The 115,343-nt window shown below is 39.2% G+C and carries 103 protein-coding genes, 2 pseudogenes and 1 riboswitch (2 of these 106 running past the window's edge); of the genes and pseudogenes, 44 read left to right on the plus strand and 61 right to left on the minus strand.

Annotated elements, in window-relative coordinates:
- The 3 genes from ACTJJH_RS05630 to ACTJJH_RS05640 form a co-directional block, all read right to left on the minus strand.
- Positions 1–639 carry the 5' portion of an ion channel gene (locus ACTJJH_RS05630; protein WP_002121893.1) on the minus strand. It extends 54 nt beyond the left edge of the window, so 639 of the gene's 693 nt are visible here — the first part of the coding sequence; it begins with the start codon at positions 637–639; the stop codon falls past the left edge of the window.
- 172 nt (positions 640–811) lie between these two features.
- The gene (locus ACTJJH_RS05635; RefSeq protein WP_002121878.1) at positions 812–2,527 is read right to left on the minus strand and encodes a cation acetate symporter; all 1,716 of its coding nucleotides are present in this window, start codon (positions 2,525–2,527) and stop codon (positions 812–814) included.
- 1 nt (position 2,528) lies between these two features.
- Positions 2,529–2,861 (minus strand): DUF485 domain-containing protein, encoded by a 333-nt coding sequence (locus ACTJJH_RS05640; protein WP_000372818.1) that lies wholly within the window; start codon positions 2,859–2,861, stop codon positions 2,529–2,531.
- A gap of 181 nt (positions 2,862–3,042) precedes the next feature.
- Here ACTJJH_RS05640 and ACTJJH_RS05645 point away from each other — a divergent pair, with 181 nt between their 5' ends.
- A complete protein-coding gene (locus tag ACTJJH_RS05645) occupies positions 3,043–6,540 on the plus strand; it encodes a hybrid sensor histidine kinase/response regulator (protein WP_440600859.1) in 3,498 nt (1,165 codons plus the stop codon).
- A gap of 389 nt (positions 6,541–6,929) precedes the next feature.
- Positions 6,930–7,697 carry a hypothetical protein gene (locus ACTJJH_RS05650; RefSeq protein WP_068564529.1) on the plus strand — a complete coding sequence of 256 codons (768 nt, stop codon included), beginning with the start codon at positions 6,930–6,932 and terminating at the stop codon, positions 7,695–7,697.
- Between the two features lie 43 nt (positions 7,698–7,740).
- On the opposite strand, the gene ACTJJH_RS05655 is transcribed toward ACTJJH_RS05650, so the two are convergent.
- Complete coding sequence (locus ACTJJH_RS05655; protein WP_002122041.1) at positions 7,741–8,391, minus strand: response regulator; 651 nt, start codon at positions 8,389–8,391, stop codon at positions 7,741–7,743.
- Between the two features lie 376 nt (positions 8,392–8,767).
- Here ACTJJH_RS05655 and msuE point away from each other — a divergent pair, with 376 nt between their 5' ends.
- Both msuE and sfnG read left to right on the plus strand, forming a co-directional pair.
- A complete protein-coding gene (gene msuE / locus ACTJJH_RS05660) occupies positions 8,768–9,505 on the plus strand; it encodes an FMN reductase (RefSeq protein ID WP_005066848.1) in 738 nt (245 codons plus the stop codon).
- A 44-nt stretch (positions 9,506–9,549) separates the two neighbouring features.
- Positions 9,550–10,662 (plus strand): dimethylsulfone monooxygenase SfnG, encoded by a 1,113-nt coding sequence (sfnG, locus tag ACTJJH_RS05665; RefSeq protein ID WP_440600860.1) that lies wholly within the window; start codon positions 9,550–9,552, stop codon positions 10,660–10,662.
- 93 nt (positions 10,663–10,755) lie between these two features.
- Here the strand turns inward: sfnG and ACTJJH_RS05670 are convergent, their stop codons facing one another.
- A complete protein-coding gene (locus tag ACTJJH_RS05670) occupies positions 10,756–11,169 on the minus strand; it encodes an Lrp/AsnC family transcriptional regulator (RefSeq protein WP_005066843.1) in 414 nt (137 codons plus the stop codon).
- 105 nt (positions 11,170–11,274) lie between these two features.
- On the opposite strand from ACTJJH_RS05670, the gene ACTJJH_RS05675 reads away from it, so the two are divergent.
- Positions 11,275–11,817: a cysteine hydrolase family protein gene (locus ACTJJH_RS05675; RefSeq protein WP_141314696.1), complete on the plus strand. Its 543-nt coding sequence runs from the start codon at positions 11,275–11,277 to the stop codon at positions 11,815–11,817.
- 41 nt (positions 11,818–11,858) lie between these two features.
- On the opposite strand, the gene acs is transcribed toward ACTJJH_RS05675, so the two are convergent.
- On the minus strand, positions 11,859–13,808 hold the full coding sequence (acs, locus tag ACTJJH_RS05680; RefSeq protein ID WP_317799976.1) for an acetate--CoA ligase: 1,950 nt from the start codon (positions 13,806–13,808) through the stop codon (positions 11,859–11,861).
- A gap of 294 nt (positions 13,809–14,102) precedes the next feature.
- On the opposite strand from acs, the gene ACTJJH_RS05685 reads away from it, so the two are divergent.
- Both ACTJJH_RS05685 and ACTJJH_RS05690 read left to right on the plus strand, forming a co-directional pair.
- Positions 14,103–14,678 carry a DUF805 domain-containing protein gene (locus ACTJJH_RS05685; protein ID WP_440600861.1) on the plus strand — a complete coding sequence of 192 codons (576 nt, stop codon included), beginning with the start codon at positions 14,103–14,105 and terminating at the stop codon, positions 14,676–14,678.
- 113 nt (positions 14,679–14,791) lie between these two features.
- Positions 14,792–15,772 carry a mechanosensitive ion channel family protein gene (locus tag ACTJJH_RS05690; RefSeq protein ID WP_005078641.1) on the plus strand — a complete coding sequence of 327 codons (981 nt, stop codon included), beginning with the start codon at positions 14,792–14,794 and terminating at the stop codon, positions 15,770–15,772.
- On the opposite strand, the gene ACTJJH_RS05695 is transcribed toward ACTJJH_RS05690, so the two are convergent.
- The 5 genes from ACTJJH_RS05695 to prfB form a co-directional block, all read right to left on the minus strand.
- Complete coding sequence (locus tag ACTJJH_RS05695) at positions 15,752–16,459, minus strand: 16S rRNA (uracil(1498)-N(3))-methyltransferase (protein WP_440600862.1); 708 nt, start codon at positions 16,457–16,459, stop codon at positions 15,752–15,754. The two genes, ACTJJH_RS05690 and ACTJJH_RS05695, sit on opposite strands and share 21 nt — an antisense overlap.
- On the minus strand, positions 16,456–17,748 hold the full coding sequence (locus tag ACTJJH_RS05700; protein WP_440600863.1) for a 3-deoxy-D-manno-octulosonic acid transferase: 1,293 nt from the start codon (positions 17,746–17,748) through the stop codon (positions 16,456–16,458). Before ACTJJH_RS05700 ends, ACTJJH_RS05695 begins: the two co-directional genes overlap by 4 nt.
- Before the next feature lie 156 nt (positions 17,749–17,904).
- Positions 17,905–18,963, minus strand: coding sequence for an alkene reductase (locus ACTJJH_RS05705; protein ID WP_005078650.1), 1,059 nt, complete (start codon positions 18,961–18,963; stop codon positions 17,905–17,907).
- Positions 18,964–18,991: 28 nt separating this feature from the next.
- On the minus strand, positions 18,992–19,294 hold the full coding sequence (locus tag ACTJJH_RS05710) for an ArsR/SmtB family transcription factor (RefSeq protein ID WP_002121891.1): 303 nt from the start codon (positions 19,292–19,294) through the stop codon (positions 18,992–18,994).
- 221 nt (positions 19,295–19,515) lie between these two features.
- A protein-coding gene (prfB, locus tag ACTJJH_RS05715) for a peptide chain release factor 2 (protein ID WP_099475557.1) occupies positions 19,516–20,611 on the minus strand; the annotation gives its coding sequence in 2 pieces (ribosomal slippage) (positions 19,516–20,538 and positions 20,540–20,611; 1,095 coding nt in all).
- Positions 20,612–21,003: 392 nt separating this feature from the next.
- On the opposite strand from prfB, the gene ACTJJH_RS05720 reads away from it, so the two are divergent.
- Positions 21,004–21,771 (plus strand): putative porin, encoded by a 768-nt coding sequence (locus ACTJJH_RS05720; RefSeq protein ID WP_005078653.1) that lies wholly within the window; start codon positions 21,004–21,006, stop codon positions 21,769–21,771.
- 45 nt (positions 21,772–21,816) lie between these two features.
- Here the strand turns inward: ACTJJH_RS05720 and recJ are convergent, their stop codons facing one another.
- From recJ to ACTJJH_RS05750, 6 genes are all read right to left on the minus strand, one after another.
- The gene (gene recJ, locus ACTJJH_RS05725) at positions 21,817–23,517 is read right to left on the minus strand and encodes a single-stranded-DNA-specific exonuclease RecJ (RefSeq protein ID WP_440600864.1); all 1,701 of its coding nucleotides are present in this window, start codon (positions 23,515–23,517) and stop codon (positions 21,817–21,819) included.
- Positions 23,518–24,174: a pyridoxamine 5'-phosphate oxidase gene (gene pdxH, locus ACTJJH_RS05730; RefSeq protein WP_284090690.1), complete on the minus strand. Its 657-nt coding sequence runs from the start codon at positions 24,172–24,174 to the stop codon at positions 23,518–23,520.
- A gap of 10 nt (positions 24,175–24,184) precedes the next feature.
- Entirely contained in the window at positions 24,185–25,522 is a 1,338-nt protein-coding gene (glmM, locus tag ACTJJH_RS05735) for a phosphoglucosamine mutase (protein ID WP_086264725.1), read from the minus strand.
- Between the two features lie 149 nt (positions 25,523–25,671).
- Positions 25,672–27,138: an IMP dehydrogenase gene (guaB, locus tag ACTJJH_RS05740; RefSeq protein ID WP_002121951.1), complete on the minus strand. Its 1,467-nt coding sequence runs from the start codon at positions 27,136–27,138 to the stop codon at positions 25,672–25,674.
- 135 nt (positions 27,139–27,273) lie between these two features.
- Complete coding sequence (locus ACTJJH_RS05745; RefSeq protein WP_086264723.1) at positions 27,274–27,639, minus strand: YkgJ family cysteine cluster protein; 366 nt, start codon at positions 27,637–27,639, stop codon at positions 27,274–27,276.
- Positions 27,640–27,729: 90 nt separating this feature from the next.
- Positions 27,730–28,527 carry an MBL fold metallo-hydrolase gene (locus ACTJJH_RS05750; protein ID WP_440600865.1) on the minus strand — a complete coding sequence of 266 codons (798 nt, stop codon included), beginning with the start codon at positions 28,525–28,527 and terminating at the stop codon, positions 27,730–27,732.
- Between the two features lie 228 nt (positions 28,528–28,755).
- On the opposite strand from ACTJJH_RS05750, the gene ACTJJH_RS05755 reads away from it, so the two are divergent.
- Positions 28,756–30,912 carry a TonB-dependent siderophore receptor gene (locus ACTJJH_RS05755; RefSeq protein ID WP_440600866.1) on the plus strand — a complete coding sequence of 719 codons (2,157 nt, stop codon included), beginning with the start codon at positions 28,756–28,758 and terminating at the stop codon, positions 30,910–30,912.
- A 59-nt stretch (positions 30,913–30,971) separates the two neighbouring features.
- Here ACTJJH_RS05755 and ACTJJH_RS05760 read toward each other — a convergent pair whose 3' ends face one another.
- The 5 genes from ACTJJH_RS05760 to ACTJJH_RS05780 form a co-directional block, all read right to left on the minus strand.
- Entirely contained in the window at positions 30,972–31,547 is a 576-nt protein-coding gene (locus ACTJJH_RS05760) for a TMEM165/GDT1 family protein (RefSeq protein WP_005804434.1), read from the minus strand.
- Positions 31,548–31,562: 15 nt separating this feature from the next.
- A riboswitch (yybP-ykoY riboswitch) is annotated at positions 31,563–31,748 on the minus strand.
- 36 nt (positions 31,749–31,784) lie between these two features.
- On the minus strand, positions 31,785–32,063 hold the full coding sequence (locus ACTJJH_RS05765) for a hypothetical protein (RefSeq protein ID WP_017399842.1): 279 nt from the start codon (positions 32,061–32,063) through the stop codon (positions 31,785–31,787).
- 146 nt (positions 32,064–32,209) lie between these two features.
- Positions 32,210–34,192: a 2-oxo acid dehydrogenase subunit E2 gene (locus tag ACTJJH_RS05770; protein ID WP_440600867.1), complete on the minus strand. Its 1,983-nt coding sequence runs from the start codon at positions 34,190–34,192 to the stop codon at positions 32,210–32,212.
- 2 nt (positions 34,193–34,194) lie between these two features.
- On the minus strand, positions 34,195–36,912 hold the full coding sequence (aceE, locus tag ACTJJH_RS05775; protein WP_002121885.1) for a pyruvate dehydrogenase (acetyl-transferring), homodimeric type: 2,718 nt from the start codon (positions 36,910–36,912) through the stop codon (positions 34,195–34,197).
- A 249-nt stretch (positions 36,913–37,161) separates the two neighbouring features.
- Positions 37,162–37,854: a M23 family metallopeptidase gene (locus ACTJJH_RS05780; RefSeq protein ID WP_002121983.1), complete on the minus strand. Its 693-nt coding sequence runs from the start codon at positions 37,852–37,854 to the stop codon at positions 37,162–37,164.
- A 100-nt stretch (positions 37,855–37,954) separates the two neighbouring features.
- On the opposite strand from ACTJJH_RS05780, the gene ACTJJH_RS05785 reads away from it, so the two are divergent.
- On the plus strand, positions 37,955–38,401 hold the full coding sequence (locus ACTJJH_RS05785; protein WP_440600868.1) for a DUF721 domain-containing protein: 447 nt from the start codon (positions 37,955–37,957) through the stop codon (positions 38,399–38,401).
- Positions 38,402–38,498: 97 nt separating this feature from the next.
- Here the strand turns inward: ACTJJH_RS05785 and lpxC are convergent, their stop codons facing one another.
- The 8 genes from lpxC to gshB all read right to left on the minus strand — a co-directional run bounded on the left by lpxC (position 38,499) and on the right by gshB (position 47,735).
- Positions 38,499–39,401: a UDP-3-O-acyl-N-acetylglucosamine deacetylase gene (lpxC, locus tag ACTJJH_RS05790; RefSeq protein WP_002121967.1), complete on the minus strand. Its 903-nt coding sequence runs from the start codon at positions 39,399–39,401 to the stop codon at positions 38,499–38,501.
- Positions 39,402–39,511: 110 nt separating this feature from the next.
- The gene (gene ftsZ / locus ACTJJH_RS05795; RefSeq protein WP_440600869.1) at positions 39,512–40,687 is read right to left on the minus strand and encodes a cell division protein FtsZ; all 1,176 of its coding nucleotides are present in this window, start codon (positions 40,685–40,687) and stop codon (positions 39,512–39,514) included.
- 164 nt (positions 40,688–40,851) lie between these two features.
- Positions 40,852–42,114: a cell division protein FtsA gene (ftsA, locus tag ACTJJH_RS05800; protein WP_002122057.1), complete on the minus strand. Its 1,263-nt coding sequence runs from the start codon at positions 42,112–42,114 to the stop codon at positions 40,852–40,854.
- Between the two features lie 60 nt (positions 42,115–42,174).
- Positions 42,175–43,029: a cell division protein FtsQ/DivIB gene (locus tag ACTJJH_RS05805; protein WP_014207933.1), complete on the minus strand. Its 855-nt coding sequence runs from the start codon at positions 43,027–43,029 to the stop codon at positions 42,175–42,177.
- 2 nt (positions 43,030–43,031) lie between these two features.
- Positions 43,032–43,958, minus strand: a complete 927-nt coding sequence (locus ACTJJH_RS05810; protein WP_440600870.1) for a D-alanine--D-alanine ligase — start codon at positions 43,956–43,958, stop codon at positions 43,032–43,034.
- Positions 43,959–43,995: 37 nt separating this feature from the next.
- Positions 43,996–45,444, minus strand: coding sequence for a UDP-N-acetylmuramate--L-alanine ligase (murC, locus tag ACTJJH_RS05815; protein WP_002122011.1), 1,449 nt, complete (start codon positions 45,442–45,444; stop codon positions 43,996–43,998).
- An 11-nt stretch (positions 45,445–45,455) separates the two neighbouring features.
- Complete coding sequence (murG, locus tag ACTJJH_RS05820; RefSeq protein ID WP_347750724.1) at positions 45,456–46,553, minus strand: undecaprenyldiphospho-muramoylpentapeptide beta-N-acetylglucosaminyltransferase; 1,098 nt, start codon at positions 46,551–46,553, stop codon at positions 45,456–45,458.
- A 237-nt stretch (positions 46,554–46,790) separates the two neighbouring features.
- On the minus strand, positions 46,791–47,735 hold the full coding sequence (gshB, locus tag ACTJJH_RS05825) for a glutathione synthase (RefSeq protein WP_063097684.1): 945 nt from the start codon (positions 47,733–47,735) through the stop codon (positions 46,791–46,793).
- A 160-nt stretch (positions 47,736–47,895) separates the two neighbouring features.
- Here gshB and ACTJJH_RS05830 point away from each other — a divergent pair, with 160 nt between their 5' ends.
- Positions 47,896–48,108, plus strand: coding sequence for a DUF1737 domain-containing protein (locus ACTJJH_RS05830; RefSeq protein WP_002122004.1), 213 nt, complete (start codon positions 47,896–47,898; stop codon positions 48,106–48,108).
- 230 nt (positions 48,109–48,338) lie between these two features.
- Positions 48,339–50,528, plus strand: a complete 2,190-nt coding sequence (locus ACTJJH_RS05835) for a TonB-dependent receptor (protein ID WP_440600871.1) — start codon at positions 48,339–48,341, stop codon at positions 50,526–50,528.
- A gap of 434 nt (positions 50,529–50,962) precedes the next feature.
- Here ACTJJH_RS05835 and ACTJJH_RS05840 read toward each other — a convergent pair whose 3' ends face one another.
- The 3 genes from ACTJJH_RS05840 to pyrE all read right to left on the minus strand — a co-directional run bounded on the left by ACTJJH_RS05840 (position 50,963) and on the right by pyrE (position 53,686).
- Entirely contained in the window at positions 50,963–51,802 is an 840-nt protein-coding gene (locus ACTJJH_RS05840; RefSeq protein WP_032036143.1) for a sterol desaturase family protein, read from the minus strand.
- A gap of 97 nt (positions 51,803–51,899) precedes the next feature.
- A complete protein-coding gene (locus tag ACTJJH_RS05845) occupies positions 51,900–52,667 on the minus strand; it encodes a helix-turn-helix domain-containing protein (RefSeq protein ID WP_274861977.1) in 768 nt (255 codons plus the stop codon).
- 368 nt (positions 52,668–53,035) lie between these two features.
- Positions 53,036–53,686 (minus strand): orotate phosphoribosyltransferase, encoded by a 651-nt coding sequence (gene pyrE, locus ACTJJH_RS05850; RefSeq protein ID WP_031983382.1) that lies wholly within the window; start codon positions 53,684–53,686, stop codon positions 53,036–53,038.
- Positions 53,687–53,724: 38 nt separating this feature from the next.
- Between pyrE and ACTJJH_RS05855 the strand changes: the two genes are divergently transcribed.
- Entirely contained in the window at positions 53,725–54,549 is an 825-nt protein-coding gene (locus ACTJJH_RS05855; RefSeq protein WP_032004999.1) for an exodeoxyribonuclease III, read from the plus strand.
- A 452-nt stretch (positions 54,550–55,001) separates the two neighbouring features.
- Complete coding sequence (locus tag ACTJJH_RS05860) at positions 55,002–55,352, plus strand: arsenate reductase (RefSeq protein WP_069141335.1); 351 nt, start codon at positions 55,002–55,004, stop codon at positions 55,350–55,352.
- A gap of 37 nt (positions 55,353–55,389) precedes the next feature.
- On the opposite strand, the gene ACTJJH_RS05865 is transcribed toward ACTJJH_RS05860, so the two are convergent.
- A complete protein-coding gene (locus ACTJJH_RS05865; RefSeq protein WP_002121971.1) occupies positions 55,390–55,827 on the minus strand; it encodes a DUF2147 domain-containing protein in 438 nt (145 codons plus the stop codon).
- A gap of 152 nt (positions 55,828–55,979) precedes the next feature.
- Here ACTJJH_RS05865 and ACTJJH_RS05870 point away from each other — a divergent pair, with 152 nt between their 5' ends.
- A complete protein-coding gene (locus ACTJJH_RS05870; RefSeq protein WP_440600872.1) occupies positions 55,980–56,891 on the plus strand; it encodes an alpha/beta hydrolase in 912 nt (303 codons plus the stop codon).
- Positions 56,892–57,065: 174 nt separating this feature from the next.
- Entirely contained in the window at positions 57,066–58,259 is a 1,194-nt protein-coding gene (locus ACTJJH_RS05875; RefSeq protein ID WP_440600873.1) for a GGDEF domain-containing protein, read from the plus strand.
- On the opposite strand, the gene dsbD is transcribed toward ACTJJH_RS05875, so the two are convergent.
- The 4 genes from dsbD to ACTJJH_RS05895 form a co-directional block, all read right to left on the minus strand.
- Positions 58,254–60,080, minus strand: coding sequence for a protein-disulfide reductase DsbD (gene dsbD, locus ACTJJH_RS05880; RefSeq protein WP_440600874.1), 1,827 nt, complete (start codon positions 60,078–60,080; stop codon positions 58,254–58,256). The genes ACTJJH_RS05875 and dsbD overlap by 6 nt on opposite strands.
- An 18-nt stretch (positions 60,081–60,098) precedes the next feature.
- Positions 60,099–60,866: a transporter gene (locus tag ACTJJH_RS05885; RefSeq protein WP_014207941.1), complete on the minus strand. Its 768-nt coding sequence runs from the start codon at positions 60,864–60,866 to the stop codon at positions 60,099–60,101.
- 12 nt (positions 60,867–60,878) lie between these two features.
- Positions 60,879–61,424 carry an ankyrin repeat domain-containing protein gene (locus ACTJJH_RS05890; protein WP_005066773.1) on the minus strand — a complete coding sequence of 182 codons (546 nt, stop codon included), beginning with the start codon at positions 61,422–61,424 and terminating at the stop codon, positions 60,879–60,881.
- Between the two features lie 153 nt (positions 61,425–61,577).
- Entirely contained in the window at positions 61,578–61,928 is a 351-nt protein-coding gene (locus ACTJJH_RS05895; RefSeq protein WP_001019316.1) for an HPF/RaiA family ribosome-associated protein, read from the minus strand.
- Between the two features lie 252 nt (positions 61,929–62,180).
- Here ACTJJH_RS05895 and puuE point away from each other — a divergent pair, with 252 nt between their 5' ends.
- The 5 genes from puuE (at position 62,181) to ACTJJH_RS05920 (ending at position 66,308) form a co-directional block, all read left to right on the plus strand.
- Entirely contained in the window at positions 62,181–63,146 is a 966-nt protein-coding gene (gene puuE, locus ACTJJH_RS05900; RefSeq protein ID WP_262520167.1) for an allantoinase PuuE, read from the plus strand.
- A 99-nt stretch (positions 63,147–63,245) separates the two neighbouring features.
- Positions 63,246–63,749, plus strand: coding sequence for a 2-oxo-4-hydroxy-4-carboxy-5-ureidoimidazoline decarboxylase (uraD, locus tag ACTJJH_RS05905; RefSeq protein ID WP_440600875.1), 504 nt, complete (start codon positions 63,246–63,248; stop codon positions 63,747–63,749).
- Positions 63,746–64,069 (plus strand): hydroxyisourate hydrolase, encoded by a 324-nt coding sequence (uraH, locus tag ACTJJH_RS05910; protein ID WP_440600876.1) that lies wholly within the window; start codon positions 63,746–63,748, stop codon positions 64,067–64,069. Before uraD ends, uraH begins: the two co-directional genes overlap by 4 nt.
- 24 nt (positions 64,070–64,093) lie before the next feature.
- Positions 64,094–65,461 (plus strand): nucleobase:cation symporter-2 family protein, encoded by a 1,368-nt coding sequence (locus ACTJJH_RS05915; protein WP_440600877.1) that lies wholly within the window; start codon positions 64,094–64,096, stop codon positions 65,459–65,461.
- Between the two features lie 121 nt (positions 65,462–65,582).
- On the plus strand, positions 65,583–66,308 hold the full coding sequence (locus ACTJJH_RS05920) for an outer membrane protein OmpK (protein ID WP_005066762.1): 726 nt from the start codon (positions 65,583–65,585) through the stop codon (positions 66,306–66,308).
- A 52-nt stretch (positions 66,309–66,360) separates the two neighbouring features.
- Here the strand turns inward: ACTJJH_RS05920 and hpxO are convergent, their stop codons facing one another.
- Positions 66,361–67,518: an FAD-dependent urate hydroxylase HpxO gene (hpxO, locus tag ACTJJH_RS05925; RefSeq protein WP_202724427.1), complete on the minus strand. Its 1,158-nt coding sequence runs from the start codon at positions 67,516–67,518 to the stop codon at positions 66,361–66,363.
- 199 nt (positions 67,519–67,717) lie between these two features.
- On the opposite strand from hpxO, the gene alc reads away from it, so the two are divergent.
- Positions 67,718–68,728 carry an allantoicase gene (alc, locus tag ACTJJH_RS05930; protein ID WP_002121874.1) on the plus strand — a complete coding sequence of 337 codons (1,011 nt, stop codon included), beginning with the start codon at positions 67,718–67,720 and terminating at the stop codon, positions 68,726–68,728.
- Positions 68,725–69,228, plus strand: coding sequence for an ureidoglycolate lyase (locus ACTJJH_RS05935; RefSeq protein ID WP_060465107.1), 504 nt, complete (start codon positions 68,725–68,727; stop codon positions 69,226–69,228). The genes alc and ACTJJH_RS05935 overlap by 4 nt, the downstream gene beginning before the upstream one ends.
- A 120-nt stretch (positions 69,229–69,348) precedes the next feature.
- Here ACTJJH_RS05935 and parE read toward each other — a convergent pair whose 3' ends face one another.
- Together parE and ACTJJH_RS05945 are read right to left on the minus strand one after the other, a co-directional pair.
- A complete protein-coding gene (gene parE, locus ACTJJH_RS05940; RefSeq protein WP_005804402.1) occupies positions 69,349–71,232 on the minus strand; it encodes a DNA topoisomerase IV subunit B in 1,884 nt (627 codons plus the stop codon).
- A gap of 14 nt (positions 71,233–71,246) precedes the next feature.
- Positions 71,247–71,828, minus strand: coding sequence for a YqiA/YcfP family alpha/beta fold hydrolase (locus ACTJJH_RS05945; protein WP_044102707.1), 582 nt, complete (start codon positions 71,826–71,828; stop codon positions 71,247–71,249).
- Between the two features lie 211 nt (positions 71,829–72,039).
- Here ACTJJH_RS05945 and ACTJJH_RS05950 point away from each other — a divergent pair, with 211 nt between their 5' ends.
- Positions 72,040–73,383 (plus strand): PGAP1-like alpha/beta domain-containing protein, encoded by a 1,344-nt coding sequence (locus ACTJJH_RS05950; RefSeq protein WP_002121854.1) that lies wholly within the window; start codon positions 72,040–72,042, stop codon positions 73,381–73,383.
- A 64-nt stretch (positions 73,384–73,447) separates the two neighbouring features.
- Here ACTJJH_RS05950 and ACTJJH_RS05955 read toward each other — a convergent pair.
- The 8 genes and pseudogenes from ACTJJH_RS05955 to gshA form a co-directional block, all read right to left on the minus strand.
- Positions 73,448–74,172: pseudogene (locus ACTJJH_RS05955) on the minus strand (SH3 domain-containing protein).
- A 109-nt stretch (positions 74,173–74,281) separates the two neighbouring features.
- Entirely contained in the window at positions 74,282–75,022 is a 741-nt protein-coding gene (locus tag ACTJJH_RS05960; protein ID WP_320124534.1) for a DUF1311 domain-containing protein, read from the minus strand.
- Positions 75,023–75,189: 167 nt separating this feature from the next.
- A complete protein-coding gene (locus ACTJJH_RS05965; RefSeq protein ID WP_320124533.1) occupies positions 75,190–75,807 on the minus strand; it encodes a hypothetical protein in 618 nt (205 codons plus the stop codon).
- Positions 75,804–78,167: a hypothetical protein gene (locus ACTJJH_RS05970; protein WP_440600878.1), complete on the minus strand. Its 2,364-nt coding sequence runs from the start codon at positions 78,165–78,167 to the stop codon at positions 75,804–75,806. The genes ACTJJH_RS05965 and ACTJJH_RS05970 overlap by 4 nt, the downstream gene beginning before the upstream one ends.
- 3 nt (positions 78,168–78,170) lie before the next feature.
- The gene (locus ACTJJH_RS05975; RefSeq protein ID WP_440600879.1) at positions 78,171–78,797 is read right to left on the minus strand and encodes a hypothetical protein; all 627 of its coding nucleotides are present in this window, start codon (positions 78,795–78,797) and stop codon (positions 78,171–78,173) included.
- Positions 78,784–82,104, minus strand: a complete 3,321-nt coding sequence (locus tag ACTJJH_RS05980; protein WP_440600880.1) for a type VI secretion system Vgr family protein — start codon at positions 82,102–82,104, stop codon at positions 78,784–78,786. Before ACTJJH_RS05980 ends, ACTJJH_RS05975 begins: the two co-directional genes overlap by 14 nt.
- Positions 82,105–82,262: 158 nt before the next feature.
- The gene (locus ACTJJH_RS05985; RefSeq protein WP_002121896.1) at positions 82,263–82,784 is read right to left on the minus strand and encodes a disulfide bond formation protein B; all 522 of its coding nucleotides are present in this window, start codon (positions 82,782–82,784) and stop codon (positions 82,263–82,265) included.
- A 16-nt stretch (positions 82,785–82,800) separates the two neighbouring features.
- Positions 82,801–84,378, minus strand: a complete 1,578-nt coding sequence (gene gshA, locus ACTJJH_RS05990) for a glutamate--cysteine ligase (RefSeq protein WP_005066727.1) — start codon at positions 84,376–84,378, stop codon at positions 82,801–82,803.
- A gap of 168 nt (positions 84,379–84,546) precedes the next feature.
- On the opposite strand from gshA, the gene ACTJJH_RS05995 reads away from it, so the two are divergent.
- The 5 genes from ACTJJH_RS05995 to ACTJJH_RS06015 all read left to right on the plus strand — a co-directional run bounded on the left by ACTJJH_RS05995 (position 84,547) and on the right by ACTJJH_RS06015 (position 89,690).
- The gene (locus tag ACTJJH_RS05995; protein ID WP_069036303.1) at positions 84,547–85,086 is read left to right on the plus strand and encodes a DUF924 family protein; all 540 of its coding nucleotides are present in this window, start codon (positions 84,547–84,549) and stop codon (positions 85,084–85,086) included.
- A 59-nt stretch (positions 85,087–85,145) separates the two neighbouring features.
- The gene (locus ACTJJH_RS06000) at positions 85,146–85,709 is read left to right on the plus strand and encodes a CC0125/CC1285 family lipoprotein (RefSeq protein ID WP_304594845.1); all 564 of its coding nucleotides are present in this window, start codon (positions 85,146–85,148) and stop codon (positions 85,707–85,709) included.
- Positions 85,710–85,722: 13 nt separating this feature from the next.
- The gene (locus tag ACTJJH_RS06005; RefSeq protein WP_440600881.1) at positions 85,723–87,033 is read left to right on the plus strand and encodes a DUF445 domain-containing protein; all 1,311 of its coding nucleotides are present in this window, start codon (positions 85,723–85,725) and stop codon (positions 87,031–87,033) included.
- 28 nt (positions 87,034–87,061) lie between these two features.
- Positions 87,062–88,216 carry a pyridoxal phosphate-dependent aminotransferase gene (locus ACTJJH_RS06010; protein WP_440600882.1) on the plus strand — a complete coding sequence of 385 codons (1,155 nt, stop codon included), beginning with the start codon at positions 87,062–87,064 and terminating at the stop codon, positions 88,214–88,216.
- Positions 88,217–88,322: 106 nt separating this feature from the next.
- Positions 88,323–89,690 (plus strand): MATE family efflux transporter, encoded by a 1,368-nt coding sequence (locus tag ACTJJH_RS06015; RefSeq protein ID WP_032005022.1) that lies wholly within the window; start codon positions 88,323–88,325, stop codon positions 89,688–89,690.
- Between the two features lie 57 nt (positions 89,691–89,747).
- On the opposite strand, the gene ACTJJH_RS06020 is transcribed toward ACTJJH_RS06015, so the two are convergent.
- Positions 89,748–90,581, minus strand: coding sequence for an SDR family NAD(P)-dependent oxidoreductase (locus ACTJJH_RS06020; protein ID WP_002121857.1), 834 nt, complete (start codon positions 90,579–90,581; stop codon positions 89,748–89,750).
- Between the two features lie 210 nt (positions 90,582–90,791).
- Between ACTJJH_RS06020 and ACTJJH_RS06025 the strand changes: the two genes are divergently transcribed.
- The 3 genes from ACTJJH_RS06025 to phoR all read left to right on the plus strand — a co-directional run bounded on the left by ACTJJH_RS06025 (position 90,792) and on the right by phoR (position 93,796).
- Positions 90,792–91,463, plus strand: a complete 672-nt coding sequence (locus ACTJJH_RS06025; protein ID WP_017387597.1) for a TetR/AcrR family transcriptional regulator — start codon at positions 90,792–90,794, stop codon at positions 91,461–91,463.
- Positions 91,464–91,717: 254 nt separating this feature from the next.
- The gene (phoB, locus tag ACTJJH_RS06030) at positions 91,718–92,428 is read left to right on the plus strand and encodes a phosphate regulon transcriptional regulator PhoB (protein WP_000650776.1); all 711 of its coding nucleotides are present in this window, start codon (positions 91,718–91,720) and stop codon (positions 92,426–92,428) included.
- Positions 92,429–92,437: 9 nt separating this feature from the next.
- On the plus strand, positions 92,438–93,796 hold the full coding sequence (gene phoR, locus ACTJJH_RS06035) for a phosphate regulon sensor histidine kinase PhoR (protein WP_002121907.1): 1,359 nt from the start codon (positions 92,438–92,440) through the stop codon (positions 93,794–93,796).
- A 68-nt stretch (positions 93,797–93,864) separates the two neighbouring features.
- Here the strand turns inward: phoR and ACTJJH_RS06040 are convergent, their stop codons facing one another.
- Positions 93,865–95,061 (minus strand): alpha/beta fold hydrolase, encoded by a 1,197-nt coding sequence (locus ACTJJH_RS06040; RefSeq protein WP_198912081.1) that lies wholly within the window; start codon positions 95,059–95,061, stop codon positions 93,865–93,867.
- Positions 95,062–95,302: 241 nt separating this feature from the next.
- On the opposite strand from ACTJJH_RS06040, the gene ACTJJH_RS06045 reads away from it, so the two are divergent.
- Positions 95,303–96,061 (plus strand): AcfC family putative adhesin, encoded by a 759-nt coding sequence (locus ACTJJH_RS06045; protein WP_440600883.1) that lies wholly within the window; start codon positions 95,303–95,305, stop codon positions 96,059–96,061.
- A gap of 71 nt (positions 96,062–96,132) precedes the next feature.
- Here ACTJJH_RS06045 and ACTJJH_RS06050 read toward each other — a convergent pair whose 3' ends face one another.
- From ACTJJH_RS06050 to pncB, 5 genes are all read right to left on the minus strand, one after another.
- Positions 96,133–96,552 (minus strand): hypothetical protein, encoded by a 420-nt coding sequence (locus ACTJJH_RS06050; RefSeq protein ID WP_440600884.1) that lies wholly within the window; start codon positions 96,550–96,552, stop codon positions 96,133–96,135.
- A gap of 129 nt (positions 96,553–96,681) precedes the next feature.
- Positions 96,682–97,902, minus strand: coding sequence for an acetamidase/formamidase family protein (locus ACTJJH_RS06055; protein WP_086399892.1), 1,221 nt, complete (start codon positions 97,900–97,902; stop codon positions 96,682–96,684).
- Positions 97,903–98,329: 427 nt separating this feature from the next.
- Complete coding sequence (asd, locus tag ACTJJH_RS06060; protein WP_086399891.1) at positions 98,330–99,181, minus strand: archaetidylserine decarboxylase; 852 nt, start codon at positions 99,179–99,181, stop codon at positions 98,330–98,332.
- Positions 99,178–100,026: a sulfurtransferase gene (locus ACTJJH_RS06065; protein WP_342371059.1), complete on the minus strand. Its 849-nt coding sequence runs from the start codon at positions 100,024–100,026 to the stop codon at positions 99,178–99,180. The genes asd and ACTJJH_RS06065 overlap by 4 nt, the downstream gene beginning before the upstream one ends.
- A 148-nt stretch (positions 100,027–100,174) precedes the next feature.
- Positions 100,175–101,389: a nicotinate phosphoribosyltransferase gene (pncB, locus tag ACTJJH_RS06070; RefSeq protein ID WP_440600885.1), complete on the minus strand. Its 1,215-nt coding sequence runs from the start codon at positions 101,387–101,389 to the stop codon at positions 100,175–100,177.
- Positions 101,390–101,557: 168 nt separating this feature from the next.
- Between pncB and dtd the strand changes: the two genes are divergently transcribed.
- Complete coding sequence (gene dtd, locus ACTJJH_RS06075) at positions 101,558–102,001, plus strand: D-aminoacyl-tRNA deacylase (RefSeq protein ID WP_002119296.1); 444 nt, start codon at positions 101,558–101,560, stop codon at positions 101,999–102,001.
- Between the two features lie 44 nt (positions 102,002–102,045).
- Here the strand turns inward: dtd and ACTJJH_RS06080 are convergent, their stop codons facing one another.
- Positions 102,046–102,525, minus strand: a complete 480-nt coding sequence (locus ACTJJH_RS06080; protein WP_002119134.1) for a hypothetical protein — start codon at positions 102,523–102,525, stop codon at positions 102,046–102,048.
- Positions 102,526–102,776: 251 nt separating this feature from the next.
- Entirely contained in the window at positions 102,777–103,112 is a 336-nt protein-coding gene (gene aciT / locus ACTJJH_RS06085; RefSeq protein ID WP_002119105.1) for a ciprofloxacin tolerance protein AciT, read from the minus strand.
- Positions 103,113–103,225: 113 nt separating this feature from the next.
- On the opposite strand from aciT, the gene ACTJJH_RS06090 reads away from it, so the two are divergent.
- Positions 103,226–103,498, plus strand: coding sequence for a hypothetical protein (locus ACTJJH_RS06090; protein WP_440600904.1), 273 nt, complete (start codon positions 103,226–103,228; stop codon positions 103,496–103,498).
- A 23-nt stretch (positions 103,499–103,521) separates the two neighbouring features.
- Here ACTJJH_RS06090 and serB read toward each other — a convergent pair whose 3' ends face one another.
- On the minus strand, positions 103,522–104,745 hold the full coding sequence (gene serB, locus ACTJJH_RS06095; protein WP_032036206.1) for a phosphoserine phosphatase SerB: 1,224 nt from the start codon (positions 104,743–104,745) through the stop codon (positions 103,522–103,524).
- 59 nt (positions 104,746–104,804) lie between these two features.
- Here serB and ACTJJH_RS06100 point away from each other — a divergent pair, with 59 nt between their 5' ends.
- From ACTJJH_RS06100 to glmS, 8 genes are all read left to right on the plus strand, one after another.
- Positions 104,805–106,112: a hypothetical protein gene (locus tag ACTJJH_RS06100; protein WP_078224885.1), complete on the plus strand. Its 1,308-nt coding sequence runs from the start codon at positions 104,805–104,807 to the stop codon at positions 106,110–106,112.
- A gap of 240 nt (positions 106,113–106,352) precedes the next feature.
- Positions 106,353–107,474, plus strand: coding sequence for a bifunctional 3,4-dihydroxy-2-butanone-4-phosphate synthase/GTP cyclohydrolase II (gene ribBA / locus ACTJJH_RS06105; protein ID WP_002119278.1), 1,122 nt, complete (start codon positions 106,353–106,355; stop codon positions 107,472–107,474).
- 11 nt (positions 107,475–107,485) lie between these two features.
- Positions 107,486–107,956 (plus strand): 6,7-dimethyl-8-ribityllumazine synthase, encoded by a 471-nt coding sequence (gene ribH, locus ACTJJH_RS06110; RefSeq protein WP_002119264.1) that lies wholly within the window; start codon positions 107,486–107,488, stop codon positions 107,954–107,956.
- A gap of 3 nt (positions 107,957–107,959) precedes the next feature.
- Complete coding sequence (gene nusB / locus ACTJJH_RS06115; protein ID WP_002119137.1) at positions 107,960–108,409, plus strand: transcription antitermination factor NusB; 450 nt, start codon at positions 107,960–107,962, stop codon at positions 108,407–108,409.
- A 16-nt stretch (positions 108,410–108,425) separates the two neighbouring features.
- Positions 108,426–109,343 (plus strand): thiamine-phosphate kinase, encoded by a 918-nt coding sequence (thiL, locus tag ACTJJH_RS06120; RefSeq protein WP_057075453.1) that lies wholly within the window; start codon positions 108,426–108,428, stop codon positions 109,341–109,343.
- A complete protein-coding gene (locus ACTJJH_RS06125) occupies positions 109,321–109,854 on the plus strand; it encodes a phosphatidylglycerophosphatase A family protein (protein ID WP_069036308.1) in 534 nt (177 codons plus the stop codon). The genes thiL and ACTJJH_RS06125 overlap by 23 nt, the downstream gene beginning before the upstream one ends.
- A gap of 8 nt (positions 109,855–109,862) precedes the next feature.
- Positions 109,863–111,227, plus strand: coding sequence for a bifunctional UDP-N-acetylglucosamine diphosphorylase/glucosamine-1-phosphate N-acetyltransferase GlmU (gene glmU / locus ACTJJH_RS06130; protein WP_032005035.1), 1,365 nt, complete (start codon positions 109,863–109,865; stop codon positions 111,225–111,227).
- 12 nt (positions 111,228–111,239) lie between these two features.
- Positions 111,240–113,078, plus strand: coding sequence for a glutamine--fructose-6-phosphate transaminase (isomerizing) (gene glmS, locus ACTJJH_RS06135; RefSeq protein ID WP_440600886.1), 1,839 nt, complete (start codon positions 111,240–111,242; stop codon positions 113,076–113,078).
- A 239-nt stretch (positions 113,079–113,317) separates the two neighbouring features.
- Here the strand turns inward: glmS and ACTJJH_RS06140 are convergent.
- Positions 113,318–113,612: pseudogene (locus tag ACTJJH_RS06140) on the minus strand (hypothetical protein).
- 899 nt (positions 113,613–114,511) lie between these two features.
- Between ACTJJH_RS06140 and ACTJJH_RS06145 the strand changes: the two are divergent.
- A complete protein-coding gene (locus tag ACTJJH_RS06145; protein WP_125739451.1) occupies positions 114,512–115,135 on the plus strand; it encodes a LysE family translocator in 624 nt (207 codons plus the stop codon).
- Here the strand turns inward: ACTJJH_RS06145 and murI are convergent.
- Positions 115,122–115,343 carry the end of a glutamate racemase gene (gene murI / locus ACTJJH_RS06150; protein WP_440600887.1) on the minus strand. The gene runs 579 nt beyond the window's last position, so 222 of the gene's 801 nt are visible here — the last part of the coding sequence; its start codon lies beyond the right edge, outside the window; it ends in the stop codon at positions 115,122–115,124. The genes ACTJJH_RS06145 and murI overlap by 14 nt on opposite strands.

The following is a 115,343-nucleotide window of genomic DNA, read 5'->3' on the forward strand; positions in this document are numbered from 1 at the left end:
GCGTGTGACAATCAAAGCGAGATACATCACACCACAAAACATTTGTAGCATGGCCAAAACACGTGCTGGTGGACTAAGCGGCATTAAATCAGATAAGCCTGTTGCTGACTGTAAGCTAAAGCTCAGGAACAGTAGATCTAACCACGTCTGGAAATGATGAGCATTGTTTGGATTTTGGAAGCTCGCAGGAATCAATAACTGACAAATGTTGTAGAGGAATGCAAAGCCCCAAGCAAGCAAAGTAAAAACTGCAGCAGCTGCAAATAATTCATCTCTTGTTAAGTATCGATCAGCAAACATATAACGAAATAAACCGTAAGCAGCCGAAAAGTAAGCTAGCGCTTCACAACTATGAGCAAATATCTGGATCGTTAAATTGCTATAGCCCAATAAAATAAAGACTGAGGATATAATCGCTCCACTGACAAAAGTTAATCCCAGAAAAGTAAACATTGGGGTTTGACGAATGACCTTGGCAATAATAAGTAAGGCAAGCACTCCTAAAGCCCACGTTAGGGTCCGGTAAAACACATCATGAAAAGTGAGCATGGCCAAAATGAGTAGGATAAATTGCACAAGCAGCAACCATGCAGAAGGTAGCAGTCGAAAGCTCGCCCAGAAGTCCATAATAGATCGCATTTAATTATTTTCCTTTTTCATTATGTTTTTAATTATAAGAAATCATACTGTACAAAAAATAGGACAAACAAGTTGTTCTTTATTAAAGAGCTTCTTTCACTTTAATGTATCCGATCAACAAAAAAAGCCCCGCAGGGCTTTTAATGAGATAGATATTTAATCCAGTTTGATTTTAGTGATCTGAGGCACCAGAAGCACCGATACCTGTCATTGAACGAACGTATTGGGCATCGAATGCAGCACGCTCTTTTTTAGCACGTGCAGAGTTGTCAGTCACCGAGAAGAACCAACAGCAAAGGAATGACAATGGCATCGCAAATAATGCAGGACCATTGAATGGGTTAACTGGAGTATCAGAGATTTTTAAAGTATCTACCCAAACCGCTTTAGACAGAACAATAAGTACTACAGCTGTTACAAGACCAACCACACCACCGATAACTGCACCACGAGTGGTTAAACCTTTCCAGAACATTGAAAGAACAAGAATCGGGAAGTTTGCACAACATGCCACAGAGAATGCTAAGCCCACCATGAATGCTACGTTTTGTTTTTCAAACAAGATACCCAAAATCATGGCAAAGATTGCTAAACCAAGTGTCGCAATTTTTGACATACGAAGTTCTGAAGCTGGAGTCGTTTGACCTTTCTTGAATACGTTAGCGTATAAGTCATGTGAGATTGCAGATGCACCTGAAAGTGTTAAACCAGCAACAACAGCAAGAATCGTTGCGAACGCTACTGCTGAAATGAAGCCCATGAATAAGTCACCGCCTAAAGCGTCACTTAAATGCACGGCTGCCATGTTGTTACCACCAACAAGTTCAAGCTTGCCTGATACTGCCATTTTTGCAACATCAAGGAATTGAGGGTTGTTTGATACGAAAAGAATCGCACCGAAACCAATAATGAAAGTTAAAAGATAGAAGTAACCAATGAAACCTGTCGCAACCACAACCGATTTACGCGCTTCTTTTGCATCTTTTACAGTGAAGAAACGCATAAGAATATGTGGAAGACCCGCTGTACCAAACATGAGTGCCAAGCCAAGAGACAATGCATCAATCGGGTTTGCGGCAAGTTTACCCGGACCCATAATTTTTGCAGCTTCTTCAAAGCTTACACTGTGGACTTTACTGAATACTTCAATTGATTGAGTGAACATGTTGCTGAAGCTAAAACCAACCGCTTTCATCACCATGAATGCCATGAAAGTCGCACCACTAAGTAACATAACCGCTTTAATGATCTGTACCCATGTCGTTGCCAACATGCCACCAAAAATTACGTATGCCATCATTAATAGACCAACGATGACAACAGCGATGTTATAGTTCAAACCAAATAGTAATTTGATGAGCTGACCCGCGCCTACCATTTGAGCGATCAAGTAGAATGCCACAACCACAAGCGAGCTCAAGGCAGCTAAGGTACGGACTGGTTTTTCTTCGAGACGGAATGACACTACATCTGAAAGGTTGTATTTACCGAGATTACGTAAACGCTCTGCAACCAAGAATAAAACGATTGGCCAACCTACCATAAACCCAAGAGAATAAAGTAAGCCATCAAAACCCGAACTAAACACCATCGCGGAAATACCGAGGAAAGATGCAGCTGACATATAGTCACCGGCAATTGCCAATCCGTTTTGGAAACCGCTGATTCCGCCCCCTGCGGTATAGAAATCTTGTGCTGATTGAGTTTGTTTTGCAGCCCACTTAGTAATAAACAAAGTGAAACCAACAAAGATCAAGAACATAATAATGGCATGCCAGTTGGTGGCTTGCTGTTCGGCTTCACCCAAATCTGGACCAGCCATAGCAACAGTTGAATATAGCGATGCTGCTGCCAATAAGGCTTTCGCTTTTAATGAATTCCATTTCATATTAGTGTAATCCTTTCTCATGCGTGATGGCTTCAACTTCCTTCAACGCTTCTTCACTCAACTGGTCAAGGGTGTTGTTTGCGATATAGGAATACACGCCACACAGTAGGAAAGATAAAACAATAATTCCTAAGCCTAGTGGAATACCCCATGTCGTTACACCACCACTAAATGAACTCATTAAAAATTCTTTGTTGTAGCCAACAAGTAGCATAAAGCCCACATAAAGCACTAACATAATGATTGTGAGCGTCCAGCTTAATGCACTTTTTTTCTTGACCATCTTTTGAAACTTTGGATTGCGTAGAATCTGTTCTACTTGGCTCTGATCCATAACCAAACTCCTTGCCTGTGCCCAACCTTGGTCACTTTTTTAATAGTAGTTTCTCATTATTAAAATTAGCAAAATAACGTGTAATTCGTAACTTAGACTTTGGTCGTTAAAATTTAATCAATTTATAGCTTTGTTTCTGCTTGCGGTATGATAGGCACAAGGTTTTAATCATGTAGGTCATATGAACAGCTGGCTGATTATTGGGGTACTCACTCTTTATATAGCACTCTTATTTATTTGTGCTTTTTTTGGCGAGAAGCATGCTAGCCGCCTGAGTACACGTGGCCGGATGTTCTTGTTTAGTTTGACCTTAGGTGTTTACTGTTCATCTTGGACATTTTATGGTGCAACCGGAGCTGCCGTCCGAGAAGGCGTCATTTTCTTACCTATTTATTTAGGTCCGCTGTTATTTGTTTGGTTTGGTTACGATATCTGGCGACGTTTAGGCCGAGTACGTCAGCACCACGCGATTTCCTCAATTGCCGACTTTGTTGCTGCGCGTTATGGCAAAAGCGGAGTATTGGCATCGCTGGTTACGATCTTGGCAGTTATTGCGATTATTCCCTACCTCGCCCTACAGTTACGCGCAATTGCCTTAAGCACATCTGTCATATTAGAGCAAAATGCTCATATTCATACGACCACCAATAGCGTTTTGCTTTTAACCAGTGTCCTTGCGATCTTAGCCATGATCTTCGGTACAAGGCAGATTGCAAACACTGAGCAGCATGGCGGCCTCATGTTAGCCGTTGCATTTGAATCTTTTGTAAAATTATTCGCCCTAATTTGTGTCGCTTTATTTTTTATTTTTGAAGCACCCGCGAACTTAGTACAAGTTTCGGCCGACGTAAACCAAACCTTCCAAGAAGTACAGTTATTTGGGGTGCCTGAAACTTTCTGGATTCAGACATTATTGGCAGGTCTCGCAATTATCTGTTTACCCCGTCAATTTCATGTGGCTGTTGTCGAATTACGCGATGAAAAGCACATTCGCGGTGCACGTAAATGGTTTGCGGCTTATCTCATTTTAACGATTTTAGCTATTATCCCGATTGCAAGCTGGGCTTTGCATGCAGCGCCAAAATTCCTAACTGTGCCTGATGTGGCAGTACTCTCATTACCATTGAGTTATAACCAAGAATGGTTAGCCCTACTGGCCTTTTTAGGTGGGTTCTCTGCCTCAACAGGCATGTTACTGGTGTCATCAGTTGCATTATCTATCATGCTCAGTAACGACTTGATTATGCCCGCACTCTGGCGTTTTAAGCTGCTATCACGTCACGATAAACATTTACCTAAAGTTCTTAAATTCAGCCGTCGTATTAGTATTGTCGCAGTGATGCTACTTGGCTTTTTATTCTTCCATTTCTTTAATGATATTAACCAGCTTTCAGTATTTGGTTTATTAGCGTTTAGTGCGGTTGCTCAATTCGCTCCTGCACTGATTGGAGGATTGTATTGGCGAGGCGGAAGCCGTCAAGGTGTCTATGCTGGTCTCATCGTTGGATTTTTAATGTGGAGTTACACATTACTATTTCCAACCATCTTACGTAGTTTGCCGGAAGCCTATCAGGAAACAGCCCAAAGTATTTTGCTTTTTGGCCCTTTGGGAATTAATGCATTACGGCCAGAGTCACTTTTTGGTTTTGAATCATTTGCACCCTTAACGCACGGCGTTATTTGGTCACTTGGTTTAAATATTCTTTTATATATCTGGATTTCTAAACTTTACCGCCCAAGTGTGGCAGAACAAATTCAGGCAGAAAGCTTTTTCTACTATGAAACTAAGCCTTTGCCATCACCACATACTTCTACCGATTTAACTTATTTACCGCACGATGCTGCACGTTTAAAAGTAGGCGATTTATTTGCGCTTGCTAAAAGAATTACAGGTGAGCAACCCACAACTCAAGCATTCGAAAACTTTTGCGAACAAAATCATCTCACGCTCAACCCGAATAGTATCGCCAATGGCATGTGGTGGCGATTCACCGAACAATATCTAGCTGGCATTATCGGCGCAGCCTCTGCCCGTACTTTGCTCACTACAGCAATGATCAATAATGGTCTGGCATTAGGCCAAGTCGCCAATATTTTAGACCAAGCCTCGCAATGGCAACGTTTCAATCAAAACTTGCTGATGACCATGATTGACCACATGACTCAAGGGGTGAGCGTGGTTGATAAAAACATGTGTTTGGTGGCTTGGAATAACCAATATTTAAAACTATTTGGCTACCCAAAAGATTTAGTCTATGTGGGTTGTCCAATTGCCGATCTGATTCGTTATAACGCTGAACGTGGCGAATGCGGCCCCGGTTCAGTCGAAGAACATGTTCGCAAACGTTTACACTGGATGAAAGTCGGAAGTGCACATGAATTTGAACGAATCCGTAAAGATGGACGCGTTATTCAAATGCGCGGTAATCCTATTTCAGGTGGGGGCTTTGTGACTACTTTTGCCGACATTACTGCTTTCCGCGCGAATGAGGCAATACTCGAAGCCCGAGTAAAAGATCGAACCCAACAACTTGCCGACGCTTTAACCGAACAACAGCTTGCGCGCGAACAAGCCGATATGGCCAATATGTCTAAAAGCCGATTTATTGCAGCAGCCAGTCATGACTTATTGCAACCCATGCATGCTGCTCGCCTGTTTAGCACAGTTCTGGAACAAAGCATTGCAACTGAAGAAGACCGTCAAACTCTACAGCAACTTGACCGTGCTTTGTATGGTGCAGAAAGCATGCTCTCTGCCCTACTCGATATTGCGCGTTTGGAAGGCGGTACCATACAGCCAAAAAGACAGCCTTATCCTCTACACGATTTATTAAGCGATCTTGAACTACAGTTTAAATCGATTGCTGCTCAGCGAAATATTTCACTCAAAGTTCACGATGTATCGTTTTGGATTGACACAGATCCACAGTGGATTCGACGCATTATTCAAAACTTTGTCAGTAATGCTTTGCGTTATACAGCCAAAGGCCGAGTGATTGTGGGGGTATTACGTTCGGCTCAAAAACCTGGTCATATTCGAATTGGGGTCTGGGATACAGGTCCAGGAATTGCCGAAGAACAACGTATTAAACTATTTCAAGAATTCGAACGCTGTGGGCATTTATCACCTTGGGGTGAGCAAGGTCTCGGTTTAGGTCTCGCGATTGTGCAACGCATGACAGGTTTGTTGAATTATCCAGTCCATGTGTACTCAAAGCTTGATAAAGGCTCCTGCTTTATGATTGAGGTTCCAGTGGTAGAGGCTCCAAAAGTGGTAATCCCAACCGTACAAGCAGTACCTTTAAAAACAAAAGCCTATCGGATTTTATGTTTAGACAATGATGAAACTATTCTTGAGGGCATGAGTAGCTTATTAGGTCGATGGGGATATGAGGTTTTTAAAGCCACGGAACCTGAACAAGCACTTGAGATTATTCAAAAAGAGAATATTCAGGTCTGGCTTATCGATCAGCATTTAAACAACAACCAACTCGGTGTCGATTTTATTTTGCAAAATCGTCAACATGATGTTCCTGTTGCTTTAATTACTGCTGACTCTCATCCTGAGTTACCTCAACAATTGAAAGAACTGAATATCGTTTTACTCAAAAAACCGCTTAAACCGGCTTCTCTAAGAGCATGGTTATCGGGACTTAAAATTGCCAGTGAGGTAGATTAAATATTTTCTCTCCCAAACCTTTTGATAAGTTTGGGAGAGATTTTTGGCAAAAATTATTGGTCTAATTTAAGCCAATAGGCAGAACTGCTCAAAAAGTCTACTTTTACCCACTAAATCATTGACCAAAATTTCCAATGACTCTTTTTCTATGGCAAAGCTCACCTTTTTTGTAAGTGAACACTTGTATACTTAGTTACAATTTCACAAGTTATTGTTTTTTAAAACTATAATTAACAAAAAATAACCATATAAGACTTTAGTCGTATTCTACTTGCATTCTTGATGACACATAAATATTCAAAACCTATTTATCAAATGTGCACCTATTTTTATAAGCCATTTCCATATTAGGCACCCATGCTCATGAATTAATGCAAAGGACAATTGCCATGAATATTTCTGATAACAGCCCGCAAGGCCAACTTTCGTCTCAACAGTTTTATCGTCAATACAGTGCCAATGCTTTACTTCCTGAACTAGATTGGCAAAGTATTTTTCCCCACAGCAAGCTCAATGAAGCACATATCAAAGCGTTAAATACAATTTATCAGTGTGCTGTCCCCCTCGCACTTAATGTATTTCATGATCTAAATTTTGATGTATTTGCACCTGCAGCCTATCATCCTCAAGGTTTAGGTTTATTTGATAAATTAGCCCAACAAGAAGAAAATTTCTTAAAAGTTCTTAGTGCTGAAAGTGAAAATCTTGACCATGACACACGCCATCAAATCTGGAGTATGCTACTTCGTGGCGGTGCTGTACTCGTTTTCAAAGCTTGGCTTGGTCATGTCAAACTCGGCGAGAATCAGTTAGATATGACGCAGTTTGATGAATTGTCTGATTTACTCTTTATTAAAACGCACCCAGATCAACTTGCTGAACGTCTACATGTTGATGAAAAAGCAAAACTCGACCACATCTTCTTAATGTATGGCAACGATATTTTCCTTGATCGATTCAACAGCCTAGAAACAGCTGCTCTATTTGTTGATTTAGGTGTTTATGATGCGGCGTTCTTAAGCTTGCGTGATGACCGCGTGGCTGAATATTTAAAAATGAAACGCTATGTGACTCAGGAACAAATTGATGATTTGCAATGCGCGCTTAATCCACTGTACTGCGACAGCTTAACACCAAAGCAAGATTGCCTTGCTTAAGTGGCACCCATAAAAAAGACCTCAATCGAGGTCTTTTTTTCTTTTAAATTTTCTTATCTTCAATATTGAGTGCACTAATTGCCAATACGGCTTGTGTACGGTTTTGCACACCTAATTTTCTAAAGATAGCCGTTACGTGAGCTTTAATCGTTGCTTCTGAAACATCGAGCTCGTATGCGATCTGTTTGTTTAACAAGCCTTCCGCAACCATCATCAAAACACGGAATTGCTGAGGTGTTAACGATTGAATACGTTCGGCTAAAGCAGTTTCATCTGCTGCTCTTGGGTCAAGGTTAAGATTAGATGGCAAGTTAGGTGGTAACCAGATATCGCCTTCTAAGACTTGACGAATCGCTTCACCAATATGGCTTGGATGAGCCGACTTAGGAATATAACCCATTGCACCATGTGCAATTGCACGCTGAATAATTGAAGTTTCTTCATGTGCAGAAACCACAATAATCGGAATAGATGGATACTGTGCTCGTACATAGACTAGAGCCGAAAAGCCTGAAGCACCCGGTAAATTTAAATCGAGTAATACTAGATCAGGTTCTGCCCCATTTTCCAAACGCTCATAAAACTCATCAACCGAGGCTGTTTCATGAATTTGTGCCTGTGGCAGGCTATAACGTACTGCTTGAATTAAAGCATGACGAAACAAAGGATGATCATCAACGATTAAAATATTCATAAGCGATTAAAGTAATCTTGAGCATAAGTATGGCCTATTGTAACCCTACTATTTAGATGAAAGATACGTTCATCTTATCCATTTTTATGCAAAATGTTGATAAATGCAGAACTTAGCCAAGATTTTGAGATGTTTTTTAACTTTTAATCAAAATTAATCTGTTTTTTATATAAGCTTCCTTTTTATTATAAAAAATATATCACCTATAATTATATAAAATAAAAACAGCAACTTAATAGAAAAACAAAGTATAAAAATCCACTATTTATCTTTTATATTTAAAACTGATAAGGTTGACCAATTTCGTTATTTTACAGTTTACCGTCGTTGTTGATTAATAAGTCCAATCTCTTGTTTTAGGCTTAGGAACCAAATTATGACTGGTATCACATCACCAAAACCTTTAAATATCGTTGCTGTTTCTGGTGGCTTAAATACCCCATCTAAAACGGAAAGTCTGGTTCAAGCCATTCTTGATGAATTATCAGAAGCAATCGATATTAAAGTTCACTTTATTAAATTAAGCGAAATCGGGCCTCTATTAGGCGGCGCATTTTATCGCAACCAACTTCCACAGCGCGTACAAGATGACCTTGCAGCAGTTGAAGCAGCAGATGCTTTAATTGTAGGGACACCCGTTTACCGTGCTTCTTTTACAGGTCTTTTTAAACATTTCTTCGATTTTGTTGAACAAACTGCGTTGGTCGATGTACCAGTACTTTTAGCAGCATCGGGCGGTAGTGATCGTCATGCACTCGTACTTGAACATCAACTTCGCCCATTGTTCAGTTTCTTCCAAGCACAAACTTTACCAATTGGCGTATATGCGACAGATCGTGACTTTACTCCGGAATATACGGTGAAAAGCGAGCAATTATCAGATCGTATTACGTTAGCAGTAGCACGCGCATTACCAATTTTAGAATGGGCGCCAGCGAAAGGTAAACGCGCTGAAGTGGTTAAATCTAAATCACAGCAAGCAAATCAAGAGCTTGGTATTAACAAGCAAATTGAGCAAGAAGAAGTATTACCTTCAGCAGCTGTACCAGACCTTGATGCGGCAGAATCTCGTTTGCATCACAAGTCTGGCAAATCATTAACGCATGTTGCCTAAGCGCAATATAGCTAAATAAAAAGAACGAATGGGGAGAGCGAACCATGACGCAATTACAACAACCAATTAAATTTGCTTATTGGGTACCAAACGTAAGCGGTGGCCTTGTAGTGAGTAACATCGAACAGCGTACAGACTGGAGTTATGACTACAATGTTCGACTTGCACAGGCTGCCGAAAACAATGGTTTTGAATATGCGCTCACCCAAATTCGTTTTACGGCTGGGTACGGGGCAGAAAACCAACATGAATCGGTAAGTTTCAGTCATGCATTACTAGCAAAAACTGAAAAATTAAAAGTCATTGCGGCTATTCTGCCCGGCCCTTGGAAACCGGCACTTGCGGCTAAACAACTTGCAACGATTGATTATTTAACTCAAGGCCGTATTGCGATTAACGTAGTGAGTGGCTGGTTCAGAGGTGAGTTTGATGCCATTGGTGAAGAGTGGCCTGAGCATGATGAACGTTATGTTCGCTCCGAAGAATTTATCCGCACGCTAAAAGGAATCTGGACCACCGACAACTATAGTTTCAATGGTAAATACTACCAGTTCCAAAACTACACGCTTAAACCAAAACCTTTGCAAAAGCCTTATATCGAAGTTTTCCAAGGTGGCAGTTCACGTGCTGCACGTGACATGGCGTCTCGCGTATCTGACTGGTATTTCACTAACGGTAATACGGTAGAAGAAATTCAAAAACAAGTCGAAGATATTCGCACTAAAGCAAAAGCCAATAATCACCATGTCAAAATTGGGGTAAATGCTTTCATTATTGCTAGAGATACCGAAGAAGAAGCAAAAGCGGTACTTCAAGAAATTATTGATAAAGCCAACACTGAAGCCGTAAATGCATTTGGAGATGCTACACGTGAAGCAGGTGCTGCTTCACCAGAGCAACAAGGTAACTGGGCAAAATCAACTTTTGAAGACTTAGTGCAATACAACGATGGCTTTAAAACCAATTTAATTGGTACGCCGCAGCAAATTGCAGAGCGTATTGTGGCACTCAAAAATGTAGGGGTTGATTTGATTCTTTCCGGATTTTTACACTTTATTGAAGAGGTGGAATATTTCGGAGAAAAAGTTCTGCCGCTCGTTCGTCAGTTAGAACTTCAACAGGAAAAGGAGGTAGAAATCCAAGCTAAATCAGCCTAAAAAACCCCAGTTAAAACAGCGCAAGATAATAAAAACAATAAATTAAAAATAAAGAATTTATTGGCTCCAAGACTCGGCTTGGAGCTTTATTTTTTAAGATTTTTCGACTTCTCGAATCACAGTTTCAACTGAGTAACGGCACCATTTTGAAAGTTTTTCGATAAATTCATTTAATGCTGCTGGCTCAAAATGGCTTACGATCATATAGCAAGCATTACCCATGACTTTAAAGCATTCATCGATTTGCTCGTATTGCTTCACTAAATTTTCAATTTCTTCAAATGCGCGTTGTTCATTTAAATGCAAATGAATAAATTGCTTATGCGAATATTGCACGGCAATGGTGTAGTTTTTGATAACACCAGCATCCATTAACTGAGCAATTCGAGCGCCCACCGCCTGCCCTGTTCGATGGACACGCTGCCCAATTTCTTTATTTGTCAGACGGGAATCTTGTTTAAGCAATGCAATAATTTTTAGATCAATCGGGTCTAATTCAATATTCATTTTTCATGGCGAAAGAAAACTAGCGTTAATGCTTTCATAGGACTATAGCCGATTTTTCAAGCAGAGAATAATCTTGTTTTATCTCATATCAACAAGAGTGACCTCATGAAACAAGCTCTATTAGTTATCGATGTACAAAATGATTATTTTAAAAATGGCAAAATGGAATTGGTTGGGCCAGATCAAGCGCTCGATAAAATAAAGCAGCTTGAACAATATTTTAATGAGAAAAACTTACCGATTATTTATGTACAACATATTAACCCACCACAAGCGAGTTTCTTTCAAGAAAATACAGATGGGGTTTTACTTCATCCTGAACTTAGTGCTGATAGTGATTCATTAATCGTGACAAAGCATTATCCAAACAGTTTTTTAGAGACCAATTTAGAAGAACTCTTAAAAGCACATCAAATTGAGCAACTCGTGATTACAGGCATGATGACGCATATGTGTATTGATTCAGGTACACGTGCAGCCAAAGAACTTGGCTATCAACCCATCTTAATTGCAGATGCAACCGCAACTCGCGATTTAAGTCATGACGGAAAAACTGTAAAAGCTGAAGACGTACAAACTGCTTTTTTAACTGCGCTAAGTACGTTTGCAAATGTACAAAATACTGCTGACTTTTTAGCAAGCTCTTAGTAGAAAGCAATAAAAAAGCCCCAGATGGGGCTTTTTTAAAATTAGTTCTGCTTATCAGGATAAACCGTTGTAATTAACTGATCTACCACTGCAGGTTCAGCCAAGGTTGAAGTATCACCTAAACTATCTAACTCATTCGCTGCAATTTTTCTTAAAATACGGCGCATGATTTTACCGGAACGCGTTTTAGGTAACGCTGGTGCCCAATGTAGTGCATCAGGTGAAGCCACAGGTCCAAGCACTTTACGTACCCAGTTGATTAACTCTTTACGCAGTTCTTCCGACTCTGGAACGCCCGCTTGCAAGGTCACGAAAGTACAAATACCTTGCCCTTTAATATCATGCGGCATGCCAACTACAGCTGCTTCTGCGACTGATTCATGCGAAACAAGAGCACTTTCAATTTCAGCTGTGCCCAGACGATGACCTGAAACGTTTAAGACATCGTCAACACGACCTGTGATCCAGTAATAGCCATCTTCATCACGGCGAGCACCATCACCCGTAAAATAAGTATTTTTAAAGGTCGAGAAGTAAGCCTCAATAAAGCGGTCTGGGTCACCCCAAATGGTACGCATCTGGCCTGGCCATGAATCTTTAATCACAAGGTTACCTTCAACCGCACCTTCTAGCTCATTACCCTCACCATCTACAATGGCAGGTTGGACCCCAAATAACGGACGTGTTGCTGAACCCGGTTTTAAAGCTGTTGCACCCGGCAATGGCGCAATCAAAATACCGCCTGTTTCGGTTTGCCACCATGTATCAACAATCGGGCAGCGGCCTTCACCAACAACGTTGTAGTACCAATTCCAAGCTTCAGGGTTAATAGGTTCACCGACCGAACCGAGTAAACGCAAGCTGCTACGGTTACTTTCGCGTACAAATGAATCACCCTCTCGCATCATGGCGCGAATTGCGGTTGGTGCTGTATATAAAATAGAAACTTTATGTTTATCGACCACATGACCAAGACGTGCCCATGTTGGATATTGAGGTACACCTTCAAACATTAAGGTGGTCGTACCATTTGCCAGCGGCCCATAAATCAAATAACTATGCCCTGTAATCCAACCGATATCGGCTGTACACCAATACACATCATCTTGTTTTAAATCGAAGACCTCTTTAAAGGTACTGGTTACATAAACTAAGTAACCGCCTGTCGTATGCAACACACCTTTCGGTTTACCTGTCGAGCCCGATGTATAAAGAATAAATAAAGGGTCTTCTGCCTTCATCGGCTCTGGAGGACAGTTTGCATCAACCTCCATAATAATGAGGTGATACCACAAATCACGACCAGGCTTCATTTCAATCGGGTTTGCATTACGGTAAACCACAATCACATTTTCAACACACTCAGTACCCGGCAATGCTAAAGCCAAATCAACATTTTCTTTGAGCGGTAATAGTTTTCCGGCACGTAGACTTGAGTCTGCGGTAATCACCAGTTTAGCTTGGCTGTCTTCAATACGACTTGCTAAAGAATCTGGCGAGAACCCACCAAATACCACACAGTGAACAGCACCAATACGGGCACAAGCTAACATGGCAATTGCAGCTTCTGTCACCATTGGCATATACAGTACAACGCGGTCACCTTTACCAATGCCATATTTCTTTAAAACGTTGGCAAAACGGCAGACTTCATCGTGTAATTCTTTATAAGAAACGATTTTATGACGAGAAGGATGGTCCCCTTCCCAAATAATTGCAGGTTTATGTGGATGTTCTTTAAGATGCCTGTCTAGGCAGTTTGCCGACACGTTCAACTCACCATCAGCAAACCATTCAATTTTGAAATTGTCTTTGTCAAAACTGGTATTTTTAACTTGGGTAAATGGCTTTATCCAATCGACAATTTTAGCTTGCTCTGCCCAGAATTCATCTGGGTTCTCGATAGAGTGTTGATAACGTTTAAAGTAGTCTGCTTCAACAGTACGAGCTGTTTTTTTAAATTCCTCTGGTACTGGATAGATCTCATTCATACGCAACTTCCTTGATCTTGTGCATCCCATCTCGAGACTGTGGCTATTATTTTACTGGATCTTATTTGTATGCCTTTTCAGTATGATGACTCTTTCAAAGTCTAGACAATGCGACTTTGGTCACATATTAACCACTTACTCAAGCATACGAAATTATGAACATTTTTATAAAATTAAGTTGATTTAAAACATTTGTCTATAGCTTTTACTTTTATAATTTTTTCAATATTTGATGGTTTTGATCATCAACAAAGATTATTTTATCTCTCATATGCAACCTAGGAATAAAATAATATGTTTGCCCAAACAACTTCCTCACGCCCACCACAGCTGCCTTTAAAAGATAGCCCTTTTTCAATTCACGGCCGTTTTAACCGTATGAGTTATTTAGGTGGATATGGACTGATTTATTTAGTCACAATCGTGGGTTATTTTATTTTGGCCTCATTTCTTGGAAGTTTTCAGCTTTCAAGTAATTTATTTAATTTTGAGTTTTATAGCTCTCTTTCTGGCCTCAGTGCTTTGGTAGTCTGGGCTTTTTGGCTATTCCTGATTTATTTAAATGTTGTTCTCGTCGTGCGACGTTTGCATGATCTAAATAAAAGTGGTTGGATGGGATTACTACTATTCATTCCAGTTGTTCAGTTCTTTTTTATGATTTATTTACTACTTGCCTCAGGTACAGCAGGTCCAAATCAATATGGTCCATCTCGACCATCAACGTTCATAGAAAAGTTAATGGCTTGGTTTATTTTATTCGCTATTTTAATTAGCCTTATTTCTACCGCAGGCTTTTTTTACTACTTCTCTGGTACCGATACTATAGAAACCCCGTCACAAATCTTACAAAAAGGAACGGAATACTTTTAATTAAAAAACACTTTATTATTCAGATGAACTCATTATAGTAGGCGCACATTTTATCTCCTACTATAATGAAGGCCGATCATCGCTTTCATAATTTTTTAAAATAGAGACTTGTTGTGGCTGATGAACAAAAATCCTTAACGGATGTTGCAAAAAATACAGGCGAACTTTTGCAAGAAGCAGGTACTAAAACCACTCAAACGGTTTTAGCCCATACCGAAAAGTATCATGATGCCTATACCACCATTGATAAAATCGTGGATAGCTTCTGGGAACGTGTGCCTTATATTTGTATTGCGATTATCGTTTTTATTATTTTTTGGCTACTCACCAAATTATTTAAGTTCTTTGTTCGTAAAACCTTAGAAAATCGTTCTTATACGCGCCAAAACCTAGTGTTGGTTCTAAACCGTGTAGGAAGTACGACAATTTTATTTTTTGGATTCTTAATTGCACTTGTCATCATGATCCCGGGTTTTACCCCAGGACAACTTATGAGCGCGTTAGGGATCGGTTCGGTCGCAATTGGTTTCGCATTTAAAGATATTTTCCAAAACTTGCTTTCAGGTATTTTGATTTTATTGAGCGAACCGTTCCGTATTGGCGATTCAATCGTGGTCAATTCACTTGAAGGAACTGTTGAAGATATCCAAATTCGTGCAACATTCTTACGTTCACCAGATGGCCGTCGTATTGTTATTCCAAATGCCACTGTTTATACGAGCGCTTTAACTGTAAATACGGCTTATCAGCAGCGACGTTGTGAGTTTGTAGTCGGCATTGGATATGACGACGATGAACAAAAAGCTAAACAGATTATTTTAGATATTCTTAATAATGACCGAAATGTACTCAGTCAACCAGCTTTCTCGGTTAACGTTACAGCTTTAGCAGATTTCTCGGTTAACCTGACTGTACGTTGGTGGGTTGATACTACTGAAACTGATATGTCCTCATCTACAAGTACAATTCAAGCTCAAGTAAAACAAGCTTTCAATGAGAACGGTATTAATATTCCTTACCCAATTCAGGAATTAAAAATGGCTTCAAATCAGCCACTTTTAAACCCAGAAACATCAACTAAAGAGACGACCTAAAATATAAGAAATAGACGTTTCAGTTCTTAAAATACGGTTGCCTAAGCTCACAGCTTGGCAGCCGTTTTTTGTGAGCAAATCAATTTCATAGGGAATAAAGCCGCCTTCGGGTCCAACGACTACACTGCACGCATGCGGAATATTAACTGGCATGCTCTGCTCGGCATACGGATGAGCCACATAGGCGGGACTTTCCTTTGAAATTAAGTTTGGTAGAACATCTTCAACAAAAGGTTTAAAGCGTTTATATAATTGAATTTCAGGAACAATGGTATCACCTGCTTGCTCAAGACCTAAAGTTACATAGTTATCAAGTTGTTGCAAAAAAGGAGTTTGCCAATAGCTTTTATCTACACGATAACTATGAATCAAACTAATTCTTTCAACCCCCAAAGTCACACTGTCCATAATTAAACGGCGTAAAACTTTGGGCCTTGGTAACGCTACGATTAAATGTACTGGAAGTTTTGCAGGTACTGCTTCTTCAGTGATAGGCCGTATACAAACTTCTTGCTCATTCATCGAAACAATTTCAGTGGTATAGCGTGCACCATTACGAACACCAACTTTTAGATTTTGGCCAACCGTAATATCAAGATGTTCACGCAAATGCTGTAATTGGCGTTTTGAACGGATTGACCATAAATCTGACTGAACATCGTCAGGTTCTAGTAAAACGATATTCATGGTTTTTCGGCCAAATACCGGTTAATTACACCAATATGCTTTTGTAATGAACCTTGGTTACGCTGCAAAACTTTATGCGCCTGCTCTACCACCTGCTTTGCTTCTTCAGGCTCGGCTAAGCATGCCATCCAGATTGCTACAACTTGCTCAGCATCTTGGGCAATGAGCACCCCATTTTCATCAATGAATTCATCAACAATGGTTTGGAAATTAAAGTAACGAGGTCCAATTACGGTTGGTACATTTAAAACCATAGGCTCTAAAATATTATGCCCACCACCCGGTTCATTAAGTGATCCACCCACAAAACACACCAGACTTAAGGCATACCATAACCAAAGCTCACCCATACTATCCGCCAGATAAACCTGTGTACTGGCGTGAATACTATGATTCATACTTCTACGATGAGTAATTAAATCTAGGTTTTGGCAAATTTCAAATACTTCATCAAAACGTTCAGGATGTCGAGGCACGACAATACAAACTAAATCTGGATCTGACTTTAGATAAGGTGCAAGTGCCTGCAAAATTTGTTGTTCTTCTGGCGCATGCGTACTGGCAATTGTTAGGACTTTACGCTGTCCCAAATACCATTGTTGTTGTAATTGCTCAGCCTGATTTATAAAAGTCTCTGGCGCATGGATATCAAACTTAATATTTCCAACTACCTGACTTTTTTGTTGATCTAAACCAAGTTCTACATAACGTTGTCGAGTCGCATTATCTTGTGCCAGCACCCAGTCAATTTGTTTCAGCATTCCAGCAGTTAGCCCTGAAACGCGGCTATAACCTTTTGCTGATTTTTCTGATAATCGCGCATTTAATAATAAACAAGGAACCTGTTCTAGCTTGGCTTGATCAATTAAATTTGGCCAAAGCTCAGTCTCAACCAATGCTAAAAGCTTTGGCTGATATAACTCAAAAAATTGTTTTAAAAGATGCTTTTGATCAACAGGCAAATAAACTGCTTGAAATAGATCTAAATAAGGTGCTTTTAAAAATAATGATTTGGCACGCGCCTGCCCCGTCTTTGTTGTATTCGTAACTAATACAGGTTGACCGAGTTTAAGATAATGCTCGATTAAAGGCTGCGCAGCATTGGTTTCTCCAACCGAAACAGCGTGGAACCAAATTGCTCTTACATTTTTCGGAGACTCAAACGGCCCAAATCTTTCAAGACATTCCTGATTATATAATTCCTGGCTTTCTGCACGTCTTTTTATCCGCCATTGGTAAAAAGGTTTTAATAAATGGAGTGCGGTGTTGTACCAAAAAGGGGTCGCCAAGCGGTTTGCCTCAAATAGTCAAAGTTTAAAACTGGGGAAAATATAACATAGATAGAAAAAATGGCAGAGTTTCGATACCTAAACTCTACCATTACAAGAAAAGCGATTTACTGAGCCCATAAATTAAAGAGGTCAGTAAATCATCTGTTCAAAAAATTACGAAGCTTCTAGTGCTGGATAGTCTGTATAACCTTCAGCACCTTTAGCATATAAAGTTGTTGGTTGAAGTTCATTTAATGGCAAGTCTTTTTCTAAACGCTGTAAAAGATCTGGGTTAGCAATATATGCTTTACCAAAAGATACAGCATCTGCCTGACCTTCACGCAAGATACGTTTTGCTGATTCTGGTGTTAGATTCTCATTGGCAATCCATACACCATTAAATTTTTCGCGAAGTTTAGGACTAATACTATCAGCAGCTTCATATTCACGAGAGAAAATGAAAGCAACATTACGTTGGTTAAGTTGTTCCACTACATAACCAAAAGTTGCTAATGGGTTTTCATCACCCATATCGTGTGAATCACCACGCGGTGCAATATGAACACCTACTCGGCCAGCGCCCCACACTTCAATAAATGCATCAACGACTTCTAATAATAAACGTGCACGGTTCTCAACAGGACCACCGTATTCATCATCACGTTGGTTGGTATTACTTTGAAGGAACTGGTCAATTAAATAACCATTTGCTGCGTGTAATTCAACACCATCAAAACCTGCTGCTTTAGCCAGTTCTGCTGAATGTTTGTACTGAGCAATAACTTCTTGAATCTCTTCAATTGAAAGTGCACGCGGTGTTACATACGGACGTTTAGGACGTAATAAACTCACTTCACCCGCAGGTTGAATTGCACTTGGTGCAACAGGAATCTCACCATCTAAAAGTTCAGGATGCGAAATACGGCCTACATGCCAAAGTTGAGCTACAATTTTTGAACCTTGAGCATGAACTGCCTCAATAATTTTATTCCAAGCTTGTGCCTGCTCTTGTGACCATAATCCTGGGGTATCTGCGTAACCCACAGTTTTTGAACCAATTACTGTTGCTTCGGTCAAAATTAGACCAGCATTTGCACGTTGTTGATAGTATTCAACCATTAAATCATTAGGCACTCGGCTTTCACCACTACGCGCACGCGTTAATGGAGCCATTACCAATCGATTTTTGATTTCAAAATCACCAACCGTTAAAGGAGTATTGAGTTCAGCCATAATCGCCTCGACTTACACTTTTAATAATTTAAAGTGTTTGTTTTAAATGTTCGATATATTGCTGAATCAAAGCTTCGTTACGTGAAAAATAAGACCATTGACCATATTTTTGGACCTGAATAAGCCCCGCCTGTTGTAACACAGACAAATGATTAGACATCGTAGACTGAGCTACTTTACCCAAACGTTCAATATGACCTGCGCAAACACCCTTCTCAAAACTACCACCACACTCTTCCACCGGTAAATAATGCGCAGGTTCTTTTAACCATTGCAAAATTTGCCGACGTAGAGGGTTGGAAAGGGCTTTGCTAATTGCATCAATATCCATAGGCTCAACACGTCTTTTAAACGAACAAAGCTTTGTTCAGCATTTCGAAAACATAATATCGCATTTTTTCGATATTCATATCTATTTTTTTCGATATTCATATCGCATTTTTTCGATTAACATTCGAAGGCTGAACTGCTTTGCCGTTTTAATCGCTAAAAATCCAAGAGTTCTACATATTCATAGATGAACTGTATTTAAACTAAAAGTTCAGCAGACTCTTATAAACCTTGTTTTAAACTCGCTTCGATAAAACGATCAAGGTCACCATCAAGAACAGCACCTGTATTAGAGTTTTCAACACCCGTACGTAAATCTTTAATACGAGAATCATCTAATACATATGAACGAATTTGGCTTCCCCAACCGATATCAGACTTAGAGTCTTCTAGAGCTTGAGCTGCTTCATTACGTTTTTGCATTTCCAATTCGTACAAACGTGCACGTAACTGTTTCCATGCGTGGTCACGGTTAGCATGTTGCGAACGCTGGTTCTGACACGCTACTACAATACCTGTTGGGATGTGAGTCAAACGCACAGCCGAGTCGGTTTTGTTAATATGCTGACCACCTGCACCAGATGCACGGTATGTATCGGTACGAACATCAGAAGGATTGATATCAATTTCAATATTGTCATCAACCTCTGGGGAAATAAATACCGCAGAGAATGAAGTGTGACGACGGTTGCCACTGTCAAATGGTGATTTACGAACTAAACGGTGTACACCTGACTCTGTGCGTAACCAACCGTAGGCATATTCACCTTCCACACGTATAGTTGCTGATTTAATACCAGCTACGTCACCGTCAGACACTTCCATAAGTTCTGCTTTAAAGCCATGACGTTCAATCCAGCGCATATACATGCGTAAAAGCATAGACGCCCAATCTTGTGCTTCAGTACCACCTGAACCTGATTGAATCTCTACATAGCAAGGATTCGGGTCCATCGGGTTGCTAAACATACGACGGAATTCAAGTTTAGCCAGTTCATCTTCGGCAGCACCAAGCTCAGACTGAACATCTTCAAGCAGGCTTTCATCGTCGGCTTCTACAGCCAAATCTAACATCGCTTTTGCATCTTCAAGCTGTGTAGATAAGCCATCCAATACATTAATAACGTTTTCTAGTTCACCTTTTTCTTTCGCCATCGCCTGAGCGCGGCTTTGATCATTCCAGATCGCAGGATCTTCTAACTCACGTAAAACTTCTTCTAAACGTTCTTTTTTCAGATCGTAGTCAAAGATACCCCCGTAGTGTTTGGCTACGATCAGTTAAGTCTTTCAATTGGTTTAGATAAGGATTAATTTCCACGCGAGTGTTCCCATAAGAGCAGATAAACAGTCAATTATTTTAGCATAGCTGCGGTTATCTACGAACCCGCTTTGTATTTCTCATCATATTTCATCAATTTGATTTATAAATTTTCTTCAGTTCAATTTAAGATTAATTGGTAACATCCTCATACAAAATTGGGTACTTTTACAGCATTTTTTATGATCTACACAAAATATCCTCAATTTTAATAAAATAAAACATTATGATTTTATATTTTAAAATCAATATCTTAAATTAAATTAGTTTACATAAATAGCACACGGTTACAGTACGGTTACTTGCGCAAGATTGACGACAAAGCTTTTTCGTCTAGACTAAAAGTTGTAACAAAACATTTATAAAATCGCTTTTTAGAGGGGAGAGATTCCATGAAAAAACTAGCAATTGCATCAGCTCTTTTATCTGCACTCGCAGTGAGTGGCGCAGCAAACGCTTACCAAGCTGAAGTTGGTGGTTCTTACAATTATCTTGATCCAGACAACGGTAGCAGCGTAAGTAAATTCGGTGTTGACGGGACTTATTACTTTAATCCTGTTCAAACTCGTAATGCTCCACTTGCTGAAGCAGCTTTCTTAAGCCGTGCAAGTAACGTTAACGCCCTTATCAACTATGGCGATAACAGCGGTACAAAAGATACTCAATATGGCGTAGGTGTTGAATATTACGTTCCTAACTCAGATTTCTACCTTAGCGGTGATGTAGGTCGAAATGAGCGTGAAGTCGACAACACTAATATTGACAGCAAAGTAACTACTTATGCAGCTGAAGTAGGTTATTTACCAGCTCCAGGTTTATTACTTGCTCTAGGTGTTAAAGGCTACGACGAAAAAGACGGTAAAGACGGCGCTGATCCAACAGTTCGTGCTAAATACGTAACTCAAGTAGGCCAACATGACGTAAACCTTGAAGCGTTCGGTGCGTTCGGTGACCTAGACGAATATAAAGTTCGTGGTGACTACTACATCGACAAAACTTTAAGTGTTGGTGCTGATTACTACAACAACGACTTAACTGATAAAGATGAATTTGGTATCAATGCTAAAAAATTCTTAAATCAGCAAGTAAGTGTTGAAGGCCGTGTTGGATTTGGTGATAACGACAACACTTATGGTGTTCGTGCAGCATACCGCTTCTAATCAAGCCTAAAGTCATAAAAAATCCGCTCAATTGAGCGGATTTTTTTATTGGTTTAAATGTACGATGCGTAATTGTAAATTCACATTGCCATTAAATGCATTACGATCTATTTCATAGACCAAATGTACATAATCCCGCATTGGGTCAAACTCAAAACGGCCCACTGCATTAAAAGCAATTGCATCAAAACTGTATTGGTCGAGTGCTAATTTAAGCTTCAAATGCGTTTCTTTAAGCCAGCGATAATCAACAACTTTAAAATGTCCTTCAAATTGTGGGAAAGGGAATTTTTGTCCCCACGGTCCTAACTGTTCTATCCAGTCTAAAGTGTCGAGTTGTAAGGCAGAAGCAGGGAGTTCTCCATCTGTCCATAACGTTGCTTGAAACAGAGATTCGTCCATGGTTGCAATACAGCCAACAAAAACAGTTTTAAAAGCTTCAAAGTTTTCTTTACGTATAGTTAAACCCGCTGCTGCTGCATGACCACCGAAATGACTCACCAATTCTGGATGTTGTTCAGCAACCTGTTCAATCGTATCTCGAATATGCACGCCATCAATTGAACGTGCAGACCCTTTTATATGAATACCATCTTCATCAGGTGCAAACACAATAGTGGGACGATGAAACTGCTCTTTTAAACGCCCCGCTACAATCCCAATCACACCTTGATGCCAGTTTTCTTCGAAGAGTATAAGAGCTGGAGGAACGTCTTCCTTTGAGAGCTGCAAGCTATCTAAAGCAGACAAGGCTTGTTGCTTCATCTCCCCTTCGATTTGACGGCGCTCTATATTTAATTGATTTAACTGTCTCGCGATTGGATAGGCAGATTCCATAGTGTCAGCTAATAAACATTCAATGCCTATACGCATGCTCTCCATGCGTCCAGCAGCGTTAATACGCGGACCCAAAACAAAACCTAAATCTTGTGCACGCAAAGATGATGCCTCACGGCCAGCAATATCTAGCAACGCCAATATTCCGGCTCGGCATTGATGTTGTTGAATACGTTTTACACCTGCATCGACCAAAATACGGTTGTTATAATCTAGAACAGCAACATCCGCATAAGTTCCTAAAGCAACCAAGTCTAGATATTGAGTGACTTTACTTGTACTTTTGTTTTGCTTGTTACGTAAACTTGCTAAATTGGCCAGCACATAAAATGCAACTCCAACACCTGCAAGCGCCTTACTTGGGAACTCACAACCTAACTGATTTGGGTTTACAACTGCTTCTGCAAGCGGTGTTTCTTTAGTGGTTAAATGGTGATCTGTAATAACCACTTGCATGCCCAGTGCGTGTGCCGCATCAACACCAGCATGGCTGGAAATCCCATTATCGACAGTAATTAATAAATCGGGTTGATAAGTTTGATGTGCAAGCTCTGCAATTGCTGGAGTAAGTCCATAACCGTATTTAAATCGGTCTGGAACCAAATAGTCGACTTGTGCTCCCATATCGCGAAGCACCAATACCATTAACGCTGTACTGGTTGCTCCATCGGCATCGTAATCACCGACAATAACAATTTTTTTCTGCTCATCAATAGCTTGATCTATTAAGGCCACAGCTATCTCTAATCCCTTGAGCTGTGGAGCTAATAAATTCTTAAGCTTTAACTCTAATTCCTGTTCAGATTGTACCCCACGCCTTGCCAAAATTTCGGCAATAAACGAAGGCACGCCCTGAAATTGTTCAGGGCGTGTCAATAAAGGTCTTTGTTTGATTTGTATTTTTGTCATTTAAGGCATCAGTCGGTGCAGCATCCATTGACCGTCGATTTTTTCATAACTCAAGCGGTCATGTAAACGATTTGGTCGCCCTTGCCAGAATTCATAATAATCTGGCTGCAGACGATAGCCTCCCCAGAACTCTGGCTTATCAAGCACTTCACGACTGGTAACTTGCTGTTGTAAGTCTTGAAAACGTTGCTGTAACAGCTCTCGGCTTTCAATCTTACCACTTTGCGGCGTACTGATATGCGCTGCAATCTGGCTATCACGCGGTCGTTTACGATAGTAATCTGTAGATTCTTGCTCAGCAATTTTGACTACATGACCACCAACTCGTACCTGACGCTCTAGACTTGGCCAGTAAAATAATAATTCGGCATATGGATTTTCTGCCAAATCGATACCTTTTTGACTGTCATAGTTAGTATAAAAATCATACCCAGCTTCTGTAGACCCACGTAACAAAACTGTTCGAACATGAGGTCTGCCATTCGCACTTGCTGTCGCTAATGACATTGCATAGGGTTCATGCAAATTGGCTGCTAGAGCATGGTTAAACCAACCAAGAAACTGCTGATGAGGATTAGATTCAACCTGCCCCTCATGCAATTCTCCTTGCTCGTAGCTTAAGCGTAATTCACTTAAATCTTTAATGACATCACTCATGTCATGCACCTTATGCGACTTGTGCTTGTGAACGAACTGAATCTGCTAAATGCTGAGCTAAAGCATTCACTTCTTGCTCATCATCACCTTCGACCATAACACGAATTACAGGCTCTGTTCCTGACTTACGAATCAAGATTCGTCCACGTCCTTTGAGCTGTGCTTCTGCTTTATCAAACTCGGCAACCAATGCAGGGATAGAATATGGATCAAGCATTTGTTCTAAACGTACATTCACAAGAATTTGTGGGAATAGTTTAAAGTCTTGAACCAGTTCATGAAGAGCCTTATTTTGCTCGACCATCACGGTTAAAACTTGAAGTGCTGCAATAATCGCATCACCTGTCGTACTCTTGTCTAAAGTTAGAATATGGCCAGATGGTTCCCCACCAGTAACCCAACCATTTTCTTCTAGGGCTTGTAATACATAACGGTCACCAACCTTAGCACGTACAAAACCAACATTCGCTTTTTCAAGTGCGACTTCGAGTGCCATGTTACTCATGACAGTACCCACTACGCCTGCTGGCTTATTTTGAGCCTGAGTCGCTAAAATATATAAGATATGGTCACCATCAATTAAGTTACCAAACTTATCCACCATTACGACACGGTCAGCATCACCATCAAAGGCAATCCCTAAATCTGCTTGGTGCTCAACGACAGCTTTTTGTAGGTTTTCAGGATGTGTTGAACCACAACCTTCATTAATATTTAAACCATCTGGCTCATTATATAAAGCAACAACTTTTGCCCCTAACTCACGAAAAACCGAAGGACCAACGCTATATGCTGCACCATGAGCACAGTCCAATACGATCTTTAAATTATTTAAGTCAAAGTGGTAAGGGAAAGTAGATTTACAAAATTCGATATAGCGACCATTCGCATCATTTACACGGACACTTTTACCTAAGTTCGCAGTGTCTTCAATAAATAAATCTTTTTCTAATTCTTTATTAATTTCTTCCTGCAATGAATCTGGTAATTTTTTACCTTCACTTGAGAAAAATTTAATCCCATTATCAAAATATGGGTTGTGCGATGCAGAAATCACGATACCTGCATGCGCATGTAAAGCACGAGTAAGGTGCGCAATTGCTGGGGTTGGTAATGGGCCAAGTAAATGAACATATACGCCAGCAGCGTTTAACCCCGCCTGCAAAGCAGACTCTAAAATATAACCAGATAAACGAGTGTCTTTTCCTAATACAACAAGTGGCTTATTTTTTGGACTCGTTCGTTTTAATACCTTCCCTGCAGCAAAACCGAGTTTTAAAGCAAACTCTGGAGTAATAGGCATTTGCCCAAATTTTCCACGAATACCATCCGTTCCAAAATAACTCATAGCTTATCTCATTTTTACGCCACTTCAGCCGTGGCTTACTTCATATATGGCCATTCCGCCATATTTCTTTTCGTCAGATTTACTTTACACCAAAAACAAAAAGCCGTCAGTGTAATGACGGCTTTCTTGATTGTTTTGGTTACGAAAATCTAACCAACACGATAGTTTGGAGCTTCTTTAGTAATCGTTACATCATGGACATGTGACTCAGACATACCAGCTGAAGTAATTTTCACAAATTTTGCATTTTGGCGAAGATCTTCAATCACAGCCGAACCTGTATAACCCATCGATGAACGTAAACCACCCATCATTTGATGAACGATGTTACCCATTGGGCCTTTATATGGGACACGACCTTCAATGCCTTCTGGTACTAACTTCTCAGCACCCGCTTTTGAATCTTGGAAATAACGATCAGCAGAACCAGTTGCTCCCGCCATTGCACCTAATGAACCCATACCACGATATGCTTTGTAGTAACGACCTTGGAAAAACTCAACTTCGCCCGGCGCTTCTTCAGTACCCGCAAGTAATGAACCAACCATGATCGTACTTGCACCCGCACCGATCGCTTTTGCCATATCACCAGAGAAGCGGATACCGCCATCTGCAATTAAAGGAATTTGATCTTTTAGTGCACTAGCAACGCTGTCAATCGCAGAAATTTGTGGCATACCGATACCAGCTACAATACGTGTTGTACAGATAGAACCAGGGCCAATACCTACTTTTACAGCATCTGCACCTGCATCTAATAATGCTAATGCAGCATCACCAGTTGCAATGTTGCCACCAATCACTTGTACTTGAGGGAAGTTTTGTTTCACCCAACGTACACGTTCAATTACACCAGCAGAGTGACCGTGTGCTGTATCAACAACAATTACGTCAACACCAGCTTCAACCAATGCTTCCACACGACTTGGTGTATCAGCACCTGTGCCTACCGCAGCACCAACACGTAAACGCCCAAGATCATCTTTACAACTGTTTGGATAGCTCTCAGCTTTACGGAAGTCAGTTACTGTAATTAAGCCTTTAAGTTCGTTGCTCTCACCAACGACCAAGACTTTTTCAATACGGTGTTTTTGCAATAATGCTTGAATATTTTCTTTAGACTCGCCTTCACGTACAGTTACTAAACGATCTTGGCCTGTCATGATGTTGCTAACAGGTTGTTCTAAATTGGTTTCAAAACGCGTATCACGGCCTGTCACAATACCAACAACCTTGCCATCTTTAACAACAGGTACACCACTAATGTTATTAGCAGAGGTAATTGCAATCAGTTCACGTACTGTAGTTTCTGGCGTTACAGTGATAGGATCTTTCACCATACCCGCTTCGAATTTTTTCACACGGCGTACTTCTGCAGCTTGAGCAGCAATATCCATGTTTTTGTGCAAAATCCCGATACCACCATTTTGTGACATAGCAATCGCCATACGTGACTCAGTCACTGTATCCATTGCCGCTGAAACTAATGGGATATTTAAATGAATGCCGCGAGTTAAACGTGTCTTTAAAGAGACATCTTTTGGGAGAACAGTAGAGTAGGCAGGAAGTAATAAGACATCATCGAAGGTTAGCGCTTCTTGAACGATGGTCAGCATAACAATCTCACTGGTAAATTCCGTGAGCTATTATAAACAAATTTCAATGCAATTTTCATATTATCTTTGCCTTTTTCAGCAATAGATATTTGCCTACTCTAAATATTTCCCACTTATTATTGTGTTAGCTCATATTTAACTCACCTGATCATAGTCATGATCATTCTCAGAATCGGCTGGATTAACACGAATAAGAGGAATAAGCTGGTGCGCCAAACGAGCTTTATTACACTGCTCATCTCCCACCTGCACTTCTCTACAGGTAGAACTACGTACAGCATAAATAGAACACCCCACCTCTTTACCAATTTCACCGGTCAAAGCCTGACAACGTGGCTGAACCCGATTAGTTCCACGCATACAAGAATAAACAGGTGTTAAAGGTTCAACTAGATGTTCATCTATTAACTCGGCCTCAGCCCAGTAAAATGAAACCCGAAAATGTGCACAACATGCCCCACAGCGTAGGCACTCATCTGGAGTCGCAACTTGAGATAACATTTTATTCAAATTCTCGTCATCAAAAATTTTTCTGCGACGAAAAATACTAAAAAAATTTCAATTCCGACTCAAGATAATGGACCTCATTTTTTAAGTTGGACAACTAAAAACTTGTTCTGTCATCAAGTCGACACCACAAGGTAAAACCTCAATCCAGTCTAAAAACTGGTTAATCATTTCTTTACCCATAAATGGACTACCGTGCTGAGGCACAATCATTTCGATATCCATCTGGCGCACCATGTTGACCCACAAACGGATAACTTTATTGGAACACATATAGCGTTGGTGAAAAGCCTTCATTTTCATGACATGCGTATCAAAATCTTTTAAAGGCTGATTAGCATCTTCAACAATCGAGGCACCCATATCGCCAGAAAATAAAATTTTGGCAACTGGATCATAAAACTGAAAATTACCCACCGAATGTAAGAAGTGAGCTGGAACTACCACAAGCTTGGATTCTCCTAGAGTAATCACTTGGCCGCGGTCGGGTAATTCAATAAGACGGTCTTCCCAATTCCCTTTCATACGCTCACTCATAAATGAGGAATTTAGGTGTGGTAAAAAACGTGCCCATAATTTTGATGCAACGACTTTAGCATCGGTATAAACCAGCCAGCGTGGCATTGAGGTAATAATGTCCGGATCTTGATGCGAGGCCATCACATAGTCCAGATTTTTCAAACGTGTATATTTATTTAATTCCATCGTTAATGGAACATAGGTCAAATCGCCACCTGGATCGATTACAGCAGCACGTTCATGATCAATAATTAAAAATTGATTGGCTTGGATGCCTTCCCCTTTGACCAAACTGGTAAAACTAATACATTTATGTACGCCATTATCAAATAATATCTGTGATGTTGTTTTTTCAAACCCCATAAAATTCCCCAAAAAAAACTTTAAATATTAGATATTTTTATATCCATAATAAAATAATGGGATTCAACAACTCATGCAATGAATTACTTTATCTTTCTCATAATATTTTAAAATTGATTTTGATTTTCTTATTTTATAAATGAATCATAATATTATTTAAAATTAACCCACAATAAATTAAAATAATTCTCATTATCAAATTTACTTTTTGTGCTGCTTAGGCCTCCCATGAATCAACCCTTCAGTTTTTCAACCTCAAAAACATTGTTAGCAGTTGCTATTTTTACTTCGATGACAGCAAGTCACGCTGAAGAAATAACAGAACAACAAAACTCAACCAGTGTTCTCCCCACTATTTCTGTTCAAGCGCAAAAAGAAAGCACTTCGCCTTACGTCGCAACGAAAGCAAACTCTGCCTTAAAATCAGACGCACCTTTATTTAAAACTGCTCAATCGGTTTCGGTAGTAACACGTGAACAGCTCGATCAGAAACAAGCAAAAACCTTAGCAGATGCACTTGAAGGCGTTGCAGGTGTTGGAGCTGGAAAACTTGGTCGTCGTGGTTGGGATGATTTCATTATTCGTGGGCAAACTTCTTCTGATTCAGTTTATGTAGATGGTTTAAGAGTAGGTCAAAATACATATGTTGCTACTGAGTTATCAGGCATGGATCAGGTACAAGTTTTAAAAGGGCCTGCCTCTATTAATTTTGGTTTGGTGGCTCCAGGAGGTATGGTCAACTTAGTGACTAAACGCCCTCAAGCTGAAAGCTTTGCTCGGGCCACTATGACTTATGGCAGCTACAATCTTAAAGAAGGTACGTTCGATTTAAACTATAGTCCTAATAATAGTGAAAAAGGTGCTTTCCGTTTAAATGGTCGTATCTCGGATCAAGATGACCCAACAGATTATGTGTATTTTAAAAATTACTACATCTCCCCCTCTTATAACTTTGACTTAGGGGATAACACTGATCTCTCTGTCATCGCAAGCTATCAGCATCGCGAATACATTCGTCAACAAGGTTTACCTGTCATTGGTACATTAAAAGATAACCCTAACGGCGCTATAGACCGAAGTTTATATATTGGCGATCCTAATTTTGGTAAATATGAGGCAGATGTTTACCGTACAGGTTATACCTTTAAACACGCTTTTGATAACGGTTGGAACTTTAATCAGAACTTTGCCGTACAAAAAACTGAAATGGATGGTACTGCTGTCTTTGCTCGCACGGGTAACAACTTTTGGGCAAAAAACAAACAAGGTGAAATCGACTACACAACCATTAGCCGTAAAAATAATAGCCGCCACCAAATTATTGATAATTTAAGCTTTGCCATCGATAACCGTTTAAATAAACAGTTTGATTTATATGGTATGCAACACGACCTTAATATTGGCGTAGATGCTTTTCAGGAAAAAAGTGATTACACCAATGATAAATACGATATTGGCGATTTAAATATCTATGATCCCGTTTATGGGCAAAATGTAAAATTGACTCAAAATGTTCGTGATATCAACCGTCTCAAATATTTAGGACTTTATTTACGTGATCGCATTCAGCTTAATGACCAATTACTTTTAAGCTTATCTGGTCGTCAAGACTGGGCGCAAACTCAAACTACAAGTTTGGTTAATAGCAATACGACTAAACAATCAGACAATGCATTTACGGGCAGCGCCTCTGTCATGTATACCCTTAATGACATTGTGGCTCCTTATGTCAGCTACGCTACTTCATTTACCCCAAATAGTGGTACTGATGTAAATAACAATCCGTTCAAACCTGAAGAAGGGAAACAGGTTGAAGTCGGAATGAAATTACAAAGCCCAGATCAACGAGTTCAAGGTGCTATCGCTTGGTATGACTTAAAACGTCAAAATGTTTTAGTCACTGATACTGCGAATAGTGGATATAAAGTACAACGTGGCGAACAGTTAACTAGTGGTATCGAGACTGAGCTCAGCGCAGAAATTTTAGAAGGTTTGAAATTAACAGCTGCGTATACCTACACAATTGATGCTGAAATTAGTAAAGATGCAAACGCGAGCAATGTAGGAAAAGCACTCGACAATATTCCTGAGCATGCTTATAGCTTATCAGCGCGCTATAAATTTGACCCTGCGTCGAAACTTGGTTGGTATGTCGGCGGTGGATTCCGAGGTGAAACCTATAAAACTATGGATAAGCTAGATGTCCATATTCCAGGCTATACCGTATTTGATACAGAAGCTGGCTATGATGCAGGACATTGGGGTGCTCAACTAGCAATCCGTAATCTATTCGATAAAGATTACTATGCAGGTGCCTTAAATGAAAATTTGGTGACTTTAGGTAATCCACGTCAAATTAACTTTACTGTGAAATTTAACTATTAAAATTACCTATAAAAAAACGCACTCGATTCGAGTGCGTTTTTTTCGCAGCTTAAAATGCTTTAGAAAAAATAATGCTGTACTAAAGTAGAGATACCTACAATTAAGAAAATAGCAGCACCAATTTTATGAATGAGCGAGATAGATAAACGTTCAGCCAATTTATTACCAATAAATACAGCTGGCGCATTGGCAATCATCATCCCTAAGGTTGTACCTAACATCACCCAAAAAATGCTGTCATAACGTGCAGCTAAAGCGACTGTTGCAATTTGGGTTTTGTCACCAATTTCAGCTAAGAAAAATAAGATGAAGGTAGCACCAAAAACACCAAATTTTTGCCATCTGTTAATACTATCCGTTTCATCATCTAACTTATCTGGAATAAGCATCCAGAAAGCCATACCAATGAAGCCAGCTGCAAGAACCCAGACTAAAATTTCGGGGCTCAGCACAGTTGTGATCCACTGTCCAAGTACAGCAGAAATACCATGATTAATTAGAGTAGCTAAAAGAATCGCAATAAGAATAGGGATTGGCTTACGGAAACGTGCAGACAGTAAAAGGGCCAATAATTGAGTTTTATCGCCCATTTCAGCGAGGGCAACAATTGAAGTAGAAATCAGAAATTCTTGCATGTCGTTTCTCTGGCTAGCATAAATGCCCATGACCTACCCCTCCTGCTAGCCAAATATCTGCAGAGTGGTAAATCAAAGGTCTTGCCAACTCGGAAACGATGAGACGTTTAAGCTATGATGACCATGTTCTGTTGAACAATTATGTTGATCATCACCTATTCATTCAGAAATGAATAGCGGCTACTCCCCAATGAAGTATGTGCTCATTATATTCGAGTAGTTCTATTTTTCAAACATTCAGGCGAAAAATTTTATCCACGCCCAAACTAACAATCGTCCTAGACCCAATAATAAAGCCAAACAAATACTTAAGTTAATAAATCCAAAATGATTAATGCCAGTTACGTGCTGAGATTGAAATTCAAATGGCAAAATAAGCATTGCTACAAATACTTCCAAGCCCATTGCAACGTAGGTCATCCATTCCCAAGGAAAGTGTAAAACACTCACCCACAACCCCATTAATAAAAATACAATTAATAGAATCGGCACCATGATTTTTAAAAATCCTACCATTTATTCTTTCTCCTTTACCTACTAACGAGAAATTTCTCCTCTCTCGACACTTCATTTTTCGTCTTTAGATTAACTTAAAACCAATTAAATTAGATATCAAAATAAAACCCCGCCGAAGCGAGGTTTTAATGATTCATTTAAAAATATTAGATCAATAAAGTACGAATATCTTTAAGAAGTTTCGTAAGTTTATTTGTAAAGCGAGCTGCATCTGCACCATTAATTACACGGTGGTCATAAGACAATGACAACGGCAACATTAAACGCGGATCAAAGTCTTTACCATTCCATACTGGCTGCATTGTTGCAGGTGAAATACCTAAAATTGCAACTTGTGGCCAGTTCACAAGAGGTGTAAATGCTGTACCACCAATTGCGCCTAAACTTGAAATGGTGAAATTCGCACCTTGTAAATCTTTCGGTGTTAATTTCTTATCACGCGCTTTTTGACCTAACACACCCAATTCAACTGCAATTTGCTTAATTGATTTTTGGTCTGGGTTACGAAGTACTGGCACAGTTAAACCATCAGGTGTTGCTACCGCAATTCCCATATGGATTTCATTGCGCAAGAGCACTGATTTACCGTCATCAGATAGATGACCTGCAAACTCACGCTCTTCTTTTAACAAGTACGCAACCGCTTTGATAATGAATGCCATAATCGTCAGGCTAATACCTTCTTTTTTGAAGTTGCCTTTTAACTCATTACGCCAATCTTCCAACTCAGTAATGTCAGCCAAATCAAACTGGGTGACTTGCGGAATAAAGTTGTTCAACGACAATTGCGGAATTGATACTTGCTGCAAACGTGTCAGTACTTTTTCTTCTACGCCACCAAACGCAGTGAAGTCAGGAAGCTTTGGCAAACCCGAAACCGCTGGTGCAGCCGAAGCAACTGGTGCCGCTTGCGGTGCAGTTAAACGAGTCTTCACATACGCAAAGATATCTTCTTTAACAACACGGCCATGCTCACCAGAAGTTTTAACTTGAGATAAAACTACACCAAGTTCACGAGCAAGCTTACGCACAGCTGGGCCTGCATAAACTTTAGCGTTTTCGGCTTCTTGTTCTTTGGTTAATTTATCATTACCAGAAGAAGCAGGGGCAGATACTGCTTGAGTCGGAGCAGGAGTTGCCGCTTTAGGTGCTGCTGCCTGTGGAGCTGATTCTGCTTTCGCCGCTGGTGCAGCAGCAGGTGCTTGGCCTTCAGCTTCAATTGTTGCCAGTAATACACCTTGTGAAACTTGTTGGCCTGCTTGCAAGTGAATTGCTTTCACAACACCAGCAACAGTACTTGGAACTTCCACAGTTGCTTTATCTGACTCAACAACAACAAGGCTTTGGTCTACATCAACTTTGTCACCAACCTGAACCAAGATTTCAGCAACAACTGCTTTATCTACACCCAAATCAGGAACGTTAATATCAACCGGTCCAGATTGAGCAGCAGTCGATGCTACAGTTTCTTGCTGAGCTGGTGCAGGTGCTGCCGCTGGAGCTTCTGTTGTAGAAGCAGGAGCTTCTGCTTGCGCACTTGATGCAGACGTTGTTTTCACTTTAATGAGCACAACACCTTCTTTAACTGTATCGCCTTCTTTAACTTGAATGCTTTCTACAGTACCTGCAACACTGCTTGGTACTTCTACAGTTGCTTTGTCAGACTCAACCACAACGATGCTTTGTTCAACATCAATCTGTTCGCCAACTTTTACTAAAATTTCACCAACTAGTGCTTTTTCAACACCAATATCGGGAACTTGAACTTCAACCACTTGGCTAGTGGTTGCCGTTGCTGGTTGAGCAGCAGTTGAAGGCTGTTGAGCCGCTGCCGGTGTTGCTGTTTGTTCAGCTGCTGGTGCAGCTTTTGGAGCTTCCTCTGCTTGAGCTACTGGTGCAGCACCCTCAGCTTCAAGTTCAAGCAATACCGTACCTTCAGTTACGCTATCACCTTCTTTGATTAAGATGCTTTTTACCACACCTGCTGAAGTGCTAGGCACTTCAACAGAGGCTTTATCTGACTCAAGCAAAACAAGGCTGTCATTTTCTGCAATGCTGTCGCCAACTTTTACTAAAATTTCAGCAACAACTGCTTTATCTACACCAATATCAGGGGTCTTAATTTGCATGCTTAGTTCCCCTCACCTGTTTGCGTTTCATTATATTCAGCAACTGCCTGAACTTCTGGATGCGCTTGAGGAGCCCATGCCACTGGACGGTCAGTATCTAACTCAAAGTTAGAAATTGCGTCTTTAACTAAACGTGCATCCACTTCACCTTCGTCAGCTAATTTTTTCAAAGTAGCAACAACGATATGTGCAGCATCAACACCAAAGAAACTACGTAAGTTAGCACGTGTATCTGAACGACCGTATCCATCTGTACCTAATGCAACAAATGGGCGACCATCTGGAAGATAAGCACGGATTTGTTCGCTGTAAGCACGCATATGGTCTGTTGCTGAAACAACGATACCTTCTGTACCACGTAACTGTTTAGATACCCAAGATTCTTTCACTTCTTCAGAAAGTGGATGTAAACGGTTATATTCTTCACATGCCATACCATCACGTGACAACTCATTGAAGCTTGTTACACTCCAAACGTTTGAGTGGATTTGATATTCATCACGTAAGATTTTCGCAGCTTTGATTACTTCACGAAGAATTACACCTGAACCAAGTAATTGGACAGTTGCTTTTTCATCTTTTTCGAACAAGTACATACCACGTTTAATGCCTTCCTCAGCACCTTCAGGCATTGCAGGATGCTCGTAGTTTTCGTTCATTACAGTTAAGTAGTAGAACACACGCTCTTGGTTCACATACATACGTTGCAAACCGTCATGTACGATTACAGCTAATTCATAACCAAAACATGGATCATAAGATACACAGTTTGGAATAGTGTTCGCCAAGATATGTGAATGACCATCTTGGTGCTGTAGACCTTCACCGTTCAATGTTGTACGACCAGCTGTTGCACCTAACAAGAAACCTTGAGCTTGCGCATCACCAGCTGCCCACGCAATGTCACCAATACGTTGGAAACCGAACATTGAGTAGTACATATACATTGGAATCATTGGCAAGTTATTCGTTGAATAACTTGTTGCCAACGCAGCCCATGCACTCATCGCACCAGCTTCGTTAATCCCTTCCTGTAGCATGTGACCATCACTTGCTTCACGGTAATGCATTAATTGTTCTTGGTCTTCTGGGGTATATTTTTGACCGTGAGCAGCATAGATACCGAGCTGACGGAACATACCTTCCAGACCAAAAGTACGTGCTTCATCTGGAACAATTGGCACTACGCGATCTTTAATCGCTTTTTCTTTGAGTAAAGAAGCAATTAAACGAACCATCACCATAGTGGTAGATTGTTCTTTACCACCTGAACCATTTAATACAGCATCAAATACAGATAATTCAGGAATCGCTAAAATTTCACTCTCTTTACGACGTGCAGGTAGGTAACCACCTAACGCTTCACGACGCGCCTTCATATACTTCATTTCTGGAGAGTTTTCACTTGGGCGGTAGAATGGAAGCTCTTCTAACTTATCGTCTGTAAATGGAAGATTGAAACGGTCACGTACATATTTCAAAGAGTCGATCTGCATTTTTTTGATTTGGTGAGTTTTGTTCACCGCTTCAATTTCTTCAGACAAACCGTAACCTTTAACAGTTTTCGCAAGAATAACTGTTGGTTGACCTTTAGCTTTCATTGCTTCTGCATAGGCAGCAAACACTTTGTAAGGGTCGTGACCACCACGGTTAAGATTATCGATATCTTCATCGCTTAAATCTTTTACAAGTTCCGCAGCTTCTGGGTACTTGCCAAAGAATTTTTCACGCGTGTATGCACCACCTTTCACTTGATAGCGTTGGTATTCACCATCAACTGTCTCTTCCATTACCGCTTTTAAAGCGCCTGTGCTGTCTTTTGCAAGTAGTGGGTCCCAATGACGGCCCCATACCACTTTAATAACACGCCAGCCCGCACCACGGAATAAAGATTCTAGTTCTTGAATGATTTTACCGTTACCACGTACAGGACCATCTAAACGCTGTAAGTTACAGTTAACAACCCAGATAAGGTTATCAAGCTTTTCACGACCAGCAAGTGAAATAGCACCAGTACTTTCTGGCTCATCCATCTCGCCATCGCCAAGATAAGCCCAAACTTTACGATCTTCTTCTTTGATCAAGCCACGGTTCATTAAATATTTTTGAATATGTGCTTGATAAATCGACATGATTGGACCAAGACCCATTGATACGGTTGGGAATTGCCAATAGTCAGGCATTAAATATGGATGCGGATAGCTTGGTAAACCGTTACCGCCAACTTCACGGCGGAAATTACTTAACTGTTCTTCAGTTAAACGTCCTTCAAGGAATGAACGTGCATAAATACCAGGAGCACAGTGCCCTTGGTAATAAATCATATCTCCGCCAAAGCTATTGCTGTTTGCGCGGAAGAAATGGTTAAAACCTACGTCATATAATGTTGCACTTGATGCGAAGCTCGCCAAGTGTCCACCTAAATCATCACCTGTTTTATTCGCGCGAAGTACCATTGCTAAGGCATTCCAACGAATCAATGCACGAATACGGCGTTCCATATCTTGGTCGCCTGGCATTGCAGGTTGTTCTTCAACAGAAATTGTATTTAAGTAAGGTGTATTGAGACGTTGAATTGGAACATGCTTAGCAATTGCTTGTTGGTAAAGTTTTTCCAACAAGAATGCCGCTCGTTCAGTTCCCATATGTTGTAAAACTGAATCGAATGCATCTTGCCATTCTTGGGTTTCTTGTGCGTCGGAGTCACCGTAAAACGCCATAATTCACCTGTTCCTTGTTCTCTAATCTACTTTGTATTTTTACCACGTTTTACCCCTTTCAAGTTATTGCCTCGGGTGAATGTGGGGGGGGCCTATTATTTTCTGAATGAATAGTCATTGACCGAGCAGTAAACAAAATAACAAAAAAACGCCAATAATGGCGTTTTTTTATACAATCTTTGCGTTAAAAAAGGTTTAGCTTAGTTTTAGATTCATAAATTTAATAACCTTACTTTTTTAACTATGCTTTTATGGAAGCATCGCCAAGTAAGTAGTTGGGTTTTTACGTTGACCGTCTTTTACTACTTCATAATGCAAATGTGGACCAGTACAGCGACCTGTACACCCTACATTAGCAATATGTTCACCTGCAGATACTTGGTCGCCTACACGTACCATTAGACGTGAAGCATGAGCATAACGCGTTAAATAACCATTGCCGTGGTTAATTTCAACATATTGACCATAGCCAGTACCCCAGCCAGATTTAGTTACAATACCTGGGCCTGTAGCATAGATTGGCGTGCCACTCGGAGCAGCCATATCTAATCCGCCATGATGTTCTGCACGACCGCCCATAGTGCGGCCACCAAAGTTTGAAGAAACTCGTACAGTATCAGGAAGAGGGTGAGAAACTAACCAAGAGTAAGAATTTGAAGAAGAGGCATTAAAAGAATTTTTTGCGGTTGTATTACCGTACTTCTTTGCGAGCGACTCATTGTTGAGTTCAACTGTTTTTTGGCGTAAGGTCACTGAAACTTTCGCACTCGCCGGAAGATCTAAATCGTCAGGATGAGTATATGAACCTTGAGATAATGTTTTTGATAGCTGTTCCAATCGATCTGAGTCAGTAGATTGGTTAATTGTTTGATAATCTGCAAAAGCAACCGATGCTGCCGAAGCGGCAAGTGAAAACGCTAATAAAATACGACGCGTGTGCATAAAAACCTCTTGAAACTGTTCTTACTCAAGTTCCTTATGATCTCTTCCTTGATATCGATTGAAATGAACGCTTAAGATTAAGACAAGAATCCATCCGAGAATGATCATGTCTAAACCCGATAACGTTTTTCAACAAACCGGAAAACACATAAAAACAGGAAACCTTACGTTTCTAACAACGCAAGTCGCGCAATGGCAAAGACTTACGAAAATTATCCAACCCTTATTGCCCCAACCGGAACAATGGCAGGTCGTGTGTTATCAAAATGGCTCTTTAATCATTACTGGTGAAAATCAAGCGATGATTAGTCAACTCAGCTATTTACAGAACCAATATGTATCTAAATTATCTCAGCTTGAAGGGTTAAAAGACTTACAAAGAATTCAGGTCCGATTGAGAAATAAAAATATTCCAAATGTACCCTCAACTGAGCCATCTAAACCCATTCCCCCGGAAACACAAGAAATGTTACGTAGTGCAGCCGACTTCGTGAGCGACCCTAAGCTTAGCCAAGCTTTACTACGTTTGGCAAGCAATAAAAAATGACGAGCTTTCTATTTCTTAATTAGAATCATTATTATTATGTGATTATAATCACACTTTTTAATGTTACATTATAACATAGCCAAGTAAAGACAAGGACTTATGTCACGCTCACATATGGAATTGGACATTGACTCTCGTCATCAAATGTTACAATTTCATAATTACTCGGATCACTTTGAACATTACGTAACAACTGATTATTTAAAGCATGTCCTGATTTATAGCCATCAAACTTGGCAATAATTTGATGACCAAGCAAATACAAATCACCAACTGCATCCAAAATCTTATGTCTAACAAATTCATCAGCGAAACGTAAACCTTCTTCGTTGACGACCCCTGTATCATCTACACCAATTGCATTATCTAAACTTGCACCTAGTGCTAAATTGTTTGCCTTCAGGTAATCCAGATCTTTCATGAAACCAAAAGTACGTGCTTCACTGACTTCATAAACAAACGTTTCAGTCGAAAAATCGATAGTTGCAGATTGATATTCTTTAGCAAATGCCGGATGGTCAAAATCAATCGTGAAATTTAATTGAAAACCATTGTGAGGGCTGAAAATTGCTTTCTTATCATCGATGAGTGCTTCAACTGGTTTTAATATTCTTATGAATTTTTTCGGTGCATCCAATTCACGCAATCCACCTTGCATTAAAAGGTAAATAAATGGACCGGCACTACCATCCATAATTGGAACTTCAGAAGCAGATACCTCAACAATCAGGTTATCAATTCCTAAACCTGCAATCGCACTCATTACATGCTCAATTGTTCCTACTTTTATATCTCCAGTTACCAAGTTGGAGCACATAAAAGCTTCTTGAATGAGCAATGCATTAGCAGGGATATCGACTGGCGGATCCAAATCGATACGGCGAAATACAATACCCCCATCCACGGTATGTGGAATGAAATTGATCATCACTTTTTGACCGCTATGAAGACCTATTCCACTCGCTTTTACCACACGATTGAGAGTACGCTGTTTCACCATGCTTTGTAACTTCTTTTTTAAAACCGCTATACGTTAGCATATTTAGTCATTGATCAAAAATAAAAAAAGGCAGTGTTTAAACACTGCCCTTCATTCAATCTAACGATTATTTACTTACGTTGCTGATTTTTCAAGTAATCTTGAATACTCATTGGAGAAGAACGCGGAGTAGAACTTGCTGTGCTACTGACTTCATTATCAGTGTTTTGACGCTTATTGATTGCAGGAACATCATCTTCATCAACAGATTGAACTGATTGAGACGATGCATGGCTTACCGTATTACGTTTTCTTGGTTCAGCATCTGCTGCATTACGAGTTAAACCAGTTGCAATCACTGTTACGCGTAATTCATCACGTGCATCTGGATCAAATACTGTACCGTAGAAGATTTCACCTTCATCAAGGTCAACAATCTGGTTCACAACATCAGTAATGATCTCAGTCTCACGTAACGTAATGTCATCACCACCCGTAATGTTAATTAACACGCCTTTGGCATTAATAATATTTACGTTATCAAGTAATGGACTACGGATCGCTTGTTCAGCAGCTTGACGCGCACGATCTTCACCACGACCTAAACCAGCACCCATCATTGCGTAACCGCGAGTACTCATTGCAGTTTTCAAATCGGCGAAGTCAAGGTTAATGTGACCACGGTTAACAACCAAGTCAAAGATACTACGTACAGCGTTTAACAACACGTCATCAGCTTTTTTATAAGCATCCTTCATTGAAATATCGCCATATACGCTTAATAAGCGTTGGTTAGGGATAATAATCAATGAATCAACATGTGCTTCAAGTGCTTCAATACCACGCTCAGCAGACTTTAAACGGCGACGGCCTTCAAAGTTAAATGGTGTTGTAACTACACCAACAGTCAAAATACCCATTTCTTTGGCAACTTCAGCCACAACAGGCGCTGCGCCAGTACCCGTACCACCACCCATACCAGCGGTAACGAAAACCATATCGGTACCTTCAAGGTGGTGACGAATGATTTCACGGCTTTCTTCTGCTGCAACTTGCCCTACTTCAGGGTTAGCACCAGCACCTAGACCACGTGTACTTTGCTCGCCTAACTGAATTTTGAAAGGTGCATTCATACAGTCCAGTGCTTGTTTGTCTGTATTGGCACAAACGAATTTAACACCTTGAATATCAGACTGCACCATATGTTGAACGGCATTACCGCCACCACCACCTACACCAAATACAGTGAAACGGGCTTGACCGTTGCCATCGTTTAGTTCATCTTCTATAAATTCAAATGAGGCCATGACCTTTAGGGTTCCTAATACATTATGGCAGTCACTTCAGCCCGTATACTGCCTTGATTTTCAAAAATAACTAATTTTAAGAATGCTGTGCAATACCAACCTTGTCAAGTACAGCGGTTTTCTCTTACAACTTCCTAACAATTCTACCAATAAATACATACATCCTAAAAAATGGCTTTTAATTTGCTATTAAACGCATTCCAGCCATTTACCATTCGTTCCCATACCGAACGGTCATTTGCCTCTTCAGGCTCTTCAACAGCATCTTGCAACTCACTTTGGCTAAACATAAGCAAACCAGCTGCTGTTGCATACATAGAACGACGTAAGGCTGCTTGATGTTGATCATCAGCATAAACCTGTAACGGCGGATTACCCAAATGTGCAGATACACCCAACATACGACGAGCTAAACTCACCATACCTTCTATTTGACAAGCATCCCCTGTCAATACTACACCATGGTATAAACCATGAATTGCACCGCTTTGTTCGAGTTCATCGCGAATCTGGCTAAAGATCTCTTCATAACGGGCAATAATAATTTCTGACAACTCAATCCGGCTAATTGTTTGAGGGCCATCAATTCCTTCTACCTGAATCATGTGATCTGGCTTAACAGCACTTAAATCGACACAACCATGCAGAATTTTAATTCGTTCAGCTTCTTCTGTCGTAGTTTGCAATACAGCTGCAATATCACGTGTAACGTGCTCACCACCGCGTTGCAATGTACGTGCTAGAGCTAAACGTCCATCTAGATAAACAGCAAGATTGGTAATGCCTGCGCCAATATCAACCAGACAAACACCATACTCTTTTTCATCTTTCAGCAAGCTTGCCTCAGCGGTTGCCAGACAAGACACTACCATTTTTTCAACCCCGATATTTGCACCTTTCATGGCACGATCAAGATTTTGCATAGTCGCTATAGGCATCATCATTAACTGATAATGTCCAGTCATACTATGAGCAGTCATATTAATTGGATTCTGCACCCATTCAGCAGAATCACCTAATTCAAAGCCTAGCGGTACTGCACTTGCTAAATAGTAGTCCGAAGTCACATGACTTGCTTTTGCCAATTCTAACGCGCGCACAACTTCATTTGTTGTAATCACATGTGCTGGATTAGATACTGGTGTGCGACCAGAGGCATAAAAGCTTTGCAGCTCGGTACTCGGAATAGATACCCATGCGCTATGAATGCGACATTCGGCCATATTTTCCGCTTCAGCAACAGCATTTTTAATCGCAGCAATGACTTTATCGAGGCTTACAATTTTTCCTTTATTCATGCCTCGATTGCGAGCAGTTGCCATACCGATAACTTGAATGTTATCCGGCGCATGAATTTTTCCAATCAAAACTGAAACTTTATGCGTCCCAATGTCAATCGCAACAACTGAGGGAACAGCTTCACTCATCACTCATACCATTTCTTTGTTGTTTAATACCAGGCAAATTGCCTATTTTAAAGCCACGTATTATGGCTTTGCTTTTGTTCCACCTGCAATGCTTGTGTCATCACTCGTTACAACAAACTGACCATTCACAATTTTAGGTGGTGTTGCGTTCTTCCATTGAATAGATAATCCATTACGATATCGCAAATCAATGGCTGAGATTTTCGACCACACCGGTTTTAAGTCAGATTGTGCCAGATGACTTAAACGTTGCAACTTATTCATTGTTTGATCTTGGTCAACAATAATACGCAAACCAGAATCAAATTGCATAAACCAAGTCATTCGCTCAGTCAGATATAACTCTTTTAAGCGTAAATTAACAGGATGGAATAATTGATTAATTTCATTATAGCGTCGCATCATCATCTTTGACTGACTTACCGGCCCATGAAGCAACGGAAGTTCAGGATGAATTGTCGGCTCCGCCTCACTAAATACATCGCCTCCATCGCTTAACAAGCGACCTGTTCCCCAACGGGCGATAGCATGTCGAGGCATGACACGAACACGAATACCATTGGGCCAAGCACGAGATACAACAACTCGGTCTACCCATGAAATTTCTAATGTTTTGTCACGAATTTGTTCTAAATCAGATGTGAAATAATTCGCTTTTATAATTGGAGCAACATGTTGCATCACTTGTTGGGTTTCAACAGAAGAGGCTGAACCTACAACTTCTAGTTTTGCAACTGTTGCATCTGTAATAACTTTATATAACCCATAAATTCCGACTGCCAGCACTACAAAAGCAATAACCAACAGCACCCATCCACCAGCATTCGCAAGCTTCTGCTTACGCGTAGGCGGTTTATCATGAATAGAGGTGATGGCCGCACGTTTACGGCGCATGGAAGCCGGAAGTTGTGCCATATTTAAGCCGTACCTTCCAATGTTTGCTCAAGAATCGCAACACACAATTCATCAAAGCTATAACCAACAGCTTTAGCAGCTTTTGGAACTAAAGAGTGACTGGTCATACCTGGAACAGTGTTTACTTCTAAAAGCCAGAAATTGCCTTGCTCATCCTGCATCGCATCAATACGGCCCCAGCCTTCCGCACCCACCGCCTGAAAAGCACGTAAACACAATGCCTGTAGGTTTTTCTCTTCAGCCTCACTCAGGCCACAAGGAATACCATACTCGACATCATTACGTTGATATTTCGCTTCATAGTCATAGAAAGCAACATCTGCTGGTGGTTGCAAACGAATGACAGGCAAAGGTTGTCCATTTAGGAATGAAATTGTGAACTCACGACCGGTGATCCATTTTTCTGCCATCACCACAGCATCGTGCTGAGTCGCCTTTTCAATTGCTGCAGCAAAGTCTTCTACTTTCTCAACCTTACTCATGCCGACACTTGAGCCTTCATGTACAGGTTTGATAATGACAGGTAAGCCTAACTCAGCAATCACCGCATCTAAATCTGTTTCTTTAGTAATAATGCGATATGGCGCTGTAGGTAAATCGCTACCTTGCCAGATTTGCTTAGTTTTAACTTTGTCCATGCCAATCGCAGAACCTTGCACACCTGTTCCTGTATAAGGCAGATTTAACCATTCAAGTACACCTTGAATCTGGCCATCTTCCCCCCCGCGACCATGCAATACAATAAATGCACGATCATAATTTACAAGTTCAGTCACACTGCGGTCTTGTGGATCAAATGCTTCAGCCTGAACACCTGAACGTAACAAAGCGTCCAAAACTGCCTGACCACTATCCAAAGACACAGCACGCTCAGCCGATTTCCCACCAAATAACACGGCAACTTTGCCGAATTTTGTAGCATTTGACACGTTTAAATCCTTAACCCGATAATTCAATACTTTTTGTTTATTTCACATACAAATGATGTTGCGCAAGTTCTACTGAAATTGCTCCCACGTTACCCGCACCTTGCGTTAATAACAAGTCATTTGGTTGTAACACATTTTGCATGATGTTTTGCAAATTACCTTCCACCGGATCAACCAAAATTGGTTCTACTTGTCCGCGTAAACGAATACTACGCGCTAAAGTACGGCTGTCTGCACCCACAATAGGCTTTTCACCAGCAGGGTAAACTTCCAACAATAATAATTGATCGACTTGAGAGAGCACTTCAATGAAGTCATCAAAACAATCGCGGGTACGAGAATAACGATGTGGTTGGAACAACATAACCAAACGACGATCTGGATGACTTTGACGAGCAGCTTTAATTGTTGCTTCTACTTCTTTCGGATGGTGTCCATAGTCATCAACTAACTTAACGTTGCCATCAGCAAGTTCAAATTCACCTTGCACTTGGAAGCGACGGCCAACGCCACTAAATCCTTCTAATGCACGGCTAATTGCATCATCAGAAACGCCTTCATCTGTGGCGACACCAATTGCGGCCAAGGCATTTAAAACATTATGTAAGCCTGGTTGATTAATTGTTAAACGCAATGGTTCACGGCCTTTACGCAACACAGTGAAGTGCGATTGCATACCATCTTGTTCAATATCAACTGCACGAATGTCATTATCTTCATTAAAACCATAAGTAATGACTGGACGGCCTACACGCGGCAGAATTTCACGAATGTTCGCATCATCACCACAAACTACAGCCAAACCATAAAATGGTAAGTTATGAAGGAACTGTACAAACGTATCTTTTAATTTATCAAAGCTTCCTTCATAGGTATCCATATGGTCAGCATCGATATTGGTTACAATCGCTGCCATTGGCTGCAAATAAAGGAAAGATGCATCTGATTCATCAGCTTCAGCCACGATGAAACGGCTTTCACCTAACGCTGCATTTACGCCTGTACTGTTAAGTAAGCCGCCAATAACATAAGTTGGATCAAGGTTTTCTTCCGCCAACATCGTCGTCAAAAGACTTGTAGTTGTGGTTTTACCATGTGTACCAGCCACAGCAATACCGTGACGGTAACGCATAAGCTCGCCTAGCATTTCTGCACGACGCACAATTGGAACGCGCTGTTCAATCGCAGCTTTAATTTCCGGATTTTCTGGATCAATTGCTGTAGAAACTACAAGCACATTGGCATTTTTAATATTTTCTGGTTGATGGCCAATATAAACCTTGATGCCATTTTTCTCTAATTGTTCTGTAGTTTTAGACGCCTTAATGTCCGAACCGGAAATTTTATAGCCTTGGTTACCCAAAACCTCTGCAATGCCACACATCCCAGCGCCACCGATCCCCACAAAATGAATGTGTTTGATACGGCGCATTTCAGGCACTTTAATCAGTTTTTTTGCTTGGTTCGCAGCTGTTGATGGAGACATAGTAAATCCGATTACATTTTTTGGATAAGATCAACCACATGCTGAGTCGCATTTGGTTGGGCATGTTGACGCGCTTTCACTGCCATTTCAGTAAGTAATTGGCGGTTCATCAGCGAAGTGAACAATTCATTTAAAACATCTGGCGTCATGGTCGATTGCTGGCAAATTTTCGCAGCACCGACATCCGCCAGAAATTTGGCATTTGCAGTTTGATGGTCATCAACTGCTATAGGGAGTGGTACAAAAACTGCGGCCACACCTGCTGTTGCAACTTCTGTTACGGTGAGTGCTCCAGCTCGGCAAATAATTAAATCCGCTTCACTATAAGCTTTTGCCATATCTTCAATAAACGGCAAAACGTGTACAGTTAAATTAGCTGGTGCATCTGCATAAAGTGCTTGAGTTGCCTCAACTTGTTGCTGACCACACTGGTGAAAAATATTGAGTGGAACTTGTAATTGTTTTAATGCTGGAGGTAAGCGTTCATTGAGTGCTTTGGCACCTAAAGAACCACCAACAATTAGAATATTTAGAGGCTGTCCTGCTTGCGCACGCTCATCATAACGCCACTTTGGGCTTAAAATATCTGTGATTTCATGACGTACAGGATTTCCTGTTGTAACGACTTTTCCACCAGCAGGAAAGGTATTTGGAAATGCTTCACATACGACTTTAGCAACACGAGACAACTGCGCATTGGTAAAACCTGCAACTGCATTTTGCTCGTGAATAAGTACAGGAATACCTAACAAACGTGCGGCCAAACCACCCGGCCCCGCAACATAACCGCCAAAGCCTGCAACTGCATCAACTTTAAGTTGTTTCATATAACGCATTGCACTAAAAGTGGCTTTTAAAATTTTAAAAGGTGCAGCAACTTTACGGACTAATCCATTGCCACGAACACCTTGGATATCAATTTGATATATTGGAATATTTTGATCTTTTAATAACCGATTCTCCATACCTGTTGGCGTGGCTAACCATGAAACCTGACAACCTTGTTGTTGAAGTTGTTTGGCTACGGCGAGGGCTGGAAAAACATGTCCACCTGTACCGGCAGCCATCATCATGACATGTTTGGGTTTGCTTTGCTGTGAATCGGTCACGGTCTAATTCTTCAACTCAAAAAACAATGGAAATTGTCATCTATTTTTGTAGCCGTTTATTTTAATCCTAAAGCTTCATTAACGAAAAGCTAATTTCACTCGTTTATAACAGAAAGATGTGCTTTTTTGAAAATATGCCTACAAAGCTGTGGTGTATTTAGTATTGTTATTTTATTAATTCATATATTTTCAGGTGATTTCCAATAAATACCGCTGAAAATCACCTGAAACAAATAATTAAGCTGTGCGGCCAGCTTCTAATACATCAAATAGATCATCGGCAATGGATGTACCAAATTGAGCATCAATTTCGCGTATACAGGTTGGACTAGTGACATTAATTTCAGTGACATAATTACCAATCACATCTAACCCTACAAAAACTAAACCTTTTTCGCGCAAGAAAGGGCCAATTTTAGCTGCGATCAACTTATCATTTTCAGTAAGCGGACGCGCTTGGCCTAAACCGCCTGCCGCCAAGTTACCACGCACTTCACCATTTTGTGGAATACGAGCTAGACAGTAAGGAACAGGTTCGCCATTTACCATTAAAATACGCTTATCCCCTTCTACAATTTCAGGAATGTAGCGCTGAGCCATAATTGGACGAGTACCTAACTCTGTAAGCATTTCTAAGGTAGAACCAATATTTACACCATCTTGATATAAACGGAAAATTCCCATACCACCCATACCATCAAGTGGCTTAACGATTACATCGCCATGTTCTTTAATAAATTCACGAATTAAACTTTGTTGCGATGTCACAAGTGTAGGCACTTGCAGTTCTGGAAACTGCGTTGCAAAGAGTTTTTCATTGCAATCACGCAGTGACTGAGGCTTGTTAATAATCCATGAACCTTCGCGCTCAGCTTGCTCAAGCACATAAGTCGTGTAGACAAAATTCATGTCAAACGGCGGGTCTTTACGCATCAGCACAACATCGTAAGCCGCAATAGATTCTTTTTTCTTTTCGCCTAGCTCATAGTAATGGTTGTAATCTTCGAACACCTTTAACGGTGAAATGAGGCCGTAAGCTTTGCCTTGATCAATATATAAATCTTGTTGTAATGCATAACCTAACTCATGTCCACGACGGCTCGCCGCCCACAACATTGCCATGGTTGAATCCTTTTTAAGGTTTACGGTTTCAATCGGATCCATGACGACAAGTACACGCATACTCAAGCTCTTCTTAAAATTTAAATTAGCATGAGTATAACTGAGATTTTTCACTGGTTTTTCTTAATTTCAGTAAAACCTTATCGGTTATTTCTTTATCTTGAATTAAGCTAAATTCAGTTAAACTAAGGTTATAAGATACTATTTTTAAAGGCTAAACATGAAACTTTATCGCTATTTAACTGGCCCTGATGACTCTGCTTTTTGTGCACGAGTGACTAAGGCTCTGAATCATGGCTGGGAATTATATGAAGCACCCACTATGACTTTTAACGGCACGCATGTCATTGTGGGACAAGCAATTTGCAAAACAATTGATGAAAATTATGATCCAGAAATGGATATTTTAGATGTTCTCAAAAATAACGCGTAATTCCAGAAGGGTGCTTTTAATCGATGAAAAGTCCCCTTTAAAACCCAATTAACAAGAAAAACTAATGAGTCAACTCATACAATTCGTTTAATTTGCTAATTAACTTACTAAAAATCAGTTATTAAAAAATAAATATGTCATTTTTTAAGGTAATAGTTCTTTTATTCTAAACAATTAAATGATTATAATTATCATTTATACTTTTATTTTTGTTAATTGATTTTATTTTTATGTTAAGAATTTCTATACCATCTCCCCAAATGAAGCGTCTTTTCCCGCTGAGCTTACTCAGTTTAATGATCTTGAATATTCAAGGTGCCTACGCAGAGGAACCGACTGATTCAGCCGCAAAAGTGGCAGCTACCATGCCCACGATAAAAATTGAGGCAATGAGTGAGCTCGACCCAATTAAAAGTTATATCGACTATGATAAAGCCAATGTCACACGTAATGGTTTAGACAAAAAAGATATTCCTCAAACCATTGATACAATTGATGTTCAGAAATATAAAATTTATGGATCAAATGATTTAAGCGTTATGCTGCAAGGCACCCCTGGCGTATCAACCAGTTACGATATGCGCGGTGATGGCATCACGATTCGTGGCTTTGGTGCTGATACAGGTGATATTTACCGTGATGGTATACGTGAAAGCGGACAAGTACGTCGTAGTACAGCAAATATCGAACGTATTGAAATTTTAAAAGGCCCCGCCTCTGTTTTATATGGCCGTAGTGCTGGCGGCGGGGTTGTGAATATGGTGAGTAAATTCGCCAATTTTGACTCTAAAAGTTCAGTTGGTGCATACGCAGGTTCTTACGACAACTACGGAACAACGGCTGACATTAACCAAGTACTTAATGACAATTTAGCAATACGTTTGACTGGAGAATATGGTGAATCAGGGAGCTTCCGCTCCGGCATTGAAAATAAAATTGAAATGTTTTCACCAAGTTTCACTTATAAAAATGATGATGGAACTCTCACTTGGACTACACAATATACCTATGACAAATTAGGTCGTGTACCTGATCGCGGACCATCACGTGACATTCTGCCTGCAGGGACTTCAATTAAAATGGGATTTGCCCAAGACGGCGATTATGTTGATGATATTTTGCAAGTGGTCCGCACCGATGTGAATTATCAATATGCGCCTGATTGGAACTTTCACTGGGCAGCAAGTTACCGACAAGCAGAACAAAACTTTGACCACTTTTATTTTGGAACTTATTGTGGTTTAGATGGTAAAAACTCAAAGAATGAGTCTTGTACTAAAAAAGGTTACGTCGACCAAATTTACTACTGGCAACAAACCAGCAATAAGACCACCACCAATACATTTGATATTAAGGGCAAGTTCAAAACAGGCTCACTTGAACATCAAATTATGATGGGTACAGACTGGACATATGAACAACGAGAGCCACGTCTAGCCAATAAAACTCAAAATGGGTCAGCCATTTATGGTTACGTTAATCCAATCACTGGTGAACGAGAGTACAGTCGTGGCAATGGACCATTAAAGATTAGTCAGCATAACTATAATGAAGGCACAACTTACGGCGTATTTATTCAAGATTTAATTGGTCTAAATGACCAACTTAAACTCATGCTGGGCGTCCGCTACGATTACTTTGACTTTTCAACCACCAACAAGCTGACAAAAGAACACCGTAATGTAAAAGATGGCAGCTTTAGCCCAAATGTTGGTTTGGTATGGCAACCGCTTCCTGAACATAGCTTTTATACGTCTTACTCTAAAAGCTTTGCTCCATTTGGCGGACAAATGGGTGTTAACCAAGTTACTGGAAACACCGATGTCACAAAAATGGATAAAGAACCTCAATATAACGAGCAATATGAAGTTGGGGTAAAAAGCGAATGGTTAGATAATCGTTTAAATACTCAATTTTCTGTCTTTGATATTCGTAAAAATAATATTCGCTATAAACCAAATCCTAATGAGCAACCAGAAGTATGGGCAACTGCGGGTCAGCATCAATCTCGTGGTCTTGAATTTAGCTTTATTGGCCGCGTACTTGATAATGTCTTTGTGCGCGGTGGTTATGGCTACACAGATGCAAAAGTAAAAGAAGATAAACAAAAACCTGAACAAGAAGGCAACTATTTAGCCAATACATCTAAAAACACGGGTAATTTATTTGTTCGCTATTTACCAACTGAACAGTGGTATACCGAAGTGGGCGTGACCTATGTCGGGTCTTATTATCCAAATATTAATAATCAAGTAAAAATGGAAGGCTTTAACCGTGTCGATGCAGCGATTGGCTATAGTGCAGATCCATGGAATGTCACACTTGCGGTGAATAATCTAACCAATAAAGAGTACTGGCGTTCAGACAGTATGCCAGGCACACCACGTAATGTGTTATTGCGTTTGAATTATCAGTTCTAAAAAAAATATTAAAAAGGCATACCCCTATTTAGAGGTATGTCTTTTTCTTTTTAGATACCGTATTTTTCGCGATAAGCTTGCATGTTTGCTAGCGCTTCTTTTTTCAGCTTTGGGATGACTGAACAAGGATACAAAGAGAAATTAGGCATGATGCTAGAGTGTAAAAAGTGTGATGAGAAAGATTTCGTAGATTCGCCATTATGTTAAATGAACTATTAAATAAGGCTAAACTCAAGATAGCTCAGCACGGTACTTTTTAAAATTAAAAGTCATATACCAATTGGCATTTGCTGTGATTTCTCACCAACCCTTCAGTTTGTCGTTTAGTTACTTCAACTTCTATCCATGAAAATTTAAATCATCAATACCTGATAATTCTAAAGTTATTGATGATTTAATTAGACCATTTCATAGTCCAAGAACTATGATTACAGCTACTTTTTAAATGGCCACAACAACTGCTTGAAATATCGATTCGATATAGGGGTACGAATGCCCAAACTATCTGCGGAAACTGCTTTTTCTTCGTAGTGAAAAGTGCCAAAAATATGATCCCAAATCACAAAAACCTCGGCAAAATTTTTACTGCCAAAGCCCTGTTTATGGTGCCAACGATGTACTTCAGCAACAGCAAATACATGTTTTAATGGCCCTGCCCGATAGTCTAAGTTGGCGTGTTGAAAACTTAAATGTACCGCAGTAAAGGTTAGCCAACAACCTACCAGCAAGGTTGGTGCCCCTAATATCGTTAACACCAATAAACTAGGTGTTGCTAGTGCAATCGCACTTAATGGATGACGTTTTTCACCATTTAACCAATATAAGCGTTTAGGTTGATGATGAATGGCATGTAATTTCCACAACCAGCGCCGACGATGACTCAGTTTATGCATATACCATAAACCAAAATCGATAATTATCCCCACCAGTAAAAATTGTACCCATATTGGCCATTGAATAGGCCATAATTTAGAAAAAAACTCGAATTTAAGGATAAATTGTAAAATTGTTGCGGTTATTAGAATAAGTGCTACATTAAAAATCGCATGAAAAATGTCAGTGAATGTATCCTCTTGATCATGTAACCATTTTTGCTGATATGGCAAAAAGCGCTCTAACATTGCAACCATAGCGCTAATGGATACAATGCATACTAGTGCGGATGGCCAATAGGGTATTTTTTGATAAGCCATCAATAATACTATTGCTAAGGTCGTAACAGATAAAATCGGATAACTCAAATAACGTATAAAAAAATGACTATACTTTAGCATGATGATGTCCTCTATTTAGATTGATCACTACCATGCAGGATTGTTTGATGTTTAAATTGAATAAAACGGCTATATTTTATTTAAAAAGTGAATTTACTTAAGATTCAGGCAACAAGATCATCTTGTTTTGAATGTTTTTGACAGCCGAAGGTTGTATACCAAACATTTGCATACAGGTTCTAGAAAAATGTGCTTGATCGGTAAAGCCACTCTGATACGCTGCTGCAGTTAAATTATTTTCTTCATGTAGATTTTTAAGTGCAATAATCAAGCGTAACCACTTGCGATAACTACGTAATGAAATACCAAAATGGGAATTGAACCAATGTGCTAGACGACTTTCAGATAAGTGATGTAATGCCGCCAGCTCCTGACGTGAAGGAACATAATTATATAATAGATGTTGATAGATATAGCCATTCATTAATTGAGCACGTTCACTAGCTACCATACAATCAAAATAGCACTGTAATTGAGCAAAGGCTTTGGTAATATTATTAGTATGCAAAAAATAAAGCCGCAATTGCTCCAAAAGCGTTGTTGGCAGTATTTGTATCTGAGAAGTTGAGGCAAAAAATTGGTGTATAGCCTGCCCTAAATAATAAGTTCCATCCAAATAAATCGAGCAATACTTGCCTTTCTGTAACTGATGCACAGTATTTGCTGGAATGAAAAAACCCCTACCCGTATATAACTGCTCGTATCCAATAATCTGCATAGATTGTAGTGGATCAAGGGGAAAAGTGATCTGATGCGCAAGATGTCGATGTGGTCTGTTATCTCCTGCTTGTCCACAAAAATAACCGTAACCCAAACCAATAGCCATCTGACCTTGCCAATGTGATAGCTGCTCTTTTTTTATCATGTTTATATTTTACAAGATTAACGCTAAAATTGAATGCTTCATAAAGATATTTAAATAATTCAGTTATATTAGTATTGAGATGGAATATATAAAATTTAAGAGTCCTCAAAAATAAAAACTTGATTTCTTTTAATTTAAGAAATTCTAAAGTTAACATAATGCAGTCATAATAACTTCCTTTTAAATCAATTCCTTATCTCACTTACTAAAACCCAGTCACACTCGATCGGGCTTTTTCATGATTTTTCACGTTCCACGGCTATGATTCAACCCATTTTTTACAAATTTAATGAGATCTACTCAACAATTTAATCCTCTGATAAATGAAAAAGGAAGCCATCGCTTCCTTTTTTCAATTCAATATAGACTTAGATACCGTATTTTTCACGATACGCTTGCATATTTGCTAGGGCTTCTGTTTCGCCTTTCGCTTCCAAATAATCCATTAAATCTTTCATGGTAATCAGTGCATGCACAGGGATTTCTAATTCTTTTTGAACTTCTTGAATTGCGGAAAGTTCACCTTGACCACGTTCTTGACGATCTAGCGCAACCAACACACCCGCAATAGTTGCACCAGCATTTTTCAAAATCGTTACGACTTCACGAATCGCTGTACCTGCGGTAATTACGTCGTCAATAATCCAAACTTTTTTACCTTCAACCGCAGCACCAACCAAAACACCGCCTTCACCATGATCTTTTGCTTCTTTACGGTTAAAGCCCCATGGCACGCTCTTGTTATGTGTTTGCGACAAAGCAACAGCAGTCGCTGCTACAAACGGAATACCTTTGTAAGCTGGTCCAAAAATCACATCAACATTTTCACATTGTGTTAATTTATCAGCATAGCCTTGCGCTAAAAGAGATAAAGCTTCACCATCGTTGAGTAGGCCTGCATTAAAAAAATAAGGACTCACGCGTCCAGATTTTAAAGTAAACTCACCAAATTTAAGCACACCGCGTGATAATGCGAGTTCGATAAATGCTTGCGGGTGAAATGACACAGGCGTTGTCATGAGGTGCTCCAAATTCACAATTGAGGTTAAATTTTCGCATGATACCAAAGGATCAGTATCCAAGTGATGTAAAAATTCTTCGAGTCGTTTCCATTAACGTAAATGGCTTACGTTCTTCAGTAACGAAAGGCTTACTTGAATGGTTAGAACAATCAGATGCCGATGTCGTATGCATGCAGGAAAGCCGCATTACCCATGAACAATGGACTGAAAAATTCAGACCCGAAGGATGGCATACCCATCTCTTTCCAGCAGAGCGTGCAGGTTACGCGGGGACTGCGATATATAGCCGCCTACCCTTCGTCTCTGTTAAAGATGGATTAGGGTTTGAGCTGGCTGACAGTCAAGGCCGCTTTATTTCTGCGGAATTCGATTTAGGTTTGTCACATCCGGTACATATTGCATCATTATACTTACCTTCGGGCTCAAGTGGTGAAGAAGCGCAAGCACGTAAAGATTTATTTTTAGGTGAATACGCAAAAATCTTGAAACAATGGCGTGATGAAAACAAGTCAGTCATCATTTGTGGTGACTACAACATTGTTCATAAACGAATTGATATCAAAAACTGGTCAGGTAACCAAAAATCATCGGGTTGCTTACCACATGAGCGTGCATGGCTTGACCATATTTATGATGAACTGGGCTATGTCGATACTTTCCGTGTAGTTCGCACAGAAGCGGAACTTTATTCATGGTGGTCAAATCGCGGTCAAGCGCGTGCAAAAAATGTAGGGTGGCGTATTGACTACCATGCATGCTCGCCAGACTGGAAAGCACGTACAACTAACGCATGGGTTTATAAAGATCAATGGTTTAGCGACCATGCACCCGTTATTATCGACTATAAAATTCAAGAATAAGTGAACACTCGTTCACTTACATTGTCGTTTTCGCTTACAGCATATGTCGTTTTTGAGTATTTTTCTTACACAGCTTTAACGGCATTATAGCCCCACGGCACAGGGAAGCAGTCAGGATGACGCAAAAGGATAGGACGCCGTAGGAAGATAAAATAAACTTATGATAAGTTTATTTGCAAGGATGTGACATTGGACGTTGAAATGAGACCCGCATGATCAGGATGATTAAATGCGGGTTTTCTCTTTTCTGTCTCTTATTTTGCGCTAAGTTCTTTTAGTTTTAACTTCTTCTTATTAAGCTCATTATTACCTTGTCTTATGACAATAACATGACATTTCTCTTTCGATTAATCATTAATTTTCATTTGTTTTAAAAGTATCGGTATAAAGTAGTGCTCAAAAGCATTTTGGGTTAGGCTGTGTGCTCTCTCTTTTTGACATGGTCCGATAAAATGTTAAAAATTTATGGAATTAAAAACTGTAACTCAATGAAAAAAGCATTTGATGCCTTACAGGCTAAAGGGCTTAACTATGATTTTCATGATTATAAAAAACAAGGCATTGATGCAGATACTTTAAAAATATGGTTAAAAGAAATTGGAAAAGATACCGTTCTCAACAAAAAAGGAACGACTTGGCGCAAGCTTTCAGAAGAAGAACAAAATCGTGCTCTAAGCAGTGAAGATCACCTGATTGAAGCACTTATTGCTCAACCAAGTTTGATTAAAAGACCTGTTTTAAAAACTTCACAAGGTTTCATTGTAGGTTTTGATGAAACCACCTATCAAAATATTCAAGCCTAAAAAAACGAGCCATTTGGCTCGTTTTTTATTAAAACTTTTAGTTCGCGCGAATCCACGTTTGGTTACGACCAAGTGCAGAAACGCCAATATAACCACGTAATTTAAGCTTTTTGCCGCCATCAGTTAACTCACCTTTCAGTTTGTAAGTTTTACCTGATTTTGGGTCTAAAATCGTACCGTTTTCATAACTGTTACCACCTACATTTTTTAAATTATGTACAATGGTGACACCTTTAAGCGGTTTGTTTTTGTACGGGCCTTCACATTTTGTACAAGCGTTTTCTTCACCCGGTGTCAAAATGTTCTGAATGGTTGCAGTTAAGGTTCCGTCCTTCTGTTCCGTAAATTTCACTACGGCTTTTGGCTTGTTGGTCTGATCATCAATCGTTTTCCATACCGTTCCATTGAGTGAATCAGCCGCATTGGCAAATGCAGCCATACCAATGAGTCCTAAAGCTAAAGCAATCTTTTTCATTTTTGTAATATCCTTGGGTCTTTCAAGATTTTTAGTATTCAGAAGTCGCAAAGATATTGCAATTTTTGAATGTGACTGTTTCGTGTAACCTTGTAATCTTGCAAAATAAAATTTACAAGAAAACAAGAAACTAGCATAAAAATGGATGCTATATGAATATATCAAATGTTTGGAAATATTATTTTACAGAAACTTTTCTTAAAACAACAATTCGCAAGCCAAGCCAGCTAAATTTGCCGGCTACTGCCTTACGTCCTGTACTAGATCAGATGTGTCGTGCTTTTCCACGACAAAAAAATGTTTCTGTGCGCCCGATTCGACTAGCAGGCATTAAAGGTGAAGAAATCAAACCGCAAGATTCTGCGACTCAGCTGATTTTTCACATTCACGGCGGTGCTTTTTTCCTTGGTAGTGTTAAAACACATCATGCTTTTATGACGGATTTAGCTGCCCGTACTCAAATGCAGATTATTCATGTGGACTATCCGCTTGCACCTGAACATCCATACCCTGAGGCAACCGAAGCTTTATATGACATCTACCAGTCTTTGGTGGTACAAGGTATTCAGCCGAAAGATATTATTTTATCAGGTGACTCATGCGGGGCAAATTTAGCGCTAGCACTTTGCTTGCGTTTGAAAGAACAACCCGAACTCATGCCGAGTGGCCTAATTTTATTGTCTCCATTTTTGGATTTAACACTCACGAGTGAGTCTCTTCGGTTTAACAAAAAGCACGACGCCTTATTATCTATTGAAGCCCTACAAACAGGCACTCAGTACTATATAGGCAATCATATCGCAGCTGATGACCCACGCGTTTCACCTATTTTCGATGACTTACATGGCCTACCACCCACTTTGGTTCAAGTGGGTTCTAAAGAAATCTTATTAGACGATGCCAAGCGTTTTAGAGAAAAAGCTGAAGATGCTGGCGTTAAAGTTCAATTCAAAATTTATACGGGCATGTGGCATAACTTCCAGATGTTTAATGCATGGTTTGATGAGGCTAAACAAGCATTGACAGATATTGCTGAATTTGCCCACGAACTCGATAAAACTTAATTTATTTATAAATGATGTGAATAGACCTCAAAACTTTTCACATCATTTTCTTTATAAAAAGTCATCATATATAAATTGAAAATCATGTTATGTTTAAAATATAAATTATTGAAACAATCCAATTTTAGGATGGTCTAACAAAGAGGCATCTATATTTAGGAGCCCTTATTTATTATGAAAAATCGTTTAATCACTTATCCCGTAAATAGAATAAAACAGGTGATAATCGATTTCATCCACAATAATCACATCATCAACTGGACGCCATTACAAAAAAGCGCACTGATGCTCACACTTGCTTGCGCAATGAATTTCAGTTGGATTTTATGGAAAGGCTATATTTTAATTACACCAAGTGTCTGGCAATGGGCAAATTTACCTTTAGTTGAATCACAAATCTGGCTCAATTTATTTACCTTATTTTTATTAGTCCTTTTGATTATTCCCTGTTACCGCTACAAAAATGATGAATGGGCTCAAAAAGTTATTCCTTTCATTAGCGTGCAGTTCTTTGCACTTATGCTATGTCATGATGGATATTTAATTGGCAGTATCAGCCCTGCCACTATGGTTGGTTATGTGGGTACGATTGGGGTGGGTTTGGTGTTATTTGACCGTAAAATTGTTTATAGCGCCCTTGTACCTGCCACAATTATTTTAACTGTTTGTACATATTTAAGTATGACAGGTGCTTTAGCGTATGCACCTCTATTTAATTTTAGAGCCATGGATCATGCCCAAACCAATTCTTTCTGGTTAGGAAGTATGGCTTTTTTTATTATGCCGATTTTATTGGCTTGTTTTATTTTATTTGAAATATTACTCACCCAATGGCGTCAGCGAGAAACTTATATTCAACGTTTAAGCCAAATCGACCCATTAACTAATGTATTAAATAGACGTAGTTTAAACATGCATTTGGAGTCGCTACACCAACAACAATTTGATTATGCTGTGGTACTTCTTGATATCGATCATTTTAAAAAAATTAATGATATATACGGCCACCATCAAGGTGATCAAGTCTTAATTGAAATTGCTCAATGTCTTTCTGATAATTTGCGTAGCGAGGATATTATTGGTCGATTTGGTGGAGAAGAATTTATTTTACTACTCCCCCATACAGATATTATTCAAGCAGAAAAAATTGCTGAGCGTTGTCGCCAAGCCTTGCAAGAATTACCTGTTTTTACCGCTCAAAATAATCCTATTCACATTAGTGCGAGTTTTGGAATAAGCAGTTCAGCTTTTGCACAAGATCCTTATCTGGTTATTCGGCAGGCTGACCAAGCACTCTATGCAGTAAAAGCTTCGGGACGTAATCAGGTACGTACATTTCATCAGACCGAAGCTATCGATACCTTATGATTCTTTGAATTTTGCCAAACTCGCGAGTTGCTGCAAAAGCTCTTGCTGGCTAAAAGCGCCCGTTAAACGTAAAGCACGAATCTCTTTTTGCTCTGGGCTTAAAAATAGATACGTTGGTGGCCCTAAAATATTCCACTGCTTGAGTAGCGCTTCATGCGACTGGTCATAATGGCTCAAATCAAGCTTAATTAAATAATAAGGTGCAAGAGCAGATTGAACCTCTGGTGCTTTTAAAATACGGTGCTCAATCGGTTGGCAGGCAACACACCAATCTGCGTAGATATCAACCACAATAGCTCGGTCAGTAGGTGCTGCCACTAAAATTTTCTCAAAGTCCGCTGCTGTAGTTGCAATATGCCACTCGGCCATATGATTAGAACTTTGCAAAGTTCGATTTTGAATGTGTTGATATTGGTTATAGGCTACAAAAGGGGTAACGATTAATAATAAAATCGCATAGAGCCACTGTAGCTGCCCTTTTTTCCAGGAAAACTGATAAACAGCATAGGTTATAAAAGCAAGGCCTAATACGAGGCTAAGCACTTGCATGCCCAAATCTGGCAGCAAAGGACGAATAAAATAAAGACTTAATCCCAACATCAGAAAAGCAAAAATTACTTTAATCTGATGCATCCAGTCGCCCGCTTTAGGCAAGAATTTTGCCCCTAAAATACTTGCCAGCAATAGCGGAATTCCCATTCCAAAGCCTAGGCAGAATAAAAGCAAAGCACCTTGCCACTGATTTTGCGTTTGAGAAATAAATAATAAAGTTCCAGCGAGAGGTGCGGTCATACAAGGCCCCACCAAAAGCGCAGAAACGACACCCATAACCCCAGCACCGACCAAAGTACCGCCTTGTTGCATTGACTGAATACGGTCAAGTCGGTTTAACCATGTCTGAGGTAAACGAAGCTCAAACAAACCAAATAAGTTCAGAGCAAAAACAATAAACAGCAAACTAAAAGCAATTAAAGTCGCTGGCTGTTGTAACCAGCGTTGGAAATTTAAGCCTGCCGAAGAAGCAATTAAACCCAAGCCTGCATAAACTAATGCCATGCTACACACAAAAGTAAGCGCAATGGTCCAAGCCTTTAAACCTTTATGTTCACGAATGATCAGTGAAGTTAAAATAGGAAGCATTGGTAAAGAACATGGCGTAAATGCGAGCAACATGCCTAAACCTAAAAATAATAAAACTCCATACCAAAGCGAGTGTTCAATTAACTTGGCTGACCAGATCTGATCTTGCGCAATTTGAGGTGTAGTTGTATCAGCTGCTGTCTCTGTATTCTGCTCTTTTTCTAAAGATTCTGAACTCGAGGAAGTGTCGGATTGTGTATTCGCTAAATCTAGTAATCGTTTTGGCGCTGTTCCTGCTTGGTTTTGCACACCCACCAAGCCATCTGCATCGGTTTGAAACTCAATGGTTTGAGGTGGATAACAAATACGGTCTTTGGCACAGCCCTGCCAAGTCACACTATAGTGCTCTGAAGGCTTAGTCTTAATTTGGAAATTAACTTGATGGTAGTAAACCTGACTTTGCCCATAATTTTCATCATATTGGGCAACCGCTTTAGGTAACTTTAAAGTTAAAGGTTGAGTACCTTGTTGTACAGAAAATTTATGCTGATAAAGATAGTAATTTGGCTGAATCTGCCAAGACAAACTCGCAGTATGCGGCTCAGAAGATTCAACCGAAAATGAAAAAGCTTGTTCGGGTGAGAGTAGCTTATCTTGCGCAGAAACCAACTGGCTAAACACACAAACAGCAACTGCTAGAAAATAAAGAATTCCCTGATGAATAAGCTTTTTCATTAACATAAATTTAAATTGCTTCGATTAGAACAAGAATGCCACGCCTAAGCCACCGTTGTAGCTCTTGTCTTGGCCCTCTAAATCAACCCCGATACTTGCATCGAGCTGAGTACGATCATTTACGGCGTAGACTAAACCTGTCCCTAAACCATATTCGTAATCTTGGCTTTCAGCTTTACGGTAAATGAACTCAGAATAACCTGACAGCTTACCTGCGATTTTATAATCAATCGTTGGAATTGCAGTTACTGCCCAGTTACTATTTTGTACTTCGTAGCGCATGGTAATTGATGTGCCGACTAAGTCATTATATTTATAAGCGACTGCTGAACTTAGGCTATAAATATCGTCATGTGCAGTAAATTCATCATTTCCAGTGGCAATGATCGCTTCAGCTAACACAGCCATTGATAAATTTTCATCGTTTAGATCAATTGCTTTTTTCAAACCGATGCTGACATCACCAAAACCTGAAGTGTCATGTTTTTTACCAGCCCGTTTAGTTTGAGTCCATGCTGGACCTTGCCAACCTAATTGTAATTCCAAACCATCAGCTAAACCGGTACGGAATAACATATCTTCATTTACAGTTACGGTTTTTTCTTTAACGCCATCAACCGTTGACTCTGTATAAGTTGCACTTGGCAAACCTTGTTCCCAAGCCAATTTACCAACTGGAGTAATCCCTGTTCCAAAGCCTGCACCTGGGCGGTCAAAAGAAAACTCCGCAGCGAAAGTACTTCCAGCAGCAACAGTGGTCAAAGCAAAAGTTAAAATTTGAAATGTTCTCATTCTATTATCCAATCAAGTAGTTAGTTCTTTTGACATTTTTGCCCCATGTTGGCGCAATAACTCTAATGTTTCACGCTCTTCTTGAAGCGCTTCTGACCAATCTATTTCATCAAAGTCACAATCAAAGAACAACTGACTGATTGAAGATAAAATAGTGAGTCCCTCTTCATCGCGTGTGTTTGGATCAACTTTTTCATTTAATAAACGTTGAACGGCTGGCGCACATGCTGAGCTTGCCGCATCCCATAAAGGTCCATAAAACTCTTCTGCATCCCAAAGGTGTACATTCGCTTTGGCTTGAATCAAAGCTTCGAGAATATCGAGGTAAACTTGTAATGATTGTTGCTTTTCTTCTTTTGATAGTGGTGTACCCGCTTCATAAGCTTCTGATACATCTTCCCACCATTTAAAAATTCCATCACAAATGATTGATACAGGTGGCCCTTGTTCCGGATCAATAAAGTTCGGATCAAGTCCTTCAGCAAGTAATTTTTGCACTTGCGCGAGTTCTAATTCTTCTATGGCTTTAATTAAAGCTTGCTGCTGGGTGGTTAACATGACCATCTCTCAAAAATATATTAGGGCTATTATGCCTAATCTCTTCTGAAGATTTTAGAGGTTGATTGCATCGCATTGCAAACCTAATGTTGTGAATAGTTTTATTTTCATCAAATATAAAAAAAGCCCCGAAGGGCTTTTTAGCATTTTAAATTAAACTTCATCATCAATGAATTCTGGTTGACCACCTCTCGGGTGTTCTTTTTTCTCAAAAGTATGTTCAAGGCTACGTTTTAATTTTTCAATCGCGCCATGAATCGAGGCGTCAATATTTCCTGCTTTATGATGTACTGCAACTGGTTTCAAACCTGAAGGACGCGCTTCAATCATACAGTGGATATCTTTGTCACCACCTTTGTCCCCATTTTCATCACTAAAATGAACCGAAAAATGCGTAATACGTTCGCTATGACGTTGGAATTCTTGAGTAAGTTCTGCACGTACATAAGTAATTAAACGTTCGCTGTTATGGATGTTTTTATCTGTGCGGATTTCAATATTCATAAATACCATCCTCTCTTTCTTACTGTGGATCTTTTCTATGCAAAACTTTTTTATGTTGGCATGTTTTAAGCATGCATGAACTGACTTCAATTGTACATTTTGATGGTGTAATGGTTTGTTATCTCCTGACTTAAACGTACTGCTTTTAATTTATTTTGAAGATCTTCATACCTTCAATATCAGTCCATCTATAAAAATATGCAAGCTGATTTTTTAAATTTTTATGAAAAATTGAACAAAAGGAGAGCAATCGTGTCCAAATCTTATCTATCTGGAGCAGAGCTTATTGAGCAAATCCAGAAGTCTCCTTATTCACGTGATTTAATCGGTTATCACGGCCAGTCTCCACAGGTTAAATGGCCTAATAATGCCAAGGTTGCTGTGCAATTTGTTCTTAATTATGAAGAAGGTGGCGAAAAACATATAGAGCATGGCGATGATGGCTCAGAACAGTTTTTATCAGAGATTATTGGTGCCGCAAGTTACCCAGCTAAACATATGTCGATGGACTCTATGTACGAATATGGTTCACGTGCTGGATTTTGGCGCATTCATAGTGAATTCCAAAAGCGCAAACTTCCAATGACAATTTTTGGGGTTGCAATGGCACTTGCTCGTAACCCTTATATTGTAGAAGCGATTAAGCAAGCTGATTACGATGTGGTTTCTCATGGTTACCGCTGGCTTCACTATCAAGATACCGATAGTGAAGTCGAAAAACAGCATATGGAGCAGGCTTTAACTGTCTTAGAAAACCTTTTTGAAAATAAAGTGATAGGTTGGTACACCGGACGTGACAGCCCCAATACACGTCAGTTACTCGCAGAGTTTCCACAAATACAATATGACTCAGATTATTATGGTGATGACCTGCCTTTTTGGACAACGCTTACAAACGCTGAGGGTGCATCACGTCCTCATCTGATTATTCCTTACACTTTAGAATGTAACGACATGAAGTTCTGTTCACCGGGCGGCTTTAATAGTTCAGAACAGTTTTTTCAATATTTGAAAGATAGTTTCGATGTGTTGTATGCAGAGGGAGAAACTGCACCAAAAATGATGTCGATTGGAATGCATTGCCGCATTTTAGGGCGTCCGGGCCGTTTTAAAGCACTACAGAAATTTCTCGACTATATCCAAATGCACGATCGGGTCTGGATATGTCGTCGTCAGGATATTGCTGAACATTGGTATAAAAATCACATAACTAAATAATTGATTTTTAATTTTCAAAATCCTTAAACGAATTAAAACTCGCTATTGGCACTGTTATTGCTAAAACTCTATATCAAGACAACGAGTTTAGGAATAACAGTGTTTTTAGCCGAGTTTAATCAAGCCCCACCAGAACAACTCAAGACTTTGTTAAAAAACTGTGTCCACATTCAAGCATGGGCCGAAAAAATCATCTCAAAACGCTCCTATTCAACAAAAGCATCTCTTTTGGAATATGCAGAACAATTAAGTCAAATGTGGTCATGGCAAGAGATTCAAGCAGCTTTAGCAACTCATCCAAAAATTGGTGAACGCGAAACTAAAAAACAACTCAATGCAAAAGAGCAAGATTTTTCATCTAAAGAACAAGCTGGCATTTCTTTAGATGAACAAACACAACAAGCTCTGCTGCAAGGTAATCTTGATTATGAACAAAAGTTTGGCTTTATTTTTTTAATTAAAGCGGCAGGCCTCAGTAGCGATGAAATTTTAAAAAAGCTACATGAAAGACTAAAAAACGACTTAGCTATCGAAAAAACAATTGTACATGAGCAACTCGCAGCGATTGCTCTATTACGTCTATCTCAGGAAATACAAGCATGATCAGTACTCATATTTTAGATACGAATTTAGGCAAACCAGCTGCAGACGTAGAAGTAAAGTTGTTTCATGCAGCAACCCATGAACTGATAGCGACAGCCACCACCAATCAAGATGGTCGAGTGAGTGATTTTGGCATAACAGACTTTGCAAAAGGTGCTTATCAACTTGAATTTGAAATTGCACCTTATTTTTCATCTCAGCAAATAAAAACTTTTTTCCCACGTGTTTGTATTCAATTTTTTGTAGAAGACATCAATCAGCATTATCACATTCCATTACTGATCAGCCCATTTGCTTACTCCACTTATCGCGGTAGCTAACTCAGATATAAATAGGAGAAAAATATGAATCATCAGCAAAAAAATGCGATTTCTCCAGAGCATGAATATTTAGGAATTTCCAAAAGTTTTGCTTACGGCTTACAGCATGTGCTGACCATGTATGGTGGTATTGTAGCCCCGCCCTTGATTATTGGAACGGCAGCTAGCTTAAGCTCAGCACAAATCGGAATGTTAATTGCAGCAGCCCTATTTGTAGGTGGATTGGCAACCCTGATCCAAACCATCGGAACCAAATATTTAGGCGCAAAGTTACCTCTGGTACAGGGTGTATCTTTTGCGGGTGTGGCCACCATGGTCGCCATTATCACTACAGGCGGTGGTTTACCTGCTGTCTACGGCGCGGTCATTGCTGCATCTCTAATTGGACTGTGTCTTGCACCTTATTTTTCTAAAATTATTCGTTTTTTCCCACCTGTTGTGACAGGATGTGTCATCACGATTATTGGTCTATCTTTGTTACCCGTTGCGATTCGCTGGATGATGGGTGGCAACAATAAAGCACCTGACTGGGGTAGCGTAGAAAATATCTCTTTGGCACTGCTGACCTTAGGCATTGTGATTGTTCTAAATATGCTGCCGCAAGCAGGCATCCGACGCATATCAATTTTGTTGGCTATTGTTACTGGTACTATCCTCGCCTACTTTATGGGTTTTGGTGATTTTAGTCAGGTGAGTTCAGGCGCATGGCTCCAATTTCCACACTTATTTGCATTTGGTTTACCGACTTTCGAGCTAAGTGCAATTTTATCAATGCTAATCGTTACCTTAGTGATTATGACGGAAACCACAGCCGATATTATTGCTGTCGGAGACATTGTAGGAACTGAAGTCGATTCAAAACGTATCGCCAACGGTGTTCGTGCAGATATGTTCTCAAGTGCTTTTGCACCTATCTTTGGTTCTTTCATGCAAAGCGCTTTTGCCCAAAATGTTGGACTGGTTGCGATTACAGGCATCAAAAGCCGCTTTGTAGTCGCAGCAGGTGGTGTCATTCTGATTATTTTAGGTCTACTACCTATTATGGGTCGTTTGATTGCAGCGATTCCAATGCCCGTACTTGGTGGTGCAGGTTTGGTCTTGTTTGGGTCGGTTGCAGCGAGTGGAATTCGCACTTTGGCAAAAATAGATTATAACGATCAGAAAAATTTAATTATTGTCGCAACCGCTTTATCAGCTGGGATGATCCCAATTATTAACCATGAGTTTTATGCTCATTTCCCAGTTTGGGTACAAACTTTGTTCCATTCGGGCATTAGTTCAACTTGTATCTTTGCTATCTTGTTGAATTTATTATTTAATCATCTACCTTCATTTCGTAGCTCGCGCACCCCACATTTAAGCCAAACAATAAACACAAGAAATACTCATTAAAGATTTAGTTTTTAGCGCCCCACTTCGGTGGGCTTTTTTTTAACCGTTGATCAAATTTGGCTTCATTTTTGCTTAAGACCCTGTATCCTTAGCGTGCTTTATTTGGGGGGAGATCATTTAAATGCAATTAAAGCAACTTGCGGCGACTTGTGCCTTGTTATCTGCAACTGCCATGGTTCAGGCAAAACCAATTTGGCAAGATTTTAGTGTGACTGGACTTTATGGTGAAAACTATGAAGTTGTAGATGACAAAGAAACCACGATTACTTTGGAATATGCAGCAAAAGTTAAATACGCTGATGTGTTTTTCTTTATGGACCGCATGCGTGGTGAAAATGACCACAAGAGTACTTACTTTGAGTTATCACCACGTCTAAGTTTAGGCGAAGTTTCTGGTAAAAAACTGTCGTATGGCCCAATCAAAGATGTACTCATTAGTACTACTTGGGAAGGTAACAGTGAAGACGGCAACAACTTCGACAACTTCCTTTATGGTTTTGCAGTTGATTTAGATATCCCATATTTCCAATATGCAAATTTAAACTTCTACCGTGCAAATAATGAGAACATTGACGACGATTATCAAATGACATTCGTTTATGGTATTCCATTTAAACTCGCATCTGAAGATTTCTTGGTAGATGGTTTCCTTGACTGGTCAACTGCTGAAGGCGACCATGCGAGCGAGTTGAACTGGACAACTCAGTGGAAATGGAATGTAGGTAAACATATTTCTCCTGATACACGCCTATACCTCGGTATCGAGCACTCAGTGTGGAATAATAAATTTGGTATTAAAGGTGCAGACGAAAATAACGTTAGTGCATTGGTTAAATACCACTTCTAAAATCTAGATTTAGAAGATAAACAGCAAGGAAAATTCCTTGCTGTTTTTGTTTTTAATCAAGTGGATTACCCACAATATTACTAATAATCCCCTGCATAATATGTCCACCTTGTTCACGGCGTAATTCTTCATACCATGCTTGTGTAACGGCTTCATCTTTCATATGTGTCACATCACAACGTTTGCGCGCACGAAGTACCAATTCATTAGCACGTTCATTGCGCTTGTTTTGATAGCGACGTAAAGCATCCTCTAGCCCCAAAGTATTAATTTGCAGAGAACGCGCTAAATAAATCGCGTCTTCCATGGCTTGGCAGCCGCCTTGCCCAATATCAGGTGTCGTGCTATGTGCAGCGTCACCCAAAATCACTACACGACCTTTATAAAACTGTGTAAACGGTTCAATATCATGGATTTCTACCCGATTGGTTTTTTGCGGGTCTAAGCGTTCAATAAGCTGCTGTACGGGTTGACACCAATCAACAAAATATTGTTTTAAAAGTTTTTTATATTCATCTCGATTATTATCTAACCCTGCTGGTAAAGGCACATCTAAAAAGAAATAGAACTTTCCATCTGCAACTGGCATTAAAGAAGCTCGCTTGCCTTCGCCCACATAAGTCGTCCATTGTTGGGCTGGAGCCAACTCTTCAGAGATCTCAACCAAACCATTCCAATTTACATAACCTGCGTAACGGCGCTGTACTTGCTGCCCCAACACATAGGTCCGTGTAAGTGAATGAGTGCCGTCCGCCCCAATTAATAGATCGGCCTGCGTTGAGCTACCATCTGCAAAATGAACCTCGACATAATCAGCTTTGTCTTCAAGGCTGACCATTTTTTTGCCTAGATAAATCTGATCACGACCAAATTCATCCATCAACATATTTTGTAAATCAGCACGTGCAACCGGATAAGGTCTTTGGCCCACTTCTTCAATTAATGGCAGTAAACTGAATTGTGTCATCACATCTCCAGTTAAACCGTCCACATAGGCCAAATCATCCATTTGTCCACCAAGTTTGGCGATTTTGTCAGTTAATCCCAGATAGTTCAGACATTTCACACCATTCGACCACAGCGAAATTGCCGCGCCGACAGGAAGAATTTTTTCAGTTTGCTCAAAAATTCGAACTTGGTGACCAAATTTCTTTAATGCAATGCCTGTGGTTAGACCTCCCATTCCCGCACCAATAATCACCACATTCATAACACGCTCCTATAGATATTCACCTATAGGGTGCTTATGCTAAAAACATGCCATCGTTCAAAATTTATTTAGCTTTTCCACAAAACTGGCATGCACCATGCTTATATATTTATGTATAAAACTCGACTTGGCACGCTCCGTGTTAGCGCAGTTTTAAATGAAAAATCATGTTTTTAACAAGAAATACGGATACTCCATTATGGCAACATTGCACGCTCCAGCTTTTGAACTTCCTGAGATTTTGAATACTAAGACCAATTTGGCAGATGCCCGAATTGGTGCACAAGTCATTGAGTGTTCAGATGATTTCTTTGCAGAAGCAAAGCGTATGCTGCAATTTGATGCACCTATTTTTGTTGAAGATAAATTTGATGATAACGGCAAATGGATGGACGGATGGGAGACGCGCCGTAAACGTCACGCAGGTTATGATTGGTGTATCGTGAAGCTTGGTGTAAGTGGAAAAATCACTGCTCTTGATATTGATACCAGCTTTTTTACAGGAAATTACCCTGCCTCTGCATCATTAGAAGCATGTTATGCACCAAATGGGGACCTGACAGGGGCAAAATGGGAGAATGTTTTAGGAAATACTGAACTAGGCCCGAGCCAGCATCATATTTTTATGGTCAATAATGATGCACTTTTCACTCATATACGCCTTAATATTTTCCCAGATGGCGGTATTGCCCGTTTACGTGTCTATGGTGATGTTCATATTCAGGTAACTGACAGTGAACAAACTCTCGATTTATTGGCTCTCGAAAATGGTGGCCGTGTAGTTGCCTATAGTGATGCTCATTTTGGACACCCGCGTAATTTGATTAACCCAGGTCGCGGAGTCAATATGGGCGATGGATGGGAAACCAAACGCCGCCGTGCACCGGGTTATGACTGGTGTATTCTTGCGTTGGGTAAAAGCGGAAAAATTGAAAAGCTTGAAATTGATACAGCTCATTTTAAAGGGAACTTCCCTGCCCAAGTATCTATTCAGGCGGTTTACCTCGAAAATGCAACCGATGCACAGTTAATTCCTCAAAGTATGTTTTGGTCTTACTTACTAGAAGCCCAACCGATGCAAATGGATCATATTCATGAATATGTGAATGAGATTTTACAGCATGAAAAAATCTCGCATATTCGTATTAACATGATTCCAGACGGTGGTATTAGTCGTGTTCGTTTATGGGGAAAAATTGCCAAGTCATGATCATGAAGAATGTTCAAATTCAGCCATTAACCATTGAGAACTTTCAGTCCTTTGGAGAAGTCATTTGTTGCGATGGGCATGACTTTTTTCATATTAACGATGCCCACACTGAGCGCTATCATGCGCTCGTTGAAACTGAAATTGAAGGGGAAGCAAAGGCAGGAATTAGTATTTTCCGTAATATTAAGGCCAGTGTGCTGCCTCTGGAAATTTCAATGCTAGAGCGCCATCCGAAAGGCTCTCAGGCATTTATTCCACTACAGCAACAAAAGTTTTTAATTATCGTGGCACCCGCTTTGGACGAAAATACTCCTGATATTTCAAAACTATGTGCTTTCGTCTCGAATGGAAAGCAAAGTATTAATTATCGGGCAGGCACATGGCATCACCCTTTGCTTACCTTCGAGGCACCAAGTGATTTTGCAGTGGTGGACCGAATTGGAGGTGGAGCAAATTGTGATGTTTTTCAATTTCCACAGGTTATAAAAATTACGACCTAAATTAAAATATACAGATCTGTCTATTTTAATTTAATAGTAGAAATCGTTGTGGTGATTTCCAACAATTTAGATTTACATAAAAAAATCCCCGCCAATTGAGCGGGGATTTTTTACGCCTTTTTAGACAGTGATATCAGCTAAGTTACCCTTCTGCTCAAGCCACTGCTTACGATCTGCCGAACGTTTTTTCGCAAGCAACTTGTCGAGTAAACCTGCCGTTAGATGCACATCATCTAGATCGAGCTGAACTAAACGACGCGTGTTCGGATCCATCGTGGTTTCACGTAGTTGAATCGCGTTCATCTCACCCAATCCCTTGAATCGGGTAATTTGCGGATTACGATTACCTTTAATATTTTTCAAAATAGTTTCAAGTTCATCATCATCAAGCGCGTAATGAACATCTTTACCAATGTCGATACGGAACAATGGTGGCATTGCCACATACAAATGTCCTTCTTCAACCAATGCTGGGAAGTGTTTAACGAATAAAGCACAAAGCAAAGTCGCAATGTGTAAACCATCCGAGTCAGCATCGGCCAAAATACAGATTTTGCCATAACGTAATTCAGATAAATCATCACTGCCTGGGTCTACACCAATCGCAATCGCAATGTCGTGAACCTCTTGGGAAGCGAGTACTTCATCTGAAGAAACTTCCCATGTGTTTAAGATTTTTCCACGAATCGGCATGATGGCCTGAAAGTTTTTATCGCGCGCCTGCTTGGCACTACCGCCAGCAGAGTCACCCTCGACAATAAACAGTTCACTGTCCTCACGTGTTTGACCAACACAATCTGCTAACTTACCTGGTAATGCAGGGCCGGAAACAATTTTTTTACGCTCGACTTTCTTTGCTGCTTTTAAACGACGACCTGCTTTAGAAATCGCCATTTCTGCCAGCTGCATGGCAATTTCAGCATGTTGGTTGAGCCAGAGCGCGAAAGCATCTTTAGCAATATTTAAAACAATATTTGATGCTTCACGACTCGAAAGACGCTCTTTGGTTTGACCTGAAAACTGCGGTTCTTGGAACTTGAGCGACAATATATAGTTCACGCCATCCCAAACATCTTCTGCCGAAAGTTTGAGGTTTCGTGGTAGCAAATTACGTAACTCACAGAACTCGCGCAATGCCTCGGTAACACCTGAACGTAAACCGTTCACATGAGTACCGCCTTGTGCAGTTGGAATTAAGTTGACGTAACTTTCTTGGACCTGTTCACCGCCTTCCACATTCCAACAAATCGCAAATTCACATGCCGCACGGTCTGCCTGACCGCTGCTCACAAATGCAGGGTTTGGCAAAATTTCGCGGTCTTGCAATTCATCCATCAAATAATCGACAAGGCCATTTTCAAATTGCCATTCGATTTTTTCATCGTTAATTTGATCGATATAAGTAATTTTTAAACCAGCAGCTAAAACAGCTTTGGCTTTTAAATTGTGTTTCAGTGCTTTTAACGCAAATTTTGGACTATCAAAATATTTAGCTTCTGGCCAAAAATGTACCGTTGTACCTGTCGCACGTTTTGGTGCTTTACCCTCAAGAACAGCTAAAGGTGCTACTGGTTCACCTTGTTCGAATGCCATCTGGTATAGGTTACCCTGACGTTGAACTTCGACCTCAACACGTGTTGATAAAGCGTTTACAACGGAAATCCCTACACCATGCAAACCACCTGAAAACTGGTAATTATCGGTACTGAATTTACCACCGGCATGGAGCTTAGTCAGAATAATTTCGATACCACTTTGGCCATATTCAGGATGTATATCGACAGGCATACCACGGCCGTTATCTTCAACCGACAACGAACCATCTTTATAAACCGTGACACATATTTTGTCGGCATGACCAGCTAATGCTTCATCAACAGCATTATCAATAACTTCTTGGGCTAAATGGTTAGGTCGAGTCGTATCGGTATACATCCCTGGACGACGACGAACAGGGTCTAAACCAGAAAGAACTTCAAGCGATTGAGCCGTATATTGTGTCACGTTGTACGTTTTCCTTATTTGATGGTGTGCGCAAAGAATTCGATCACTAACGGTAATTTTTCTTCAAAATCTTCCATAGCATGATTGCCATGAGCATCCGTCAAAATCAATGAGGATGGCGTTGCAGCACTATAATAGCGTTGTGCTTGACGATAATCCAAAATTTCGTCGCCTTGTTGCAATAAGACGAGTATTTTGTCGGCATTTTCAGGTTGATTCAGTTCCAGTTGTTGTAACTGCCTTAACTGAACATTGTCAATTGACCATTGATCATTCACCACATAGGGCATACTTTCAACTTGAAATAACTCATCAAACAGCTTCCATGGTTGCATAGCAGGGTTAATCAGTACAGCTGGAACATTATATTTCGCGACAAAATATGTCGCAAAAAACCCGCCAAGGCTACTACCGACTAAGGCCACATCATCTAAAGACTCTATCAGCTCTGAAACTTGCTCAACCACTAGATCAGGAGATCTGTTTAAATCTGGCAAATGCACATTTATGCCCAATTCGCTACAATACTGCTTAAGGCTCAGCCCTTTAATTGAAAGAGAGCTACTATTAAAGCCATGGAGGTAGATAATATTCATATATTTTCCCTCTAAATTGAGAATAAACTCACATTTTTGTTCTCAGTTTGTATATAAAAACACTATTGTCAGACAAGAAAAACCACTCAACTAACCATTCATCAGTATTTTAAAAACATGTGTTATTTAAACTACTAAGATGGAAACGTTAGCTGCCGTTGATAAAAAGTACAGCTTAAAACGTCGGTTATAATGTATATGGGGAAAAGATATGCCGAGCTTAACACCACTACATGAAACTTATTGTAAATGGGATCGTACGCCACCTAGTCAGGCAGACGTATTAGAAGGTTTAGCTCAACTGTTCAGTACCAGCTTAAATGGTGTACATGAATTAATTCAAGTTATTAATATTGAAGTATTAAAAAATGCTTTTGGTGTGAGTACTCAGAATGCTAAAAACTTTCAAAAACGACCATTTGTGCAAAAAGCATATCAGTTTTCTTATGGCGCTTTACAAAAATATGGGAGTTGTTTTTTAGCACCAAGTTTGCGTCACATTATTGAAAAATATCCGACACTTCACGAAAAACCACTCACCCCAAGCCTACATTTTTTAGTCGGCATTTTGAATGGGATTTTTGGGGATTATTTACTTAAACAGCACAGCCCTCTCGCTTTACCCATGGTGCTATATGATCACTATGGTGCAATACAACAAGGGGAACTTGCAGGCCGTATTGTGATTTTAGCTCATGGTTTGTGTATGAACCATCTGACTTGGTCAAATGCACACTATGGTGGAATTGGGGAACGTCTGTTAGCACAGCGTGACCATAACACGATGTTGTATTTAAATTACAATACAGGCCGACGCATTTCAGCCAATGGACGCAGTTTTTCGAACTTATTAGAAGACTTGGTCCAACGTAATCCAAGAATTACCAGCATCGATATCATTGGCCATAGTATGGGCGGGCTAGTCTCTCGTAGTGCCTTGTTTTATGGCAAACAAAATATGTATCAATGGATCCATATGGTCGAGAATCTAGTCTGTATTGGCTCTCCACATCATGGGGCAGTTTTAGAGCGCTTTGGCTTTACCATACAAGATAAACTTGGGGCTTTCCCTTTTGTCGGCTTACTCGGTCAACTGGTTAATATTCGGAGTAATGGTATTTTAGACCTACGCCACGGCAGCGTTCGTGATGATGATTGGGAACATATGGATGCCCGTATTGGTATGATGGATGATAACCGCGCCCCTGCTCCGCTACCTTCCCATATCAACACCTTTTTAGTGGCAGGGACCTTAGAATTTGAAAAGGTGCGCAATAAAGCGTTGACCGTAATTGGCGACTACTTAGTGAGTGTAAAAAGCGCGCTAGGCGAACACCCTAATCCACGTTTTCAGCTTAAAGTTCCAGACTCACATAAAGCGGTGTTTTATGGTTTAAATCACTTTGAAATTCAGTATCACTCAAGTGTTGCCGAACAGATCACTCGCTGGTTATATCCTCATGTGAATGATTATGTTCAAGAAGGTATTCAAACCCATATTATTGATATGCCGAACTATAAGCTCGAAGATTTAGAAGGGATTGTAGAGACGTAAAAAAAGCCCAACTTATGTTGGGCTTTTTTAATTAATTAGCTTTTGTAGAAGAAAGAAAATATTTTTAAATTTCAACCTTCCAAGCTTTATTGGCAACTAGTTTTCCATTTTTTATATTTAAAACAATGTTGTAAGCTGCTGCACCACCATTATTCAAAGTATTTAAAATATAAGTATTATTATTTAAATAATATATTTTAAAATCAGCAAGCTCGTTCTTGTCTCCATCTATACCATTTTTAGAAAAAAGTATTGCTCTATATCATTTTTACCAATTTCTATTTTCTTATCTTTATCCTTAATTATGATTTTATCAAGTTGTAAAAAATCATTATTAGGTAAACCACCATCAGTACCAAAGAATTTTTTATCATTAAAATACTTATATTCACCTTTAAAAGTTTTATAAAGTTTAGGATCTAAAATAGCTTTTTTTGCATACACTTCTACTATTATATTTTTATCATTATAAATAGCTTTTTCTCTAGAATATTGAGATAGCTTAATAGAAGTGTAACCACTAAAATTATTTATTCTATTTTTATAGACAAATCCAGATACACCATTGCTTACATTAACTAAACAAAAATTATTTGTCCCTTCATCCATCACACAAGAAACAATTTCATTATTATTTAATTTGGACGTAACTTTAGAATTTAAACTTGAATTTCCTCGTACATTAACGTACCCATCCTTATCTTGAATAAAACCAAAGTCAGCATATGAAGATACTATAGGACCAATCATTAGAAAAGTAAAAATTATAAACTTAAGTTGTTTCTTTATTTACGACAAGTTCATTATTTACTTTGAATTTTCTATTAAAAAATAGTAATACTATTTTTTAACTAATATTACTATTATTAAATAAAATCAAAGTTCCAATAATTTATAACTACTCTTCATAATCACTACAATCAATTTTCTTATTTTTTAAATTCGCATCAGTTGTATAACCAATTTTAAAATTTAAATTTAATAAGTCTTCTTTTCTAAAAACCTTAGGGACAATATTCCAAACATTTTTTCCATTAGTGACAAAGACCAAATTAAACTCTGGGACTTTATTGTTATTGGTATCAATTTGATACTCTACAGAAAATTCATATTTTTTCTTACCAACAATATTATATATACGTGGCTCCTTTAACCCTTGATCACAAGCTTGATATATATACATTTTGTTTTTTAAAATTTTGATTGTACTTTCACTACAATAACATCCACCTGTTTCTAACTCTTTCACAATACCATTTGTGTATTTAAATGGTTTTATTAGGTTTCCTTCTAAACTATCAAAGTCCAAATATGATTTTTTCAAATCTTTTATTTTATAATTATTAAAATCACTTAAACATTTATAGTTTTCACTATTTACTTCTTTCCCATTAAAATTACATTTTAAATTTATATTTTTCAACCAAGAACGTTGAGTATCTACAAGATACTTAACTTCATTTTTATTATCACTGATATAGCCTTTTATCGTGGAATATATACTATTTAGATCATGCTTACTATTACTATATATTGTTTTCTCGTTTAACCGTTGCGGTTTATAATCTTCTGCATTTGAGGAAATGCATACGCTGAAAACCAATAAAAAATTATAAAATTTAATAAAAATAGTTCTCACTATATACACCTTTAATAAAAAATATTAAGACAAATTTCTATTTTTATAGTTTTTCATCTGATCCTAAAAAAATATCACACCTAAGTTATTTATTTTAAATAAAATATATTAGGTTTAAAAATGTAAGACTTACCATTCTTACATTTTTATTCAAAAAGAAAACTAAATCAGTTTACCTGTTTAAAATATACTTTTTCACCTTCAGAACATACTCCATAAAAAACTCCATAAGATTCATTCTTTACAGAGGGATTATTCAAATAACTATTACAGTCCAATACTAAATCTCCAGCATTTTTCTTAAAAAATATTTTTTGCTTTTGATAATATGGAGCACCCGTATAATTATCAGCTAAATAATAGATTCCCGATTTAAAATTCTTTGATTCAGCCTGTTTATTTGCATATCCATTTTTTATAAAATCAATCCCTCCCAAGGCTAGGTTAACTTTATCAATATTTAAACTCAACTCACTACTATTATTTTTATCCGCTTTAGCTTCTGCCCATCCAACTTGAACATCTTCACTATAAACATTTTTATAATATAAGGTAAAATTACCATTATTATCTTTTACATAAAATTCATCATATGCAGGATCAAGTCTTTTAAAGAGATAATTATCCATCTTTTTTGTAGGTGTAAAATTCTTACACTTTCCTGAATTTTCACAGATTCGATATGAAAAATAAAGTTTTGTGTTGCTTGATTTAGGCTGATCCGCTTCAGTTGTACATGCATACATTAAACTAATTACAAATAAAAGAAATAATCTGCTCATCATTGTATAATCTCTATGTGCATAGCGCCTTCACCTGCTACATCTGCTGAAATAAAACCCGAAATAATTCCATCTTTTAAAGCTTTCTCACAAACAGCTTTAAATCTTTTTCCTACACTATTCAAAGTATTTCCTGTTCCAAAACCATTACTATTCGTACCTAAATCAATAATATTATTTTTTCTATATTGCTCTTCTGAAACGCAGTGTTTCGAAACTCTTACCCCTTTATTTTGAAACTCAACAATTTTTTCAACCATTTTTTGAATAGTTGCCTCTTTTCCAAGCCCTTTAGCAATGCATTCTGCTTTAACTTTTTTTACGTCCTCTCCTGGTTTAGCATATTTTGTTGCCTTAATATACATTGCTTCTGCCTGAGCTCTTGGAGTCCTTATTGTACTTGTAATAAAAAGTTTATCCATATTTGCTTCTTTAGCTAAATACGCTAGTACATTTTTTGTTTTCTGGCTTACGATAGCTTGTCTAGATTGTTCATTAACACCGTTAAAACTGATTATTACATCTGACACACTAGGAATGACAGATCTATCTACCTTTAACTCAAAAGCTTTCATCCCTCTGCTTAATTTACCATCAAAAGCAATAAATTCCTTTCCACCACTCGAAGCTGTAATTTTTATCTTTTGACCAATTTCTCCCTTATGTATTTTTTTCCCTATTCCGTGTATACCACTTGAATGTCTTTTTTTGTTACCTTTATATTCAATCGAATAATTACCACCACTAAATAATTGATTAGTTTTCTGATCATACGTATACACTATAAATTCAGTTTCACCATTATCATTAACTAATGTTTTTGGATGCCCGTCAGTACTAATTTTTACTTTTTCATCTCTCTTAGGAGTAGAGTCATGAGTTTCAACTGGGTGCTTCTGTTTTGAGGAAGGAACTGGTTGTTTAGATTGAGCTATTTCTACAACTTTAGTCCCTATCTTTATATTTTTTGATGCTTGCTCTATTGCTGACGAGTCAACATCAATAACACGAAGCGATTTATTTTTATCAACTTTGATAGTCAATAAGTTCCGTTCATCTCTTAATTTATAATTCAGCTCGAATCCTGACATTGCACTAACAGTTATCTTTCCATTACCATCAGTCTTTTTTTGCTTTATCTGATTTCTATACTTTTGAATTAAATTCAAATTTGTTATAGGTTTTTTCGTATCTTTATGCCTAAAAAGAATATTAAAAGCATGTAAATTAAGCTTTATCGTCTTTTCACCCATACCTTCTTGTGCTGTAAAACGAATAATTTCTTGTTTTGAGTCTAGCCCACTAATTAAAACTGTAATCTCCTCGCCACTTAATGCTACTAAGTTATTTTCAATACCATTAGCCCCTACACTATGCTTCTTTTCTGCATTTTTATATTTGAGAAAATAGGAAAAATTTGGAATCGCTTTATTTTCACTGTCTATGACCTTAATACTAAAATTAACATTTTTTTGTTTAGTATTATTATCACTGACTTCCGCTTTTTTTTCATTATTTACTTCAGCCTTAGAATCTATTTTTACAGATTCTTGCTTTTGACTAGGGATAGGCTCTTGGTTATGTATATCTGTTTTCGACTTAATACCTCCTTTCCCATTATTTACTACAATAACTGATGCATAATTTTTGCCATCACCTAATAAAGAGATCTCTTTATTATTCTTATCTTTTACTAAAACACCATTAATCTTAAATCTAGCACCCATATAGTTACAAACCTTAACTTTTTTTATTTTCCCTTTTTGGTCTGTAATTAAATCCTTGAATAAAGGGACTGGTTTTTTATCGTTATATACTACATCAACTGTCACACCAACTAATGGATTTCCAGCATTATCAACAAATGAAACATCAAATATTGAAGTTAAGACTTTATACCAACGCATATCATCCTTTTCAGTCCCTGGTATTTGAACTTGTTGAGTAGGATTCGATTTACTTACTACAAAATCAGGAACTAAAGAAGGGTAATTAGAAGGATCAGATTTATGTAATTGTGCCTGTGCCTTAGGGCTATAATAATACACAACACCGCCTGTAAAATCGGGTTCTGTTCCATTAAATATAGGTTCTACTGCTTTAATCAAACTCATTAATTTAGGTGAAATATCACCTGAATCTAAAGCTTTTTTTGCTCTTTTATAAGGCGAATTTTTCTGAGTGTATGCATCATATCCCGTTTTTGTAACGATTTGGATAATATTGCTCCAGGATTTCCAGTTTGCGAAACCAATTCTGTTTCTCATTGTATGCGCAATAACTTTCCATGAAGTTTCACTACAATTTTCAGCTTCACCATTAATAGTTGCAACAAATATTTTAAAATCTTCGCTATAGCTCATTTATTACTCACAAGTTTTCTTAATTATTTTATTAAAATATAAACTATTTCCATTTTTATCTACATCCGCCAACATTGCTACTAAATGTAATTGTCCTTTATCATCAAAATATGATTTTTCTTGAAATGAATTATATATAGCGCTATCTATTGGAACATTATTAAATTCTTTATTTTTCAAATTAGCTATTATTTTTTTATTTTTATTAAATAACTTTCTAGCATAGATAATATTTTTCTTGGAATCACTTTCAATTAAACAATTATTTTTTTTATCTATGGCAATAAACTCTTTAGTTTGATCTTCCTGTATTTTACTTATAAAAAAATGATATTGACATGGTGAACCACAACTACCATAAGTATGAAAAATATTTTCATTTACTTTATCAACTTCAGGATATCTCATATTTTTTAAAATGAAAGTAGTTTTATTATCAGAATTTTTTACAATATCACAATATTCTTGATCATTCCCTTTACATTTTAATTCAACATTAAATATATCTTTTGCATAGACAGTCGAACTAATAATAACTCCACAAAAAGCAAGAGCTAAAATGATTAAGCTATTAATATCAAATAAATAAAATTGTGATCTCTTACTTTGTAAAATTTCAATCATGTTCATGCTCTTCTCCACAACCACAGCTATCAATATCTTCATCATCTAATGACTCAGCTTCCTGTTCAGAAATTAACTCTTTAATTTCTGTTAAATAAGCTCCTGGGACTAAGGCGAGTTCTACATTATCAGCAGAATCGCTGTAAACTCTCGCGCTACTTTCTTGCTCAAACTCATATATAGCTTCAATTTTCTTAGAATGATTAATTAATTTATACTTCATATTTTTTAATATATCAGTATCAAATATTTGACTTAAATCAAATCTCATACTGTACATTCCTGTTTCTGGCATTTTCGGCAACTCAGCATTTACTGTTGCCCCACCCGTAAACAAATGCTGCCCAGCTTTACTTTCAAACTTACCACCTGTTGTTGAAAATACGCCATCCGCATTAATTTTGAGCTGAGATCCACCCGCTGTTAAAACAATTTCTTTTGGGCTCGTAAGCTCGATTTTTTCTTCCGTAGAAATGAGCTTAATGACCTTTTTAGCAATTGCTTCAATGGCATCGTCTTGTGCTTGTAGTTCGAGCTTTCCTTTTGCTGCATAAGCACGGAAACCCTTTTGAGCGGCAAACAAACTGATTTTGTCTTGTGCATGCCCAACGATATTTTTCTGTGCACTTAAGTTAATTGAGCCACTAGCACTTTCTGCGATATCTTGCGAAGCTTGCAAAATAATATTTTCAGGTGTCGTCAAGGCAATCCCATTTGGCGATGCTAATAACATCAGCGCTTGTCTAAAAATTCTGCCTTGTTCTTGCTGTTTAGTATCGGAACTACTTTCCAAACCTTGGGTATAACCTTCCATAAAGCCTTGCAAAGAACTTAATGCTTTAGAAGGTGATACTTCCAATTTACTGCCTTTACTAAACGTTCCACATACACTCATCATGTCAAAGTCTTTAGTCTCGACATTTGCCAAGACTTTTCCAACCTCTTGAATACTTTCAAATGGATTTTTATGAATGCGGTCTTTAATACTGGCAAGTTTTCCTTTAACGATGTCAGCACCATGCTCTTCAACATTTTCAATAAATGCTTTTAAGTTTTCTACCGCATCTTTGGCATCGCTAAAAAAAGAATTAAATTCGTCTACAACGCCTTTTGCATTTCCCCCTAGCGCACCAATATCTTGAATAAAGCCACTACAGTCTTTTAAAGCGTGAATAGGATCATTATTAATGCCTTCTTTAAATAAGTTCACCGTACTATCTAATGCCTGTCCTGTAGTTTTTAGCTCAAGTGACTGGATGAATTTGGGTAAGCGATTAATCACGTTCAAAGCATCAGTCTGTTGCTTTGCTGCAACTTCACTGAGCATTTTCATGCTTTCATAACCTTGTGAAAGTAACGATTGTGCTTGTGCGGCCTCTAGATGGTCTGCAATCGCTTGCTCTTGTGCATAGGTACTAATGAGCATGCCTTTACCTGCACGCACAGCTCCCCAAGCATCTGTTCTTAGCTCAAAGCCTTCTCCACGACCCTGACTCGTCGCTTGTTCTTTCGGATGGCTTAAATTACCCAAATTCAGCTGTGTTGCTGCATGGCTACTTTGTAATTGGGTACTAATTTGTCCCGTTGTGTCATCAAAGCGTAATTGGTTAAAGCCACTACCACTGATTTCCTGACTGCGAATTCCGCTTAGTTTTTTAGTATCAGGAAGCTGCCCTTTCACATCGAACTTGGTTGGTGAGCGCTGTGCTTCATGGATGCGCCCAGTCACAAATGGACGGTCAATATTGCCATCAAAGAAGTCAATGACCACCACTTCACCAATACGTGGCAAGAAACGTGCTCCATAGCCCTCGCCTGCCCAAGGAGTCAGTACATCGACCCAAGCTGAGTCGGTATCATTGTCATTGCTACCCGCGCCACCATCATGCCCATGATCATCACTACGGGTAAATAGAAAACGCACCTTAATGCGCCCCCATTCATCGACATGAATAGTTTCTCCCTCTGGACCCACGACTTTCGCTCTTTGTGGGTAGGCAATTGGACGATGCTGTTCTGGATTATATTCAGGTGCAGTTTTAATTTGACGGCGTATTAGGGTCAGCTCATTACCTTGGCGCTCAATATCATCATAACCATGTTTATCCCAACGACTTTGGGTTAATAACTGGCTCACTTGCTGATGTAAATCTTTTGGTAAGTTATTTTGGTTATAAAAATTTTTAGCAATAATCAGGAACTCTTGATCTGCTCCTTCATGCTGATCAATTTCAGGATGCTCCTGTAAATTAAACCAATAGCCAACTTGACTATCACGGACGCTACTATAAGCCTTAAAATATTTGGCCCGACTCGCGTACATGTCAGTGAAGTGCTGATTCAATTTCTCTAGCTGATTACTACTTGAAGCAGTGGCCTGATCTTCCCCTTTCAAATCTTGCATCCAAGCAGGGCTTACATGCCATGCTTGTTCAAGGCTCAAACTCGCTGAATCAAATTGCTCTGAATGTAGGTGTGTAGTGATAACTGAACCTACACCTTCTTCATGTGCTAGAGCATCAGGTTGCCAACGCTGCACATGTACAGCAGTCGGCTGTAAAGTCCGCACTGCAACAAAACCAGTAATGCTATCTTGATATTCTGTTGCACTACTTCTGTGATAGCGAATACTACGACGTGCTAAAGCTTGGTACTGGCTATTATCATCAATTAATTTTAATTTTTGAGGTTGTATAGGTGCAGTAAAGTGAGGAACAAAAAGCTCTGCTTCATCAATTACCCAACTAACGCCTTCACTTCGCCACAAGCGTGTAAGAAAGTCATAATCAGACTCATTGTGCTGCATGATAAATGGGCGAATATCATAACTCTGACTTAACCCACTAAGATCAAGACTTAAACTTGTCGCAAAAAGCGGACTTTTTTCTTGCCATTCTTTAAATAAAACTTCCGTGACTTCAATAATGCTTTTATTCATAAAAACACGACTATTACGGCGCTTGTGCCATAAGTTTGTCGCGTCTTTTAAGGTGAGTTTATAAAGCGTTAAAGCACCGTCACTCTGGCCATAACTCGCTTCTGTTACAATTCCTGTAGTTCGGAATAATTGTCCAGAATCAGTAACCTGATCAACAGCAACTTGCACCCCTATAAACTGCTTCAATGCAATTTGTGCACTCGTCGAAAGACAAATTAACTCAGCTTCCAATCCCCCATTTAGCTGGTGTTGGCCTTCTATACGTTGTAAAAAAACTTGGCTATTGAGTAGTTCATTAGAAAATTGCACATGGACGGCACGTTTCTGCGCACTTAACCCTATTTTTTCCAAAACATTAAAGATATTAAAAAGCATTTTTTTATAATCATAAGGATATATAAACGGCTGCACTTTATAAAAAACAGAACTATCTGTCTACATGATTATGCTTTTTTTTAATTCGTTTTTTTATATTTTGACCTATTCCCAAGCAATAAAAAGCCCAACATAGTGTTGGGCTTTTTTAAAGAGCTTTAAGCTCTTTTTTTGGTTGTCTTAAATACTGGATAAAAACGGAATAACTGCCATAAACAGACCAGTAATAGTAAGAGGAAATAGACCAATGACCAAACTGGTAAAGATTGACCTAAAAAGGTCCAATCAATTGCTGCACATTCACCTGAACCCGACAATACTTCTTGTAAAACCGTTTTCATTGGTAAGGCATCAATTAAATAGTTTAAACCCGGGCCACAGCTTGGTACTTGATCTGGTGGTAAATGTTGCAACCAGACATGACGTCCTGCCACACCCACTGACCATAAAATTGCAATGCCTGCTAAAAATGCATAAAAACGTTTAACCGCATTTGAAACTGGGTTATGCAAAAAGGCTATGAGTGCTACAAGGCCCATCGCCATTAAGCCAACACGTTGAAAAATACAGAGCGGACATGGCTCTAAACCTTTTACATGTTCCAGATACAACGCAAAAGACATGCCGACTATACTTGCTAAAACAAGTAGTCCACTCACCAAACGGTAACTTAATCGCATGTAAAACCTCGTTTTATTATCGATATTGTTCAAGATATTGATCAAAACTGATCTTGGTATCTTGCTCAAGTTTTTCTTGCTGCTGTAAAGATTGCGCAGCCAACTGTTCAAAATGTTTCAAAGTTTCCACACTAAGCTCATGCTGTTCATAACTTTCAGCATGTAACTGAGCCATGTGGCTACCAAAACTCCAAGTTCCACCATGCTTTAACGTATCGTCAATGACATGGGCAGATAAAGTTTCATCAACTTCATCAATTCGTGCTTGCATGACAGCCAAAGCTGAACCATACAAGTCCGTTGCATAGGTCTGATCGAGTAGCTGTGCACAATCTTGCATTTTTGCAATATATAAACGTGCCCAATCTTCGATGTGATACGACCCAGTTAAATCTGTAATGGTTGCGTTTGGCGCTCGACCTCGGTTGACCACCTCTGTCTGATTTTTCTCAACCAAGTCTTGTTCAGGACATAACAAGTCTGGGCTATCACTTAACAGACAATAAAGTGCTAACACTTCAAGAAAGCCTGCTGTCGTTTCATCAACGCCAATTGCCGAGTATGGGTTTACATCTACAGCACGTAACTCAACATAACCAACGCCTCGATTTTTTAAAGCTTGAGACGGTGTTTCACCTGCTTGAGGCACCTGTTTTGGACGTACTAGACTGTAATATTCATTCTCGATCTGCAAAACATGATCATTAATTTGCAACGGCTCACCAGATGCATCATTTAACCCTAAACGGCTAAATGGTGGGTAAGGAGAATGAACGGCTTTTTGTAAACCATCCAGATAGCCGGACAAATTGTTGTAATGAATACCTAAGCTTTTTTGGGCTGAGTTTTGATAGCCTAATCGTCCCATACGGAGTGCTGTAGCATACGGTAAATAGTATGAACCTTTGATTAAAGGCAACAAATGATGTTTGTGTCCGGTCAAGAAACAACGACATACCGTTGGACTCGCGCCCACCAAGAACATGACCAATGGTGTTAAACGAATAAAATTACGAATAAGGCCAAAATAACGATGGCTACGATAATCCTGCAAACTTAATGATTTTAATTGTTCGTCAGTTTCATGAGCTTGTAGCTCAGCAAAAAGTGTATCTGGGAAAGATAAGTTGTAATGCACCCCTGAAATGGTCTGCATACGACGACCATATCGAATTCCTAACCCACGGCGATATAGTGTTTTAAAACGACCAATATTAGAGGTGCCGTACTGCGCTAGACGAATCCGTTCTTCATTGTCGTCTAACATACATGGCATAGACAGCGGCCAGAGTTTTTCACCATTTTCTAAATGACGATGTACAACCGCATGAATATCGGTGAGCTCATGCAGAGCTTCTTCAATCGTTGGCTTAGGTGAGGTAATAAACTCCATCAACGCTTCTGAATAATCAGTCGTAATTTTTGGATGTGTTAACGCCGAACCTAGTGCCTTCGGATGTAACTCTTGTGATAAGAACCCATTACTTTGCATACGTAGGCTTTCACGCTCTATTCCACGTAACATGCCTTGTAGTAGCGACGAATCCACCCAAGCAGGAATAACTGATTGAGATGGTGTAGTGGGTTGACTCATGCATTTGCTCGCTTATTAAAGATCACTATATACAAAATCGTGAGATGATACGGTTACTTATATAATCACATCATTCCAGTTTGGCAATTTTTATCACAATCTTGTTATTTAAGACACGAAAGAATTGTGATTTTATTGAAGAATAATTGCTAAAGAGTTGTCAATATCATGAACGAACAAGACATTTTAAACTTCTGGTTTTCTCCTGAACACCGTTCACTTTGGTTTGCAAAAAGTGATGATTTTGACAAAAAAATCCGTGAAAATTTTTCTGTTGTTCATCGACAGGCAACTCAAGCAGAACTATGGTCTTGGCGAAAAACAGCTGAAGGCCGTTTGGCAGAGATTATTGTACTAGACCAGTTTTCTCGCAACATCTATCGTGATCAGCCCCAATCTTTTGCCTATGACAGCTTGGCATTAGCTTTGGCACAAGAAGCAATTAGTTTGCAACTCGATGCACAGCTTAATCCAGAGCAACGCTCCTTTTTATATATGCCGTTTATGCATAGTGAATCAAAATTGATCCATGAATTTGCCTTGAAACTATTTCAACGTCTTGGCAATGAAATTAACTTAAGCTTTGAGAAAAAGCATAAAGTCATTATTGATCGCTTTGGACGCTATCCTCATCGCAATACCATTCTCGGACGTGTTTCTACTCCAGAGGAAACCGAATTTTTATTAGAACCGAACAGTAGTTTTTAAAGCTTCTTAATTTTTAATGCTGAGTCATCTTTGTTTTAATGCTCAGCTGGGAGTTCACCATGAAATATCTCTCTCTTTGTTTAGCCTTAGGCACTGCCTTAACCTTAACTGCTTGTGCAACGACTCCAAGTAAACCCAAAACCTTTGATCAACTTGGTCAGTTCTCCGCATACCCTTTAAATGCGCAAACGTTTCGTATTAGTTTTCAAGCCGATCCGAATATGAGTTACGGTGCAGCTGAAGAAATCACTTTGGTAAAATCAGCGCAAACGACCGTACAAAAAGGTTTCCGCTTTTTTAAAGTACTGAATGACCCAAGTAACCAAAGTCAGAAACCACCACGTCAGGCTGTGGTTTATCCATCTGCTCCAAGCTTTTATCCTTATGGCTATGGTCGTCGCTATCCGGGTTTCTGGCATGATCCGTTCTATGATTTCCCACAAGTGGTCAATATCGACCCTGTTCAAGTGTCGTATACTATTGAATGTTATCGGGATCAAAAGCAGGCTCCTCAAGACGCTTTTGATGCAACCTTGATCTTGAAATCACTCGGACAAAAATATGGATTGAGTCCGACAGGAGCGCTGTTGCCACCACCCGAGCCTCCAGTAAAACAAAAATGAATAGGATAAATTTATGAGCATGGCAGAAGAAGTTCACCACGTGCCCAGTCTTAAACGTAGTAAATATTTTGCTACCCTAGCGCTGATCATCGTCGTTGTGCTGTGGATTGCACTGATGATAGCCGATCGTTTTCTGCCAGAGTACACAGGTTTTATTCATATTTTAATGCTAGGGGCCGAAGCCGGCGTAGTTGGCGGTCTAGCCGATTGGTACGCGATTACAGTTCTGTTTCGGAACCCTTTTGGTAAGTTACCGATTCCTAAGTTTTTACGCGACCATACCGAGATTATTCCGCGCAATAAGGCACGCATTGCAGAGTCAATGGGCCGTTTTGTACAGGAAAATTTTCTTTCGCCTCAAGTCGTCGAAAGAAGCTTAGAAAAAACAGACTTAAGTCTCGCAATTGGTCAATGGTTGGCAAGTCCACAAAACAATATGCAAGTAGTGCAGCTCATTCAGCAAACTGTACCGAAAATTTTTGAATTTGTGAGCCAAGAGCAAATTGCTAATTTCGTGCAAAACAACAGTGTGCAATGGGTACGTAATACCCAAGTCAACAAACTCGCCAGTGAGATGCTACGCGCGGTATTGGAAAATGATTTCCACCAAGACGTTTTACAGCGTGGTCTCGATATCGCTCATGAATGGGTCGTACAAAATCCAGATAAAACTCGTGAATTAACCCGAAAAATGTTTAAAGCACTAGGCGTCTGGTCACTTGCAAGAGGTGCAAGCTGGATTGGAATTGATGTTCAACAACGTACCATCGACTCATTGGTTGAAAAAGTAGAATCGATGCTGGCAGACCATGAACACCCATGGCGGCAAGAAATTGAAACCATTGCACATTCACTCATGCTGGAACTAGCGAAACCCGATAGTGTTGCCAGTCAACGTCTTAACAGTGGTAAAGATGCGCTCCTTGATAGTCCTCAAGTCCTCAATTTCATCAGTGGCGCCGTTACGATTTTGTGTGATGCCATTAAAGAGGATTTAATGAAAGAAGACTCTGGCATTGCAATAAACCTGCGAGCTGCGATTCAGCAGTTGGGTGAAAATCTCGTTCAAAATGTAAAAGTACGTGAAGTTCTCAACAAAGAAATGACAGGACTTGCCATGAATTTTACGGATCAATATAGCCATAAAATCATACGCTATGTGAGTGAACGCATTCATGAATGGGATTCACGTGAAATGATCGGGAAAATTGAAAATGAAGTCGGTGGCGACTTGCACATGATCCGAGTCAATGGTGTGGTAGTGGGTGCATTTATTGGTTTGACACTCGGTGTAATTCGGGCAGTGTTTGAGTCAATTTTATAACTTTAAATATTTTTAATAAGAGAACAATATGCTTCAGCTACAGTCAAAATTGGCCACTCAAGGCGTGACTATTTTTAGTACCATGACGGCACTAGCACATCGTTTAGGTGCACTCAACCTGTCACAAGGCTTTCCAGATTTTCCGGCGCCACAAGCCTTACTTGAAGCCTTATCTCAAGCGACTTTAGCTGGACATAATCAGTACCCGCCTGGCGATGGTATTCTCGGTTTAAGGGAGCAACTCGCTTTACAATTTCAGCAGCGTGATCAAATTCAACTTGATCCTGTTACTCAAATCACGATTACTCCCGGTGCAACCATTGCAATTTTCTGTGCCATACAAGCCTGCATCAATGTAGGTGATGAAGTCATTATTTTTGACCCAAGTTATGATAGCTATGGCCCTTCTGTCGAGTTAGCAGGCGGTAAAGCTGTTCATATTGCGTTGCAAGCACCTGACTTTAAGGTGAACTGGCAACAAGTTAAAGATTTGATTAATGACAAAACCCGTATGATTGTGGTGAATACGCCCCATAATCCAACCGGTACGATCTGGGCAAAACAAGACTGGTTAGAACTCATTGAACTGATTCAAGATAAAAATATTCTGGTTTTATCCGATGAGGTCTATGAACACTTAGTTTTTGATGGTCAACAACACTTTAGCGCATTGCATTTTCCAGAGCTCAGAGAGCGTAGTTTTGTGATTGGTTCTTTTGGAAAAACCTTTCACGTGACAGGATGGAAAACGGGTTACTGCGTCGCTTCACCTGAGCTAATGCGTTTATTCCGCCAGATTTATCAATATGCGAATTTCTGTGGCACGACTCCTTGTCAGATTGCGCTAGCGCAATATATGGAGCAACATCCAGAACATATTCAAGAGCTTTCTCAGTTTTACCAAACGAAAAGAGATCGATTTAATCAGGCAATTCACAATAGTCGTTTTTTACTAAAACCTTCTCAAGGTACTTATTTCCAAAACCTTGATTACAGTCAAATTCGTCCCGACTTAAACGATGTGGAAATGTGCCAGTTTCTTGCCGAGCAACACAAGATTGTGGCAATTCCAGTTTCGGTTTTCTACGAGCAAGCGCCTGAGTCTTTACGCTTGATTCGATTCTGCTTTGCTAAAAATGATGAGACTCTGCAAAAAGCAGGAGAAATTTTGAATCAATGTTAATAAATTTAGCCACTTAGCACTGTAAAAATACTACAAGTCATTCGCTCCAACTATGCTAAGTTGAATATCCGCCCAGCTCAACAAAGAGATGGGCGATGGAGAACACATGCCACCAAGACAGTCCTTAATTCAACAGCAAAATCTATGGAAAACATTTTTTGTTTTCTTGCTACCTTTGATTGCTACCAATATTTTGCAGAACTTGTCAGGAACTATTAACACCATCTTTGTTGGTCAAATGATGGGAGTTGATGCGATTGCTGCCGTCTCGGTTTTTTTTCCTATTTTGTTTTTGCTCCTCGCTTTTATTATCGGGATTTCAACGGGTACTACTGTTTTAGTAGGGCAAGCATGGGGCGCGCAAAATATAGAAAAAGTCCAAAGTGTAGTTGGTTCTACCCTGTTTATGACCATCATTGGTGGAATTATTACCGCAATTATCGGTGTGTTTTTCGCCCATGATATTTTGGAGCTTTTAGGTACAGATCCCAAGGTAATGCATCTTTCTTTGCCTTATGTGCAATGGATGCTGGCAGGTAGTCCACTTCTGTTCGTTTATATTATCTATACCTCAATTTTACGTGGTGTGGGAGACAGTACAACCCCTTTACTGGCCCTTGCTCTAACAAGTGTAATTGGTTTGGTGATTACCCCAATATTACTTAAAGGTTATTTTGGCTTACCTGCCCTTGGGATTATTGCTCCAGCAATCGCAACGATCACAGGTTATGTGGCTATTTTGATTTTTCTTGCGATTTATCTAAATAAGAAAAACCATCCACTTCGGCCGAATCGTCAACTTCTGCAACATATTCGTCATAATCCAGAACTGAGCAAAATCATTTTACGCTTAGGCGTCCCAACTGGTATTCAAATGATTACGACCTCAATGGCAGGTTTAGTTATTGTTGGGTTGGTTAACCATTATGGTTCACATGCTACAGCAGCGTATGGTGCAGTGAATCAGGTGCTCAACTATATTCAGTTTCCAGCGATTTCGATCTCCATCGCAGCCTCAATTTTTGCAGCGCAAGCGATTGGTGCGGGTAAATCAGATCTATTAGCACGAGTAACTCGCACGGCTCTGGGAATGAACTTTTTATTTACAGGTGCCTTAATTGCACTTGGTTATCTATTTTCAAAATATTTAATGGCTTTGTTTATTACCGACCCAACTGTGGTGGTATTAGGTCAACAGCTTTTGTTTATTGTACTTTGGGCGATTTTATTCTTTGGCGCAGGTGCCATTTTTGCATCTATCATGCGTGCGAGCGGCACCGTGACTGTTCCAATGCTGATTAATATCTCTGCCATTTTATTTATTGAAATTCCATGCGCTTACTGGTTTAGCTCAATGTGGGGGCTTAAAGGCATTTGGGTTGCCTATGCCTTGGCATTTGTGAGTTTATGTATTATTCAAGGCTTGTATTATCAATTTATCTGGAAGAAAAAGACGATCAAAGTTCTTATTTAGAACCATCCAAGCCACATAAAAAAAGCCATCATTTGATGGCTTTTTTTAATTTAAATCTTATTTCATCCATTTGGTCACAACGGTTGAAGCGCGTTGATATCCTGTTGGGAACAAACGCTGTAATGCATCAAGAAATTTTGCATCACTACCAATCAATAAACGGCGTTTATTTTTTAAAACAGCATCCAAGATTTGACGAGCCGCTTCTTCTGGTGGGGTACGTAGGAACTTATCAAAGTTTTGAATCGATTTAGCTGGATCCATACCTAAAGTACTCAAGCTATCACTCATTTTTGCAGCTTTAGCAATATTGGTGCGAATTCCCCCCGGATGTACGCACAAAGAACTCACGCCACTTTTTTCAATATCTAACTCTTGGCGTAATGATTCGGTAAAGCCACGCACAGCAAATTTAGTTGCATTATAACCAGATTGAGTCGGTTGAGCAGTCAGACCAAATAAGCTCGAGATGTTAATAATGTGCCCATCTTGAGTTTGCTTAATGAACGGTAAAAATTCTTTAGTCCCGTATACGACACCCCAGAAGTTAATCCCAACAATCCACTCTAAATCTTCGTAGGTCGCACCTTCGACAGTTGAACCTAACGCAACACCAGCATTGTTAAAAATCAGGTTAACAGAGCCGTGATCTTGTACTGTTTCTTGCGCCCACTGCTTTACCGCTTCACGGTCAGACACATCAAGCTTTTTAGTGGTAACAGTAATATTGCTGTAAGGCTTTAAAAGTTCGACAGTTTGTTGTAATCCTTTTTCATTAATATCACTCAACGAAAGATGGCAGCCCTGTTTTGCCAAAAGAATTGCTAACTGTTGCCCAATGCCAGAACCCGCGCCCGTAATTGCAGCGACTTTGTTTTTAAAATTTTTCATTGTCCATCCTTTGTTTTTCGATTTGCACAACCGGTTCATTGCATGTGCACTTTAGACACCTTCAATATAATTTTGACAATACACATTGTCAATATAGTACACTGTAATTTCAGATAGAATGGCACAATTCTGCTGAGGGCTTTATCATAGTGAGCATATTTGGCTAAAACCTATAAATTAGGAAACCATTCTTTAGGAAACAATTTATTTATGGCGACTAACGACTCAACCAGTAAAAAGAAAACAAAAAGTGTGAGTAAAGAACGTCAGTTCAAAGGGTTATCTCTATCTGAACGTAAAGAGGCACGCCGTGAAAAGCTGATTGAAGCGGGTATTGCAACCTATGGAACCCTTGGTTTTTTTTCAGTAACGGTAAAAGATGTCTGCCAAGAGGCAAAACTCACCGAACGTTATTTTTATGAATCATTTAAAAAGAGTGAAGATTTATTTCAAACCATCTTTTTAAAAATGATTGAAGAATTACAGCAAAATCTGATGCAAGCCGTGATTAAAGCTGCGCCCGATCCAGAAAAAATGGTCGATGCGGGTTTAAGAGCACTGCTGACGACATTAAAAGATGACCCAAGATTAGCTCGTATTGTCTATGTCGACGCAGTCTTGGTGCAAGAATTACATAATCAAGCCACCATTCAAGAAACACTTGCGCAATTTGATCGCATGATTCAGGCCTTTGTTATGCTGACCATGCCCCAAATTCAGCACCATGAAAATGAGCTCTCTTTAATTGCAACTGGTTTGAATGGATATGTCACACAAATTGCGATTCGATGGGTGATGGGAGGGTTTGAGCAGTCTCTTGAGCAGGTTTTAACTGCATGCCGTGTCGTTTTCTTATCTTTATTAGCTCAAGTTTCAAAATAATATTAAAGTTTTTTGACAGCCAAAAATGTGAAAAAATAGCTAAGCAATTAAGGTGATAACCTATTGAATGATTTTAGAAATTTTGAGGCTGAGATGTCATAATTTGGTCATACCTTTGCCTTAGTTTTGTCACAAATTATTGCTAAATTCATTTTTATAGACTTTTCTGCAATGAAATTGTCATAATTAATCTTTGTAATAAGCCTGTCATAACTACAAAACGGTTCACCGTTAAATCTATAGGATATTGCGTTGTGAAAGATGACTATATTTTAATTGTCGATGATGAGCTTCCTATTCGTGAAATGATCCATACTTCTTTGGACATGGCAGGCTTTCAGTGTTTACAGGCAGAAGATGCCAAACAGGCTCATCAAATTATCGTCGACCAACGTCCGGCGCTTATCTTGCTTGATTGGATGTTACCTGGAGGAGTAAGTGGTGTCGATTTATGTCGCCGCTTAAAACGCGATGAGAACCTAGCAGAAATTCCAGTGATTATGCTGACCGCTCGCGGAGAAGAAGACCATAAAGTACAAGGTCTTGATGCGGGTGCAGATGATTACATGACGAAGCCTTTCTCTACACGTGAACTGGTTTCACGTATTAAGGCAGTTCTGCGCCGCGCGAATGCATTAAGTGGTGAAAAAACTATTGATGCCAATGGTTTAATTCTTGATCCTGTAAGCCAACGTGTTAGCTTTGGCAACAGCATTTTAGATATGGGCCCAACTGAATATCGCTTACTTGCGTTTTTTATGACCCATCCAGAACGTGCATATACGCGTGCCCAGTTGCTCGATCAGGTATGGGGCGGTAATGTATATATTGAAGACCGCACTATCGATGTGCATATCCGTCGTTTGCGTAAAGTGCTAGAACCTTTTGGTGTTGACCGATTTGTTCAGACTGTACGTGGAACTGGCTACCGTTTCTCAACACGTGCAGATTTAGCCGCAGGTTAACCAAGATTTATGTATGAACCCTACCCCGTCCCTGAACAGGTACGTGAACAAAAGCTTTCTCGTTACAGTAGTTTATGGACGTTTGCCAAACAAGATTTACGGCTTTTATTATTTTTTCTAATTATTGCCGGTTTAGTCGGTTTCGGTATTGGGTATTTCTGGAGCTGTATTTTTATCGCCTTCGTGGTGTTTTTTACACTCCAATTGCGTTCTTTATATCTGGTCAATGACTGGATTGCCAATAAGCCTTATGACGTTCCTCCAAACCTTAATGGGATTTGGGGGGCATTGTTATTTAATGTTTACCGTGCTCAGCGTCAGGAACGAATAGTTCAGGCCGAAATGGTCGGTTTAATTGACCGTGCACAGTCATCTTTGGTTGCACTTGCTGAAGCCGTTGTACTCATTGATGACCAACATCAAATCGAGTGGTGGAACCCTGCTGCGGAACGTTTGTTAGGAATCAGCCCTCTCGATCGTGGTCGTAACTTATTAACGATTTTACGTCAGCCGACCTTTATTGAATATTTTAACAATATTGATCAGGCACCTGATGGAATTAAGCTGCATTCCAACTTTGACGATGACCGCTATGTGCAGGTTAAGCTCACAAGATTTGGTGGAGAAAGTCGTTTATTGGTGGCTTACGATGTAACGCGTATGCATAACCTTGAGCAGATGCGTAAAGACTTTGTCGATAATATTTCGCATGAACTTCGTACGCCATTAACGGTGCTCAGTGGTTATATCGAAACCTTTACCGATCAGGAAGATATTAGCCCACGCTGGAAACGTGCATTTGATCAGATGCAATCACAAACCAAGCGTATGAATGCGTTGGTCAATGATTTACTACTGTTATCGAATTTAGAAAATAACAAGAAAATCGCAAAAAACCAGATTATTGAAATGCCGAGTTTAATGAATCAACTGTTTGATGATGCTCAGGCCTACAATGCCGATTATGGACACACGCTCAATTTACATATTGATAGCCACTGTGACCTGATTGGTTCCGACATGGAAATTGCCAGCGCGTTTAGTAACTTAATTACGAATGCCATCAAGTACACGCCAAAAGGTGGAACTATTACCATTGGTTGGCATGATGATGGTGAACATGCTTACTTTAGTGTGCAAGACACAGGCATCGGAATTAACCCTAAACATTTGCCACGACTGACTGAACGCTTCTATCGTGTTGATAGCGACCGTAGTCGTCAAACAGGTGGTACAGGTTTAGGCTTAGCCATTGTAAAACACGTGCTTATGCAACACGGCGCGTATTTAGATGTTCAATCTAAAGAAAATGAGGGATCAACATTTACCGCAGTTTTTCCAAAAGAAAGACTCTATAACATGACCTAAATTTGGCCCTCTCACATTCAAAAAGCCGACTCATGAAAAGTCGGCTTTTTTGTAGCATTTAAACCAATTTACTTAAAATTAGAGCAATAAGATTTTGTCTGATTTTTCTCTATTACGTTTAAAAAACTAGTGGCAAAAGTATTACTTTGACGCAATGCATCACGGTGATCGCCACCATCAATCGTTTGATAAATAGTTGGTTTTTTTAATTTACATAGCTGCTGATAATAAGCAGATGTTCCTCTAGGGTCGACTAAATGATCTTTAGAACCCTGAACAATCATTAACGGTACGGTAGGCACCATATTTTCAATAGACTGCTGTTTTAAATAAGCCAAAAGAGGTTTTAAATCTGCATTAGGGCGAAATATGCTAGAAGGAGACTTCTTCAAATCAGATTGAAGTTCAGATAAACAGCGGCTACGCGCTTGAGTTAGCACCGTATTCATTTCTGAACTGACTAAGTTTTCAGGAACAATGCTTGGTTCTGCTGCTTGTGCTCCCAATAACACAATTGGGAAAAAAGCAGCCACACTAGGTTCTGGGTTCGGATTAGTTTTCACATATTCTGCAATGCCTTCGTATTGATAGCCGCCTGGCGCAAGAGCGATTGCCCCTTTTAAATCTAGTTCGGGAGCATCTTTTTGACCATAAGCCGCCACTGTAATAGCAGCAGCCCCGCCTTGACTATGCCCCATCACCAACCACTGTTTATTGAAGTCTTTTGGCTTGAGCATATGTAATGCACGCACTGCATCAACCACTGTATGCAGTTGGCTCTTTGCATTCATGTAAGGATGCCCACCCGGTGTACCTAAACCTTGATAATCAGGTGCAACAACCGCATAGCCTCGTGCAAGCCAACCATCTAAAGCTTTGGAAGCAACTTCCTGATATGAATGAACTGGTCCACCGGCATAATCACCCGAAGGTGCACAAGTATCAGCAACCCCAGTCGTACCATGCGCCCAAGCAAGTATCGGCCAGCCATTTTTTGGTGGCGTTCCTTTTGGCAATAAAATAAAAGCCGATGCAACAATAGGTTCGCCCTGAATACCTCGACTACGATAATTTACTAATAAGCGCTGATCTGCATGAGGAAACAAATCCGTCACAGCTTGCTGTTCTAGCGACAATATTGAACCCGGTTTTTCGCTCACAATTTGCTTACCCAAATCTGTAATGGGAGCAGCCATAGCAGAACCAGACACCAAACAAGCGCTGCTAAATAAAATTTTTAAAAAAGAATTACTTTTTCTAATCAAGGGATTACTCCTCTATTATTTACAATATATCTATTTAAATAATTAATTTATAAAATATAAATTACCATAGAATCTTCTATATTTATATTCAACTCAAAATAATTTACATTTATATAGTCTCTTAAAATCTCATTAAAATATATTTTAAAGAAATGTATTATAAATATCGTTTCAAAAATTAATCCCATTTCAATAATAAAAAATATATGCTGATATTTTCTTAATTACGATAGCGATTAAAATGCCAAAACAAAAATTTATACCCTACCTGATTTTTCTTATTCTCGGTTCTCTATCTATCCATAGTTTTGCAGATGTACAAGTATATGGTCCGGGTGGGCCAGCACCCGCTATGAAAGAAGCCGCCAAACAATTCACCAATAAGACAGGAATAACAGTTCATGTGACTTCTGGTCCTACTACTCAATGGTCTGAAAAGGCGAAACTAGATGCAGATGTTATCTATAGTGGTTCCGAAGCCATGATGTCTGATTTCGAAAATACATTTTCTGAGCAAATTATAAAAGACTCGATAGAACCTTTATATTTACGCCCCGCAGCGATTTTAGTGAGAAAAGGAAATCCTAAAAATATTAAAGGATTTAAAGACCTCGCTAAATCTGGCGTTAAGGTTTTAGTTACACATGGTGCAGGTCAAGTTGGTATGTGGGAAGATATCGCTGGCAGATCTGGAAATATTCAATTAACAAAAGCTTTTCGAAAAAATATTGCCACCTATGCAGCCAACACAGGTATTGCCAAGAAAAACTGGGAAGAAAATACCAGCTATGATGCTTGGTTAGTCTTTAATATTTGGGGAATCAGTAACCCAGACATTGGGCAAATTATACCTATCGAACCAGAGCTAGTTGTCTATCGTGACACAGGTGTAGCCTTGACTAAACATAGTTTAAAAGATACCGAGGCTAAACGTTTTGTAGATTTTCTATCTTCACAACAAGGCAATACTATTTTCAAAAAATATGGTTGGACTAAATAATTAAAAAGGGAGCGTTGCTCCCTTTTATTTTTTAAAATTATTCACTCTAGTTCACCTAGAATATATTCATTTCAAATTAAATATACGCCTGCGGCATATAAAGCGCCCAGTATTAAACAAAAGGCTGAACTGATATACCAAAATAAATCACTATTACCCACAAATTTTGACTTTAACCACGGAAAAGCCAGACCACGGATAAGAAACACTGCTGCAACAAGCGACAAAATAATTTTGGTAAAAGGTAATACCTGTATTCCCCTTGCTGCAAAGAAGGCATACATAGAACATATAGTTAGAATTAAGCCCACAGTTATAGCTGTAAAATTAGGATACCAATGCCCTCTTTCGGCCATCTGGACAATACTTTTACCAGCCCCTAAAAACCGAAAACCATTTGCTCCCCAGAACACACAAACAAAATGAAGTAATGAGGCACAGAATGTTAATAGTGCAGCGATATATAGCAGAACGTTCGGAAATGATTGCATTAGATTTTATACTAATCAATATATGTGAGATTTATTATACTTAATTATAAAATATATAAAACTGATAAATATTTAAAATAAGATTAGCTTGGTATTTAATATTTTAAATACCAAGCTTAGTGCACTTAATTATTTACTCTCAAACTCTTTAAAATCAGCTTTTCTAATTTTTGCATGAATACCTTTGGTTTTATCTACTACTTGTGAAACTTCAAAATCAGTCGCGGCACTTAAATAGGCGTACGCTGTCGCTTCGTCAATACCGTATTCTTGATTTAAGAAACGAATGGCTTCACGTGTAGATTTCTTCATCGCTTCATCAAGATCTTCATCTAGACCTGGCGTAATCCAAAACTCAGCATTTTCAGCTAAAGGTTGTTTTAGCTCTTTGCCCGGTATTTTGTCCTTACCTGCTTTGAGTAAGGTAAATTTCAACGTGGCGCGGGCTGAAGCTTCTAGTGCCGTTAATGCTACTTCGCCATCCCCTTGCGCGAAATGACTATCACCCGTATAGAATAATGCGCCTTTGACCTGAACAGGATAATAGGCTGTTGAACCTGCACCTAGTTCATTAATATCAATATTTCCACCATACATTGCAGGTGGTACAGAGTGAACAGGCTCAGACGTATTGGCTGCTACCCCCATAATTCCCATAAAAGGATAGAGCGGAAAACGTATTGATTTACCAGATTCTGTTTTTAATACACCTTCGTATTCACCTTTAGCATTTTTTTCGATTGGGGTGAAAATCGATACATTTCCATAACGTTCAGGATGCTCAGCCGATGCATTTTCTTGCTTTGCTTTTTTAGGAAACTCCCCTACTAAAGCACCTTTACCATGTCGATTTGAAATCACACCGTAAGGAACACGTGGCTCAACTTTAAGTACTTCAACTTTCAGAATATCACCGGGCTGTGCGCCTTCAATTGCAACAGGGCCTGTCACAATATGCGGCCCATCTTTATGAAAATCATGCTTTAAATTTGACTGCGTAATTGTTTTTGCATCTTCCAAGATTTCATTAGATTTGACACCTTTCGATTGAAAGAACTTTTCAGCATTACGCCCTTGGTCTTCAAGCAAACCTTCATGAGAAACCGTATCAAATGTCACAATACTACCCGACGGAACGGTAAGGACGGGTTTGGCATCCCGATTCGGTAAATAACCCCATGTAATGGTATTTAAAGTAGATGGAACGTAATAATTACCTTTATATTCCCCATTTTGAAGTTGAGTAGGTTGTTTTGAAATTTGATTTAAAACTTTAAAATCATTGGCATGGGTGAGTGAAATACAAAGTACAGATAAAACCGAAGCTGTCAGGCGTTTAACTTTTAACATGATTTCAGAACCTAAAAAATATGAAAGTTACAGTAAAGTCCTGAACAAGTAGCAAGCATTGTGCCAAGGCTAAAGTTGTGTAATATCTAAAAAGTGCTTCATGCTTATAAAAAACTAAATAAATTTTTTAGATTTAATAACTTATCTTCAAATAAAATTAAAACCTCGACTTAAGTCTAACTTAAATATTTCTTTCTATTTTTATTTATTAATTTTCAGTCATATTAATATTTTTGCTCTATCCAGATACATATTTATACACTAGCTTATATAACGTACCAACTTAGATCACTTAATAATAATTATATTTCTATATAATATAAATCCAAACATAATTATATATTTTAGGTTTATATAATTTAAATCAAAAAAAACCCTGAATAATTAAAGTCAGGGTTTACTTGTTTTTAGGGAGCTATATAACGGACTAAACGGTATGTCCCATGCGCTCGCCCATTACAACTACAGACTCAGCTTTAAAACGTTGTTCCCATTCGATCTTATCTTTTTCAAATAAAATAACAGCTGTAGAACCTAAATAAAAACGTCCAAGCTCAGCACCTTTCTCTAGCTTTAACTGATGATGTTGCAATTCGATACGGCCTGAAGGTTTTACCTTGCCTGTTGCCACAGTTTCAATACCTGCAACAATCATCGCACCCACTAGAACAACAGCCATACGGCCAAGTTCAGTATCGAACAAACACACCATACGTTCATTACGAGCAAATAATCCAGGTACATTTTCAGCAGTGACCTGATTTACCGAAAATAGCTCGCCTGGCACATATAATGTTTCTGTTAATGTCCCTGCAAATGGCATATGAACACGATGGTAATCACGCGGTGATAAATAAACTGTCGCGAACTCACCGTCTTGGAATGGCTGAGCAAGTTGTGGATCGCCAATGAGTTTCTCTACAGAGAAACTTTGACCTTTTGCTTGAAATACTTCACCCGCAGTGATCTTACCAATTTGGGAAATTGCACCATCTGCTGGTGAAACAATGCTATCTGCATTTTCATCAATCAGACGTACACCTTCTTTTAATGCACGGGTAAAAAAGTCATTAAAAGATTTATATTTCAGTGCATTGCCTTGTTCAGCAATCGATAAATCAATCCCATATTTAACTTTAAACGCATGAATAACAGCGTTTTTCACAACTGGATTTTCACTCGCAGCAACTTTACCTACCACACGGCTCAATTGATGCTGTGGTACAAGGTTTTGTGCCTTAATAAATAATTCTTTTTTTAATCGAGATGTGAAACTCACGACGGTGATTCTCCAGTAATAATAGGACTATCGAGGCGATTGCCCCATTCACTCCACGCACCATCATAGGCTTTTGCTTCCCAGCCCAAGAGTCTAGCCAGAATATAAGCCAAACCGGAACGGTGATGTGACTGGCAGTACACAACTACAGGTTGTTGTAAATCGAACCCAAGTTGTTCAAGGCGCTGCCGCGTGCGTTCAAGCGGATGCAATTTTAGATGATTTTGACGATTAAGTGCAGTACTCCATTCAAAATGGAGGGCATTTGGAATGTGACCGCCGCGTCGCGCTGCTAAACGGACACCACTATATTCATCACTCGTCCGGCAATCCCACAGTTGCACACTTTCTTGCTCAACTTGTTTGCGTAGCTCTTCATAGTTCACACGGAACTGAGCGGCATGTGATAAATCAATTTGAATTAAGTCTGTAACAGGAGAAATTTTTTCAACTTCTGCTGTAGTTGGTAAGCCTGCACCTAACCATGCATGGATACCGCCATTAATTAAACTGGTACGGGTGAATCCTAAGCAATGCAAATTCCAGATTAAACGTCCTGCCCATGCTCCACCTTCATCGTCATAGACCACAACATGATGATTCGGTGAAATATTCAATTTCTCAATTAGTGCTTGCAAACCTGCTTCATCTGGCAAAATGCCAGTGGCTTCTTCTTGTTGAGCCACTAACCATTTAGGCTGTAAATGAATGGCATGTGGAATATGGAGTTGTTCATAAACCGATGCACGGCTCAAATCTATAATGCGAATATATTCATTGCCTAAATAAGGCACTAATTCTTCTGCTTCTATTAATAAATCGAGTTTAAAATCAGGGAGTGTCATCGTCATGGTTTCTTTTTATACCAGCTTATTTTCAATCTTAGCATAAGCATATATCTAACAAACTCTGATTTTCTGCTACGCTTTAGCAGAAAATCAGATATCAGCATTCTCACTTTTAAAAATAAAAAATAGCGAGACTACTTTTTACTTAAACCACTTCTTCAAGTTCTTCGATTTCAAAAACCTGACGTAAATAGGCCAAGAAAGTATCGTTGTCAGTCATGGTTTTACCCGGACTATCAGAGATCTTCGCAACTGACTGTCCATTACATTCAACCAGTTTCAACACAATATTCAGTGGCTTTTGCCCCATATCATTGGTTAAATTAGTTCCAATACCGAAACTCACCTGAAAACGATCTTTAAAGTATTGATGTAATTCCCATGCCTTTGGCAAATTAAGGCCATCGCTAAAGGTCAGCATTTTGGTTTTGGTATCAATTTTTAATTTACGGTAATGTGCATAAGCCTTATCACCCCATTCATACGGGTCGCCACTGTCATGACGTAAACCATCAAATAGTTTGGCAAAATACAGGTCAAAGTCGCGTAAGAAAGCGTCCATCCCTACCACATCGGTTAGGGCAATTCCTAAATCTCCACGGTACTCTTGCACCCAAGTTTCTAAAGCAGCTTTTTGGAAATCACGCAAACGTACATCAAGTGCCTGAAAAGCTTGTAAGAACTCATGCGCCATGGTTCCAATTGGTGTAATGTTAAGCTCTTTAGCCAGTAATACATTACTTGTACCACGGAACACATTTGGCACAGTTTTATGAAATGCCGCTACGACATGTTTTTGCCAAGCAAAACTATAACGACGACGTGTACCAAAATCAGAAACTAAAAACGGTGGATCGTTTGGTTGTTGAGATTTTTCATATTGCTGAATCAAATCGAGTTTTGCTTGTAATCGGTGTTCGCCTTCGGCCCAAACTTGATCTGTTTTGATACGGCTAAAATACAACTCGTTTACAATGGCTAGAACAAAAATCTCAAACATCATCGCCTGAACCATCGGTCCTTCAATATGAATATCTAATCGACCTTCTGCGTCAATGCTAGCCTGAATAAAACGACGTTTGAGTTGGAATAACTCTAAGTAATCGACAAAGTCGCTTTTAATAAATCGTAATTTTCGTAAATATTGTAGCTCGTCTTCTTTATATTTGAGATTACATAAATGGTCGAGTTGCTCGTTTAAGTCATCCAAAATATCCACTAATGGATAGACTGTATCTTCTAAGTTTCTGCAACGAAAATGATAGACACTATGTGTTTGCGGGAATTTATGCAGAACCACTTGTAGCATCGTAAATTTGTACAAGTCTGTATCTAGTAAAGAATGGATAATTGGAGACATAGTCAATGATTATTCGCTTGCTTCTTAGCATTAAAGCATATTTTTATGGATGAATTACGAGGTTTTATACCATTGTTGCAGTTCCATGAAATTTCCTTTTAAAAATCATTTAATTTAAATTCTGCTAAACTACGTTAATTCAATTAATTATAGAAATTTGCTTTAATTATGCGCGCTTTAATACAACGAGTTCTTGAAGCCAAAGTAGTTGTAGACGGTGAAACTACAGGCGAAATCCAACACGGCCTACTGGTGTTTTTAGGCATTGGCCGAGATGATACTTTGGCTATTGGTCAAAAGCTTATTGATAAAATTTTGAAATATCGAATTTTTGATGATGAACAAGGCAAAATGGGCTGGAACGTGTCTCAAGCAAATGGTGGAATCTTGCTTGTGTCACAATTTACCTTGATGGCACAAACACAAAAAGGTCTGCGTCCAGACTTTGGCCCAGCAATGCCACCTAGCGACGCAAAAGCGTTATACGAACAATTGGTTGAATATGCACATTCTCAATTTGAAAACGTTCAAACCGGAATTTTTGCTGCGGATATGAAAGTTCATTTGATTAATGATGGTCCGGTGACATTCAATCTAGAAGTCGAAGCATAAATATAAAAAAACTCCCAAAATGGGAGTTTTTTTATATCTGGATATTAACGTCCAGTTTTCTCTTTAATAAAAGCACGTGCCTGACGTACTTTATCTTTTACTGGTTTTGGTAACTTAGGCGGAATGAGCTTAGCAACTTGGTTGAACCATACCAATAGGCTGAAGTCACCTTCCATTTTAATGCTGCCATCTTGCATACCCGTCATAAATGCTGTTGGGTCACCTTTGATCAAAGTTTTTACACCTTGCTCACTGTCTGCAAATTGCAAAATAAAATCAGCTTTTTCAGGTGCGCCTGCAACAGTATCAATCTGACCATTATTAATAATGATCTGACGTGCAACACCTAAATCTGTACCGATCTGAATACGGAATGCGCGGTCATGAATCAGTTCAATAAACTTAGGGCTAGTACGCGCCAACTGCTTCATACGCAGCACTAAACCTGCTACCAACAAATCTAATGGGTCTGTACTGACATCAACAAGAGGTAACTTGACTACAGGTATGGAAGAAAGTTTCATGAACATTCACGCCTATTGTATTTTTATGAAAACTTTAGAGCAAAACTTAGCAAGGACATACCATTGCCTGTGTTTTATGCATCAATTGATATTTTTTAGCTGGCAACGCAATCTAGATGAAACGTCAACAGACCCATCTATCGTAGCATAACTGGCTATTTTTTAATAAATGCTTTGTATAATAAAAATCACGTTTCGTAAATGAAAAAGGCATGCTGTGCATACCTTTTTACCGTTAGATAACAATTTAATTATCGGCTAGAACATTGCTGCTGATCATCTTCATATACTGGCGTGTGTTCTATATATTGGCGATTTGCCAATGCCTTTTGTGCTTGTTTATCCTCACGTAACAAAATAAATGTAACCATTACCATCGCTAGACTTAATGCAGTTAAATAACTATATGTGACTGGCATTTCAAAAGTGACTTGAACTCCAAAACGGACCACTTCCAATAGCCCCCAAAAGAACATCCCTGCAAGCATAAAACCAAGCCAACGACGGTAAGGAGAAAAGAAAACAGCAACAAGCGCGACAGCAATTAAGCTGAATCCGGCGATAGCGGCAAAATTCGCTGTTACCATAGAAACCTCCGTCTTAATGAAAACGTCTAAAAACATTCGGTCTTTAATACCCGACCTCATTCCAAAAACAACTTTAATTCATGATTTGTGTTGAAGCTTACGATGCATTATGGATGTTTTTTTTTAGAAAAAAAGACCTGTTTTTTCTTAATGCGACATACTTTGTCGCAACATTCTTTTGTCATTACATTTTTGTAAAATTCAAAAAGTTCGATTCCCTATATGGCATCAATTCTGGCGTGTCATTACAAAAAAATATGCTGTTTTTAAGGACCAAAATAAGTTTTTTTCAGATTTTTTTATTGCCTTTTTTCTGTGCAAAATTTTGTCATAACTTGCTTGTTTTTATGACTATTCTGCATAAAAAAAGCGCTACTCTGAAGTAGCGCTTAAAGCTTATCCATATAGGTTAAGCACGATTTAAATCTTTATCATGCATACCGAGTAAATAAAGCACACCATCTAAACCAACACTTGAAATTGCCTGATTTGCATTTTGGCGTACTAATGGTTTTGCACGATAAGCAACGCCTAAGCCTGCAATCGCAAGCATTGGTAAGTCATTTGCCCCATCGCCTACTGCCATCGCTTGCTCTAGAGAAATCCCCATCTTATTTGCAAGTTCGCGTAATAACTCAGCTTTACGGGCGCCATCAACAATTGCACCTTTTACTTCGCCTGTTACGAAGCCGTCTTGCACATCTAAAATGTTAGCATGAACTTCATCAATACCGAGTTTGCCTTGTAAATATTCAGCAAAATACTGGAATCCACCAGATAAAATTGCCGTTTTATAACCAAGTGCCTTTAAGGTCGAGATAAGACGCTCTGCACCTTCGGTAATGGTTAAACGCTCTGCAATTTTAGGTAAAACAGCAGCATCAAGCCCTTTTAATAATGCAACACGTGCACGGAAGCTTTGCTGGAAATCAAGCTCACCTTGCATCGCTCTTTCAGTAATTTCAGCAACTTGTGCGCCTACCCCTGCTTCAATCGCCAACTCATCAATCACTTCTTGTTCAATTAATGTTGAGTCCATATCGAAACACACCAAACGGCGATTACGGCGATAAGCGTTGTCTTCTTGAACAGCAACATCGATATTTAGTTCGCTTGAAAGAAGTAAACATGCAGCACGCATGGCTTGTGCATCTAAAGTTGGGCCGCTACTTAAACCAAACTGTACACAGGCACGACGTGGAAATTTGTTATCTCCTTCGAAGTCTACACGACCTGATAAACGTGTTACCGTTTCGATGTTAAAGCCTTGGCTAGACACAATTTTTGTAACTGCTTGTAAGTGTGCCGCAGTGAGTTCTGGGGCTAAAGCCGTGACGATATAACGAGTACGTCCGCCTTCACTTACCCATTGATCGTATTCTGCGCCCGTGATTGGTTTAAAGCGCACTGTTAAGCCAATATCATGTGCTAAAATCAGAATCTCTTTCATTGCCAATGCGGTCGCAGTTTCATTATCAGAAGCGACCACAATGCCTAATGTAAGTTGATTATGAATAACAGCCTGACCTACATCCAGTATTTGCAATGAATGTACGGATAGTACTTGCATTAATCGGGTAAACTGGTTTGGTTGGTCCGGTCCTAAAAAGGATATAAGAATGATTTCTCGCATGAATTGACTCTAGTCTGAGTGACAACTATTGTAAGAATCATAATCGAATTTCAATATAATTGCCTTGGAAGTTTAACTTGATTGCGCCTAGACAAGGGCTATTTGCTAGCCTACTGATCGTTAGTTTTGCATTGCATACCTTTTTATTGGTCATTGCAACGACACACCAGCTTAATGAAAACCGTGCGAGTCAAGGTCAGCTCATGACCAGTCAGCTCGTTGCAGACAGCTTATCTGAGCTTGAACCTGCTAATACGGTGTCTTTAGCTCTGATTGCCAATCGCTATGCGACCAATCCAAGTGTTGCGTCTATTCGCATTCTTGATGCGAACAAACAGGTTCTAGCAACGAGCGGAATTTCTAAAACCCGCCAAGGCGAAATTTTTGCTCGTGATGCCCTTCAAAATGAAAAGAAAGTGGGATCTATCGAAGTTACGTTGATTCAGCCAAGTATTGGAGAAATTCTTCGTACTCAATGGCTTGCAATTTTAGCTTCTCTGTTTTTGCATGTTTTATTGTGGCTTGCCTATCGCGCGATTGCTCGTCCAACCCGTAGCGAATATTTGGCACGTATTAATGAAGAAAACCGCTTAAAGCATGAAATTCAGCAGTTAACTCAAGCATTGGCTCTAGAAAAACAAAATACGGTAACCTTGGTTGCACAAGCTCAGCAACAAGCTAAAGCGAAACCAGCAGCTCGCCAACAAGCCGAAAAAACTTCAGATTCAGCTGACCAACATACGTTGGCACTCAATATTCAGTTTTATGACCCTAAACAGTTATTAAGCAGTGTTAACCAATCGGTATCTGTTCCTTATTTCAAACTCTGCCAGCTCTTTTTAAACAAGAGTATTGAGTTATGCGTTAAGCATTACCAATTGAAACTCACAGATATTGAAGTAGTAGATGAGTTTAATGCCGACGGTGCGACACTTGCGATTTCAACCTCTCATCCACATGCCGTAGAATGTCTGCTTATGATTGGAACCGTATTCCAATTACTTTCAGATGTTTTATATAAACGTTACCGTGAAGATAAACGTTTTGCGCTGCAAACTCGTAGTGCAACATGTAATGCTGTAGAAGCTATGCAAATCGATGCAAAAGAAGCTGCTCAACGTTTAGCACAGCATCTTCACGCTAAAGAGTCTGCTTTATATCTCGAAAATGAACAACTCAAAGCAATTCAAGACAGCTACCAACTTGTTGCAATGCCAAACCCAAGCAATGTGATGACACGTCATGCATTTATGATCAATGGTATGAATGCAGAATGTGCTGAACTTGCCCAAAATATCCGGACTGAAATTTTAATGGGGAAAAAATCAATTCCACAAAATGATAGTCCAAGTAGTGCAGCTTCATAAAAAGTAACTACGCGCATCAGAACCTAGCCTTTTGGCTAGGTTTTTTTTATTTAAATTCATAGCTTTTATTTAAAAATACTCCATTTTCTTATGATTTATTTGTATAAATAAATCTCGATCTATTCTTAGAGGTCACAAATTTGGATAAATCAGAATCATAGGCAAAATTCTCTAAACAGCGTAAACTATGCAAAATTTATTAAATAGAAATTGTCTTACGACAAAAAAAGGTGAAAGCGAATGCCGCTGAGTCGTGTTGAAGATCTTGTCGCCGATATTCGTGCAGGCAAAATGGTTATCTTGATGGATGACGAAGATCGCGAAAATGAAGGTGATCTTGTCATTGCAGCAACGCATGTTCGTCCTGAAGATATTAACTTCATGATTACCCATGCACGTGGTCTAGTTTGCCTAACGCTAAGCCGTGAGCGCTGTAAACAGTTAAACCTTCCATTGATGGTTGACCAAAACGGTGCTCAGCACAGTACAAACTTTACCTTATCAATCGAAGCCGCTGAAGGGATTACTACGGGTATTTCAGCAGCAGAGCGTGCACATACAATTCAAGCTGCTGTCGCAGCGCATGCAAAACCAACTGATATCGTACAGCCGGGTCATATTTTCCCGTTAATGGCACAACCAGGCGGTGTTTTACATCGTGCAGGCCATACCGAAGCAGGTTGTGATTTAGCACGTTTAGCAGGCCTTGAACCGGCTTCTGTCATTTGTGAAATCATTAATGAAGATGGCACAATGGCACGCCGTGCAGATTTAGAAATTTTTGCTGAGAAGCATGGCTTAAAAATTGGTACAATTGCGGACTTGATTCACTACCGCATGACCAATGAGCAAACGGTTGAACGTCTGGATCAAAAAACCATTCAAACAGAATATGGTTCATTTGAACTTTATCGTTATCGTGAGATTGGTAACCCGGATATTCATTTGGCTTTAGTTAAAGGCGAGCCAAAAGAAGGTGTTACAACAGTACGTGTACATGGTTTTAGTCCAATACGCGATTTGCTTAAGCTAAATAAAGCTGATGGTGAACCAGCGTGGAATTTAGACCGTGCACTACAGACGATTGCAGCGAGTGATCGCGGTGTTTTAGTCTGGATCGGACAAGATCATTTGCAAGACTTGGGACCAGCGTTGGATGATTTAAATAAGCCAAAACCGGTGAAATCCAATGCAGCACTTTCACATCAATATCAAACCATTGGTGTCGGTGCTCAAATTTTGCGTGATTTAGGTGTTGAAAAAATGAAGCTTCTTAGCTCACCATTACGTTTCAATGCCTTATCTGGCTTTAATTTAGAAGTAGTGGAATATGTCACTGCTGATCAAATCACAACGAAATAATCGAGGTTGCTATGGCAATTCGCCGTATTGAAGGTTTATTACATCTCGCAAGCGAAGGTCGTTATGCGATTTTAGTGGGTCGTTTCAACAGCTTTGTTGTTGAACACTTATTGGATGGTGCAATCGACACATTAAAACGTCATGGTGTAAATGAAGATAACATTACTGTTATTCATGCTCCTGGCGCATGGGAACTCCCGATTGTTGCTAAAAAATTAGCTACATCAAACCAGTTTGATGCCATTATCGCACTTGGCGCAGTTATTCGTGGTAGCACACCACACTTTGACTTCGTTGCTGGTGAATGTGCAAAAGGTTTAGGTGTAGTCGCGTTAGAAAGCAGCTTGCCTGTCATCAATGGTGTATTAACTACTGATAGCATCGAGCAAGCCATCGAACGTTCAGGTACAAAAGCAGGAAACAAAGGTAGCGAAGCTGCTTTAACTGCAATTGAAATGGTTAATTTATTAAAGGCAATTTAAAGCATGTCTCAAACACTGCAAGCCGCTTATGCAGCAAAACGTAAAGCACGTCGTTTTGCTGTACAAGGTATTTATGAGTGGCAAATGAGTCACAACCCTGTACATGAAATCGAAGCACGCACCCGTGCTGAAAATGCAATGCACAAGGTAGACTTAAACTACTATCACGAACTTCTAACACAAGTGATTGCACAGCACGAAGATCTTGATGCATTACTTATTCCGGTACTTGACCGTGAACTTAGTGCACTTGATGGTGTAGAGCTAGCAACATTACGCTTAGGTGCTTACGAATTACGTGATCATTTAGAAGTACCTTACCGTGTCGTTCTAGATGAAGCTATTGAACTCGCTAAACACTTTGGTGGAGCAGATAGCCATAAATATATTAATGGCGTTCTAGATCGTTTAAGTTCAACACTACGTAGTGCTGAAAAACAACAAGCAAACTAATAGGTTTGAAGTTGATATGGCTGAGTTTTCTATTATTGACCAATACTTTAACAGACAATCTTACACAGATGTCACCTTAGGTATTGGAGATGACTCAGCCTTAATTACCCCTCCCGTAAACCAACAATTGGTGATCTGTGCAGATACACTCGTTGCTGGACGTCACTTCCCTCTTGATACTTCTGCCCATGCAATTGGCTGGAAAAGCGTAGCTGTCAATCTTTCAGATATTGCAGCAATGGGGGCAAAACCGCATAGTATTTTACTGGCGCTCAGCCTACCCACAATTGATCATGAATGGCTTGAAGGATTCAGTCAGGGAATTTATGACTGCTGTAATCAATTTGGTGTTGCTCTGATTGGTGGAGATACAACCCAAGGCCCTCATCTCACCATTACTGTCACGGCCATGGGCTGGATTGAAACCGGACAAGCCGTGTTACGTTCAGGTGCCAAAGTCGGTGACTATGTTTGTGTGAGCGGTCAAGTGGGTGATGCCGCATATGGTTTACAGCACCTAGGTCATCCATTACAAAAAAGACTAGACTACCCGACTCCACGTTGTCAGCTTGGACAACAGCTGAAGGGGTTAGCATCTAGTATGATTGATATTTCTGATGGATTAGCCCAAGATTTAGGCCATATTTTAAAAGCTTCAAAGGTTGGTGCCCGATTACTTTTAGAAAAGTTACCGATTGATTCAACACTACAAGAACTACCAGAACAGCAGCGCTGGCAATATGCTTTAGCTGGTGGTGATGATTACGAGTTATGTTTTACAATAACACCGCAAAATTATGAAAAACTTTTGCAAAAACAACTAGACATTAAGATTACAATGATCGGAGAGATCGTTGAGCAAACACAACTAACTTTTGAGCACTTGGGTTCAGATTACCCATTGCAAATTCATGGATACCAACACTTTGCATAAGCCACCGATTCATTTTAAGGACATGTCTTGGTTCAACCGCTGCATCGTTTTCTGTGGAGTTGGTTTCGGATCTGGTCTCGCACCTAAAGCTCCCGGTACTTTTGGCTCTGCCTTTGCCCTACTCTTCATTCCAATCTGGTTATCGCTTGGCTTTAAATTAAGCTTGATCGCTATCCTCATTATGTCATTGGTGGGAATTTATATTTGTGGTCAAACTGCAAAAGTCCTTGATGTTCATGATGATGGTCGAATTGTTTGGGATGAATTTGCAGGACAATCAATTACTCTTCTGCCTTTAATATTTTTTAATATAATGTCGTTACAATCGGCACTAATTGGTTTTTGCTTATTCCGCCTATTTGATGTTTGGAAACCTTGGCCAATCCGTGTTGCCGACCAGAAAGTTGCTGGTGGTTTCGGGATCATGCTAGACGACATCATTGCAGGGCTTTGGGCGGCACTCTGTATCATCATATTTATTACTTTCTGGGGCGTAACGCCATTTAAGTAGGTTTACTCATGTCAACTACCGTCATTATCCTTGCTGCAGGCAAAGGAACGCGAATGCGTTCACAACTACCTAAAGTATTGCAACCTTTAGCTGGTCGCCCGCTACTAGGACATGTCATTCAAACAGCAAAAAAAATACACGCAGAAAATATTATTACGATTTATGGGCATGGTGGTGACCACGTCAAACAAACTTTTGCACAAGAAAAGATTCAATGGGTTGAACAAGCAGAACAACTAGGTACAGGTCATGCGGTACAAATGACTTTACCCGTACTTCCTAAAGACGGTATTTCATTAATTCTTTATGGTGATGTACCTTTAGTACGTCAAACAACGCTAGAGCAACTTGTTGAAGTTTCAAGTAAAACGGGCATTGGCATGATTACTTTACATGTCGACAACCCAACAGGTTATGGTCGTATCGTTCGTCAAGAAGGTAAGATTCAAGCGATTGTTGAACATAAAGATGCAACAGAAGCTCAGCGTCAGATTCAAGAAATCAACACAGGTATTTACTGTGTTAGCAACGCAAAACTTCATGAGTGGTTGCCTAAACTTTCAAATGAAAATGCGCAAGGCGAATATTATCTAACTGATATCGTAGCAATGGCTGTTGCAGATGGTCTAGAAATCGCATCTATTCAACCAGAACTCGCTTTCGAAGTTGAAGGCGTCAATGATCGCTTACAACTTGCTGCACTTGAACGTGAGTTCCAGCAACAGCAAGCAAAAGAGCTTATGCAACAAGGCGTAACTTTTGCAGACCCTGCACGCTTTGACTTACGCGGTTCTGTGAAAGTTGGACATGACGTTCGTATTGACGTAAATGTGATTATTGAAGGTGACTGTGAACTGGGCGATTTTGTAGAAATCGGCGCTGGTTGTATTTTAAAGAACACCAAAATTGCAGCTGGAACTAAAGTTCAAGCCTATAGCGTTTTTGATGGTGCAGTTGTAGGCGAAAATGCTCAAATTGGACCATTTGCACGCTTACGCCCAGGCGCGAAATTGGCAAATGAAGTACATATCGGCAACTTTGTTGAAGTTAAAAACACAACGATTGGATTGGGCAGTAAAGCCAACCATTTCACTTATTTAGGTGATGCAGAAATCGGTGCTGAATCGAATATTGGGGCAGGTACGATTACTTGTAATTACGACGGTGCAAATAAACACAAAACCACTATTGGCGATGCCGTTTTTATCGGTTCTAATAGCTCGCTGGTTGCTCCGGTAACCATTGGGAATGGCGCAACAGTTGGTGCGGGTTCTGTGATTACGAAAGATGTAGCCGAACAAAGTCTCTCCTTTGAACGTGCGCAACAAATTTCAAAAGCAAATTATCAACGTCCCCAAAAGGTTAAAAAATAAGAGGATTGAAGTATGTGTGGTATCGTCGGAGGCGTTGCACAGCGTTGTGTAACCGAGATTTTAATTGAAGGTTTAAAACGTCTTGAATACCGCGGTTATGATTCTGCGGGTGTTGCTTTATTGAATAACCAACAAATTTTACGTGAGCGTCGTGTAGGTAAAGTAATCAATCTTGCCGATGCAGTGACTGAACACCAACTTACAGGAGCTATCGGGATCGCACATACCCGTTGGGCAACACACGGTAAACCAACTGAAAATAATGCTCACCCGCATATGTCTGGTAAGGTTGCTGTTGTACATAACGGTATCATTGAAAACTACCAAGAATTAAAAGACGACCTTCAAGCTTTAGGTTATGTTTTTACTTCTCAAACAGATACTGAAGTTGTTGCACACTTAGTTGCTGAAGCTCTAAAAAGCACAGATAGCCTTTTAGATGCTGTTGAAACTGTTGTACCTCAGCTTAAAGGTGCTTACGCGCTAGGTATTATCCACAGCGATTATCCAGATGAACTGATTACTGTACGTGAAGGTTCACCACTCGTGATTGGTGTAGGTATTGGTGAAAACTTTATTAGTTCAGACCAACTTGCACTTTTACCAGTGACTAACCGCTTTATGTACCTAGAAGAAGGTGATATTGCACGTCTTACTCGCACTTCAATTGAAGTATTTGCAAATGGTGAACGCGTTGAGCGTCCAGTGCGAGAGCTTGATGCAACCGTAAGTAGTGCATCAAAAGGTGAATACAAACACTACATGCTCAAAGAAATTTATGAGCAACCAGAAGCAATCAAGCAAACAATTTCTCAAGCGCTTGATGGCAATAGCTTACGTGATGATTTCTTGAAAAATGCTGATGCAGATTTCAACAAAATTCAAAGCGTACAAATCATTGCTTGTGGTACAAGTTACCACTCAGGAATGATTGCAAAATATTGGTTTGAGCAACTGATTGGTGTGCCTTGCCAAGTTGAAATCGCGAGTGAATTCCGCTATCGCACCCCTGTAATTGTTGAAAATACACTTTATATTTGTATTTCACAGTCAGGTGAAACTGCTGATACTTTAGCTGCACTACGTGAAACTCAAAAGCGTGCGAAAGCAAACAATATCGATATTCAGACTTTGACTATCTGTAACGTTGCTACGTCTTCAATGGTTCGTGAAACTGATCATCACTTATTGACGCTTGCTGGTCCTGAAATTGGTGTTGCATCAACTAAAGCGTTCACGACTCAGCTTGCTGCGCTTATGTTGTTAATCTTGAAAATTGGTCAAGTGAAACAACGTATTAGCCCTGCTCTTCTTGAAGGAATTACGCGTGAGCTATGGCACAGCCCGAAAGTTATTCTTGATACGCTTAAACATGATCCAGAAATTTTGCGTTTGTCTGAATTATTCGTTGAAAAAAATCACTGCTTATTCTTAGGCCGTGGTACGAATTATCCAATCGCATTAGAAGGCGCATTAAAGCTAAAAGAAATTTCATATATTCACGCAGAAGGCTATGCGGCTGGTGAGTTAAAACACGGCCCATTAGCACTTGTTGATAATGAAATGCCGATCGTCATTCTTGCTCCAAATGATGAAATGCTTGATAAGCTAAAATCAAATATGGAAGAAGTTCAGGCACGTGGTGGTGAATTATTCGTTTTCGCTGATGAAAATAGCGGAATCAATGAAAAAGACCGTCAACACGTTGTGCATATTCCAGCAGTAAACGAATGGCTAGCTCCAATCGTTTATAGCGTGCCAGTTCAGTTGTTGTCGTATCACGTTGCTGTATTACGTGGTACAGACGTTGACCAGCCACGTAACTTGGCGAAGTCAGTAACTGTAGAGTAATTCAAAAAGATCATTATTAAGGCATCACCTGCTTTAATAACTGATTGATTAAGCCCGATACGCATTAATTGCCTATCGGGCTTTTTTTATTGCGTTCATATCGCTACACAGACGCTTTTACGTGAAAGAGAATCTAGTTTGATAGTAGAAAACTCCCCTAGGACCCTGTGTCACAATGGACTTTTACTTTTGCGCTGATTTAAAGTTTGAGAGATCATTGCAACACAGAGATAAAGGAGCTAAGCGAACTTAGCCCATTTTATTTTTGTCGCAGCGTTGAATGCTGCTGAACAAGTTAGGTGCAAAGCCCTGTGGGAGAACAGGACTTTGCAAACTGGTGTGTTTTAAACGTTGCACGATTTGAGGTGAATACAGTTGCGTGAGCTGTTGGCAAACACAATTGCAACTGGCTTGCATGTGTTCACCTGACAAACAAATTCTTTTAAATTCCTGCTGAGCGTTCGCATCATCATTTGTAATACTGTAAGCACCGACCACAAGGTTTAAAAACAATATAAATTTATGAAGTTTCATATTATTCTCATGATTATTTATATCCTTAAATAAAATAAAAATATTATTCGTTTAAATATTAAAATAATTTTTTAAAAAAAAATTAATCCTCCCACAAAAACACAGGAAAATAAAATAATTAAGATTATAAAATAAAAATAATTTATGAATTTAAAAAATCAGGACATAGAAAATCCAAATTTTAAATAAATAAAATAATTAAATAAGAGAGAAAATGAGTTTGAATAATGGCATGGCCAACTCCTTAAAAATGGAGTCCTACCACCAGATCACCGCGAATTAATTTATGGTGGTAGAACGAAAGAGGGTTGACAGACTGGTGCCCATAGAGACCAGCACGCACGGGGCGTCCCCCTTCCGTCCTACCGCAAAGAAAGGGGGACGCAAGGGTCTAACGACTTATAGTAAAACTATAATCCGCTATGGGGACTTACGGTCTGTCAAAACCGTCTGGCAATGTAGGCCAGCAACGAGATATTAATCGGTATAATAAAGAACGTCAATTTATTTTAATGAAAAAATTTAAATATAATAATTTAATTAATGTTTAAATAATATTATCCTTATTTTTATATTTACATCTTTTAATTAAATTTAAAATATAAACATGAGTTATATATATTTATTTAATAAAATAGATTAATCGTTAATTTTAATTTAACAGTTTGTATAAATATATAAGATGAGAAAAGTTAAGTATAAAAAATATCTTAATCTAGGTACTCTGAGCTTAGAGTTTTGTAATTGAGATTTTTTGACAGTGACTCTAAAAGTTAGATCAAGTTATTTTGAGTTTTTATAGCCATAAATCTGATTATAAAATTGAAATACTTATAAATTTCATATACTTTAAATTGTTTAAAATTCACTCAAAAATAGTAACAATAAGATAGGTAAACATGATTTCTTTAGAGCTTTTCATTACATTTTTAATTACTACAATTATTTTTGCTTATATTCCGGGTCCAGCAATGCTGTATACCGCTGCACAGACGCTTTCTCGTGGTAGAAAATCTGGTTTGATGGCTGCATTTGGAATTTTCGTAGGAGGTTGTTTTCATATCATAGCGGCGTCTTTAGGCTTAACGACCATCTTTCAAATCATTCCAAAACTCTATGATATTATTAAAATTTTAGGTGCTTTGTATTTAGTTTGGTTAGGCATTAAATTAATTAGATCGACCTCGTCCCCGACTCTTCAGCAAAATGTTGAAAATGGTCAGTTATCTTTGAAGCAGAGCATTCTGGTCGAAGTTTTAAACCCTAAAACCGCTATTTTTTATATCGCTTTTTTACCTCAATTTATTAATACCTCATTAGATTTTCCAGTTTGGTCTCAGTTCATCATTTTAGGGCTGATTGTGAATCTGATCTTTGTTTCTGCTGATGTGGTTTGTGTGTTTTTAGCCAATTACATTAGTCAAAAATTAACTAAATCGAAGAAGCCCCAAAAATCTATGTCAGTGATGGGTGGACTCATTTTTATGGGGCTAGGCGTTTTTCTTGGCTTTAAAAATCAGTAGTTTCTACAGGTAAATGTTTACCTAACAAAGAAAAAGTCACGTCCGCAACTTCCAACGGGTCTGAACTGGTCCAAATAATATGATTTCCCTCATTTGGACTTTCAGAACTTAAATGATATTGATTGAGCTGCCGAATTAATTGCGCTGTTACAGCTTCCGAAGGCTCAATAATTTGGATATCACGACCTACAATTTCCTGAATCGTATC

The sequence above is a fragment of the Acinetobacter sp. 22301 genome (genome assembly GCF_052045285.1).
Classification (GTDB): Bacteria; Pseudomonadota; Gammaproteobacteria; order Pseudomonadales; family Moraxellaceae; genus Acinetobacter; species Acinetobacter pittii.

What these genes read in the sequence shown, in the direction of transcription:
- thiL (WP_057075453.1), top strand. Translation starts at nt 108,426, where the DNA reads ATGGCTGAGTTTTCTATTATTGACCAATACTTTAACAGACAATCTTAC.
- ftsA (WP_002122057.1), bottom strand. Translation starts at nt 42,114, where the DNA reads ATGAGTGAAGCTGTTCCCTCAGTTGTTGCGATTGACATTGGGACGCAT.
- ACTJJH_RS05860 (WP_069141335.1), top strand. Translation starts at nt 55,002, where the DNA reads ATGTTAAAAATTTATGGAATTAAAAACTGTAACTCAATGAAAAAAGCA.
- ACTJJH_RS05720 (WP_005078653.1), top strand. Translation starts at nt 21,004, where the DNA reads ATGAAAAAACTAGCAATTGCATCAGCTCTTTTATCTGCACTCGCAGTG.
- alc (WP_002121874.1), top strand. Translation starts at nt 67,718, where the DNA reads ATGGCAACATTGCACGCTCCAGCTTTTGAACTTCCTGAGATTTTGAAT.
- aciT (WP_002119105.1), bottom strand. Translation starts at nt 103,112, where the DNA reads ATGGTAACAGCGAATTTTGCCGCTATCGCCGGATTCAGCTTAATTGCT.
- ribBA (WP_002119278.1), top strand. Translation starts at nt 106,353, where the DNA reads ATGCCGCTGAGTCGTGTTGAAGATCTTGTCGCCGATATTCGTGCAGGC.
- pncB (WP_440600885.1), bottom strand. Translation starts at nt 101,389, where the DNA reads ATGTCTCCAATTATCCATTCTTTACTAGATACAGACTTGTACAAATTT.
- ACTJJH_RS06015 (WP_032005022.1), top strand. Translation starts at nt 88,323, where the DNA reads ATGCCACCAAGACAGTCCTTAATTCAACAGCAAAATCTATGGAAAACA.
- ACTJJH_RS05640 (WP_000372818.1), bottom strand. Translation starts at nt 2,861, where the DNA reads ATGGATCAGAGCCAAGTAGAACAGATTCTACGCAATCCAAAGTTTCAA.
- ACTJJH_RS05965 (WP_320124533.1), bottom strand. Translation starts at nt 75,807, where the DNA reads ATGATGAGCAGATTATTTCTTTTATTTGTAATTAGTTTAATGTATGCA.
- murC (WP_002122011.1), bottom strand. Translation starts at nt 45,444, where the DNA reads ATGTCTCCATCAACAGCTGCGAACCAAGCAAAAAAACTGATTAAAGTG.
- ACTJJH_RS05645 (WP_440600859.1), top strand. Translation starts at nt 3,043, where the DNA reads ATGAACAGCTGGCTGATTATTGGGGTACTCACTCTTTATATAGCACTC.
- ACTJJH_RS05685 (WP_440600861.1), top strand. Translation starts at nt 14,103, where the DNA reads ATGTTTGCCCAAACAACTTCCTCACGCCCACCACAGCTGCCTTTAAAA.
- dsbD (WP_440600874.1), bottom strand. Translation starts at nt 60,080, where the DNA reads ATGTTAATGAAAAAGCTTATTCATCAGGGAATTCTTTATTTTCTAGCA.
- ACTJJH_RS06045 (WP_440600883.1), top strand. Translation starts at nt 95,303, where the DNA reads ATGCCAAAACAAAAATTTATACCCTACCTGATTTTTCTTATTCTCGGT.
- ACTJJH_RS05975 (WP_440600879.1), bottom strand. Translation starts at nt 78,797, where the DNA reads ATGAACATGATTGAAATTTTACAAAGTAAGAGATCACAATTTTATTTA.
- ACTJJH_RS06065 (WP_342371059.1), bottom strand. Translation starts at nt 100,026, where the DNA reads ATGACACTCCCTGATTTTAAACTCGATTTATTAATAGAAGCAGAAGAA.
- guaB (WP_002121951.1), bottom strand. Translation starts at nt 27,138, where the DNA reads ATGCTGACCATCGTTCAAGAAGCGCTAACCTTCGATGATGTCTTATTA.
- ACTJJH_RS05650 (WP_068564529.1), top strand. Translation starts at nt 6,930, where the DNA reads ATGAATATTTCTGATAACAGCCCGCAAGGCCAACTTTCGTCTCAACAG.
- ACTJJH_RS06020 (WP_002121857.1), bottom strand. Translation starts at nt 90,581, where the DNA reads ATGAAAAATTTTAAAAACAAAGTCGCTGCAATTACGGGCGCGGGTTCT.
- lpxC (WP_002121967.1), bottom strand. Translation starts at nt 39,401, where the DNA reads ATGGTGAAACAGCGTACTCTCAATCGTGTGGTAAAAGCGAGTGGAATA.
- ACTJJH_RS05865 (WP_002121971.1), bottom strand. Translation starts at nt 55,827, where the DNA reads ATGAAAAAGATTGCTTTAGCTTTAGGACTCATTGGTATGGCTGCATTT.
- ACTJJH_RS06010 (WP_440600882.1), top strand. Translation starts at nt 87,062, where the DNA reads ATGCTTCAGCTACAGTCAAAATTGGCCACTCAAGGCGTGACTATTTTT.
- ACTJJH_RS05935 (WP_060465107.1), top strand. Translation starts at nt 68,725, where the DNA reads ATGATCATGAAGAATGTTCAAATTCAGCCATTAACCATTGAGAACTTT.
- ACTJJH_RS05855 (WP_032004999.1), top strand. Translation starts at nt 53,725, where the DNA reads ATGATACCAAAGGATCAGTATCCAAGTGATGTAAAAATTCTTCGAGTC.
- ACTJJH_RS06000 (WP_304594845.1), top strand. Translation starts at nt 85,146, where the DNA reads ATGAAATATCTCTCTCTTTGTTTAGCCTTAGGCACTGCCTTAACCTTA.
- ACTJJH_RS05760 (WP_005804434.1), bottom strand. Translation starts at nt 31,547, where the DNA reads ATGCAAGAATTTCTGATTTCTACTTCAATTGTTGCCCTCGCTGAAATG.
- glmU (WP_032005035.1), top strand. Translation starts at nt 109,863, where the DNA reads ATGTCAACTACCGTCATTATCCTTGCTGCAGGCAAAGGAACGCGAATG.
- ACTJJH_RS06125 (WP_069036308.1), top strand. Translation starts at nt 109,321, where the DNA reads ATGGATACCAACACTTTGCATAAGCCACCGATTCATTTTAAGGACATG.
- ACTJJH_RS05655 (WP_002122041.1), bottom strand. Translation starts at nt 8,391, where the DNA reads ATGAATATTTTAATCGTTGATGATCATCCTTTGTTTCGTCATGCTTTA.
- ACTJJH_RS05830 (WP_002122004.1), top strand. Translation starts at nt 47,896, where the DNA reads ATGAAACTTTATCGCTATTTAACTGGCCCTGATGACTCTGCTTTTTGT.
- ACTJJH_RS05945 (WP_044102707.1), bottom strand. Translation starts at nt 71,828, where the DNA reads ATGAATATTATCTACCTCCATGGCTTTAATAGTAGCTCTCTTTCAATT.
- ACTJJH_RS05995 (WP_069036303.1), top strand. Translation starts at nt 84,547, where the DNA reads ATGAACGAACAAGACATTTTAAACTTCTGGTTTTCTCCTGAACACCGT.
- ACTJJH_RS05845 (WP_274861977.1), bottom strand. Translation starts at nt 52,667, where the DNA reads ATGATAAAAAAAGAGCAGCTATCACATTGGCAAGGTCAGATGGCTATT.
- ACTJJH_RS05785 (WP_440600868.1), top strand. Translation starts at nt 37,955, where the DNA reads ATGATCATGTCTAAACCCGATAACGTTTTTCAACAAACCGGAAAACAC.
- gshB (WP_063097684.1), bottom strand. Translation starts at nt 47,735, where the DNA reads ATGCGTGTACTTGTCGTCATGGATCCGATTGAAACCGTAAACCTTAAA.
- ACTJJH_RS05870 (WP_440600872.1), top strand. Translation starts at nt 55,980, where the DNA reads ATGAATATATCAAATGTTTGGAAATATTATTTTACAGAAACTTTTCTT.
- ACTJJH_RS06090 (WP_440600904.1), top strand. Translation starts at nt 103,226, where the DNA reads ATGTTTTTTTTTAGAAAAAAAGACCTGTTTTTTCTTAATGCGACATAC.
- gshA (WP_005066727.1), bottom strand. Translation starts at nt 84,378, where the DNA reads ATGAGTCAACCCACTACACCATCTCAATCAGTTATTCCTGCTTGGGTG.
- ACTJJH_RS05635 (WP_002121878.1), bottom strand. Translation starts at nt 2,527, where the DNA reads ATGAAATGGAATTCATTAAAAGCGAAAGCCTTATTGGCAGCAGCATCG.
- ftsZ (WP_440600869.1), bottom strand. Translation starts at nt 40,687, where the DNA reads ATGGCCTCATTTGAATTTATAGAAGATGAACTAAACGATGGCAACGGT.
- glmM (WP_086264725.1), bottom strand. Translation starts at nt 25,522, where the DNA reads ATGAGTTATTTTGGAACGGATGGTATTCGTGGAAAATTTGGGCAAATG.
- glmS (WP_440600886.1), top strand. Translation starts at nt 111,240, where the DNA reads ATGTGTGGTATCGTCGGAGGCGTTGCACAGCGTTGTGTAACCGAGATT.
- ACTJJH_RS05670 (WP_005066843.1), bottom strand. Translation starts at nt 11,169, where the DNA reads ATGAATATTGAATTAGACCCGATTGATCTAAAAATTATTGCATTGCTT.
- ACTJJH_RS05780 (WP_002121983.1), bottom strand. Translation starts at nt 37,854, where the DNA reads ATGCACACGCGTCGTATTTTATTAGCGTTTTCACTTGCCGCTTCGGCA.
- ACTJJH_RS05885 (WP_014207941.1), bottom strand. Translation starts at nt 60,866, where the DNA reads ATGAGAACATTTCAAATTTTAACTTTTGCTTTGACCACTGTTGCTGCT.
- acs (WP_317799976.1), bottom strand. Translation starts at nt 13,808, where the DNA reads ATGAATGAGATCTATCCAGTACCAGAGGAATTTAAAAAAACAGCTCGT.
- ACTJJH_RS05950 (WP_002121854.1), top strand. Translation starts at nt 72,040, where the DNA reads ATGCCGAGCTTAACACCACTACATGAAACTTATTGTAAATGGGATCGT.
- ACTJJH_RS05970 (WP_440600878.1), bottom strand. Translation starts at nt 78,167, where the DNA reads ATGAGCTATAGCGAAGATTTTAAAATATTTGTTGCAACTATTAATGGT.
- pdxH (WP_284090690.1), bottom strand. Translation starts at nt 24,174, where the DNA reads ATGAGTGATGTCATTAAAGATTTAAGTGAATTACGCTTAAGCTACGAG.
- ACTJJH_RS05920 (WP_005066762.1), top strand. Translation starts at nt 65,583, where the DNA reads ATGCAATTAAAGCAACTTGCGGCGACTTGTGCCTTGTTATCTGCAACT.
- ACTJJH_RS06005 (WP_440600881.1), top strand. Translation starts at nt 85,723, where the DNA reads ATGAGCATGGCAGAAGAAGTTCACCACGTGCCCAGTCTTAAACGTAGT.
- ACTJJH_RS05695 (WP_440600862.1), bottom strand. Translation starts at nt 16,459, where the DNA reads ATGAATATCGTTTTACTAGAACCTGACGATGTTCAGTCAGATTTATGG.
- hpxO (WP_202724427.1), bottom strand. Translation starts at nt 67,518, where the DNA reads ATGAATGTGGTGATTATTGGTGCGGGAATGGGAGGTCTAACCACAGGC.
- nusB (WP_002119137.1), top strand. Translation starts at nt 107,960, where the DNA reads ATGTCTCAAACACTGCAAGCCGCTTATGCAGCAAAACGTAAAGCACGT.
- ACTJJH_RS05840 (WP_032036143.1), bottom strand. Translation starts at nt 51,802, where the DNA reads ATGCTAAAGTATAGTCATTTTTTTATACGTTATTTGAGTTATCCGATT.
- ACTJJH_RS05750 (WP_440600865.1), bottom strand. Translation starts at nt 28,527, where the DNA reads ATGGGGTTTGAAAAAACAACATCACAGATATTATTTGATAATGGCGTA.
- sfnG (WP_440600860.1), top strand. Translation starts at nt 9,550, where the DNA reads ATGACGCAATTACAACAACCAATTAAATTTGCTTATTGGGTACCAAAC.
- ACTJJH_RS05755 (WP_440600866.1), top strand. Translation starts at nt 28,756, where the DNA reads ATGAATCAACCCTTCAGTTTTTCAACCTCAAAAACATTGTTAGCAGTT.
- ACTJJH_RS06025 (WP_017387597.1), top strand. Translation starts at nt 90,792, where the DNA reads ATGGCGACTAACGACTCAACCAGTAAAAAGAAAACAAAAAGTGTGAGT.
- ACTJJH_RS05835 (WP_440600871.1), top strand. Translation starts at nt 48,339, where the DNA reads ATGTTAAGAATTTCTATACCATCTCCCCAAATGAAGCGTCTTTTCCCG.
- ACTJJH_RS05805 (WP_014207933.1), bottom strand. Translation starts at nt 43,029, where the DNA reads ATGGCACAACTTCCGGCTTCCATGCGCCGTAAACGTGCGGCCATCACC.
- aceE (WP_002121885.1), bottom strand. Translation starts at nt 36,912, where the DNA reads ATGGCGTTTTACGGTGACTCCGACGCACAAGAAACCCAAGAATGGCAA.
- ACTJJH_RS05765 (WP_017399842.1), bottom strand. Translation starts at nt 32,063, where the DNA reads ATGGTAGGATTTTTAAAAATCATGGTGCCGATTCTATTAATTGTATTT.
- ACTJJH_RS05895 (WP_001019316.1), bottom strand. Translation starts at nt 61,928, where the DNA reads ATGAATATTGAAATCCGCACAGATAAAAACATCCATAACAGCGAACGT.
- ACTJJH_RS05915 (WP_440600877.1), top strand. Translation starts at nt 64,094, where the DNA reads ATGAATCATCAGCAAAAAAATGCGATTTCTCCAGAGCATGAATATTTA.
- ACTJJH_RS06050 (WP_440600884.1), bottom strand. Translation starts at nt 96,552, where the DNA reads ATGCAATCATTTCCGAACGTTCTGCTATATATCGCTGCACTATTAACA.
- pyrE (WP_031983382.1), bottom strand. Translation starts at nt 53,686, where the DNA reads ATGACAACGCCTGTGTCATTTCACCCGCAAGCATTTATCGAACTCGCA.
- dtd (WP_002119296.1), top strand. Translation starts at nt 101,558, where the DNA reads ATGCGCGCTTTAATACAACGAGTTCTTGAAGCCAAAGTAGTTGTAGAC.
- serB (WP_032036206.1), bottom strand. Translation starts at nt 104,745, where the DNA reads ATGCGAGAAATCATTCTTATATCCTTTTTAGGACCGGACCAACCAAAC.
- ribH (WP_002119264.1), top strand. Translation starts at nt 107,486, where the DNA reads ATGGCAATTCGCCGTATTGAAGGTTTATTACATCTCGCAAGCGAAGGT.
- ACTJJH_RS06055 (WP_086399892.1), bottom strand. Translation starts at nt 97,902, where the DNA reads ATGTTAAAAGTTAAACGCCTGACAGCTTCGGTTTTATCTGTACTTTGT.
- ACTJJH_RS05980 (WP_440600880.1), bottom strand. Translation starts at nt 82,104, where the DNA reads ATGCTTTTTAATATCTTTAATGTTTTGGAAAAAATAGGGTTAAGTGCG.
- ACTJJH_RS05770 (WP_440600867.1), bottom strand. Translation starts at nt 34,192, where the DNA reads ATGCAAATTAAGACCCCTGATATTGGTGTAGATAAAGCAGTTGTTGCT.
- ACTJJH_RS05745 (WP_086264723.1), bottom strand. Translation starts at nt 27,639, where the DNA reads ATGTTATCTCAAGTTGCGACTCCAGATGAGTGCCTACGCTGTGGGGCA.
- ACTJJH_RS06080 (WP_002119134.1), bottom strand. Translation starts at nt 102,525, where the DNA reads ATGAAACTTTCTTCCATACCTGTAGTCAAGTTACCTCTTGTTGATGTC.
- uraH (WP_440600876.1), top strand. Translation starts at nt 63,746, where the DNA reads ATGATCAGTACTCATATTTTAGATACGAATTTAGGCAAACCAGCTGCA.
- ACTJJH_RS05890 (WP_005066773.1), bottom strand. Translation starts at nt 61,424, where the DNA reads ATGTTAACCACCCAGCAGCAAGCTTTAATTAAAGCCATAGAAGAATTA.
- ACTJJH_RS05875 (WP_440600873.1), top strand. Translation starts at nt 57,066, where the DNA reads ATGAAAAATCGTTTAATCACTTATCCCGTAAATAGAATAAAACAGGTG.
- ACTJJH_RS05705 (WP_005078650.1), bottom strand. Translation starts at nt 18,963, where the DNA reads ATGGCTGAACTCAATACTCCTTTAACGGTTGGTGATTTTGAAATCAAA.
- phoR (WP_002121907.1), top strand. Translation starts at nt 92,438, where the DNA reads ATGTATGAACCCTACCCCGTCCCTGAACAGGTACGTGAACAAAAGCTT.
- recJ (WP_440600864.1), bottom strand. Translation starts at nt 23,517, where the DNA reads ATGACAAAAATACAAATCAAACAAAGACCTTTATTGACACGCCCTGAA.
- ACTJJH_RS06145 (WP_125739451.1), top strand. Translation starts at nt 114,512, where the DNA reads ATGATTTCTTTAGAGCTTTTCATTACATTTTTAATTACTACAATTATT.
- msuE (WP_005066848.1), top strand. Translation starts at nt 8,768, where the DNA reads ATGACTGGTATCACATCACCAAAACCTTTAAATATCGTTGCTGTTTCT.
- ACTJJH_RS05675 (WP_141314696.1), top strand. Translation starts at nt 11,275, where the DNA reads ATGAAACAAGCTCTATTAGTTATCGATGTACAAAATGATTATTTTAAA.
- ACTJJH_RS05985 (WP_002121896.1), bottom strand. Translation starts at nt 82,784, where the DNA reads ATGCGATTAAGTTACCGTTTGGTGAGTGGACTACTTGTTTTAGCAAGT.
- ACTJJH_RS05710 (WP_002121891.1), bottom strand. Translation starts at nt 19,294, where the DNA reads ATGGATATTGATGCAATTAGCAAAGCCCTTTCCAACCCTCTACGTCGG.